Below are 115343 nucleotides of genomic sequence, written 5' to 3' on the forward strand. Positions count from 1 at the left end.
AATGGTCGGGGTGACAGGGATTGAACCTGCGACCTCATGGTCCCAAACCACGCGCGCTCCCAGCTGCGCCACACCCCGAAAATCTTAACCAGTTTTTTAACTTGTCACTCATCTCTCAGCGACAATGATTATTCTACAATATCAAATCTGTTTCGTCAATACCTTTTTTATAATTTTATGATAATTAATTTAAATATTTAATCATTATGCCCTAATTTCTTTTAAATATGCATCTACATCTCCATTATCACTGATATTTATGAAGCCTATACATCTCCATTTTAATTTAGGTAATGATATGCTTCCTGGATTCATTAAGATCATATTATCTTCTTTCTCTATTAATTGTTGGTGTGTATGACCAAACAATACAATATCAGCATTTAATTCTCTTCCCCTATAATAAATATTGTTCATAGAGCTTTTTACACCATACAAGTCACCATGTGTAAAAAACACTCTTTTCCCATTTACTTCTATAATAGATTCCTTCGGATATTTAGCTGAATAATCACAATTACCTGCAACAGCATACACTTTCCCTTTAAAATCATTTTCCAACAATTCTACATCGTCAATGTTATCTCCTAAATGTATCAAAATATCGGCATCCTTTATTAGTTCCTTAGCCAAATTAATATATTTAATCATCCTATGTGTATCACTTACAACTGCAATTAACATAATTCTTCCTCCTGCATTATTATTAATTTATTTAACATTTCTTAGATATAGTAAACAACTTATTAACTTATTCTAAATAACTTTCTAATAAATTAAAGTAATTGAATGATTACTTTTTTCAATTCCTTTAATGCCTTTCCTCTATGACTTATTTCATTCTTCTCATCTGAAGTTAATTCAGCAAAAGTTTTATTTAATGGTTCATAGAAAAATAATGGATCATATCCAAATCCGCCATCTCCATGTAATTCTTCTATAATCCATCCTTTTACTTCACCTGTAACTTTAAAATACTCTCCCTTATCTGTAAACATTGCTAACTGACAAATAAATTTAGCTTCTCTATTGCTTTTCAAAACACCTTTTAACTTGTTTAAAAGCTTTTCATTGTTTCTTGAATCATTTCCATGTTCCCCAGCATATCGAGCTGAATAAATTCCCGGCTCTCCATTTAAGTAATTTACTTCAAGTCCCGAATCATCAGCTAATACAATAAAATTACTAGCTTTTCTTTCTAATAAATGTTCATATATTTCTTTTGCTTTCTTTTTTGCATTTTCTTCAAACGTTTTTCCATCTTCAACCACATCTATATTTATGCCTTCATCTTCCAAAGATCTAACTTCTATATCTAGCTCTTTTAATATTTCTTTCATTTCTTTAATCTTTTTCTTGTTATTACTAGCTAATATTAATTTTTTCATTCTATATCTCCTTCTTCTCATTTAAAATAAAAATTTTGAATTCCATAATTATTTTATAAAAAGCTTTAAAATCGCCTAATTCCTTTTGACTTTCTATCACTATTACAATTCTAATTAATCTCAATAATTCCAAATAGCTTTTATATAATTCTAACAAAATTACTTGAAACACATCAATCTTTTAGAATCTTTACTGTATATTAAACAATTCATCTCTTTTGGGTGCTTCAACCTCTATTTCATGATCATTATCTAATAATACTGCGCCACACTCACATATCTCACCTATTATACTAGCTTCAATTCCACTTTCATTTAGACGTTTTATCAACTCACTACCATTTTTAGTAGTAATAAGCATACTCCCAGACGATATGAGCCTAAGTGGATCTATTTTGAATTCCTCGCAAACCTTTTTAGTTATATCCAACATTGGTATTTTCTCTTTAAATATTTTAAATCCTTTATTTGATGCCATAGCGACCTCAAAAAGTCCTCCAAGAAGTCCTCCTTCTGTTATATCATGCATTGAATTAACGCCAAATTCTCCGCCTATTTTTCCTTCTTCAAGAACACTTAGTTTATCAATCAAATTACACCCAAGTTCTATGTCTTCTTTTGATAAAATTTTCTCAATTCTAGCTTTATGATCATTTATTAAGATATATGTACCTTCTAATCCTAATGTTTTAGTTACTATTATGTCATCTCCTAATTGTGCTCCTGCAGTTTTTACAGATTTGCCTTTTAAATTTTTTCCTATTACTGTTACAGATATAATCATCCTATTCACTGCGCTTGTTACTTCCGTATGCCCTCCTATAATCTCAACATTAATCTTAGCTGCTTCCTCATTGATTTCCTTCATAATTTCGTTTATCTCTTGTAAAGTTGATGATATTGGAGCTAATATTGTAACTAAAATACCTATAGGCTCCCCACCTGCTGATGCTATATCATTACAGTTAATATGTACTGCTAGTTTTCCAACATTTTCACTTGCACCCGTTATCGGATCTGTAGAAAATATTCCTTCATATTCTCCAAAATCAATAATAGAACAATCTTCTCCGACATCATTTCGAATTTTCACCTCCTTTCTCTTGATTGTTTTATTATTCAATATAATATTTCTCAAATCCTCGAAATCTAATTTTCCTTCCTTCATTATAAAAAATCTCCTTTTATTTTTATTTTATGTACTTTTTGTTTACAAATTTCATATTAATGAATAAGATGAGAAATTTATGAGAGGTGTTATACATTGAGATATATAGGACCATTTTTTAGGATGAATAGTCTTTCTCAAAAAGAAATTAGTGGTCAACTTTTTTACTTATCCAAAGAATCAATAAAAACTTTAGTTTTAAATTCTAAATGTGGTATTTTAGCTCAAACTAGAGCTTCAAAAAAATCTTCTATAGAAGATATTAGCATATTAAATAATTTTTCTCCACTATTATGCTTATATAGAAAAGCTTCACCTTTATTTATTCACAGCAAAAGCAGCCCTAGTTTTGATGAATCAAGCTTTAAAAAAGAAGTGAGCCCTTCTACTAGTGCTCTTATGACTTTATGTTTACTTGAATTAAGTGAATATTATTCACATTATAGTGATGGAAAACGAAATGTAGTATCTCTTGAAAAACCATTTAAATACCTTGCCAGAGAACAGTTGCAGTTCTATTCCGAAAATTTACGAAATAATGAAGGTTTATTTGTAGATAAGAAAAATGTATCTGATGGAAATTCTAAAGGATTCTCTTTAGTAGATAAAGATGATAAATTTAAATTTTCTGATCAAGCTTTTATGATGGATGCTTACTTATTATACTCATATTATAATGATAATGATGACCTTAGCAAAGAGTACACTGCATTTTCAAATGAAATTCTAGATATGTTTAAAACTTATAACTCTGTGTTATATGATTTATCATTTAATGAATGCATACAAATTTTTCTTGCTCTAAATATTCACTATAAATATTCTTGCTCACAAAAGGCGAAAGAATTGATTTTAGATTTAGGTGATTTTTTGATTTCTAAATTTCAGGAAAAAGATTATTATCTTGATTCTATAGATGATTGTGCATTATTTTCTATCTGTCTAATGGAAGCTTATAAACATACGGAAATAATTTCTTTTAAAGAATTTTCTAAAGAAATTACTGAAAAATTGATCAGCTTATATGATACGGATAAAAATATATTTGTAAAATTATCTGATAAGAAGGATAGTAAATACTCTTGCCTTGAAATCAATCTATATCTTTTATGTTTACTTATGTATTCATTTCAAGAAGATAAGATCTCAGAATTGCGACCTATTATTTCTGGTCTTTATAGAAAATTCTTCGTAAATGGAGGTCTTCTAACAAGTTGGCCTGAAGCTCCGACCCTAGATGAAGTAGAACGATATAAAAAATTAAGCTTACGTTCTGATGATATGTTAGATGAAATATATTTTAGAATGCCAATATTGCCTACTCCTAAAAGCTCAGGCTTAGCACCAGTATTCGTTAAGAGCTTGAGCTACTCAAAGAAAAAAGATTCATTAAGCACTAAAAGAACATCTTTTGATAGTAGTAAAAATATGTTTAACTTCTTTATGATTATCTATCTTCTTAAAGATATGGTTGAAGATTTCATGGAATTTATTCCACCATTAGGATTAGAAAAGCTATCTGATTTAGAGAACTCAGTTGAATCAAATATTAATTCTGTAACAATTAATATAGAGGAAGATAACTTAAACAATTCATCAACTACAGTTAATTCAGGAAATAATGGAAGTGGCTTAAAAACACAATTAAGTTTATCAAAAATCGAAGAACCCGTTAACTCTAGAGAACCTGTGCTAAATAGTTTTAATACCTTCAAAAATAATACTAATATAGCTTCATTAAACAATGGCGGTACATCTAAAGTTAATCCTTCTATGAAAAATAAAAAAGTAAAGAAAAATAAAGCTCAACATCCTCACAATAAGAAAAAATTTTAAGATTAGTAAATATGGATATGATAAAAACTATCCTTATATGTAAATCGAAATATAAGATTTACATATAAGGATAGCTATAATACGTTATATTGAGAATATAGGCTATACATAATTATTAATATTGATTTTAGAATTACTCTTATTGGATTGTAGCAAAGTCTATATTGCCATTTCCATCTAATTTTAAATCCGATATCTTATCAGAAATTGCTATATTTTCATTATAAAACACCAATGGAAGAATATTGTAATTATCAAATAAATTTTCTTCTAGGCTTGAATAATCTCCACTATTTTTAGTATTTAATAACTTTTCTAATAACTTATTTTGATCTTCTGTTAGATATTTCTTAAAGTTGTCATAGAAATCTGCTTTATCAGATGAATTAGCATTATTACTAACCAAAATCATATCATATCTTTTCTTCAATTCTTCATCCTCAAACTCTTCTTTTACTAAACTATATTTTATTATTATATTTGTATTATTTTTAAACCAATCTTCAATTGTTCTACATAAAATTCTATTCTCATCAGTATCTTCACATAGTAATGTTAATATCTTAGGTTTGTTCCATTCGCCTTCTTTATTACTAATAACTTTCCTTGCTTGTAATTTTGTTAGATCTTGCTTATCTTCTCTAAAAAAACTTCCTTCTGCAAGTTCAAACTCTTTATTATTTGAATTTTGATACGATTCAGTAGCTTTACGTACATCATTATAAATATCTCTTCTTCCTTGAAGTGGAATAGAATTACTTTTACTGTTAATGACTAAATATGTTGCTTTTACTTCAGGAAGTGTTATTAATTTTTTCTGTTCTGCTAATTTATTAAGTTCGCTTTCTGGTGGATTTATTACAATATCTCTTTCTTTAACTTCATATGATGCCATAGACGCTTCTACACTATCATCATTTAATATTTTAATGGTATCTATACTACTTTTATTGTTATTTTCATTTCTTTTTAAGACTACCTGATCCTTGTTAAATGAATCAATTTTATAATCACCTGAATAAATTAATGTATTGTAATTATTTTTCATATTACGCCACATTATTAAATATTTTCTCAATGTATACTGTGGCTTAGCCAATTCATTTAAGAAATTATCATCCACTTTGTTCAATCTAATAACAACAGAATTTTCAGTCGTCTTTATTGCAACTCCAGTTTCATATATAGCTTTCCCATCTTTAAATTCTTTTGCCCCATAGACATTAAGTAATGCTTGTATGTTTTCTTCATCTTCCTCTTTCAATAATTCTTTAAAGAAAGTAACTATATCATTAGGAGTTATTTTACTTCCGTCACTCCAAAAAATATCATTTCTAATTTTAAACTCATATTGAATACCATCTTTACTTTTTGTGATTTCACTTGCTAAAGATGGCACTATTTTATTATCCCCATCTTTAGAAACTAATCCTTTGCTTACCGCGCATATAATATCCTCATGACGTTTAGATAAATTAGTAACCTTTTCTAAATCTTCTGGAATCTCATTTATACCATAACTTATTGTTTCTTTAGAATCATCACTAGATGCATTGTTACTTTCTTTGTTCACAAATCCTAAACAAAATAATATTATAAAACTTAACATAATTGCATAGAAAAAAATTCTTTTCATAATTACACCCTTTGCCTTAATTTATATTAAGAATTATTTCCACAATTTACTTTATCTAATCAAAAAAACTGACTCAAATGTTTTGAAACAACTTTGAGCCAGTTTCTTAATCGAAAACCTCTACTTAAAATTAACAATTACTAAGTTAATTTTAAGGAACACTTCATCACTTAATTAAATTTATCATAAAGAAAATCAAAGAAATTGATATTAAAAAACTTAAGATAGAATATATTATTCTCTTTTTTCCTGTCTCATTAAGAAGAAATCTAAGTGCTAAAATTGCCATAGTGATACAAACTCCAAGTTGTATCGGTAAGTATGAATTGAAAATCTGACCAACATAATAGAATTGATATGTTGTTAAAAAGGTACAAATTATTAAGATGCTTGTTATAAAAGCTGATATAAATTCAAGCAAATTTATTAATCTTTTCATACTTTACCTCCTTAATATTTCTTCAAACTCTTCTTCTGAAAGAACCTTAATTCCTAATTCCTCTGCTTTAGTCAATTTTGATCCTGCCGCTTCTCCTGCTATTACGTAATCTGTTTTTTTACTAACACTTCCCGAAACCTTTGCTCCTAAGCTTTCAAGTTTATCTTTTATCTCAGTTCTAGAATAATTCTCAAGTGAGCCTGTTGCAACAACAGTCTTTCCTTCAAAAGGACTTGATATAACTTCTTTTTCTTCATATTTAGGATTAACACCTAAAGCTATCAACTCATCTATGGTCTGCAATACTTTTTCTTCTTTAAAGAAAGCTATAACCCCTTGAGCCACTATATCTCCAACATCTTGAACTCCAACAAGTTCTTCAAAGGTTGCATTCTTCAAACCTTCTATGGACTTAAATCTATTAACCAAGTCTTTTGCAGTCTTTACTCCCACATTTGGAATTCCCAAAGCGTATATAAATGCAAATAACTCACAATCTTTACTTTCCTCAATAGCTTCAAGAAGATTCTGCGCTTTCTTAGCCGCAAACTTTTCTAGTCCTATCAAATCTTCTTCATTTAATTTGTATAAATCTGAAATAGATTTAATATTAAGTTTTTCAAATAATTGTTCTGCTGTTCTTTCTGAAAAACCAGCTATATTCATTGCTTCCCTTGAAGCATAGTGTACTATAGTTTTAACTAATTGAGGCTTACAAGATAGAGTATTTTCACAGAAATAATGAGCTCCATTTAGAACTAAGTGACTACCACAAGCAGGGCAAAGCTCCGGAACTGTTATTTCCTCGGAACCTTCTAAAGATTCTGGCACTATTCCCATTATCTCTGGTATAACATCATTGCTTCTTCTAACAAATACTTCTGCACCAATTCTAACGCCTTTTCTTGCAATATCATCCATATTATTTAAAGTAGCTCTTTTAACAGTAACTCCTGCAAGTTCTACTGGATCTAATATTGCTGTTGGTCCAACTCTGCCACTTCTTCCAACATTCCATTCAACACCTAAAAGTTTAGTTGTTGCTTCTTGAGCTTCAAATTTAAATGCGATAGCCCATTTAGGGAACTTTACTGTATATCCTATTAGTTCTCTTGTTCTAATATCATCTATTGCAATTACTAATCCATCTATATCATAGTTCAAGTCAAATCTAATACCTTTTACATATTCTATCTCTTTCTCAATTTCTTCTATAGACGTACATACTCTTATATAATCATCAACTGGAAGCCCTTGTTCTTTTATAAACCCCATCATTTCCATGTAAGTCTTAAATGGGGTTCCTTCTTTGTAACCCACATCATAAAAGAAGGCTGAAAGATTTCTTCTTGCAGTTTCTTTTACGTTTAGATTCCTCAAAGCACCTGCTGCTCCATTTCTTAAATTCTTTAATGGTGTATTAGAAGTTTCGTTATATTTATTGAAGGCCTGTTGAGTCATAATAGCTTCTCCATGAACTTCTAAAACATCACTACTATTGATTTTAAGCGGTATTGATTTGATTGTTTTAACCTGTGATGTTACTTCTTCTCCAATGCTTCCTGTGCCTCTTGTTGCAGCTATTTCAAGTATACCTTCAGTATTATATGTTAAGTTGATTGTCAAACCATCAAATTTCTTTGTAACAACATATTTTAGGTCTGGCAGATTTTCTCCTCTGCCTCTAGCCTCTTCAACAAACTTAATGTTTCTATTATGCCAATCTATAATTTCTTGCAAACTTTGTGCTTTATCTAAGCTCCAAAGTCTTGCTTTATGAGTATACTTTCTAAAACCATCTAATACTATATCTCCAACTCTTAATGTCGGTGAATAAGGAAGCACGTATCCTGTTTCTCTTTCTAACTCTTGAAGTTCATAGTATTTTTCATCATAGTCCTTATCACTTACAGATGGACTATCTAAAGAATAATATTCATAGGAATATCTATTTAACTTTTCAACAAGTTCTTTTATTCTTTCAATCTTATCCATATTAGGCCTCCAAATTTCCATTAAATCATTTTAAGTTTTGCAAAAGATAATAATAACGACTTAACACCCTGTTTATCAAAAGCAACTGTTAATTTTTTGTCGCTACCTGAATCCTGGACAGCTACAATTGTCCCTTTCCCGAACTTTTCATGAATTACTTTTCTCCCAAGAGTCGCTTCACTAATAGATATATATTCTTTAGCTATTTCATTCATGGTACTTCTATCAATTACATTATTAATACCACCATTATCAAGAGTATATGCTCTATTACCTGTAACACTATTTCTTAAACTATGCGGATTAGTATAAGAGTTACTTTTCATAATCTTCTCTCTACTTTTAGCGCTTTCCTTTTTAACTCCGACATATTCTTTTAAGTCTGGTCTTATTTCATTAATAAAGTCAGATTGAGGATATGCTACAGCTTTACCAAATACTCTCCTAACTTCCGCTGAAGTCATAAATAATGTCTGTTTTGCTCTAGTTATACCAACATAGCATAATCTTCTTGACTCTTCCATCTCTGATTCTTTTTCAAATGATGCATTCCCCGGAAAAATACCATTTTCCATACCAACCATAAATACAACAGGAAACTCTAATCCTTTTGCACTATGAATTGTCATTAATACTACTGCATCATCTTCCTCTTCAATCTTATCTGTATCCTGAACTAAAGAAACTCTCTCTAAATATGCAGATAATGAATTATCTTCACTGTTCTTTTCAAAATCAGCTGCATCTGAAACAAGTTCCTTTAAATTTTCAATTCTACTTCTATCCTCAATTTCATTTGATTCGTTTAATTGTTTTAGATATCCAGTATCCTTTAATATAGATTCAATAAGTACTGAAACAGGAACTGTCTCGCTAAGTTCCATGAAATTTTCCATTAATGCAACAAAAGGTTCAATAGTTGAAATATTTCTCGGTGTTAATGTTGGAATACTCCTTACTTCAGATAATGCATCCCATAAATTAAACTCAAAGCTGCTCGCAAATTCTTGAACCTTTGCAACGGTTGCATCTCCAATGCTCCTCTTAGGTACATTTATTATTCTTCTAATACTAATATCATCTTGAATATTAACAATAACTTTTAAATATGCTAATATATCTTTAATTTCTTTTCTGTCATAAAATCTTGTACCGCCTACTATTTTATAAGGAATTCCTTTTCTTCTAAAGCTTTCTTCAAAAATTCTTGACTGAGCATTTGTTCTATATAATATAGCAAAGTCATTATAATTTTTTTCTTCTTTATCCTTTATGTCTAAAATCTGTTTGCCGACAAAATCCCCTTCATCACTATCTGAATAGGCCCTATATATCCTAATTCTACTTCCAGGTTCTTGTTCTGTCCTTAATACTTTACTTTTTCTATTTGCATTATTAACAATTACAACATTGGCTGCACTTAATATATTTCCTTTTGATCTATAATTTTGTTCTAGCTTAATCACTTTAGCTCCTGGATAATCTTTTTCAAAATCTAATATATTTTGAATATCTGCACCTCTCCACTGATAAATACACTGGTCATCATCTCCAACAACACATATGTTCTTATATTTAGAAGCAAGTAATTTAACTAACTCATATTGAGCACCATTAGTATCCTGATACTCATCAACCATGATATATTTAAATTTATTTTGATAAAACTCCAATACCTCAGGGTTACTTTGGAAAAGCTCAACTGTTTTAAAAATTAAATCATCAAAATCTAAAGCATTGTTTTCTTTTAATCTCTTTTGATACATTTCATATATATCTGCAATTTTCTTTTCCCTAAAGTTGGCTTCATTTTCTAACATAAAGCTTCTAACACTTTGCATTTTATCTTTAGCTTTTCCTATCTTTCCCACTATCTCTTGTTCTGTTATATCTTTATCATTAATATTAAGTACTTTCATGCATTCTTTAACTAATGTCTTTTGATCAGAGCTGTCATATATAGTAAAACTACTTTTATATCCAATTTTATCTATCTCTCTTCTTAAAATCCTAACACAAGTTGAATGGAAAGTGGATATCCACATATTTTCTGCTCTCTCACCAATAAGTGCTTTAACTCTATCCTTCATTTCCTTTGCAGCTTTATTTGTAAAAGTGATAGCTAATATACTGTAAGGCGCAATACCTAGATCTTCAATCATATGTGCCATTCTATGTGTTAACACTCTAGTCTTACCCGAACCTGCTCCAGCTAAAATAAGTACCTGCCCATCAATTGTGGTTGCCCCTTCATATTGTTCTTTATTAAGTAATGATTTTAAATCCATTTACTTATTCCTCCTTTCCCAATCCTTAAATATTATACCATATGTGCTTATGTTTAAATCATCAAGCTAACTAAAATATTATTTTAATTACATATATTCAAACTTATATTTTGGGTTAGCTTCTATTACTTAGAAGAATTAATAAATTTCTAGGAATATAAAAAACACCTGATATTTTTAATCAAGTGTTACTTACGCATTATTAATGATTTAACAACTTTAGCCACCATATGTTAGTCACTCTAACTTTTCTACTTCAAGAATCATAGAAATCATATCTTAAAGTTTGAAATATCTTTTTCTAGCACAGATGAAATATTAACTAGTTTTTTTGCTGTTATAGAAAGTTCATTTGTTATAGCTGCTTGTTCTTCTGTAGATGCTGTCACCTCTTCAGAAAGAGCTGAGATTTCTTGTGATTTTGAAGCTATATTTTCAACTGTATCCAAAATCTTATTTCTTCCCTTCATAGTTTCTTGAAGTACCGCATGAACCTTATTAATATCACTAGGAATACTATTAACCTTGCTAATAACTCCTTTAAATGAAGTTGTTACACTATTAATATCATTTTTACTTTCTTCTACTATCTTAGTAACGACTTCTGTAGTATTAGAAACATCATGAGTCTCTTTCATTACTGTATTTATTAATTGGGTTATACTTTTTGATGAATTTAATACTTCTTCTGCAAGCTTTCTTATTTCCTCTGCTACTACTGAGAATCCCTTTCCAGCCTCTCCTGCTCTTGCTGCCTCAATGGATGCATTTAACGCTAAAAGATTAGTTTGTTTCGCCACTCCATTTATAACATCAACTATAGAATTAATCTGTGATATAGTATTGTCTAAATTTTCTACCTTGCTCCTTGATACTGAAAATGAATTCAACATATCATCGATAGTATTAGCCAACTTATTTATAGTTTCTACTCCTCTATTTGTATCTTCTTTTATAATCTTTCCACCATCAGCTAACAACACCAATTTATTATCCACATTATCTAAGTCTACTGAAAAACTTTCTAATATGCTAACAGCCTCTTCTAATGCCTCTGTTTGTTTTATACCTTCTTTGGATACATTAGTCACTGAAGCTGCGATTTCTTCACTAGAGGACGCTACAGTGCTACCACCAATTTCAATATTCTTCGATAGTTTACTTAAACTTTCTGATATCACTTTGGTTTTCCTGACAAGTTCCCTCATGCTCTTTCTAGTTTTACTACTTGCAGCTGCTAATTTTCCTATTTCGTCTTTACCTGTAATTTTATACTCTGCTGTAAAGTCTCCATTTCCTGCTTTTTCAATAACATCTTTAATAATTTCTATAGGTTTCGCAATTCGCCTTCCTATGCATACTCCTGCAACAGCTGCTAATATTAAAACGACTATAGCATAAATTATACTTTTTATAATAGTGTTTCTAATGGATTGCTGCATGTTATCGACAGAAATTCCAATTGAAAGAGCATATCCTATATTATCGCCGTCCTTGACCGGAACTGTCACATTATACGCAGGAGTGCCCTTCCACTCATACATATATGTACCTGTGTTCCCTTTAAACACTGCATCTAATCCTTCCGAATTAATTTTCTCTCCAATTGATTCCTTTGATGTTCCTGCAATAAGAGTTTTATCTATTGATATTATACCTATATAGCATAATTCTCCATCTGAATATTTATATGTCTGATCTATTATTTCCTGTATTTTATCTGTATTTATAACTCCTACACTTTCTATATTTGCTCTTATATTATTAACTAAAGTTATTCCATCTGCTTTCATTTGGTTTTGTATTCCATTTACCATTTGGTACGAAAAGAAAGTTATACAAACTAAAGTTATTATTGCTGCCATTACTACGAAATTAAAAATCAATTTTTTTCTTATGGAATTAAACATATTATCACTCCCTAATATTTAGTATTTATCGAAATATCTTAATTATAATTTCTATATGTTTTTTATATTTTATGTAGTACCCGAAACGAATCTTTTTCACATATATTTCGTTCGCGTACGAAATATATGTGAAATTAAAAAATATTTTATTTATATTTTTAATTAAATATCTTTAGTTTTAAACTCCTACAACTTCTGTGACTCCAGGAACTTCTTCCTTTAATCTTTGCTCAATAATCATTTTTATTGTCATCATTGCTCCTGGACAATTTCCACAAGCGCCTTGCATTTTTACACTTACAACTCCATCGTTGCTAACGTCTACTAATTCAACGTCTCCTCCATCTCTTTGTAGCATTGGTCTGATTTTATCAAGTGATTTCATTATTAATTCTTTCATAATCTGTACTCCTTCTTTTATATTCTTCGTACGCGTACGAATTATCTATTTTAAAAAAATGCCTTTAAAGCATTTTTATTATATTTTTAAGAGCTTTATCTATATTATCTTCAAACACCTTTTTTTCAGCTTCACCAAAATCTCTTAATATTATATCTAGAAATTCTTTCTCCATAACTTGAAGTTTTTGTTTTATGATTACAGCTTCAGGAGTTAAGCTAATATATACACTTCTCTTATCTTCACTGCACATACACTTATTTATCAATCCTTGACTCTCATATTTATTTATTATGTCAGACAAAGATGATTTTGATATTTTCCATGTACTTGCTATTTCATTAAAAAGCAACTTCGAACCATCTTCAGGCAAAATATCAAATAGAGCTATATGATTTTGCAATATAGGTAGCCGCTCATCTTTTATTTTTTTTGTCAAAAATTTGTTGGATGCCTCAGCAATTATACTCATTCTTCCAACGATACATTTGTTTTTCATTTTTACCACCTCGTTCGTTCGGGTACGAATTAATTATAGAATTCTCATAATTTTTTGTCAATATCCTTTTAATAATATTATACTTTTTTTATTTTACTATACTTTTAAATTTCTATTCTCATTAAAATGATAATCAAATATTTAATTTCATTTTCTAAGACTTTAATCCTGATTGATAATTCAGCCCCCAATCATACATAGATTGAATTATCGGTGACATAGACTGGCCAAGAACCGTTAACTCATACTCAACACGTGGAGGAACTTCGGCATAAACTGTACGTTTTACTACTTTATCTCTTTCAAGTTCACGCAATTGAAGTGTCAATGTCCTATGTGTAACACTCGGAATTAGTTTCTTTAATTCATTAAATCGTTTTTTGCCACCTAATAAACGATATAGAATAATCCCCTTCCACTTCCCACTAATTATATTTAATGTCGTCTCTACTGGACATGGATGGTTAGGACAATCTGGATATATAACTTGTTCATGCATATTTTTTACTCCTTTAGTATAGAATAGATACTTAGGTAAGTTCATTTATATTATATATCAAAATTGTGCGTACTTCAATATAGCACCTAATTGTGCTAGACTTGACTTATATTTCGATAAGAGGTGATTTTTAAATGAATAATAAAAATAAAGAAATTATAAATGCATTTCAATTCCGTCATGCTTGTAAGCAATTTGATCCTACAAAGGTAGTATCAAAAGAAGATTTTAATACCATATTAGAAGCTGGGCGTCTTTCTCCAAGTTCATTCGGTTTTGAACCTTGGAAGTTCCTTATAATTGAAAATAAAACTCTTCAAGAAAAATTGTTTCCTGTATCATGGGGGGCACAGAATAGTTTTAATGGAGCTAGTCACTTTGTGATTCTTCTTGCTCGTAAAAAAATTGATACAATTTATAATTCTGAATATATCACTAAAATTATGACCGAAGTTCAAAATCTTCCCGGAGATGTAGCCAAACAGAGAAAATCAGCTTTTGAAAACTTTCAGAAGAACGATTTTAATTTACTTGAAAATGATCGTACACTTTTCGATTGGGCAAGCAAACAAACTTATATTGCTTTAGCAAATATGCTAACTGCTGCAGCTTTTCTACAAATTGATTCATGTCCAATTGAAGGCTTTAATATTGAAAAGGTAGAAGAAATTCTTAAAAATGAAGATGTTTTAGACACTGAGCACTTTGGTGTTTCAGTTATGGCTAGCTTTGGATACCGTGCCAAAGAACCACATAAAAAAACAAGACAGCCATTAAACTCTATTGTACAGTGGATATAAATCTAGCGATAAGGCCATGCATATGAAGCGATTTCTTCAGTTATGCATGGCTTTATTTTATATAAACAATAGGTTGTATAAATCTCATCTGTTTTATTAAAAATAAAAAATGAAATAGATAAATTACAAGTTATATATCTATGTGTTATGATACTTATTATTATGGTAAAATAAATCAATATATAAATTAAGCAAATAGACGATTGGAGTGGATAATTTGGAAAGATTAGATAAAATAATTTCTAATTTGGGATATGGAAGCAGAAAAGATGTTAAATCCTTCGCTAAAAAGGGAATCATAGAAGTTGATGGTTTAGTTGTAAAAGATAGTGGCCTTCTTGTTGATCCTGAAAAATCCGTTATAAAAATCAATGGTGAGGAAATACTATATCGTAAATACATATATTTGATGATGAACAAACCTGACGGAGTTATATCGGCTACTCATGACAATAAAGATGAAACAGTTATTGATTTATTAAACCTAGAACATCAGGTCTTTGATCCCTTTCCTATTGGCAGATTAGATAAGGACACTGTTGGCTTATTATTACTAACTAATGATGGTGAATTAAACCATAGATTGATTTCACCTAAATGGCATGTTGATAAAGTATATTATGCTGAAATAGATAAAAGAGTTGATGAAAAAGATATAACAGCATTTAAGAATGGAATTACTTTAGATGACGGGTATAAATGTTTAGAAGCGCATCTTGAAATATTATCAAGCAGTAGCGACAGATCTGAAATAAGACTTACAATTCAAGAAGGCAAATTTCATCAAGTAAAAAGAATGTTTGAAGCAGTTGGAAAAAATGTAACTTACCTTAAAAGAGAAGAATTTGGAGGCCTATTATTAGATCCAGATTTAGAAGAAGGCGAATATAGAGAATTAACAGATGAAGAATTAAGCCTTTTAAGGAGCTATTAACGAATATTAAATAATTTTGCAATAAAATAATTCATTTCTTTCAAAAATATTCACATTTTTTATTAAATCACTTGCATTATTAATAATAATACCCTATAATATTCTTGCAAGGATAAATAAAAGGAATATATAGCCCCCTTTTTATTTATTGCTTATTGCTTATTGCTAAAGCGCAACCTAGCCCCAAGGGTTGCGTTTTTTATTATGATTTTTTGAAAACATTTACTTAACATTTGAATACGATAACAAAATAGATTCAACTCAAAAATGTCTATATTGTTAATAATATTAACAAATAGCAAAAAAACTGCATGAAAAAAACCATCAGTAACCTTAGGTTGGTTTTTTTCATGCAGTTTTTCATATCATTATAACTATTTTATTCCTGAAAAAATCTAGAATGCAAAACATCCTAGACTCCATTTCTATAGTATCCCATCACTTTCGGAACATAATTCTGAGTTTCTTGCGGCATTTTATATAAGTCTGAAGCTGATGACACACCTCTTCTTTGCATAGTTCCAGGTCCTCCATTGTATGCCATAAGGGCCATCTCTGCGTTTCCATTATATTTATCTAAATACTCTTTAAGCAACTTAGTTCCGCCATTAACGTTTTGATCAACATCATATCCATTATTTATACCTAAATGTGAAAAATTCTCTGGCATTATCTGCATTAACCCAGCGGCTCCAACACCAGATGTTGAATTAGCATCAAAATCAGACTCTTGCTTAATTATAGCTAATATTAGATTTGGATCTACTCCATATTTTTTAGATGCGTCATCTACAGCTGAATATATTTTCTTAATATCAGCTCCACTTTTCTTAGACAATACAGATTCAGAATTTTTTGTGAAACCTATATAATTATTAGTTAAAACCATTGGTATTTCTTCTAGATCTTGTCCTGTGACATATGTTTGGGCTACTCTAGGCGAATTATTTAAATTTATATTATTTTTTGAATTCAAGTTTTCACTATTGGTTGTTTCACTTTTTCCTTCTTTTGTATTCCCATTTGATTCAGCACTATCATTTTCTTTAGATTTTTTTGATGAATCCATAAGATTTTTCATGACTAGCTGAAATGCTAAATCTTTTTCACCACCTGTGCTATTACTAGAATCAGAGTCAGAATCATTTGTTACTTGTCCATTGCTTAGCATATTCATTGCTAATAATTGTTCATTTGATATTTTATCTAAACCATCTATTGCCATATTAAAACAACCTTTCTCGAAAATTTATCCTATGTTTATTTTCGAGTTATGCTTTTAAACCTTTAACATAAAATGTTACTTCAGCATAATCTTCATAACTAACTTTTTTATAATAACTCTTGGCTAAAGCTAAAATCTTATATTTTCCTTGAGTAAACGGCATAAAACTATAATAATGCTTTCTACTATATGCTTGCACCTTTCTCCACTCATTATTCTCCATTAAATAAAATTCATAACAAACGTTTTTCCCGCCCCTGCTTATGGCTTCAAATGTAAGTTCTTCATTTACATGTCCTTCTAGTGTATTCGCTATTATATTAGTTTCTATCACAGGAGGTGCTTCACTTACATATAAATTTATCTGCTTCTTAGAATCATATTCACTCGTACATTTAACATTCTTAGCATAAATTTCTATAGTGTATTTACCAGCAGTTTTAGGTATAAATCTTAACTTTCTATTTTTAGAAAACTCTGTCTGCTCAATTGAATGTCCATTAATTTTAGTTTCATATTTCAGTAAAATATTCTGTGTATTTTGAACAATACATTCAAATTCCACAGCTTCTCCAATCAAATGTGTTTCCTTATAAGGAAGTATTATATAATCTATTTCACCTGGTAGGTATTCTAGTGCCTTTAAATATATAACTGTTTGAGCATCATAAGATTTATCTGAATACTTATCCTTAAGTCTTATTTCTACCTCATACTCTCCAGCTTGGTTAGGAATAAAATTTATCCAGTTAGATTTATTATAATCTACCCACTCTAACCTTCTTCCATCCTTTCTAATGGTGAATGCATATTGAAGCTTTATTCCACCTTCAGCATTTACCGTTATATTAACAGGTTCCCCTACAATAATCTTCTTTTCTTTATCAACTACAATATCTAAAATTTTTACTGGCTTTTCACTCTTTTTCTCAATATTGAATATAATTTTTTTGAAATCTTCATAATCACCTTTATAATTAATATCCTTAACATAAAGTATAATTTCATATTCTCCAGCTTCAGATGGTTTCCATACAAATTCACTCTTTTCTATAAATCCCGTGTCCTCTTTGATAGGTCCATTAACCTGGTATCTGCATATAACTTTATTTCCACCTTCTATTTCCGAAGTAAACTTTATACTACTTCCACTTACTCTAGGAGAATTTGAATCAGCTACGAAATTATTAATCCTAATCGTCTCATATGGTTTAACATTGTATACCAAAATAGCTCTATCATCATACTCTTTATTTGAAAATATACTTTTTACAAGACATAAAATTCTGTAACTTCCCGCCTCTGTTTCTTTATAATACACGTCATTTTTCGTTGAATAGTCTTGTATACAAATTGATTTTCCATCTTTATATATTTTATAAAATTTATATAGCAAAACAATATCTTCATTACTAACAGATTCTTCAATATTTGTTTCTACTATAAAGCCAAGCTTTTCTCCCGCCATTAATGAGTTATTTAAACATCTGAAATTAGTTATTTCTACTTTATCAATTTCCCTAACTTTTAGCGTGATAATTCTATGATCTTCAAACGTTTCAGTAGAATCCATTCTTTTGCACTGAATTAAAAATTCTTTATTTCCTGACTCATTTGCTGTATATTTTAAAATATTACTTTTATCATAATCCTTAATTATATCCCATTCATTATTCCTTTTTATATAATATCTATATAAATACAAATTCTCATCATCTGTTTTTATTTCAATACAACATTTTTCTCCAACTTTTATTTCCTCTTTATCTATACTGATATCTTTTATAAAACTTGGTTCTATTTGAGCATTGTTTTCAATTAATATTTTATTGAGAACTTCTTCATTATATTGAGTGTTGTCTGATATATCATCAACTTCTTTTATATTATCAGATAATGATATTTTTTCATCAGCATAGCTATTTGACATTAATACTTCTTTCTCAGCTCTGGAAATTTCCTTAACTTCAAGAAACACTACATTATTTTCTATATTGTTTATTGCTTCCTTAAATTCAATATTGCATAAAGTTGGTTCTTCTTTTTCAGACGTTAGCGAATTACCAACCTTACCTTTATAAGCACTTTTAATTTCTTCATCATTAGTAACATCTTGAATACTAGTATCTTTATCCACAGTATTGCTCACTTCCTCTGTCACTATAGAATAGTCCTCCTTGGCTAAATAATCTAAAGGCTTTTTTCCATCCCTCTCTCTGGCTTGTACCATAACCATATACTCCCCTTCTCTTTTAGGATTCCATATGCAATCATTTTTTTCAGAAAATTCTTGTATAGTATTCCAAACCCCACCTTTGCCAACAATAAACTTATATTCTAAGTTTTCTATTTCCCCATCTATTTTACCAGATATATTTATCTCCGTGCCAACTTTTTGTGGTGCTTGCTTATCAAAAGCTATCTCAACATATTTTAACTGAAGTTCCTCCATAAATTGATACTCCTTTCATAACAATTCTCAAAATGACCCTTATTATTATATTATACATTTATACCATTTTTTGTAAATAACTTCAGTTTATTTTTTATTTGATTATATCATAAATACCTATATAAACTCATATATTAGTAAGATGATTTTTTCTATAAATCAGCTCTTCCAATCAAAATTAGAATCATAGCTAAAATATACCTTATAAAATTTTTTTATCACATAAAAATAGAAGCTCTTATTTAAGCTTCTAAAATGATCAACTAGTTATAAGTTTTAATAAGTTTTTTTCCAACCTTATATTATCTTCTTCAGTTCTTTTTTTTGGATTAAAGGTCTTTCCTCCACCCCTTCTTATTTTCTGTGATATATGTCTTTCTTCCAATAATCTATCTATATTCTTCTCATCATATACATGTCCCTTAGGATTTATTACTTTCGCTTTTTTAGATAAGCATATTGCAGCTACACCATAATCTTGGGACACAATTATGTCACCTTCTTTAGTCTCATTCATTACATACATATCTACACTTTGAAATCCACTATCAACAACTTTAACCACAGAATAATTACTCTGTATGAAATGATGAATATCGCAATAAATTGTTACTGAAATATTATGTTCTTTTGCTACTTTTTCAATAATGGAGATACCTGGGCAGGCATCTCCATCAATAATAATCTTCATAATTAAATTAAAGTCTCTTTTCTAGTTGAGCCTTCATATCTTCATATCCCGGCTTACCTAATAAAGCAAACATATTCTTTTTATAAGCTTCAACACCTGGTTGATTAAATGGATTTATTGCTAAAAGATATCCACTTATTCCACAAGCCTTTTCAAAGAAATAAACCATATATCCAAAATAATATGCTGAAATTTCTGGTACATTTAATATCATATTAGGAACTCCCCCGTCATTGTGAGCTAATAAAGTTCCTTCAAATGCTTTTTTATTAACGAAATCCATAGTCTTTCCAGCCAAGAAATTTAATCCGTCTAAATCACTGTCAGCTTCTTCTATGTTTATTTCATATTTTGGTTTTTCAATGTTTACAACTGTTTCAAACATTATTCTTCTTCCATCTTGGATATATTGACCCATTGAGTGAAGATCTGTTGAAAAATCTACTGCTGCTGGGAACAATCCTTTATGGTCTTTACCTTCTGATTCTCCGTATAGTTGTTTCCACCATTCGTTGAAATAATGAAGTGATGGTTCGTAATTTACTAATACTTCAATTGATGCTCCTTTATTATATAAAGCATTTCTAGCTGCTGCATACTTATAAGCGTCGTTTTCTTTAATTGATGGTACTGAATAAGCTGTTCTTGCATCTGCAGCACCTTTCATCATTTCATCAATATCGATTCCAGCCGCAGCTATTGGCAATAATCCAACTGCTGTTAATACTGTAAATCTTCCTCCAACATCATCTGGAACTACAAAAGTTTCATATCCTTCTGAATCAGCTAATGTCTTTAAAGCACCTCTAGCCTTATCAGTTGTTGCATATATTCTCTTTCTTGCTTCTTCTACACCATATTTCTTTTCTAAATATGATTTTAAAATTCTAAATGCAATCGCAGGTTCTGTAGTTGTACCTGATTTTGAAATTACATTTAGACTTACATCTTTTCCTTCAATTACTTGTAGAAGCTCTGCCATATATGTTGAACTTATGTTATTTCCAGCAAAAAATATTTGTGGAACTTTTCTCTTATCACTTCCTAATACATTATGGAAGTTATTTGTTAACATTTCAATAGCTGCTCTAGCTCCAAGATATGATCCACCTATTCCAATAACTATTAAAACATCAGAATCTGATTTAATCTTTTCTGCTGCCTTTTTAATTCTTGCAAATTCTTCTTTATCATAATCTACAGGAAGGTCCACCCAACCTAAAAAATCATTGCCTGCTCCTGTTTTATTGTGTAAATCTTCATGAACAGCCTTAACCATACTTTCCATATTTTCAAGTTCTGCTTCTTCTAAATAAGGAGAAACTTTTGATAAGTCTAGTGATATTCCTTTATTCATTCTTCTATCCTACCTCCATATATAACTAAAAATAATTTTATTATTCAATTATATCATAAATTCTCAATATCTTATCTTCGCTTTTGATTTTTTTACAAATAATCTATTAAATAATAACTTTAATTTAATCTCATTTAATCTTTACTCGATTCTATTTTTACTAATTATATAAATTAATATGCATCTTATCCCTTACACGTCTTAATTTATTTTTAATAGCATCAATAACATATTGTTTATTAAATATCAATAATTTTTTAAAACTTTAAAAGAGAAAACTGGGTTTTCTCTTTATAAAATATAATTTATATACTTTTTAGTTATCAAAACCTAAGTAACTTTGTTAATTTTTTAACCCACTCCATGATAGATGGCCAAATAATTAAAATTACTTTGTATTAATATTTTTTTATTTAACCTCTTGTTTTCCCTCCAGCAATATTATAAGTAACTCCATGAATATAACTTGCTCTATCACTAGCTAAATAACACACCAAATCTGCAACTTCCGAAAGCTTTCCTGATCTTCCCAACGGAGTAGTTGAAGTTTTACTATACCCTGCTCTTAGCTCTTCTACAGTAATTCCTCTTGTATAAGCTAATGCTGTTTCATATTCTAAAGTTCTGAGTCCTGTCGCTTCTAGAATCCCTGGAGCAACTCCGACAACTCTTATACCTATTTTCCCCAATTCCTTTGCCCATGAGCGAGTTAGAGAATTTACTGCATTTTTACTTGCTGCATAAACGCTTTGCCCTTCTGATCCTTCCAATCCACTTTCAGAAGACATGTTTATAATAACCCCTCTTCCTTGACTTGCCATCTCCCTAGCAGCCACTTGAGCACATAAAAATACTCCTTTTACATTTACATTCATAACTTTATCCCAAACATTTTCGTCTAACTCAAATTTTCCTTTTGGTTCTTTTTTATCCACTAATAATCTAGGAATATTAATACCTGCATTATTTACAATTATATCAATACTTCCAGTAATCTCTTTTGCCTTCTCAATCATTTTTTCTACGCTACATCTATCCGCAACATTAGTAATTATATATTCTACATGTCCACTATGTTCATCAAACTCAGGTTTGTTTGGATTCATATCACAAACAACTACATTTGCACCATTATTTAAAAACTCTTGTGCAACTGCCTTGCCAATACCAGATGCTCCCCCTGTCACAATTACTGTTTTCCCCTCTAAATTAAGCCATGTATTTTCCATAAAAATTCCTCCTGATCATTCAACTTCATTATTTAATACCATTTTATTAGATACTTCGATTTCGTATAAATCTAGATATAATTATGATAAGATAGATATTTCACTTCCTATTTTAAGTTTAGGAATCTCCTTTTTCTCCACACAAATTGTTCCTGCTAAAGTGGGTACTCTAGAACCATTAAATGCAACAGTTATATGCCCCAAACTCACTAGATTTTTCTCAGCTACGTCTCCAACAGCCGTTATTTCAAAAGCTATTCCATCAATCATAAAAACTTGTCCCGGTTTAATTATTTCTTTAACTTCTTTTATATTAATAGAGTAACAGTAATCTGCTAGTGTATCTGGTGCATTGTCTCCAAAAAATATTATCATTCCTTCTTCTAAGAATGTTTCTGCTAAATCTCCTAAGGCCTTTACTTTATTTTCATAGATTATCTTACTACTCATAGATACTTTCGTCCCTTCAAATATATTTATTTCTAAAATTATTATTTGCTCTAAGCTACTTAGATTATTGGCAATTTAACATGGTATTACCTTGACCACATAATATCTCAAAATCTTTTTTAAAGTTCTCCACAGCCACATCCACGCAATCGTTTTTAATTAAACCTTCAATTACATCAGATGAAATCGTAGCCGCTCCAATTCCATGCTTGCACAATTCTAATACTTGTTGTGAATTCTTAAAACTAGCTGCTAACACTTCTGTTTTTAAATTGTTTTTTTCAAAAATATCATGAATGTCTTTTGCCACTTGAACACCGTTTGCTCCCAAATTATCAATTCGATTTACATATGGGGCAGCATATTGAGCACCCGCTTTTCCAGCTAGATATGCTTGCATTTGAGTATATATAGCAGTAGCGGTAACATTAATTTCTTCTTTTCTAAGAATTTTTATAACCTTTAATCCATCTTTAGTTACAGGTATCTTTACATAAGTATTTTTACCTAATTCTTTAATGATCTTATGTGCTTCGTTAAGCATATCTTCTGAACTTTCAGAAATCACCTGTACATGTAATTCCAAGTTTTCTCCAATAAATTCACGTATTTCTTTTAATATTTCATATGGCTGTTTTCCATATTTATATAAAATACTCGGATTACTAGTTACCCCATCAATCGGGAATACGCTAAAAACATCTTTTATTTTTTCAATATCTACATCATCAATAATTAGCTTCATTATAGATAAACCTCCTTTTATTCCACTCCTTACTTATAAATTAATAATATACTTTTCCTGGTGCAATTGAGCAATTCATAAGAACTACTCAATCACAATTAATTAAAGTAAATTATAGTTTATTGATACAATCCTATACTTGCAACCCACGCAACTGCTACTCTAGGTACACCAATCATGAAACGTGAATATAATACGGATGGAACGCCAACTTCTACTGTTTCTGGTTCTGCTTCAGCTAAACCTAAACCTACTGGGATAAAGTCACATGCACATTGTGTATTAATAGCGAACAATGCTGGTAATGCTAAGCTTGGAGGAATAGTTCCTTTACCTATCTCAACACCAATTAAAGTACCAACGATTTGTGCAATAACTGCACCTGGTCCGAGTAATGCTGATAATAGAGGAATAGAGCATATGAATCCAAGAATCATAAGTCCGATTCCGTTTCCAGCTAATGGGACTAAGATTTTGGCGAACCAATTACCAAATCCAGAACCTTGTATAATTCCTATTAGCATTGCAACGAATGCCATGAATGGTAATATTGTTGTAATCATTGATTGAACTGCATCACGACCTGCTTGGTATAATGTATTTACAACTTTACCTGCTCCCATACCAATTTTTTGAACAATGCTAGATTTACTGTTTTCAGCTAAACTTTGTGATACCTTTTTATCTGCGCTATATTTAAATTCTCTTTTTCCTTCTTCAGATGCTTTTGTAGTCTTTATGGGTTCTGCACTCGAATCAGCTAAAGAAATTTGATTTAAGCCAACCGAAGATACATAAATATCTTCTGTAATGAATTTTGCTAAAGGACCACTTTTACCTACTGGCATAACATTTATTGTCGGAATTCTCTTTTGTGGATATATTCCACAGCGAAGTGTTCCACCACAATCAATAATAACTAAGAAAATTTGTTCCTCTGGTACAGATGTTTTAAATCCATTTACTGCTTTACATCCTGTTAAACTAACAATCTTTTCTACAATTTCAGGTTCAGCTCCACCACCTGTAATATATAATAATGTATCTTTTCCTTCTTCAGGTTTTACTGTAAGTGGACCACCAAAACCTCCACTACCTTTTACAATTTTGATTGCATTATATTTTTCCATATGAATACCCTCCTAAACTAATTTGCCTTAAGTTGATTACTTAATTGAATCCCCTGTTGTCTCATAACAATCTTTGTAGTAAAATCAGTTACCCATCCTGCAAAGAAATTCATTACTAAACCTACTAATAAATAACGAAGTCCTAAAGCTGTTGGATCAAGGCCAAGAGTTGTAATACCATTTGCAATACCTAGATAAATGAATATTTCACCTACATTAATGTGAGGGAAAATACCACTGTTTGTGTGACAATGATACGATGCTGATGCATAGTAGCTTGGTTTCATTCTTTCAGGAAGAAATTTCCCCATTGATAATGCCATTGGATTACCTAACATAAAGGCTGATAGGAATGGCAGAACTCCATAAGCTAATATAACATTTTTAGATGCAAACTTTGCAAACCTGTCAACTTTGTCTTGTCCAATAAAAGCAATTATCGAATTCATAAAAACTAAAAGTAATAATACCTTTGGGATAATTCCTGTTACCCAACTGACAAATGTATTTCCACCAACTTCAAATAAATACATAAATCCTTTTGCAAAATAAACAATTGCGTCCATATTAATATCTCCTTTCTAATTGTGAGCTTTTAATTTTTTAACTGTAAAAATATTGCCTAATCTTTGTAATGGACTTTGAGGCTCTACAACTTCACCACCGCCCATAATAACTTTATAATTGGAAGAGGCTTCTAGCACTGCTTTGGTTAATGGTTTAGCTAAGTTCTTACAATCTGCTTCAGTTAATCTACCAACATCTTTTCCTTCAAATCCGTTTAATTTCTTAACCCTTGCAAGTACTGTTATTCCTTGCATATAACCGCCTTCAAGTATAATTCCATTTTGATCGATAGCAAACATTGCAATACATCCAGCACGGAAACCACCTTTTACTTTACCAATTGCAACTCTTCCTCTTCTTCGCAATTTACTATAGTGAGCTGTGAAACTTTTCATTTGAGCAAATGTTAGTATATATTGGAGTATAAATGCAATTCCAAAGCATATAATCAAAAACCAAAAATTCATCATAAACCTCCTACTCATAAATCGAATATATCGTTTTCTTTTGTAAAATGTAAAATTAGTTCTCTATAACTTTTTACCTTTGAAAGAGCCTCAATAGTATTCTTATCATTAGCGATAGCTATAATTTCATCATAAATTTTAACCAAGAGTGTATCATCCTTAGTTTGTTCTGGAAGTCCTACCAAAAATACTAGTTTTCTTTGATTGTTTTCTCCAGCCTTTTCCGGAATTATTCCTAGACTGACTACAATTTCATCATTTTCATAATTAATAGTATGAGGAAATGCTATGGATTCATTGAAAATCATTGTAGACTTTTCTTCTCTTTTTCTTATTCTTTCCTTAAATCCATCATCTACATACCCCTTTGCATATAGACTATCAATCATATAATCAACATTTTCTAAATAACTCAATTGATTATCTAGAATAAAGAAGGTATCTTCATCTAAAATACTTAGTAATATAGAATCCATTCCTTGCATGGATGGCATGTCTAATTTATCTATATACTTAATACTTTTTATCCTTTTCTTTAGCGCTTCTTCATCAAATATTTTCTCTAAATATATTATTGTGGCTGTTGTCTTAAAATTAGCCTGGACAGTAGATAAAATCAAATTATACTTATCTAATATTTCGCTAGTAACTGTGCTATCTGAATACAAATCTATAACTGTGTTCGCATCAAAGATACCTTTTAATTGACTCGCAACTAACCTAGCTGTAACTCTTCCAGTTCCACATATAACTGCAACTTTATATATTTTACTTTTTTCTATTTGCTGTTCTGAAATAAAAACTCCAAAATATGCTGCTATAAATCCAACTTCATCTTGTGTCATTCTTACATCAAGACTTTTTTCAATAACATCTCGTGCTAATTCGGCCATTTTATAGGCTACTTTATATTTTTTCTTAATATCATCTACTATAGGATTATGAATATGAACTCCATATTTTAGACGATTTACTAAGAAAGCCATATGATATATAAAGTCTTTCAAAATATCATCTAACGTAATATTTAAACCCATATCATATTTAATGCGCTCTAATATATGATTTACTAAATTTGATACTTCTTCTGTAATTTCAACGTGTGGTGAAATTCCTTCCACATTAGTCGGAGTATTCATTCCTATAATTGGCAGTGCTAAGAAAATTCTTTCTTTAATCGGAATACTTATAGTAAGCCTTTTTTCGACTGCATCTGATATGGTATTTACCAATGTAAATTCCCAACTTCTTAATAATTCACCATACTTCTCGCTTAATGTATTGATTGTATGTCCATTTAAAAGGCGATCTAAAGTTACAACTAGAGAATGTATGAACGATTCAAAAGTAGTTGTATCAAACTGATATTGATCGGTTATCTCTTTTACCAAATCAATAACATCTTGATCTAATTCATACTCTCCATAAATCATTTCATAAAGGTTCTCAAGTACAAGAAACCTTATATTTAATTCTGTACCTTTTAAAGCTAGTCCATTATTTGTTTTACCTATAATCTTTAAATCGTAGTTATTAAGTATCTCCCTCATTTTCTTTAAATCACTTATTACTGTCGTTCTTCCGACATTCATCTCACATGCCAAGTCATCAGTTAAATATGGCTCTTCACTATTCATAAGCTTATACAAAATAAATGCCATTCTTCTTTGAGGTGAATTAAGAAATTCTTTTTGATTATATATATTAGTCTTAATTTCCTCAAATTTATTATTATCGATAATATAAATTTTATATATTCCTTGCTTATTATCAATTAGTGCAGATCCTTTTAATAAACCATTCAGCTCTTTTACATCATTTTTAACTGTTTTTGAACTAACCTCAAATTTTTCAGCAATGGCGTCAACAGAAATGGAATGTCTTCGTTCAATTAATTTTAGAATTCTTGTCGAACGGTTTTCAGTATAAAAATACTTCATTTTTGCCTCCTTGAAAAGAATCAATACTTATTAATTCATTTAAATTAAAATAAAATTACTACTATTAATCTTACTTTAACTTGTTGTTCTTTGATTTTAGAAGTCTTTAAAAATTATACTCATAGTATAATCTTATGACTATCTTATATTCAAAGGTTGATTTTTTCAAGCGTTTTCGATACCCCCTTTCTTTAATGTAATTATACTTTATAAAATGATAACGATTAATGCTGTCTTTTTCCTCTATAAAGAAAATGTTTGCACAATTGTATTCAATTAGTATTAAAAGTAACTTTTTAATTAACTCTTATCTAATATGAACTATTTAAATTATCACTATAACCATATTTATATTAAATAAAAAAGGTGTTTAACAATGATTTTTCAATCACTTATAAACACCTTTTTTATATAACTACTTAATTATATAATCTAGTTTTGTTTAGCAACATCTACAACATCTATTTCTTCTAATATAGTCTAGAACCTCTTGCTTTGCTTTTTCATATCCATCGCAAAATCCTTTCTTATATCCTGCTGTCTCCCCTGCAGTTTCTCCTGCAGTATTTCCATCCTCAAATCCATCACGATATCCATCTTTATAGCCTTCATTATATGCATCTTCCAACGCATCAGCTAAGCAGTCATCATTTCTTACGTTAGATCCAAGAGTTCCATTATCACAAGGATTGCAATTTCTTCTATCCATTTCTCCACGTTCTTCCGCATTACAACATCTACAATTTCTATTATTTCTGTTTTCCATTATTTCCTCTCCTTCGTAATCAGCATAATCTTACACTTAATTATTACTAAAGCTATTAATTAAAGCACTACTACGCCTAAATTATTAATAATTTATCTGTAAAATTTAATAATTATCTAATAATATATTATGCTGTTATACTTTATTTGCTATTAGTTAGAGAAAATATGTATTTACTGCCTGTTCCTTAGGTGCTTATAGCACTTAATATTCTACCCTCCATATCACTGAATAATTAATGCTTTATATTCTCAAGTCTTTCGACTTAAAATACAATAAAAAAGCTTAGATACTAACAATTTAATAGTATCTAAGCTTTCTCATCAAATTTCATCTAAATTCCTATCAACATTTTGTTTAACTTATAGATTTATTCCCACTCAATGGTTGCTGGTGGTTTTGATGTTATGTCATAAACAATTCTGTTTACTCCATTAACTTCATTTACAATTCTTCTGCTTACTAAATCTAGAATTTCGTACGGTATTCTTGCCCATTCAGATGTCATTGCATCACTTGATGTAACAGCTCTTAAAGCTACTGTATGAGAATATGTTCTTTCATCTCCCATAACTCCAACAGAGCGGATATTAGGCAAACAAGCAAAGTATTGCCAAATAGATTCATCAAGATTTGCATTTGCAATTTCTTCTCTGAATATTGCATCTGCTTCTCTAACTATTTCAAGTTTTTCTTCTGTAATTTCACCTAAAACTCTAATAGCAAGGCCTGGACCCGGGAATGGCTGTCTCCAGACTAATTTATGAGGAATTCCAAGTTCCTCTCCAACCGCTCTAACTTCATCTTTAAATAATTCTCTTAATGGTTCTATAAGCTCAAATTGCATATCTTCTGGAAGTCCACCAACATTATGATGAGACTTTATAGTTGCCGATGTTTTAGTTCCACTTTCTACGATATCTGGATAAATTGTTCCTTGAACAAGATAATCAATTTGACCAACCTTTTTAGCTTCTTCTTCAAAAACTCTTATAAATTCTTCACCAATTATTTTCCTCTTAGTTTCAGGATCAGATACTCCTGCAAGTTTTCCTAAGAATCTATCTTGAACGTTAACTCGCTTAATGTTCATATCAAATTCTTTCTTAAATACTCTTTCAACAGTATCGCCTTCATCTTTTCTGAGTAAACCATGATCAACAAAAATACAAGTAAGATTATGGCCAATAGCCTTATGTACAATCATAGCTGCTACTGAAGAGTCAACTCCACCAGATAAAGCACATAACACTTTCTTATCCCCAACTAATTCTTTTATTTCTTTTATTTTTTCTTCTGCAAAAGATCCCATAGACCAGCTGTTTTCTAAGCCGCAGATATTATGTATAAAGTTTTCTAACATTTTTTGCCCAAATTGAGTGTGTTCAACTTCTGCATGGAATTGAACTCCATAAAGCCTCTTTTCTTCATTCTCCATTGCTGCAACAGGACAAACTTCTGTAGTTGCTATTACCTTAAATCCTTTTGGCGCTTCTTCAATGTAATCAGTATGACTCATCCAAGCTATGCCATCAGTTTCAATTCCTTCAAATAACTTAGATGATTTATCTATCTTTACATTTGTTTTACCATATTCTCTTACTGGTGCTGTAGAAACTTTTCCGCCTAGTAAATGTGCCATTAATTGATCACCATAACATATTCCAAGTACTGGCACTCCTAGTTCAAATACTTCTTTTTCTACAGTTGGAGTATTTTCCCCATAAACACTGTTAGGACCGCCTGTAAATATTATACCTTTTGGATTTTTAGCTTTTATCTTTTCAATAGTATAGTCATATGGAATAATCTCGCAATAAACGCCACATTCTCTTACTCTTCTCGCTATCAATTGGTTATATTGTCCACCAAAATCAACAACTAAAACTAAATCTCTTTTCATGTTCTCCTCCTAAACTGTTCTTATAAATTCTATTATCAACTAAATAATTCTTTTTATCAACAAATTGAGATAATTTTCGTCGAAAATTATAAATAATAGTATGAAAACCTATATAATTATTAGCCAATTAAATCAAATAATGCACAGTTCACATAAGTGGTATATTTTATGATTGTGAACTGTGCATCTTACTATTGTCCTACACTATAATTAGGTGCTTCCTTAGTAATATTAATATCATGCGGATGACTTTCTCTTTGACCTGAAGCTGTTTGAACTACAAAATTAGCCGTTTCATATAAAATTTCAAAACTCTTTGCTCCTAAATATCCCATTCCCGACTTAATTCCGCCCAATAATTGGAATATAGTATCTGACACAAAGCCTTTATATGCCACTCTACCTTCAACACCTTCTGGTACTAACTTTTTATTTCCTTCTTGGAAATATCTATCTTTAGATCCACACTCCATAGCAGCTAAAGATCCCATTCCTCTATAAACTTTATAGCTTCTTCCTTGATATATTTCCATTTCCCCCGGCGCTTCTTCGCATCCTGCAAATAATGATCCCATCATTGCAGCAGATGCTCCTGCTGCTAGTGCTTTCACTATATCCCCTGAATACTTAAGTCCACCATCTGCAATTATAGGAACTCCATACTTCTTACCTACTTCTGCACAATCCATAACTGCAGTTAATTGAGGTACTCCAACCCCTGCTACTACTCTAGTAGTACAGATTGACCCTGGTCCAATACCAACCTTAACACAATCTGCTCCAGCTTTTATTAAATCCTCTGTAGCTTCTGCTGTAGCAACATTTCCAGCTATAACTTGAAGATTAGGATGTACTTTCTTTATTTGTGCAACAGCATCCAAAACTCCTTTTGAATGTCCATGTGCCGTATCAAGAGTTATAACATCAACTTGAGCTTTAACTAATGCATCAACTCTTTCCATCATGTTTCCAGTTACACCTACTGCTGCACCACATAATAATCTACCTTTTTTATCTTTTGCAGCATTTGGAAACTTTCTAACTTTTTCAATATCTTTCATTGTAATTAATCCCTTTAGACGTCCGTCAATATCAACTAAAGGTAACTTTTCTACTTTATGTTTTTTTAATATTTCTTTTGCTTCTTCCACAGTAGTATTTTCTGAAGCAGTTATTAAATTATCTTTTGTCATTACTTCAGAGATCTTTCTTTGGTAATTTGTTTCAAATATTATGTCTCTGTTTGTAATTATTCCGATTAATTTTCCATCTTCAGTCGTTATTGGAACTCCTGATATTCTGTATTGCGCCATTAAATTCTCTGCATCCTGGATAAGATGATCCTGAGATAAAAATATAGGATCTGTAATTACTCCATTCTCTTGTCTCTTAACTCTGTCTACTTCTTTTGCTTGCTCTTCAATAGTCATATTTTTATGTATTATTCCAATTCCGCCTTCTCTTGCAACAGCAATTGCCATTTTCGACTCAGTTACAGTATCCATTCCTGCACTCATTAAAGGAATATTTAATTCTATAGTCTTAGTTATTCTTGTCTTTGTACTCACTTCTCTTGGTAATATATCCGATTTATTAGGTACCAATAATACATCATCAAAAGTATATGCTGTCTTAATTATTTTTCCCATTATATATAAATCCTCCTATTTTTGAATTATTTATTTCATTTTTTACATTTTATGATTTATAAATTGCATAGTTTGTACTATTTTATTGTATAAAAAAAGCACATTAACCTCAAAAGTGATGTTAATATGCCAATAAATCTATAGATTTAGCCTATACTAATATCACTTATAGTCGGAAATTTACGGCTCCCGGTAGATACTCCTTGCCATATTCAAGGTATATATAAGTTTTTAAATGCGCTATATTTTAAATTAAAATTATTATAATGTATGTACAATCTAAAGTCAATAAATTTGAAGCTAAAATTGCAAATTTACTTCAATAATGTAAGTTAAATTTATTGTTATCGATATCTTTTCTATTTTTTTACATCATCTTTACTAGATCCCTTACTAATTGTAAGCGGATTTAAAACATCTGTGTCTTCTAGGAAATCAAATTCCGCCCCATTTACTATATCATAGCAATTTTTTAGACTTGTGCTGCTAGTATTTAAATTACTTAACTCAACACCATCTAAGTATTTGCTAATTCCTTTATTGTTTACAGCCGAACTTACAATCGTATTTTCACTCAAAGGGGAATCACTTTTTAAGTTATATGATTCAACGGCCATTATGATTTTTCTGGATTGATCTACCACTTTAACTTTTTTTGCTTCATTTATATAGCCATTTACTTTAGGTAAAATAGCAACAGCTAAAATCCCAATAATTGCAATGACTGCAATCATTTCAATTAGTGTAAAAGCTTCCCTCTTTCTTTTCTTGCATAAGCTTTTTTTTGACATAATATATTTGAACCTAAATTTACATTTAATATATGAAAAAATCATTATATATTATCCATCTCCTATTAGCCTTTTTATTTAAATTATCTCTAATCAGCAACTTTTTATACACTTAATGGAAAATTTTTCATAATGATTTATAATATTCGCCTTTAATATATAAGCTTTGATAATAAACTTGTAATACTATTAGCTTAATTAGTTCAATAAGCTTAATATATGACGCCTTCAACTCAAAGTATATAGATAATATAATGGCTATTAGATACTTTACTTTTAATATTTGAAAGTAAAAATAGAGAAAGTACTTATAAGTACTTTCTCTATTTATTATTTTTATATTTTTTAACTTATATATTTTAGTACATTCCGTCCATTCCCATTCCTGGAGCACCTGGCATTGGTGTTTCCTTTGCTGGAATATCAGCAACAGCTGCTTCTGTTGTTAAGAATGTTGATGCTACTGACGCTGCATTTTGAAGAGCTGATCTAGTAACCTTAGTTGGATCAACAATTCCACCCTTAATCATATTGATGTATTCTCCATGTAATGCATCATATCCTATTCCTGCTTCACTTTTCTTAACTTTTTCAATTATTACTGAACCTTCTACTCCAGCATTAGTAGCTATTTGCCTTACTGGTTCTTCTAAAGCTTTAACTATTATATTGATACCAACTTGTGTATCAACAACATCTGAAGTTAATTTAGCAACTTCTTTAATAACATTAACATAAGCAGTTCCACCACCAGCTACTATTCCTTCTTCAACAGCAGCTTTTGTTGCAGCCAATGCGTCTTCTATTCTAAGTTTCTTTTCTTTCAATTCAGTTTCAGTTGCTGCACCAACTTTAATTACTGCAACGCCTCCAGCTAACTTAGCTAATCTTTCTTGTAATTTTTCTTTATCAAATTCTGAAGAAGTTTCTTCTATTTGAGCTTTAATTTGATTGATTCTTTCCTTTATTGAATTAGAATCACCTTTACCATTAACTATAACAGTATTTTCTTTATTTACTTTAACGCTATCAGCTGTACCTAACATGTCAATAGTAACTTCTTTTAATTCTCTGCCTAATTCTTCAGCTATAACTGTTCCACCAGTTAATGTTGCAATATCTTGTAACATTTCTTTTCTTCTATCTCCAAATCCTGGTGCCTTAACAGCTACACAAGTAAATGTTCCTCTTAATTTATTAACTACTAATGTAGCCATTGCTTCTCCTTCAATGTCTTCAGCAATGATTAATAACTTCTTACCAGATTGAACTATTTGCTCAAGTATTGGTAATATTTCTTGTATACTAGAAATTTTCTTATCAGTTATTAATATATATGGATTTTCTAAGACAGCTTCCATCTTTTCAGTATCTGTAGCCATGTAAGGTGATACATATCCTCTATCAAATTGCATACCTTCTACAACATCTAATTCTGTTCCCATTGATTTAGATTCTTCGATAGTTATAACGCCTTCGTTTCCTACCTTTTCCATAGCATCTGCTATTAATTTACCAACTTCTTCATCAGAAGCTGAAATTGCAGCAACTCTAGCTATATCTTCTTTTCCCTCTACTTGTTTAGAAATCTTTTTTATTTCCTCAACAGCTTTATCTACAGCCATTTTAATACCTGTTCTGATTAGAATTGGATTAGCTCCAGCCGTAACATTCTTTAGACCTTCTCTAATTATTGCTTGAGCAAGTAGTGTTGCAGTTGTAGTTCCATCTCCTGCTACATCATTAGTCTTTGTTGCAACTTCTTTAACCAATTGAGCACCCATGTTTTCATATGGATCTTCTAATTCTATTTCTCTTGCAATTGAAACACCATCATTTGTAATTAATGGCGCACCAAATTTTTTATCTAAAACAACATTTCTTCCTTTAGGTCCTAAAGTTACTTTAACTGTATCTGCTAATTTATCTACACCTATTTGCATAGATCTTCTTGCATCTTCTCCGAATTTTAACATCTTAGCCATTTATATAAACACGCTCCTTATATATGTTATTTATTATCTTTACTAATTGAATTCTTTTTTATATTTAAATATTTAGTTATGAACAATTTAACTATTCAACTATTGCTAGAATATCATCTTGCTTTAATATAGTATATTCTTCACCATCTACCTTTACTTCTGTTCCAGCATATTTTGAATATAATACTCTATCTCCAACTTTAACTTCCATAGCCACTCTATTTCCGTCTACAACAGCTCCAGGTCCTACTGCAACCACTTCTGCTTCTTGTGGTCTTTCCTTTGCAGTACCAGTTAAGACTATTCCACTCTTAGTCTTTTCTTCTGCCTCTAATTTTTTAATTACTACTCTTTCACCAAGTGGTTTAATGTTCATGAAAAAACCCTCCTTAAAATATATATTATCATTTCAGTTTAATTTCTGTTAGCACTCATCATTGTCGAGTGCTAACATAATTATAATATCCTTTATATCCATATAATTCAAACATTACTTCTAATATTATATCCCATTTTTCAGCGAATATTACTTCTTATCTTAAAATATATCGTGTTTACTTAAATTTTCTCAATATTATTATTAATATTGTGAATTTTTAAAATAATAAAAAAACTCTAACCAAATAAAAATATTATTGGTTAGAGTTTTACTCACTAAAATATATTTCAAAAGAAGGATTTATATTATCTTTCTAAGTTTATTTCATGGTATTCTCCTAATGTTGCATTAGCTAATACGCTCTTAGTGCTTGTTTGTTGATTCGTTTTTGTAAATGGCGCTTTAGCCTTCATAGGCGATACAATTTTAGCTGCTCCATTTATGCAACCACCCTCACACATCATACCTTCAATAAAGTTCCCCGGTAATTTTCCAACCTTAGCCATTGTCATAGTCTTTTTAATTTCTGCTCCGCCTGAAATCTTCACTGGCTTAAAGTCAATGTTAACCCCTTTTTCTTGTACATAGTTTTCTATAGCAGCAGTTAATCCACCACCTACAGCAAAGTTTCTACCAAATATTGAAGCTCCATCAACTACTATATCTTCACAAGTTGTAGGATCCACTTCGAATGCATCAAATATAGCTACTAATTCTTCAAAAGTTAATGCATAATCTATAGCATCTTTTATTGATTCTATTAGCACTTCACTTTTCTTAGCTGTACAAGGCCCTATAAATACCACCTTTGCATCTTTATCTTTTGACTTAATATATCTACCTGTTGCTACCATAGGTGAAACTGTTCCTGAAATTTTATCAGCTTGATCTGGCATCATTTTTTCAATATAACTTAGGAATCCTGGACAACACGAATTTGTCATGTAGCTATCCCCATTTTCCATTCTCTCTACAAATTCATTGCTTTCATGTACAGTAACTGCATCTGCTCCACATGCAGCTTCTAACATATCTGTAAAGCCTAATGCCTTAATTGCATTCTTAACTTGTCCATAAGTTGTTTTAGAGCCAAATTGTCCTGTTATTGCTGGTGCAACTACCGCATAAATTTTTTCTTCTTTATCCATTAATCTATTAATAACCTTAACTAATGAACTTTTATCTTCTATGGCTCCAAACGGACATGCTGACATACATGCGCCACAGTTTACACATTTACTCTCTGTAATTTCAGCACTTAAATCTTCTGCATTATAGCTTAGTGCACCTGTTGGACATGATTTCTTGCAAGGTCTCATATCTTCTGCAACCGCATCATAAGGACATGCCTTTTTACACATTCCGCATTCTTTACATTTATCTGGCTCAATATATGCTCTTCCTTCAACATACGTAATCGCTCCAAAGTTACATGCGCTTTGGCATTTATGCGCTATACAATTTCTACAAGAATCAGTAACTTGGAATTTCTTTGTTGGACATCTATCACATGCTTCTTTTATAACATATAATATTTGTTTTTCTTCTTCTATGTTAATTAAATCTTGTCCATGTTTGCCTGTTGGTTTAAATCCTGATGCAAGTTTTGCTCTTTCTAATACTACATTTCTTTCTCGTTCAACTGAATCTCTATATCTAGGTTCTTCTCCCACAATCATAGCATAAGGAATCTTTTCTATTTCCTCTTTACTAATCTTATTTTCTTTCGCTAATACAGCAACTCTAGTAAGAACCTCATGCTTTAAAGCTAAAAGTTGATTCTCAAATTGAAACATTACACACACTCTCCCATGAATAATTTTATCTTACATTTACAATACAAAATAATTATAGCACACTCTTGTTAAAAATATAACAAGTATTATATAATTTAAATTTTCTAAATTTTCTTAATATATGCGCTATTTTCATATGTATATAATGGAATTTCTCAATTATTTTAATTAGAGATTTTTCTTATATTTATGTTCATCTTTTAACCTATCTATTTACTATTATTTGAGTCATATCAATGGATTTATATAATATTCCCATCAATATATTAATGATAAATTATTAACATTATAGAACGTATTATTTGGTATTTTTGACGAAATAAAAAATCTAGAAAATAAAATCCTAGATTATTTATTCTATATCAAACTTTTTAATTTTCTCTATACATTTATCTTGTTTTCTCTTGCATAATAAAATAAATATTGCTGTGCAAAACCTGCTAACTTGCCAAACTTATTCCTTCCAAAAATTCTAATCTTATTCAAAGAAGCATCTTCTGCCCCATAAAAATGAATCATCGCACGTTTAACCCATACATCCACTGGGAACGCTGAAGTCTTTTCCATTGAAAATAACATTATACAGTCAGCCACCTTCGAACCAACACCTTTAAATTCTTGAAGTGCATTATGACATTCATCATCATCCAAATTTTTAATATAATCCAAATCATACTTTATATATTCATTTGTATCATTTGTTCTCAAGTTCTCATTTTCCATTTTAGAAGTAAATACATTTTTTATTGTATCGAAAATATATTTACTTCTAAAAGATGCTCCTGTCTCCTGTATTTCTTCTAATGTAGCATCTTTTATTTCATCTATATTGGGAAACGCATAATAAATTTTATTCTTATAAGTAATTTCTTTTCCCCATTTATTAGATATCTTATTTACAGTCTTTTTTATTGATGGTATATTATTTCTCGCTGAAATAATAAAACTAAGCAACATTTCAAACGGATCCTGATTCAGAACTCTAACACCATATCCAAATTCAATACTTTGTTTAAGTAAAACATCTTTTGAAAGCTCATCTTTTATAATCGAGTAATCCCTATCTAGATCAAAGTATTTAAGCCAAATATTTTGAAAATCTTCCTTAGTAGAATTATAAATTATTACGTCATTTCCATCTTCTTTAATTTCAATCAATTTTCCAAAAGCAATTACAATAAAATTATTTTCTGCTATCTCTTCAAATCTAAAAATTTGTCCACACTCAAATATATGTTTTAATTTAAAGTTACTTACTTCCTTTATTCTTAAATAATTATCATAAAACTCTACAGACTTATAATCCATTTCATTCTCCTTCTCCCTTGCAGTATAAAATCCAAATCTACTTAGCCAAAAATATAAAGCTAAAATACTTTTTACATCTGTATAATATGTAATTCATTCCTCATAAAATTATTTAGTTTATATCACCTGATAGCTTAATATAAAACTCAACTAACTAAACGCCTAGAACATTTATATTCAAATTATATTTTTACCTTTTTAGTAAAATGATTAATAAACATAATACTTTATCAACTTTAGTTTACACTTATTTCATTCATATATTCTTCTTCAATTAATATATTTCACGCTAAATTCTTCTCCTAAATCTATACCAAGATTGATATTGACTACTTTAGCGTATATAATATCCATATATAACCTTTAGTTACATTTTTTCTTTAAACACTCAATATGTAAATTAAATATAGAAGCAAATTTCAAGAAAATAGTTATTATTTAATATATTATATCACTTACTTACTATTAATAAAATATTTTGTTGAACTTTACAATATTCTTTTACTTGAATCTTCTTATAGCCTTTTCATAGATTTTTATTTTTACTCTGCTTTTTGAAAAGTTAAATGCTAATATTTAGTACTATCAACACTTATTACGGATTTTTACTGACTAGTGCGTGCCCATGCTTGGCGCACCAAAAAGAAAGACTCAAGCATAAGCTTGAGTCTTCTCATGTATTTATGATATTATTTAGAATAATCATAGAATCCTTTTCCTGATTTTCTTCCAAGCCATCCAGCTCTAACATATTTTCTCAATATGCTACTAGCTCTGTACTTGTTGTCACCTGTTTCAGTGAATAAAACATCCATAATAGCTAAGCAAACATCTAATCCAATAAGATCTCCTAAAGCTAAAGGTCCCATTGGGTGATTAGCACCATATTTCATAGCTGTATCAATATCTTCAACTGAAGCTATTCCTTCTTGTAGGATGAATGAAGCTTCGTTAATCATTGGAATTAAAATTCTGTTTACAACGAATCCTGGAGCTTCTGCAACTTCTACTGGTTCTTTTCCAATAGCAACTGACAATTCCTTAACAGCATCAAAAGTTTCTTGAGAAGTAGCTATTCCTTTAATAATTTCAACAAGCTTCATTACTGGAGCTGGATTAAAGAAATGCATTCCGATAACTTTATCAGGTCTCTTTGTAGCTGAAGCAACTTCAGTAATTGATAAAGATGAAGTGTTTGAAGCTAAAATTGCTTCTGGCTTACAAATTCCATCTAATTCTGCAAAGATTTCCTTTTTAATTTTCATGTTTTCGATTGCAGCTTCAACTACTAAATCGCAGTCAGCAGCTAATTTCATATCAGTTGTTCCTGAAATTCTTGAAAGTATAGCTTCTTTATCTTCTTCAGTCATTTTTCCTTTAGCAACTTGCTTTTCTAATCCTTTAGTGATTCCAGCTATTCCTCTGTCAACAAATTCTTCTTTTATATCTCTTACGATTACTTCACAACCTTTTTGAGCGAATGCTTGAACGATACCAGCACCCATAGTTCCTGCTCCAAGTACAAAAATCTTTTTCATGAATTATTCCTCCTCAAAATCTCTTCATTATAGATATCCTTAGCTAAAATATACACTTTAACTAAGGATTAGTTTTATAATTATCTAAATTGTTAATTCTCTGATTATATTGTTAATCAATTGTCTTTTATGTTATATTATTAACTTTCAAAATTATAGTATAACAAAAATATGTCTAAATTAATCAAATAATTATTCAGCGCTCTTTATTTCCTTAACTTGAGCTATTAATTCTGGTACTACTTTAGTAATATCTCCAACTATTGCATAATCAGCAATTTTCATTATTGGAGCTGAATCGTCTTTATTAACAGCAATTATAAGATCTGAATCTTGCATACCAGCAACGTGTTGGATAGCTCCGGAAATACCACAAGCTATATATATTTGAGGTCTAACAGTCTTACCAGTTTGCCCAACTTGGTATGCTCCATCGATCCATCCTTTTTCTACAGCTGCTCTTGATCCAGCTACAGTTCCGCCTAAAGCTTCTGCCAATTCTTTAAGTAATTGGAAGTTTTCTTTATTTCCAACTCCTCTACCACCTGATACGATGAAATCTGCTTCAGCTATATCAACGATATCTTTCTTAGCTTTTATAGTTTCTAAAACTTTGGTTCTAACATCGCTATCTGCTAATTTAACATCAACTTTTTCAATTTTACATTTAGATGGATCAGTTGTAATCTTTGCAAATACTCCTGGTCTTACTGTTGCCATTTGTGGTCTATGTTCTGGACAAGCAATTGTAGCCATTAAGTTACCACCAAATGCTGGTCTTGTAGCTAAAAGATCGCCATTTGTAACATCAACGTCAATTGATGTACAGTCTGCTGTTAATCCTGTTGATAATCTAGCAGCTATTCTTGGACCTAAATCTCTTCCGATGAAAGTAGCTCCGACAAATAATATTCCTGGTTTTCTTTCATTTGCTAAATCACAAATAACTTTTGTGTAAGCATCAGTTGTATAGTGTTCTAAGTTTTTATCATCAGCAACTAAAACTTCATCTGCACCGTGCTCTGCTAAAGTTTTTGCTAATCCTTCTATGTTGCTACCTAATAATAAAGCCGTAAGATTTACTCCTAGTTCATCAGCAATTCTTCTACCTTCACCAAGTAGTTCTAAAGATACTTTTTGTAATTCGCCTTCTCTTTGTTCAGCAAAGACCCAAACGCCTTTGTAATCTGCTATATTCATAATAAATTACCCTCCTATTATCTTAGATGTAGTGTTTTTCTTTTAATTTTCCTACAACATAGTATGCTGCATTTTTAGGTGCTTCTCTTACGATTTCTCCTGCACCTTTAACTTCCTTAGTCATTGACTTCTTAACCTTTGTAGGTGAGCCTTTAAGCCCTAATTCAGCTACATCTACATCTATATCAGCTGCGCTCATAACTTTGATTTCATCATCTGAAGTTTCGAATATATCTACAACATTCATATATCTAGTTTCATTTAATTCTTCGATTGCAGTTAATAGACATGGAGTTTTAACTTCTACTACTTGATGTCCATCCTCTAATGCTCTATTTACTATTAATGTATTTCCTTCAACTTTAACGTCTTGAACGTAAGTTACTTGAGGAATATTTAAATGTTCTGCTATTTCTGGTCCTACTTGTGCAGTATCTCCATCAATTGCTTGTCTTCCAGCAAATACTAAATCATAATCTAATTTAGCTATTACTCCTGCAAGTGCCTTTGAAGTTGCTAATGTATCAGCTCCTCCAAGTGCTCTATCTGTTAATAGGACAGCTTCATCAGCTCCCATACATAATGCTTCTCTTAAAACCGCTTTAGCCATTGGAAGTCCCATACTTATAACAGTAATTTTTCCTCCAACTTTTTCTTTTAATTGTAATGCACCTTCTAAAGCATGCTTATCTTCTGGGTTCATTATTGATGGAACACCATCTCTTATTAATGTACCAGTTTTAGGATCAATTTTTACAGCTGTAGTATCTGGAACTTGTTTTACACAAACTACTATATTCATTCTAAAAGTCCTCCTATCTTAAAATGCTTCCTGCGATAACCATCTTTTGAACTTCTGAAGTTCCTTCGTAGATTTCGCATATTTTAGCATCTCTCATCATTCTTTCTACTGGGTATTCTTTAGTGTAACCATATCCACCAAAGATTTGAACTGCCTTAGTTGTAACTTCCATTGCAACATCTGCAGCAAATAATTTAGCTCTTGCAGCATCTACTGAGTAAGGCTCACCAGCTTGCTTCTTTGTTGCAGCTAGGTATACTAAGTATTTAGCAGCTTGGATTTTAACGTCCATTTCTGCAATATACCATTGTAATCCTTGGAATGCTGATAATGGTTTATTAAACTGTTTTCTTTCTTTCATATAGTTAACAGCTTCTTCAAAAGCTCCTTCTGCAATACCTAAAGCTTGAGCAGCTATACCAATTCTTCCTCCATCAAGAGTCTTCATTGCTATACCAAATCCCTTACCTTCTTTGCTAAGTAGGTTTTCTTTTGGTACTATACAGTTTTCCATAACTAACTCAGTAGTTGAAGATGCTCTGATTCCCATCTTATTTTCTAATTTTCCTATTGAGAATCCTGGGAATGACTTTTCTACTATGAATGCAGAAATTCCTTTTGTTCCTTGACTCTTATCTGTCATAGCAAATATTATGAAAGTTTCAGCAACTCCACCATTTGTTATGAAGATTTTTGAACCATTTAATACATAATGGTCGCCTTCTAATACAGCAGTTGTTTGTTGTCCTGCAGCATCTGTACCAGCACCTGGTTCTGTTAATCCGAAAGCACCGATTTTCTTACCACTACAAAGATCTGGCAAATATTTTGCTCTTTGTTCGTTAGTTCCATTTTCATTAATTACTGATGCACATAATGATGTATGCGCTGAAAGAATAACTCCTGTAGTACCACAAACTTTTGATAATTCTTCCACAGCGATTATATATGAAAGAACATCTCCACCTGCTCCACCAAATTCTTTTGAAAATGGGATACCCATCATCTTAAGCTTAGCCATTTTTTCAACGTTTTCCATAGGGAATCTTTCTGTTTCGTCGATATCAGCAGCTATTGGTTTAACTTCATTTACTGCGAATTCTCTAACCATTTGTTGTACTAATTGTTGTTCTCTAGTTAATTGGAAATTCATTAAATTACCCTCCTTGTTAATTAAACCTATTTGATACAAACTATATATAAATCTCTAATAGATTTTTAACTAATTATTAAAAAAATTATTTATTTTGAAAATTCTTTTCTGCTCTTCTTTCTAAGAATGCAGTCATTCCTTCTGTTTGATCTTCTGTTGCAAAACACTTTCCGAAGTCTTCTGCTTCTATTAATATAGCTGCATCTATATCAACTTGCATCCCTCTATCTATAGCGTCTTTGCAATATGCAACTGCTTTTGGAGCATTAGCAGCAATTTTATTTGCCATAGCCTTTGCTTCATCCATTAAGCTTTCTAATGCAACGATTTTATTTACTAAACCTATTCTGTAAGCTTCTTCAGCATTTATTATGTCGCAAGTATATATTAGTTCTTTAGCTTTTCCTGGTCCTACAATTCTAGCTAATCTTTGAGTTCCACCAAATCCTGGAGTTATTCCAAGTCCCGCTTCTGGTTGACCAAATTTAGCTTTAACTGAAGCTATTCTTATGTCACATGACATAGCAAGTTCACATCCACCACCAAGAGCAAATCCTGATACAGCTGCGATAACTGGCTTATCCAATTTTTCTAATCTTCTGAAGACATTATTCCCCAAAATACCAAATTCTTTACCTTGTTCTTCATTAAGATCTTTCATTTCTGAAATATCTGCTCCAGCAACAAAAGATTTCTCACCAGCACCAGTAACTATAACTGCATACACATTGTTATCTGATTCTAAATCATCTAAAACAACATTTAAATCTTTTAATGTTTCTGAATTTAATGCATTTAATGCCTTTGGTCTATTGATTGTAACAATAGCTAAATGCCCTTCTTTTTCAAGAATAACATTTTTTAATTCCATTCTAAGGACCTCCTTCAAACTTGCTTATTTATTTTTTTAATTTTCACACTATTTTTGATATTTTTAAACTTAATTGTTAATAATATAACAAATTAGCTTAAAAAAATATTAAGACTGTTATGCCTCAATTAAAATTATAATACGTTCCTAGATTATTTGCAATAAAATATTGCGTTATTAATATAAGTTTTTAAGTATATGAAAAAAATAACTGATCAAAGGTATATATCTATTTTCATGGCAATCAGAGAAGAAAACTTTATTCATGTAAAGCTTTTGGATAAAATTTTCTTAAATCTATTTATAAAAATAAATATATATATTTAATCTGTTATTTTTTGAACAAGCTTTAAATAATATATTGCATATAATTATTGATTTTTTAACTTTCACTCTCATTTAACAAGTAAATTAAGGTTAATAAACTTTCACTTAGATGTACATTTTCTACCTTTACATGATCTGGAACTATCAAATCTACAGGAGCGAAATTCCAAATTGCTCTTATTCCACCCTTTATTAACTCATCAGCAACAACTTGTGCATTTTTTCTTGGAACACAAATTATACCAATATCTATTTTTTGTTCTTCTAATATAGACTCCATTTCATCTATATCCATTATCTCTACATCTCTGATTTTCATTCCTATTAATTTAGGATTTGCATCAAATATTGCTGATATTTTAAATCCTAAATTTTCAAATCTAGAATAATTCGAAACTGCTTGCCCTATATTTCCAGCACCGACCAATGCAGCTTCATAACCTCTGTCTAATCCCAATATAGCGCTAATTTGGGTATATAGTTCCTTAACATTATATCCATAACCTTGTTGTCCAAAGTCTCCAAAACAATTTAAATCTTGTCTAATTTGTGATGCAGTAAAGCCAATCTTTTCTCCTAATTCTTTTGAAGAAATTCTATCCACCTCATTTTTCATAAGTTCTTCAAGATATCTATGATATTTAGGCAACCTTTTAATAACTGCCATCGATATATTTTTATGCTTTTCCATATCTACTTTCTCCTATTTCAATACTTTTATATTTTTCGACTCTATAATATTTATATAAAATTATATTATATAATCCCTATTCGGAATTCTATCAATTATAATTAGTCTATTTCTTAACAATTCATTTTAAGAATTATATTTACATTGTTAAATTTTAATTAATTGCTATAATTTATAATTCTACCATATTTCTATATTTTTATGTCAAGCTTAATCAAATTATTTATCCAAAAGTAACTATAAATTTAAAATTTATCTTAATAAACAATAAAACTATGTAGAAAATTTATCACTATAAAACTTTACTTTTTTATATTTTGACCACTTTTTTTAATTTAAACCGCTTTATTTTCAGCTTCTTCCTTATATAACAATAGCAATACTTAAACATGTGTTCAAGACCTTTATTATAACATTGTCATTTTTGTTTATATTAAATGATACTCCTATAAAATCCTATGCTCTTTATCAAATCAAAAAAATATTTCAAAATAATTTTTCAACTATTTTGAAATATTTTTTATCTTAAGAAATTAAATCACTTTACTTACTTTATTTTCATTGATAAACACATTATTTAATATCATATTTAATACACTATCGCAAACATAATATGAAAAAGTCAAATCATTATAGTAATTTATCGTTCCATCATATTGCTTCTGTAGCTGCATTATAAACTCCTCTATATTACTAGAATCTACATGTGTATTTATAATTCCTGTTGGATTAAACGACTTAGCCACCTTAGCTAAGTTTTTCTCATACATCATATGGTGTTTTACTGCACTCGTGCTCTTAAATTCCCATCTATAATAATGTGGTGCACAGAAAAAGTCACATAAAAAGTGACATGTTACTCCAAGTTCTTCACTAAACTTTCCAATTGTCATATCATAATATACTTCTTCCAATGATAGTGAAGATAAATATATAATCTTTTCAATAATCATATCTATGCTTTCATTAAAGTAGTGTTTCTTAAATTTATATTTAGGCGCACAATCAGGTTTCACGTTCCCCCATATAAATCTTTTATTATTAATTAAATAAATACTCTTTGTATTAGCATATTTTATAATATTTTCTGCCATAATTTTATGAGTATTAATCATCAAGGTTTGATCACATCCTCTGAATATTAAATTTTATATTTTATAAACTCCTCATTTAGGCGTTTCGTTATTTTTTCATAAATTAAATTTGTTTTGTATACTTATAATAATACTCTAAACTTAATTTTACAACACTTTATCAACCGATTTCTCTAAGTATTATATGCACTAATACCCAAGAATATCAAAGCTGATAACTTATTAAGTTATATTAACAAAAATATTAGTTTAATATAGCTTAAGCATCTATTCCATAGGATTTCTTTATAAGCTAATTCATATAATTTATGCTATATACTATAATATTAATTACAATATTGAACAAAACATTTAATAACTTAATATATTAATAATTTTATATTGTACCAATTAAGTAATCATAACCTCCTAAAATCTTAATTCAAGCTATCTACATTTGTTATATAAACTCATTCATTATTTTAAACTTTAAATATTGATATCACTTCTAAAATTTTATCTATACATTGCTTTGTATTATGAGTCTGTTCAACGACATCTTCCATCAAGTTAACAACTTCATTAAACTGAGCATAGATTATTGTTGTTCCACTCCCCCCTAATTCGTTACCTGCGAAACTGCGTTTATGGATGTAATAATCTATTCAATTCAACTCGTCTATGCTTTTAAGTTCCTCTCCAAAGATAAATAAGCTGCTTCAGTATCATTAAGATATCTTGAAACAGCTTGCTTACTATAGAAATTTATTATATTCTTTATTTTCGTTGAGCCTATTCAATAAATGTTTTATTTCCTGATCCTTATTTTTATCCATTACAAGAATAACATCTCCAGCATCTACTATAACTAGATCCTTTATTCCAAACCCAATTATTAGATTCTTGTCCCCGAATATGGAGCAATTCTCACAATCATCAATATAAACATTTTTAGATATACTATTATTTCTATAAGTGCTCAGCAGCCTACTTAAAGCTCCAAAACTTCCCATATCATCCCAACTAAAATCACATTTAATAACATAGGCCTTTCTTGTTCTTTGCATAACTCCAAAGTCTATAGAAATTCCGTCTATAAGTTCATATTGCTCTTTTATGACATTCTCTTCGCTTTCCTCCCCTAAATTCTTATATATTTCCATCAGTGATTTATGCAATTTAGGCAAATATTTTTCTATTTCTCTTAGGATAACGTCAGCTCTAAATATAAACATCCCGGAATTCCATAAATAAGTTCCTTTTAATATGAAATCTTTAGCTACCTCTGAATTTGGTTTTTCTGTAAACCTTGCAATTCTATAAGTTGGTATACTTCCAGTAGTTCTTTCACCCATTTCTATATATCCGTATCCTGTTTCAGGTCTATTGGGTTCAATTCCAAGTGTAACAATACACCTTCTCCTATTCGCCATTTCTATTGCTTGCGATAAAGTATCTATATAATTCTTCTCACCTTGAATATAGTGATCTGATGGTAATACAACCATTACTGCATTAGCATCTTGTTTTAATAATCTTACTGCAGACAAACCTATACAAGTTGCAGTTTCCTTATTGGCAGGTTCTACAAAAATATTTTCCTCTCTAATTCCTATTAGTTCATCCTTTACCTTTTCTTTGTAGTCCATATTGGTCACAACATAAATATTATCCCTGTCTATTAATGGTATTATCCTATCAACAGTATTAACTAAGAAACTTTTATCGTTAATTAGCTTTAAAAATTGTTTTGGTTGATCGGCTCTTGATAGAGGATATAGTCTACTGCCCTTACCTCCAGCTAAAATCAGCCCGTATATCACGCATTTTCAACTCCATGTAATGATACTAGTTCATTATATGTTAAAATATTTGTATGTGTGAGTCTCTATCAAAAAGAACAATAAATTATTTACCTTAATTGTATATATCCATGACCATTTCATATTGATCTTCATAGAACTCATAGTACTTGCCATTATATTTATTAATTCTTCATAACTTCCTTTTTCCACAATTTCACGATCATTAGCAACTTTTATTCTTATAGTATTTTTTATTGTTAATTATCTAAATAGAATAACAAATGATGTTCTCCATTCAAATTATAGACCTTCCATTGTGTTTCCTTCACCAACTAGACTATAGAAATCTTTTGTAAATACATCTACTGCATTCTTAGTCGCATCATGTTTTATTAATCCTTCTATTACATCTGGTGCTGCTGTAACTGATCCAATTCCATACTTGCATAAATTTAAAACTTGTTGTGAATTTTTGAAGCTTGCAGCTAATACATCCGAATTTAATCCATGCATTTTAAACATGTCATGAATATCTTTTGCAACTTGAACCCCATCAGCTCCCATATTATCAATCCTATTTACATAAGGTGCTGTATATCTTGCTCCTGCTTTTGCCGCCATGAATGCTTGCATTGAAGTATAAATAGCTGTTGCTGTAATATTTACATTTTCCTTACTTAATAATTTCATAGCTTTTATTCCTTCAGGTGTCACAGGAATTTTAATATAAGTGTCCTTTCCAAGTACTTCAATCATGTGGTGTGCTTCATTAACCATTTTTTCAGCAGTTAATGATACAACTTGAGCATGTAATTGTGCCCCTTCTGGTAAGAATTCTCTAATTTCTTTTAATACCTCCATAGGATTTCCACCTTGTTTTTTTAGAATAGATGGATTAGTTGTCACCCCATCACATGGATAAAACTCATAGATTTTTTTAATAGCTTCTAAATTTGCATCATCAATTAACATTAACATTTTTTTCTCCCTCTCTCTTTTTAATTTCTATATTTAAATTAAGTAAATGCGTTATAAACGCTATAAAACAATACTCTTATTTCAAGAATATATATTCTTATATTGTAATATTCTAAACAATATATATTCTTAAGAATTTTAGAACTTTAGAATATTAGAATAAAAACATTTTTATTTATACCTTTTTATTCAGCAATCAATGAATATATAAAACAACTACTTAACTAAATTTTCTATCCCCGCTGAATAAGCTATATCATAAAAAACCTCCATTTGATTCTCAGTATACATTTTAGGATTCTCCTCAAAACAATACTCTAAATTATTGATTAAGTTATATTTTGATTTTGCAAGTGGATTATAATTTAATAGTTCATACCTTACTTTTGAGTAAATACTTGAAATGTATCTACCTATATCGTAAATATTATTTTTATTTGCTGTAAATTGAGGTATTAATGGAGTTCTTATAATCACACTATCTTTCTTATTGCTTTCTAAAATAAGCTTGATGTTCTTTTTGATTAATTCATTACCTACACCGGTAAAAACCTTATGCTTATCATCATCAAATATCTTTAAATCCGCAAAAATTGTATCTAAATAAGGTAGTGCTTCTACTATATAATCAGCAGGCATGAATAAGGAAGTTTCAATTGCTGTATTTATCCCAGCTTCTTTTAACCTTTTAAGTAATAGGACTGCAAATTCTCTCTGGTACAATGGTTCCCCACCAGATAAAGTTACTCCACCACCGTATTTAAAAAATGCTTTATCCTTCAGTGCTATTTCTATAACTTCATCTAAAGTATAATCTTTAGAATCCATAGTCAATGCACCGGTCGGACAAATATCTGTAACAATTTTATTTTGCTCATCTGTACATTTATCTTGAACAACACATATTTTATTATTTTCTCGTATAACTGATTTATTAGAGCATTTTTTAATACATAAATTACAATTAATACATTTATTTTCAAAATGGATCAAATGTTCCTTTGGAGAAATTCCTTCGGGATTTTGACACCAAACACATTTAAGCGGACATCCTTTTAAAAAAATCGTTGTTCTTATGCCCTCACCATCATGTGTTGAAAATCTCCTTATATCAAAAATCCTTCCTGTTAAAGATGCATAATCTTTTTCCATAAGCTATATATCCCCATAACTTGTTCTTGCTATAATTTCGTTTTGCAATTCTCCTGCAAGTTCAGTGAAATATGCTGTATATCCCGCTACACGTACAGTTAGACTACGATAATTTTCAGGATCCTTTTGTGCTGCTAATAAATCTTCTTTACGCAAAACATTAAATTGAATATGTGGTATTTCTAAATCTACAAAGGTTCTTAAGACTCTTGCAAACTTATCTCTCCCAACCTCATTCTTAAAAAACTCAGGTAAAAACTTCATATTTAATAAACCACCATTAGTAGTTAATACATTATCTAATTTTGATACAGATTTTAAAACAGCAGTAGGTCCCGCAATATCTCTTCCATATACAGGTGACATACCACCATCAGCTAAAGGTGCCTTTGCATGTCTTCCATCTGCAGATGCCCCTACATTTTCCCCCATAGGAACATGGGCTGATACTGTGTACATTCCTGTATGATATTTACCTCCACGGTAGTTTGTATAAGCTTTAAGCTTTCCATTGAAATATCTTGCCCATTTAGCACCAATTTCATCTACCCATTCAATATCGTTCCCGTATTTAGGTGCACGATTTAATAGCATAGCCCTTATTACTTCATATCCCTCAAAGTTATTTTGAAGAGCTTTTAACAAATCCTCTTTAGAAATTCTCTTTTCATCGTATACTAAAAGTTTTATTGCAGCCAAGCTATCTGCTAAATTTGCAACTTGTATCATTTGAATTCCTGACAGATTATATACTGCTCCGCCTGCAGTAACATCTATTCCTTTCTCAATGCAGTCATCAATAACTGACGATAAAAATGGCGAAGGTAAAACATCTATGTGAGCTTTTTCAACTTGTTCACAAGCTAAAATCATTTTATCAACAAAATAATCTATTTGCTTAGCAAATGCTTCCTCTAAATCTTCATACCTTTCGTACGTAGTTAGGTTCCCTAGGCCTTGAGCTAATGAATCTCCTGAAATCAAACATTTTCCACCATTTAGCGTAAGCTCTAAAACCTTATTTAAATTAAACATTGCCGCATCACTCCAACCAAGATTATTACCTTGAGTTGTAAGCTCTACGCATCCAACAATTGCATAGTCTCTTGCATCTTTCTCTTTAATTCCTAAGTCTATCATAGACGGTACTACTGATTCATCATTAAAGAACTGTGGCATTCCACTACCTTTTGCTACAACTTTTATACTCTCTTTTAATAAATCTTCAGATGTGTTTTTATGAAGTCTTACAGATAAATTAGGTTGTGGAAGACCTAAATGTTCTTGAGCTTTTAGGAATAAGAACGATAATTCATTTGAAAAATCATTACCTTTTTCATCTTGGCCACCAATTGCAATATTAAATCCTATAGGAAATCCTGCAAAAAATTTAGCACTATGAGAATTTCTTAAATAAACTATTTCATTAAACTTAAGCCAAAGACATTCAATTATTTCTAAAGCCTTTTCCTCATCTATATTTCCAAGGTGCATATCTCTTTTATAATATGGATATAAGAATTCATCCATTCTTCCTGGTGAGAATGATGATGCATTTGATTCCATATGAAGTATAACAAACAAAAACCAAATTGCTTGCACTGCCTCATGGAAAGTTTGTGCCGGCCTTCTAGAGATATTCTTACAAATCTCTGCAACTTGAAGCATATCTGATACTAATTCTTCCTCGCAGATTGACTCAGCTTTTTCCTTTACCAAATCATGGTATCTCATCATAAATTCTTGAGCACCTTCCATAACAATAATTACACTTTCATAAAATTCCTTACTTTCTTTTGTAGCAATCTTCATTTTTTCAATGGCTCTTTGTTTAATTCCTTCTGGGCCTAAAGCAAGCCACTCTCTGAAATTTGGACAAATATGTCCTTGAGCATGGTCTTTTTGATTTATTTTTACCACTTTTGCAATTTCATCAATTTCTTTTCCATATCTCCGTCTAATGACATCCTCTAATGAGTATCCATCCCAATATGGTTTAATCACTTTTCGAAATGTTTCTATATCATTTAAATTCACATTAAATTTGTCTTGAGGTCTAGTTGGTAGTGTTTCAAATTCTTTATCGATCCATGAACTGCCGCTCTCTGGAAAAACAACACCATATCTAACCCCTTTAGTACGGTTACCTACTATTAACTCTTCATCATCAACACCAATTTCTAATTTTGAAAGAGAATTCTTTAATGCTAATGCTCTTTTTATAATAACTGGCTTATCTTCATTCTCTTTATAAGTTTCAGTTATTATAAGTGCTTGTTCAATAGATGCATATCTTTTTTCGGATAACATCTTCTTCTTTAAATTTTCAATTCTTCGAGACATTGCTAATTCATCCATTTCTCTTTCTCCTTTCCGCTTATTTATTATTATTTACTATTACTATATTCTTATTTTATATTATTTTAAATTAATTTTCAATGTATTTTTTATTATTTTATATAGTTTCATATAGTTTCATTGATATAATTAACTCATTCTAAATAAAAAATAAGCTGTCTCAAAATAGAAATTTAAATTTCTATTTTGAGACAGCTTCGATTTGTAAATAAAGCCTAATTAAATTACTTATATTTATAATTTGCTAGTATTCATTAAATACTTTTTTATTCTATTCACATACTTTTCCTGGATTTAATATGTTCTTAGGATCAAAGGCTAATTTAATTCCTTGCATTATTCCAATACATTCACTTGGAAGTGATTCTTTTAAATATCCCTTCTTTGCAAATCCTATTCCATGTTCTCCTGACACCTGGCCATCTAATTCTTTAGCTTTATTATACATTATTTGCATAACTTCTTTTAATTTAGATTCCCATGCTTCTTGGTCAAGGTCATCTCTCAATATATATATATGAAGATTTCCATCACCTGCATGTCCAAAGCTTTTTATTCTTATATTAGCAGTACGTTCAAGTTCATGAGTAAATGTTACAAACTTTCCTATTTGATTTCTTGGAACAACAACATCAACTTCATCCATTTCAGTAGTTAATGCTTTAATTGCTTCAAGGAAACAACCTCTAGCTGACCATATTGATTCTTGTCTTTCTTCAGTATCTGAGATTAATACATCTAAAGCTCCAGCTTCTAAACAAATATTAGCTACGTTTTCATAATCCTTTTCAATTTCTTCTGTGGAATTTCCATCGAAAGTTAATAATAGGTATGCATCAGATGATTTATCTGGAAAACTTTTTCCTAAAAATTCTTCTGCAGCAAGTATCGCTTCTCTCTGCATAAATTCGATTGCTGTTGGTATTGACTTAGATTTAATTATTTTAGGCACAGTCTCTATCGCTCTTTCGAGACTTTCAAAAGGAATAAGCAAGCTTAAAGCCTTTTTAGGAAGTGGTAACAATTTCAAAATAGCCTTTGTTACTATTCCTAAAGTTCCTTCTGAACCAACGATTAAATCCTTTAGTGCATATCCTGAGCTGTTTTTAACTACTTTTCCTCCTAAATTTACTATATCACCATTTGGTAATACAACCTCAAGTCCTCTTACATAGTCTCTAGTTACTCCATATTTTACAGCTCTCATACCTCCTGCATTAGTACTTATATTTCCTCCAATTGTTGCTGATTTTTCACCTGGATCTGGTGGATAAAATAAGTCAAATTCTTGAACATATTTACCTATCTCCATAAGTAATACTCCCGGTTCTAATGTAAGAGTAAGGTTTTCTTCATCTAATTCTAAAATTTTATTCATTCTGCTAAGGTCTATAACTATTCCACCTTTAAGTGGAACCGCTGCTCCAACAAGTCCTGTTCCTGATCCCCTTGGAGTAACAGGAATATTATTCTCATAGGCATATTTCATTACTTTTGAAACTTCATCAGCACTTATGGTTTGAATAACTATATCAGGCATTTTCTTAATTCCACCTAATTCATCATGGCTATAGTCTTCATTTATTTCTTCTCTAAAGAAAACTCTCTCCAAATCATTCTCTGCTATAGATAATATATATTGATAATCCTTTAATTCAACTTCTTTGTAACTCATCACCTATGCCTCCTTAGCCATTTTTATTTTTTCTATTAATTCTGGAATTATTTCATACAAGTTTCCAACAACTCCATAGTGAGCAACCTTAAATATTGGTGCTTTATCATCAGCATTTATAGCAAATATATAATCTGAATTATTCATTCCAGCTGTAAATTGAACTGCTCCAGATATTCCACAAGCTATGATAAGTCTTGGCCTTACAGTTCTACCGCTTAATCCAATTTGTCTCTTCGCATCAACCCAACCTGCCTCTATTAGAGGTCTAGTACATGCAAATTCTGCTCCTAAAAGTTTAGCTAATTCTTTTACTAATTCTAAATCCTTTTCTGATTTAATTCCTCTTCCTGCTGCAACTATTACTTCAGCATCACTTATTCCTACTTCGGCATCTTTTTTCTTTATACTAAGCGCTGTAATTTTAGATAAAAGTTTTTCTTTATCTATAGAACATTCTACTATTTCTCCTGAAATATCATCGTTTCTTTTTGGAGCTGTCATAACTTTATATCTAACAGTTGCTAATTGAGGTCTAGAATTTGGAGTAACTATCTGAGCCATTATATTACCACCAAATGCCGGTCTAATTTGAACTAAATCTGTATTTTCCTTCATATCTAATATTGTACAATCTGCTGTAAGTCCAGTTTTAAATCTAGCAGCTATTCTTGGCGCTAAAGATCTACCTATAGTTGTAGCACCGACTAAAATCGCTGTTGGTTTTACATTATTTATAAAATCTCCGAAAGCAGCTGTATATGGTTCTATTCTAAAATACTTTAATTCCTCATCGTCATATACAAATACCTTATCTACACCATAGTGTAATAATTCTTCAGCTTTATGAGAAATATTATTTCCAATAAATACAGCATATACTGGATGATTTATCTTTCCTGCTAATTCTCTTGCCTTTCCTATTAGCTCATAAGTAACAGGATGTATTTCCCCATCTACATGATCAACATAAACGCCTATCCCATTCCAAAGACTTTTATCTATCTCTTTGACTTGCTCCTCTATATATTCAACAGCTCCCTTAGGACCCTTTTTAACGCAAAGCTTACACATTTTACATGCTCCACTTATTTCAACAACTCCATTATTATTTTCAAGGGCACCAAAAGGACATATTTTAATTAACTCATCAATATCTAATATTTTCTCTTGATTTACTACTAACTTTGCCATAACGCATTCTCCCCTTTAATTATCTTTGTGAGATATCTTTACTAATATTTAATACCTAAATAAATTTCAATTCTTTTAATTTCTCTCCCATTTTTCCACTTAATTCACTAGAACTGCCTGTCCACATTTCTCTATCATTATTAACTTCTGGTGGAAATATTCTCTCTACTTGAGTTGGTGATCCATTAAGTCCATAATTCTTCTCATCTTTATCATCAAAATCTTTTAGGCTTAATATTTTTATTTCTCTATCTTTAGTCGAAAGTTTTTTTCTATAAGAAGGCAACCTTGGTTCAAAAATTCCTTTATCTACAGTGATTAGACATGGGTACGCTATCTTTACTGTTTCAATACTTTCTGGCATATCCATTTCAACTGTTATTGTTGAGTCTTCTACGTTAACTATGTTTTTAACGTTAGCTACATGTGGTATCTTTAACCATTCAGCCATTTCAGATCCTACCTGCGCTGTATCCCCATCTGTTGTTTGTTTACCGCAAATAATAAGTTCGAAATCTCCCATCTTTTTCACGCCTTGAGCTATTGTATACGATGTAGCTAAAACATCAGCTCCTCCAAATTTTCTGTCTGATAATAATGTACCTTCATCAGCACCCATTGTGTAAGCTTCCTTGATTACACTTAAAGCTTGATTAGGACCCATACTTAAGACTTTAACAGTTCCTCCTTCGCTCTCCCTAATCTTAAGAGCTGTTTCAAGAGCATACAGATCATATGGATTCATTTTGGAGTCTATGCCATCTCTCTTTAAAACTCCTGTAACTGGATCAACCTCAACTTTAGATGTTCCTGGTACCTGCTTAATGCAAACTAAAATATTCATGATAACTTCCTCCTAAAACTGTATTTTTAATTCCAAACACTGATTGGCAAAGTGATAGTAGTAGTTTTGTCAAAACAATGTGGAATAAACAAACTTTTAAAAATTACTTCAATTTATTTCTTGATAAAATCCAATATCAGTTTAATTATTCCGCTATATATAATAGTTTTTGCTAGAGTCACAATAAAACTAATTTATTCCTCCTCTTTTCCAACATGTCATACCAATATCGAATTGGTATGACCAATTTCAATTTAATTATACTTTCCAAAATATAGTTTGTAAAGTATTGTTATTTATTTAACAGAAAATGTTTACATTGACTCTATTCCAATATACTCCTTAGCGCCTCATATTCTATATCTTTTTGCTTATATAAAATTTAATAGAAATTTAATTTATATTTTTAATTAATCGTATTTAAGCATTTTTTGTTTAAAATATAACAAAAATAAAATGGATAAAAAAATGATCTCAACAACGATCATATTTTATCCATCTTATTTTTAAAATAATATATTTTTATTTTTTATATCCATAAGCTCCTCGAATCAAATCAAAATGCTCTTCCATAGCATTATGAGCTTTACTAGCATCTCTGCATTTCAATGCTCTCACTAAATTCTCATGAATCTCTAATAAATTCTCTCTAGTTTTTCCTGTATGTAAAATTTGCGCTCTTGATTTTCGAATGAATTCATCCATAAGCTGGGATATAACTTCAAGAACATTTATAAGTAAAGTATTTCTTGAGGTTTTAGCTATTAAATAATGGAACTTAATATCAAGTTCAAGACTCTCTGCCTCATTTTCTGCTATATACATTCTATCTAATATTGCTGTCAAAAGCTCTAGCTCATTATTTTCTATATTTTTAGCGGATAACCTAGCGCAACGAAGCTCCAATGTTTCTCTTAAATCATACATTTCTTCAATTGAACTTTCTTGTAACATAAACATAACAGAAAGAGGTTCAAATAACGAATTATCGAAATTAGTTTTTATATAATTTCCTGCGCCTTGCCTGCTTTCCACAAGCCCTACCACTTCTAGTGCTCTCAATGCCTCTCTTATGGATGCACGTGATACTCCAAGAGATTCTGACATTTCTCTTTCTGATGGCAATCTATCTCCCTTTTTTAATTTACCACTTTTTATGTTACCCTTAATTTGTTCTATAACTTGATCATATACTTTAGGTGTTTTGCTATTGGATGTAAACATATATATCTCCCTTGTTTGCTTTATTGTCTAAAATTTATATTTTATTAGTACATTATACATGAAAAACAGCTAGAATCCTACATTTGCAGATTTTAAAGTTTAACATATTCCATTTGAACATATTCACAATACATGCTAATTTATCTATTTAAAAATACTTTTCTAAAATATTATCCAATATATTTAAGTATTTTTTCTTTATTTTGAATAATCAAATCATACCCATTTTGATATATTGCTTTTAGTTTACTTTTATTTCGCTCAAATCTACTTATATCCATACTTATACTTGGTCTTATTATAAATGCTTTTCCACTTTCCTCTAATTCTTTGCAGTAATCAAGTTGCTCATTATATTTAATATGCCTATTTTTTAGCACATCTGCAAGCTTTGGATACTTATTTTTATAAAGCCTATAAGTTACTTCATTGGCTTTAGATTTTGTCTTTCTATACCCCTCATTCCTTGTTAGTACTATTATGTGTTTGTCATTGCCATCCTCTATTGACTTAGTAATTGGTATAGGCTCTGAAAGACCTCCATCAGCATAATATTGTCCGTCTATCTTTTCAAATGGAAATACTAATGGTATTGCTATGCTTGCTCTAAGAATTGAATTTCTTTTATCCAATAAATCTTTATCAAAGTACTCATTCTTTCCAGTCTCAATATTAAAAGCCCCCGCTAACATCTTCCCATCAAATTCATAAAATGATTTATAATCAAATGGACAATGCTTATTAGGTATCTCGTCAAATACAAATTCTAAATCCATAAGAGATTTACATCTAATTAAATTTCTATAACTTATATATCTCTTATTATCCATAAATCTTTCCATTATCTCTAAGTTTCTTCCTCTTTGCCTAGAAACATACGAATATGCATTAGTAGCACCTGCAGATACTCCTACTATATATTTTATTTCTGCCTTTATATCTAAAAATGCGTCTAATACACCTGCTGTAAATAATCCTCTGAATGCTCCGCCTTCAAGTACAAGTCCTGTCATAAAAAACCTCCATACACAATAAATACTATTATATATTATAACTTAAATAATAAATTTAATCATACGAAAACTTACATCAATGGAATTTCTAGTTTTTTAATCAAGTCGTTTATTCTTAGTTGCTATATATTAAATTTCTTAAATTTATAATAAAAATGAGAACCTCTATAATTTTAACAGCATAGAGATTCCCATGATAAATTGATATTTATCTATATTTAATTATTTCTATTTTAAAGAACAAACTTCTCAATTTGAGATGTAATCTGCTGCATTATATCTTTCAATTCTTCTGCAGATTTAGAAACCTTATGTGCTGAATTATCCATTTCATGGGCTGATGCGGATATCTCTTGAGATGCAGCCGAATTTTCTTCCGATACAGCGGATGATAATTCCACATTTTCTACTATATTATTTTTTCTATTATTAATATCAACTATTGCATCATTTATCTCATGAACTTGAGGGACTATATCACCTATAGATTCTACTATTTCTTTAAATGAAACTATAGTTGATGCTATTGTATGAATCTGCTCCTCTAATTTCTTATTAGCAATACCTGTTGTTTCTTCAACTAATTTAGTTTCGGAACTTATGTCACCTAGCAGATTATTAATATCTTCTGATGAACTTTTAGATTGCTCTGCTAATTTTCTAATTTCATCTGCAACAATTGAAAATCCCTTACCTGCTTCACCTGCTCTTGCCGCTTCAATAGCCGCATTTAGAGCTAACAAATTGGTTTCGTCTGCTATTTCATTAATCATATTAGTTATTTCTGTTATTTTATTTACACTTAAACTTAATTTATTAACTTTCCTTTGTGCCTCATTATAAGATTCTGCAATTTCATTTATCGATATACCTATATTTCTCAATCTTTCATCACTGGTATTGGCTTCATTACTAATATTAATAGTGCTTTTATCCACCTTCTCTACAGATCTTGTTATTGAATCTAATTTATCACTAAAAGAACTTAAATTATTGTTTATTGACATAAGTCTTTCAGATTGTTCGTTAGATCCTTCTGCTATATCATGAATTGAACTGGATACATCTCCTATATAATGCTTCATTTTTTCTGAAACCCTTGAAAGCTCTATTGATTGCTCTGTAACAAGGTTCGAATCTTCCTTTACTGTAGATATAATTGATGCAATAGATGCTATAGTCTTGCTTAATGCATTCTGCATCACTCCAAATTCGTTTGTGGATTCAGTATCAAACTTTACAGTGAAATTTCCTTCTGATAAGATTGAAACTTTATGTACAAATTCTTTAATTGAATTCTTAATCATGAATATTATATATGTTGACATAAACGCTAGAGCCAGAATTGATACGCTCAATATACTTATAAACATAAATATATTTTTCCTATATGCGCCCATAGATTTATTAATCTCATTTGTAGCCCTATCCTTTTGAAGCTGAACTAGTGCTTTATTATCTTGAGCAATTTGATTTCCATATACACCCATAGCATCATTTGTAATCTTTTTATCTGGAGTTAAGTCTTGTTTTCTTTGATCAATAATGTTAGGTATATATGAATAATATTGCTCATATTCTTCTTTAAATTTCATAACTAATTGGTGCTCTTCCAAATCATTTTCCGATTCTTTAGCCTGTCTATTTACTATTTCCGTTATATTTGTATTTAATTCTAACATTGTTTTCTCATTTGCTTCATCGAACGGCCTATCTATTATTTTTGTTAAAGTATTTCTTAAAACTCCCATACTGCCATTAACATCACCCCAATCACTAAGTTTTGGAATAACGTTATTATACATTGTCAAATTGGCAGCATACATTTTAGATGTATTTAAGTAACCTAGAACTCCAATAGCAATTATAGATATCAAAGATAAAATTACTATTACAATTATACTCCTTATGATTTTTACATCTTTTACTTTTTTTAATCTCACTTCAATTTCCCCCTATAGTCTAAATATATAATTACATACATAACATAGCATTGTTAACGTGTGCAGTTATAATTATACATATTAACCAATATGATAACAATAGTTATAATTTTACATATACCTTAAACAGTAGTTTGCTTATTTGTTTTTTTATGGAGCATAAACAATATATGTCGTATAAAATAACTCTTAGTGTGTTGACTAAAACTATATAAAATGCTATAATCATTATATAAAATAAATCACTATATTAAAAGGGAGTAGTTATAAATATAACATCAACAATCGCGACTATATTGTTAGTCTGGTGTTATATACCCTAACAGGTAACGAGACTTTTAATATAACTTCAATAATTTGAAGTTATATTAAAAGTCTTTTTTGTTGTTAATTTATCCTATAGTTAGTATCCGTAACATTCCCCTTCTTCAATTAGGGTATAACAACTGTACATTCCTGAACGAGGTATCCCTTGAGGGTATAAGTTCAACTAAATTCAGACAGAGTTAAACTCTACCTGAAAATGTTCACTTTATAGACTTTAGCTACTCAGGTACTTATTAAATTTTTTCTTTGAAAGGAAGATGCCATAATGAAAAAATATTTTTCTAAAACAGTAGAAGAATCTCTTAAAACCTTCGATGTGACTTTAAAGGGGCTGACGAGTGAAAAAGCTAATGAAATACTAAACTCTGTAGGCGAAAACACCTTAAATGAAAAAAAGAAGAAAAGCATTTTATCTGTATTTCTGGAACAATTTAAGGACTTATTAGTAATCATATTAATTGCTGCTGCTATTATTTCAGCTATGACTGGAAATATGGAAAGTACTTTTGTAATTCTAGCTGTTATAATCATGAATGCTATTTTAGGTACTGTTCAATATGTTAAAGCTGAGCAATCCCTAGATAGTTTAAAGGCATTGTCTGCACCTAGTACTAAAGTTATTAGAAATGGAGTTAAAATCGAAATTCCATCTAAAGATGTTGTTCCAGGAGATATTTTAATATTAGAAGCTGGAGATTTAGTTGTTGCTGACGGTAGAATTTTAGAAAATTTTTCTCTTAAGGTTAATGAAAGTTCATTAACTGGTGAATCAGAGAGTGTAGACAAGTTCTCTGAAGTTATTGATAAAGATGAGGTTGCTTTAGGCGATCAAAAAAACATGGTTTTCTCTAGTTCACTAGTTACTTATGGACGAGCTACTGTTCTTGTAACTAATACTGGTATGAACTCTGAGCTTGGTAAGATTGCTACTCTTATGGAAGAAACTCAGGAAAAAAGTACGCCACTTCAAGTTTCCTTAGATGAATTTTCTAAGAAGTTAGCCTTTGGAATAATTGGTATCTGTGTTATTGTATTTGGGTTAAGTATGTATAGAGGTATTGATATATTAGATTCATTAATGTTTGCGGTTGCTCTTGCTGTTGCTGCTATTCCTGAAGCGCTTAGTTCTATAGTTACAATTGTACTTGCTATAGGTACACAATCAATGGCTAAAGAGAATGCTATTATTAAAAAGCTAAAAGCTGTTGAAGGTCTTGGATGCGTATCTGTTATTTGTTCAGATAAAACTGGTACATTAACACAAAATAAGATGACTGTAAAAAAGATTTTTGTTGATAATAAGTTAATTGATAGCAATAAAATAGTTCTTAAAGATTCTGATTCAAATTTCCTTTTAACTAGCTCTGTACTATGTAATGATTCTACTTCTATAGATGGTGCTGAGATAGGTGATCCAACGGAAGTTGCCTTAGTAAATTTAGGGCATAAATACTCTTTAAATGAAATTGAATGTAGAAGCAGTTACCCAAGACTTAACGAAATTCCTTTTGATTCTGACAGAAAACTTATGAGTACACTTCATGAAATTGATGGAAAATATATAATGGTTACCAAAGGTGCTCTTGATGTATTACTTAATAGAGTAACTTCAATAAAAACTTCAACTGGAATAGCAAACTTCACTAACAATGATAAAATCAATATAAATAATGTTAATAGAGAACTATCATCTCAAGGATTAAGAGTTTTAGCTTTTGCCTATAAAGAACTTGACCAAAATAAAGAGCTTACTTTAGAAGATGAGGATAATTATACTTTCTTAGGTTTAATTTCAATGATTGATCCACCTAGAGAAGAATCTAAAACAGCTGTTAGCGATTGTATTAAAGCTTCTATTAAACCAATTATGATCACTGGAGACCACAAGATTACGGCATCAGCTATTGCTAAAGAAATTGGAATATTGCAAGAAGGTGACTTAGCTGTAGAAGGCTTGGAACTTGATAAAATGTCTGATGACGAACTCAGCTCAAAATTAAAGCACATTTCCGTTTACGCAAGAGTATCTCCAGAACATAAAATAAGAATAGTTAAAGCATGGCAAAATAAAGGTAAAATTGTAGCTATGACTGGAGATGGTGTTAATGATGCACCTGCATTAAAGCAAGCTGACATTGGTATTGCAATGGGTATAACAGGTACTGAAGTTTCAAAAGATGCTGCTTCAATGATTTTAACAGATGATAACTTTGCTACTATTGTTAAATCAGTTACAAATGGACGAAATATTTATGCTAATATAAAGAATTCAATTAAGTTCCTACTCTCAGGTAATGCTTCTGGAATTCTTGCAGTACTATATTCATCAATATTTGCGCTCCCTATTCCATTTGCAGCCGTACACTTATTATTCATAAACTTATTAACAGATAGTTTACCTGCTATTGCAATTGGTATGGAAAAATCCAAAAAAGATGTTTTAAAAGATAAACCTAGAGATGCTAAAGAATCTATTTTAACTAAAGATTTTATAATAGATATTTCCTGTCAAGGTTTGCTGATTGGAATATTCACTATGATTTCTTACCATATTGGCTTAGCTACTGGAAGCCACGGACTTGCAATGACTATGGCATTTAGTACCTTATGTTTAGCTAGATTATTCCATGGATTTAACTGCCGAGGCAAAAAATCTATCTTTGCTCTTGGAGTTTTCAATAATAAATTCAGTTGGATCGCCTTTATATCAGGTGTTGTGCTTGTGAATGCAGTTTTACTCATACCAGCACTTCAAGGATTATTTGAAATAACTCCACTTACTACTAACGAATTAATATTAGTTCACTTATTTGCTTTCATTCCAACTTTAATAATACAAACTATTAAGGTTGTTAGAGGTTTCATTGAAGAAAATAATGAAAAGAATAGAAATAGAGAAACTAATGACTCCTCTATGAAAGCTGCATAAGACACTTTTAGGATTGTATAATTAGATTAATAAAAGAGCTATATCAAAATTGTTTGATATAGCTCTTTTACTTTCTATCTATCGTCTTTATTTAATGCTACCATTATATGACTTTATATACATCTCTTTAATCTCACTCATTAATGGATATCTTGGATTTGCACCTGTACATTGATCATCAAAAGCCTGCTCTACCATTTCATCCATTGAAGCATAGAACTTTTCTTCTGAAACTCCAAATTCTTTTATGCTCTTTGGTATTCCAACTTTGGTCTTTAAATCATCTATTGCTTTAATTAATAGTTCAACTTTTTCTTCTTCTGTATTTCCTCCTAGATTTAGATAATCCGCTATTCTTGCATACCTCCATCCTGCATTTGGATATTTATATTGTGGGAATGCTGCTTGCTTTCTAGGTGCATCTGTTGCATTAAATCTAATTACTTCATCTATTAATAAGGCATTTGCAATTCCATGAGGTACATGGTGGAATGCACCTAATTTATGAGCCATTGAGTGGCATATTCCTAAGAATGCATTCGCAAAGGCCATACCCGCTACAGAAGATGCATGAGCCATCTTTTCTCTAGCTTTAACATTTGTAGTACCTCCATTATATGCATCAGGTAAGTATTTAAATGTTAACCTAATAGCCTCTAATGCTAATCCATTTGTATACTCAGATGCTAACACCGAAACATAAGCTTCAATTGCATGAACCAAAGCATCTATACCTGATGCAGCCGTTAATCCTTTAGGCATACTCATCATAAGTTCAGCATCTATTATTGCCATATCAGGAGTTAACTCATAATCTGCAAGAGGATACTTAACTCCTGTCTGCTCATCAGTTATAACTGCAAATGGAGTTACTTCTGAGCCTGTTCCTGCAGATGTTGGAATTGCAACTAAAATTGCCTTTTCTCCCATTGGAGGGAATTCGTATACTCTCTTTCTAATATCCATAAATCTCATAGCTAAGTCTTCAAATCTAACATCTGGATGCTCATACATTACCCACATAATTTTAGCTGCATCCATAGGCGATCCTCCACCTATAGCTATAATAACATCTGGATTAAATTCTCTCATAGCATCTGCCCCTAATTTTGCAGCTTTTAATGTTGGGTCAGGCTCTACATCTGAGAATATCTTATATTCAATATGGTTTTTACTTAAAATATCTGTAATCTTATGTGTATATCCTAAATCAAATAACACTCTATCTGTCACTATAAATACTCTTCTTTTCTTCATTGCATTTAATTCTTCCAAGGCTACTGGAAGACATCCAAATTTAAAGTAAATTTTGTCTGGAACTCTAAACCAAAGCATATTTTCTCTCCTCTCGGCAATTCTCTTAACATTGATTAAGTGCTTAGGTCCTACATTTTCTGATATTGAATTTCCGCCCCAAGATCCACAGCCAAGAGTTAAAGATGGTGCTAACTTAAAATTATATATATCCCCGATTGCGCCCTGAGATGCTGGCATATTTATCAAAGTTCTAGCAGTCTTCATAGCTACTCCAAACTTCTCTATTCTATCTACTGATTCCATTTGGTTTGTATAAAGTATTGATGTATGACCAAATCCACCTAGCTCTATCATTCTAGAAGCTAATCTTAGTGCATCATCAAAAGTTTTAGCTTTATACATGCCTAATATTGGCGATAACTTTTCATGTGAAAATGGTTCTTCTAATTCAGGCGATTCAACTTCTCCAATTAGCACTTTGACAGCTTCTGATACCTCAACTCCAGCCATTTTTGCTATCTTATGCGCTGATTGTCCAACAATCTCTGAATTTAATGATCCCTTTGAATCTAATATTATACTTCTGACCTTATCAATTTCTTCACCTTTAAGTATATAAGCACCTCTCTCATCTAGTTCCTTTAGGACTTTATCATATACTGATTCCATAGCTATTATGCTTTGTTCTGATGCACAAACTACGCCGTTATCAAAAGTTTTAGAAAGCAAAATTGAGTTTACAGCCATTTTTATATGCGCCGTGTCATCAATTATAGCCGGAGTATTTCCTGCACCAACTCCTATAGCCGGTTTTCCTGATGAATATGCTGCTCTAACCATTCCCGGACCACCTGTAGCTAGTATAATATCAGATTCTGCCATTACATTTCTGGATAATTCTATTGATGGCTCATCTATCCACCCGATTATCCCTTTTGGTGCACCTGCTCTTTCTGCTGCCTCTAGAACTATTTTTGCTGCTGTTATTGTTGAATTCTTTGCCCTAGGATGTGGACTTATAATTATTCCGTTTCGTGTTTTTAAAGCAATTAAAGTTTTAAATATCGCTGTTGATGTTGGATTAGTTGTTGGTACAATGGCTGCTATTACACCTATAGGTTCAGCTATATGAGTTATTCCGAACATTTCATCTCTCTCTATAACTCCACAGGTCTTTGTATCTTTATATTGATTATATATGTACTCAGCTGCGAAATGATTTTTTATCACCTTATCTTCTACTATTCCCATTCCGCTCTCTTCTACTGCCATTTTAGCAAGAGTAATTCTCGCATTATTAGCTGCCATAGCTGCCTGCCTAAATATTTCATCTACCTCCTCTTGAGAAAATTTTGAAAACTCTTTTTGAGCTTCCCTTATTTGCTCTATTCTCTTTGTTAATTCTTCTGGATTTGTAACTCTCATTTTCTACCTCCAAATTTGTTTTTTATTTTCATCGTAAATGTTGTCTATTACTATTAATCAGTTTTCTTTATTCTAAGCAAACTTATACCTATTTGGGATTAAAAATAAATTTCAATTATAGGTTTTCACATTGAAAATTTGAGATATCACAAATAGAGGAATTGGATACATGTTTGTAACCTCATAGGTCATAATATGCAATATAAGTTTAAAAATAGGTTTTAAGGTTTCTTATAATATTCTTCTTAAAATTCTAAAGTTATATAATAAAAGAAGTATATTCTTGCTAAGAATTCCAATAGGAATCTTTTCAAAAGTAACTTCTATTTTTTGATTAATAAGTATGCACTTAGTTTTAACTTCACCTAATTAAATCTTATTTTCTTCGAGGTTCTCTTGTTTGTTTAATCCATCTAATGTACTTTTTTACTATATCTCTTCCTGCCAGCACTGCTCCAACCCAAAACAATACTTCTCCTAAAACAATAAAAACTGTTACTATAATAGCTTTTATTCCAACATCTATATCTAACCATGGAACTCCTAAAATAAATATCCATGGTATAAATGAAATTATAATTAACAAGATTCCTAGCTTTTTAGTCATTTTTATCCCCTTTATTTAGATATATAAAAAAGCAATAATTTTGTGCAAACATTCTTAAGTTGCATTACCAAATTTTCTTATTATTCATTTGATTTATATTAAATTATTTTCTTCATCAAATGTATCTCAATTCACATGTAAGATTTTACACAAACTACTATGTTGTTATGTTGTTAGATTCTATAGTATACTAATATCAGTTAGCTATTAATTTCTTTTAACTTAGGAGGAACTATGAATAAAATTATTGAAAAAGCTAAAATTACACATGACTTAAATAAAGATGAAATACTTGAATTACTGCAAAACAATGATATAAATGAAGAACTATTTAAAGCCGCTGATGAAGTACGTCAAAAATATTTGGGGGATTATGTTCATTTAAGAGGGCTCATAGAATTTACAAATATCTGCAAAAGAAACTGCCTTTATTGTGGTTTACGTAGAGACAATAAAAATCTTGACAGATATAGATTAACTGAAGAAGAGATTCTAGACTTTGCTAAAAAAGCTGTTAGCTATGGCTATAAAACGCTTGTCCTTCAAGGTGGAGAAGATGATTATTTTACTAAAGAAAGAATGACAAACATAGTAAAAGAGATAAAGAAATTAAATGTCGCTTTAACCTTAAGCTTAGGTGAAAAAACTTATGAGGAATATAAAGCATTTAAGGAAGCTGGAGCTGATAGATATTTAATACGAATCGAAACTACTGATAAGAAACTTTATGAAGATATGGATCCTAATATGAGTTTCGAGGAAAGATTAAATTGTTTAAAGGATTTAAGAAACTTAGGATATGAAGTTGGTAGTGGTATTCTTGTTGGTTTACCGAATCAGACATTAGACTCTATAGCTAGTGATATACTTTTCTTTAAAGAGATTAACGCGGATATGATCGGTATAGGTCCATTTATACCAAATGAAGATACACCTTTAAAGGATGCTCAAGGCGGAAATCTTACTCTAGCATTAAAAGTTATGGCTTTAACTAGATTAATACTTCCTGATATAAATATTCCTGCAACAACTGCAATGGAGTCTCTAACTCCAAACGGAAGAATAATTGCACTTCAAAGTGGTGCTAACGTTGTAATGCCTAACGTTACTGAAGGTGAATATAGAAAGCTTTATGCCCTATATCCAGGTAAAATATGTACAGGCGATACACCTGCACACTGCAGAGGATGCATAACTGGTAAAGTAACTGGAATAGGCAGAATAATTTCAGATGGTTATGGATTTAGAGGAAATCAGAACACTAGTGCTTATAATAATTAAAAGATATTATTAATAAGTTAAACCATAGTACTAAGTAAAATATACTATATAGGATAGATAATGTAATTCTATCCTATATGGCATATTTTTATCAATTACTATGGTTTAACTTTCATTTTCATATCCTTTATTCAAATCTTATCTAAGAATTATTGTTATCTATTCTAAATCTATAAGTTAACCGCTAAGATATCAATCATTTTATTGTTTAACAACATATCTAAGGAAACTTCATCATCCTACTTCTTACTTCCCGAATCCCAATCCTTATAATAGACAAAATCCTTATCAAATAGTTTTAAAGGAATTTCAAATTCAGGAATTCCAAATACATACGGCGCTATATCATACAACTGATAATATATTACTAGGTTTCCATCCCTTATATAAAAACTCTGATTTTCACTGATACCCTTAAATATATTGCCTGAATCAAAATAATTTTCAGGATTTTTTCTTATTTGATTCTCTATTTCTTTATTTATTATATCCGAATAATTATATCCCTCACTAAATAATTCCTTTAAAGTTAGTAAACTTTCTTTCTTCTTATCTATTGTATATGAAGTCCTTGTTGTCATACCATGGGCACCTCCAAGAAACTCATAGTAGTCATTATATAAGCTAAGAATTTGATTATTATCTTCTGATGTTGTGTATCTTGAATAAATCTCGTAGGGAAATCTTGGGGTTTCTTGTCCTTTTTCTCCGAAGTATTCTTTCGCTGTTTTTTCAGACTCTTCAGCTCTTGGCAAAATATCTTGACTAATTGCATTATTTATCAAATTTATCTTTTTTTCATCATTTCCACCCATTAATTGAGGCATATTTATGTCTAATTTTAAATAATTTAGATTTTTAGTTATAGATTTATCCACAATTTTAATTTTACTTTCACTTTTCATTTTATTACTTATAAACATTTCCTGTGGACAAGCAGTGGATAACATTGAACTTACTATTAATAGCCCTGTTATATTAGCTATAATACCCATTTTAGCGCCTCCCTCATTTATTCATTTTGCGACATAATATATTTTATATCCACAAAATCAACATGTAAAATTATGTATGTTAACATCTTTATAACATCTTATCCACAGCCCACTGTGGATAATGTTAGTAAGTTGTACTATTTTTATATTATGCTACTTTTTTCAATAAGTTATTCCGATCAAACGTATAAAAATAAAATTTATTATATATACTTTTCAATAGTAAATTTATATTTAAAGCCTTAGTAATCCCATCTCTCAATTAAGAATAAAATACATGAGCTTAATTGTAATATATATCATAAATAACTTATAATAAGCCTTGTAGTTTTTCTTTAAGTTTAGGGTATAATGATAAAAGAAAATTATATTTATTTTAATTGCAAGGAAGTGAGCAATAACAATATGTTAAAAAGAACTTTATCGCCAAGAAACATTTCTTACAAAAGCTTTTTCAAAAATAAAATTTCTCTAAGTATTTTAATATTTAGTTTATTATTTGTACTATTCTCCATTTACCTAATAACTCATAATACATCTTATAAAAATTCCATAGCTTCGAATCCTGGCCCTACAAGTATTGATGAAAATCATGCTGTATCTGAAAACGGATTAAAAAAAGATTCTTCAAGCATAGATCAAAACACAATTCAAAATGAAAGATCTTTTAATAACGCCAACTTAATTACTGACAATAGAGGAGTTCCAGTATTATATTACCATTCCGTGAGAGAATCAGCTGATAATGAGGTTACAATATCCCCGGAAAGTCTTCGGATGCAGCTTAAGTACATAAAAGATCAAGGTTATATAACATTAACCTTAGACGAGCTTAAAAACTACTTATTAAATAGTTCCCCAATTCCTGAGAAAAGCATAGTTATTACTTTTGATGATGGCTATATGGATAATTACTACAATGCTTTTCCAATTCTGAAAAATCTAAATATGGTAGCAACAATATTTTGTATAACTTCAGATTTAGATGGTTCTTACTATTTATCAAAAGAAGCTATAAGAGAAATGTCTGATTATGGAATAGATATTGAAAGCCATACTGTTAATCATCCTAAACTTAATCAGCTTACATATGATAAGCAGTTACGTGAATTGAAAGAATCAAAAGAGACCTTGGAATCAATAACAGGAAAAAAAGTTGATTCAATTGCTTATCCATTTGGAGATTTTAATGATGATAGTGTTAAAGCAGCTAAAGATTCAGGTTATACTTTAGCATTCACTACTAAAAGAGGACTCTCAGATAGAGATGATAATATTCTTAAACTTGATAGAATTTATATCAGTTCAAAATATGACATGAGTACTTTTAAGGAAGTTTTAGCTCAAACTAAAAAATAACTCTTAAATAAAGAGTTATTTTTTTTCTTCTTTGCCATCTTCAGTTGAGTATTTAGGTAACTTTTGTTGGTTTCCTGCATTATTTATAGCTATAGGTATATTGTGTTCATATATAAATTTATTTGTTTTAGTAAGCTCCCCATATTTTAAAGCTTGTCCGTTAATTGTTATTAATGTTTTCTTACTTAAATCTAACATTTGATTATCTAATGCATATTCAAATATCTCTACTATAGCCTCATCAACATCCTTGTTTAAAACATCAATATTTCCTACAAGTTCTTTTCCTTTGTCCGTAGGTGAATAGACATATATAACTTTATTAAATTTATTAATATTAATCTTTATATTAGAAGTTGTTTCTATAACTATTATGCTCTGTGTTGTCCTATATTCAATAGTTATACCGCTGCCAATCAATATTAATATAAATAGCAATATAGAGATATGTATTTTATAGCCTCTAACCCCTTTCTTCTCTTTTCCTTCACATATATCTCCAACATTTGATTTACTAGAAGTTTTTATCTTTAAAAATTCTCCTTTTGAAGTTAATATATATGCTGAATTTTTAGAAGCTTTTATTACTATTCCTTTATATAATTGTTGATTTTTACTGGAAATACCCACCACTTGATTATCTTCTTTTAATTTTATTCTTAGATAATCTTGAATAAATCTATAATTGGAATTAGTTATTATAATACAATAAGCTATTATGTGGTCCCTAAATTTATTTATAATTTCAGATTTTATCCTAGTTAATTTACTTATCTTAACTATAGGTAAAACTCTTTTTTCATTGATTATTCTTAGTAAATCCTCATGACCAGCTATATAATAGGCTATATTTAAAGCTATATTTCTATCAACTTCTTTAATTGGAAAGTTTACCAAATCCTTAAGTAAAACATTATATGAACTTAATTCATTTATAAATAAAGATATCTGTTTCTTTCTAATATCTTCTGCCGTATCTCCTATCAAGAACATCGATGGCATAGATGAAAATACATACTTGTCTTTACTAAAGCCTAAATTTTCCATAAACTTAACACCTCTTTAAAAGATTAACCCTTTGTATAAGTTCTTCATACTATGATATTATAGCATATAAAGCTATTTATCTATAAAATTTTCTTTATCTAAATTTAATTTAAAAGCAATATTTTGGAGATTATTAATGAGAGGAAAAATTATATATGTAGATTTTGTAAAAAAACGTAGAATAACTTTTATACATTTTCATGTAAATAGATTTATCTCTTGGTTTAACATTAAGTTTTATATTAAAACTAAAACCCGTTCCGTAGATAACATGTCCTCAAGTAGACGTAGACGTATTTTAAATTAGAATAATTATTTATATAAAAAGCCTTATAATATGTTAAAATAGTAAAATAACAAAACATATACAATGAGGTGATTATATGAGAATTGGATTAGGGTATGATGTTCATAGATTAGTTGAAAATAGAAAATTAATTTTAGGAGGAGTAGAAATTCCATATGAGAAAGGGCTACTAGGTCATTCAGATGCGGATGTTCTTATCCACGCTATAATAGACTCTTTATTGGGCGCATGTGCTCTTGGCGATATAGGCAAGCATTTTCCTGATACAGATAGCAGATTCAGCGGCATATCCAGTATCATACTTCTTGAAGAAACAGGTAAATTGCTTTTTGAGTCTGGCTATGCCATAAACAACATAGACGCTACAATAATAGCTCAAAAACCAAAAATGCTACCTCATATTGAAAATATGAGAAAGAATATTTCAATTGCTCTGAATATAGATATCAATAAAATCAATATTAAGGCTACTACCGAAGAGGGCCTTGGCTTTACTGGCGAAATGCTTGGAATTTCTTCTCAAAGTATATCTTCTGTTGAAAGTATAAACCTTTAGAAATATACTATTCAAAAGTTATAATGATTTATAAGTAAAAAGGGAGCTATCATTAGCAGATTAAAATCTTCTAATGATAGCTCCTCAAATTATATATATTAATCTGCTAAAATACTTCACTTAATTTTTTTAGTAGAATATCTCTGAATACTTCTCCTTTGTCTGGATCATTTATTGCATTCTTGCAGATATCTCCCCATTCATTAATAGACATACCTATTCTCTTTTCTAATTCTTCTTCTGTATTTGTTAATAACGAAGATGAAATTACAAATTCACCAAGCTCCTCTGGAGTCTTGAAAATTTTTATATATAAAAATTCTGTATTATCCCCCATCCACTTCTTGTTAAACTCTGCAGGGAATCTATCTAATCTAGCTTGAGCCTTTTCAGCTGGAAGATTCCATAAACTACTTAGAAAATCATAGTCTCTCCTCATATTACTTGCAACTTCTTTGTCTATTTTATTTAGTTTTTCTCCCTCACGAATGATCTTATCAACAGTTAAATGTGGAATCCTAGTAATTAATTTTTCTTTTCCATATATCCACTTATAAAAAGCTTCCTGCAAGAACGAATATTGAAGATAACCAATCAAACACTTTCTATTAGGGAAATATCCCCATATATTATTTATACCATTATTGTTTCCAAATATAAGGGTATGAAAATAAATACTTCTTTCTGTTGGTGGTTTCTGCATAAACATATGTCCTCTTATTGTCTTGTTCCTACTGATAACGTTTTCCCAATAATTAAATGAATTATAAACTTCCCACACTTTACTCACCTTCCCAACTAATATTTTATAAAATATATTATTAATAGTTATCTTTTGTTCTCTAATTATATTATAACTCATTTATCTCATAATTGTTTATTCTTGGATAAATTTGTTTAATATATACACATTAATATATTATCCCCATTTTATTATTTTATTACAAAATTTTAGACTTTTATTATAGATATTCAAATTGATATTTCTTATTTATTACTTTATAATATTAAATGTCAAGTTATTTACAGTTATCATATTATTATATTAAGAATTCTATTATTTTTTTAATTTAAATAAATTTTAATAATTAATATATTTTTATATAGGGTAGATTCTAAGGAGGATTAAACATTGTCTTTATGTGAAATATGTAATGCCGAAGCTGATATACATCATATTGTTCACAGAAGTGAAGGTGGCTTTGATATAGAACTAAATTATAAATATTTATGTCCTTCCCATCATAGAGGAAAATATGGTCCCCACCAATCCAAAGAAGTTGATTATAGATATAAGTTAGATCTTCAAAATAAATTATACGATATGCTAAAAAAAGACTATTATTCTTTTAAGGAACTAGCATTAGAATTAAATATACCTAGAAACACTCTTAAAAGAATTACAAGAAACTTAAAGCTTTATAAAGAAGGTTATAAAAAATCAGAAGTAATATTTAAAATAATGGGTGAAAAATTTTACTCTGAAGAAATGATTGTTAACTTAACTTTAGACAAATTGATTGAAGACAATTATTAACTTATTATGTTTATATAATTAAATTTATCTTAGTAATCATGTGTAAATTAAAATAACAAATATCTAAAACAAGCTTTTTGGTTTTAGATATTTGTTATTTTAATTCAAGCTTTATATTCTTACTGGAGCGGAAAACGGGGCTCGAACCCGCAACGTCCACCTTGGGAAGGTGACACTCTACCATTGAGTCATTCCCGCTTATTGGTGCAGATGAAGGGAGTCGAACCCTTACACCGAAAGGCGCTAGATCCTAAGTCTAGTGCGTCTGCCAATTCCGCCACATCCGCCTACCAATATTATACATCTATTCAATATATTAAATCAATATTAAATTTTATACATATGTGATAATCTTCCAGACGTATTTATATGATAACCTACGATATATTATATCTTCCTAAATCATCCTCCGTACATTCTCCATCATCTTTTAGCTTAATATATTCTTTAATTTCTGTCATCTTCGAACACCCCCATCCAAAGTCTTTAGTTGATGTATCTACTTCTAACTTTTCTAGCGGAGATACACTTAAATCAACAAAGTGTTCTGCCAGTGATAAATCTAAATCATTTGTCCCATAATTGCTAAATTCCAAATTAATTTCTTCCTCAGGTAATATTGATAATTCCTTTAATTCTTTCTCCAAGTCAAGATCTAGATTTCTTTCATATTGATTAATATCTCTTGAGTCTTCAAACTTATTTAATAAATTCGTTTTTTCTAAGCTCTTATTCTTAGTGTCTAACTCTCCGCCCCCACTGGAATATGATTTTTCTTCACATGGATTATTTGCTTTTGAATTTTGTACAGATATATCGGTGTCCTTTGTTAAATCTTCTTCTTTGATTTTAAATTGATTAACTTTTTGCAGCAAATCATCTGCTCTATCTAGTAAAATATCAGAACTGCTGTTAACTTTCTCTGCAAGGCGTGCAAGCTGAACTGAGGAATTCGTTACTTGCTCCAAGGAATTTGATGTCTCTGTTATTTCTCCTGATAACTCATATACAGTTTCAACAATTAAATCTTTGCTGTGATTAATATTATTAAACACACTATCTATATTAGATACTTTAGGTGCTATTTCTTTAACTAGCAGTGCTATTTCTGAAAATGAACTTGATGCATTATAAATCATTTCCTTCTGCTCATGCAACTCACTCTCCATATTTTTAGACTCTTCTACAAGTTTATTTATTATATTTATGAGTCTATTTATTATCTTATAAATATTCTGTGCAGACTCCTTACTTTTGTCTGAAAGCTTTTTCACTTCTAATGCTATTACGCTAAACCCTCGTCCTGCATCGCCTGCGCTAGCTGCTTCAATAGCTGCATTAAGTGCTAGAAGATTTATTTGTTCAGATATTCCATTGATAATATTTGTAATCCCATTAACATTTTTCATATCACCTTGTATATACTCTATGCTAATTAAAAACTTTTCGAAACTATCATTAACACTTATAATTCCACCATTTAATTCTTCTATGTCTTTAGTTCCTTTTAAAGATTTATCATTGATTATTGCAATATCTTCATTAATTGAATGAACATTATTCTTAACTTCAGTTATATTTTCACCAAAGTTTTCAAGCTTAGTGCTTATCTGTACAAAGTCATGGCTTTGTTTATTAGTATTATTAGAAACCTCTCCTATAGATGCTGATATTTCCTCTGTAAGAATTGATAGTTCTTCTGCAATTTGATTTAATGATACAGAACCTTCTTTAACTATATTTGAATCCTCTCTTACTGCCTCTATCATTTTCCCTACTGATTCTTTAGCTTGGCTTACACTTAGGCATATTTCACTTATTTCATCATTACCTTTAGTATATTTATCATCAACTTTAGTATAAAAATCACCTTTAGCAATACTATCTACATAATATTTTGCCCCAAGTAACCTGTTTACAACTATAATTGTAAAGCCTATTATAATAGTTAATATTAGTAGCGTCATAATCACAGTCACTATAATATCAATGAAAGCTAAACTGTTTAATGCACTTAGTAGGTCTTTTTCTTCTACTGTGATTCCTATGGCAAGACCTGTCTTCCCTATTGGGCTATATGATATATATCTTTCTTTACCCTCATAAGTATATTTTCCTGTTCCATATTGGGTCCCAATTGTCATACTTTTTCCTATGTTATTTAGATCTTGTAAATTTTCTTTATCAGAGGTCATATTGGTTATATTTTTATTCTCATTTACCAAGCTCTCATCTTCTGAAACTATAAAATTACCATTACTATCTACAATTAATAAATTTCCTGTTTTCAAGAAATTAATTTCTTTATTTAGAGACGCAAAATCTTTGCAATCCTTTATCGATGTAATAATTCCTATAACACTATTTGAAGAATCCTTGATAGGTACTGAATATGATATGACTTTTTTCTTTGTGATTGGATCTATATATGGATTGGTTATTGAATTTTCACCATTTATTGATTTCATGAAACTTTGTGTTGTCTTTATTGATTTCTTATTTCCTAAAGTATCTATTGAATTTCCATCTTTATTACTTATACTCATTTCTAATTGTCCAACTGTTTTCAATGCTGGTTTAAGTATTTGAATTTTTTCTTCTATCTGTACATTCTTATCCGTTATTATCGGATTGCTTGCAATTACTTCAAGGTTCCTAATCTCACTTTTTATTTGATCATCTGCTCGTGATGCAGCAGTTTTCGTCATCTCTTCCATTACATTTAAGTTACTCTCTTTTAATGACTTACTTGCAAATCTATATCCTATTCCCGACAAAGCTATAAATGCAATTAATAACATTGGTATTAAGAACATAATAATTTTAACTTTTATACTTTTAATACTTCTATTCATCTCTACCTCCTGAAAAAATACTAAATACAACCTAATATACATAAATTTTATTTGATTTTAATAAATTCTAGGTTAAGGCCTTATTATAATTTTGTTAAAATATCCAATATATTCTGAAAATCTTAGTATCTTTTGTGTTTTTTTTGTTAATTAGTTGACATCTAAAAATCATGTGCTTATAATTAAGGATATTAATATAATAAATAAACACGTTGATGAGGACAGTAAGCTAAAATCTTATTTTTCAGAGAGAGAATATGTTGGTGCGATTATTCTTATATAAATTTAGACTGAAAACCACCTCTGAGTGGCCCTAATAAAGCCCGTAATTATCACGTTACGATAAATTCAAGTGACCTATTTAACTGATTTTTTTTAAAAGGTTTTTAATGTTTATTTTATTTGACCTATTTTAATCAGTTTGTTTTAGGTAATTAGAGTGGAACCACGGATATTACTTCGTCTCTATTTTTAGAGATGAGGTTTTTTTGTTTGCAAAAATGCATGATTTTAGTAATAAATTTTCTTAAAAATATTAATTATTAAAATTTAACAATTCACAGAAACAAAATTGTTTTAAATTTGAAAGGAGTCTTAATAATGATAAAAGTAACTTTAAAAGATGGATCAATTAAAGAATTCGAAGCTGGTTTATCTATTTATGAAATTGCCAAATCAATTAGTGAAGGTTTAGCTAGAAATGCCTGCTGCGGTATAGTTAATGGAAAGGTTGAAGATCTTAGAAAAGAAATAAATGAGGATGTTGAATTAGGCATATGCACATTTGACTCTCAAGAAGGTAAAGATGCACTAAGACATAGTATATCTCACGTTTTAGCTTATGCCGTAAAAAGATTATTTCCTGAAACAAAGTTGGCTATAGGGCCTTCAATTGCAACTGGCTTCTACTATGATTTTGATAGAGAAAATGCTTTCACTGCTGCAGACTTAGAAAAGCTTGAAGCAGAAATGCAAAAAATAATTAAAGAAAATCCAGAAATATCTAGATTTGAACTTCCAAGAAATGAAGCTTTAGAATTAATGAAGGATGAACCTTACAAAGTGGAATTAATAAATGATCTTCCTGAAAATGAGATAATCTCATTCTATAAAATGGGAGATTTCACAGACTTATGTGCTGGTCCTCACCTTATATCAATAAAATCAGTTAAAGCAATTAAACTTATTAGAAGTGCTGGTGCTTACTGGAAGGGTAATGAAAAAAATAAGATGCTTACAAGAATCTATGGTACTGCTTTCTTAAAGAAATCAGACTTAGATGCTTTCCTAGAAGCTTTAGAAGAGGCTAAAAAGAGAGATCACAATAAACTTGGTAGAGAATTAAAACTATTTACAACTGATGAAAATGTAGGTCAAGGACTTCCATTATTAATGCCTAAAGGAGCAAAAATAGTTCAGCTTCTTCAAAGATGGGTTGAAGATGAAGAAGAAAAAAGAGGTTATCTTTTAACTAAGACTCCACTTATGGCTAAAAGCGATTTGTATAAGATTTCTGGTCACTGGGATCATTACAAAGACGGTATGTTTGTATTAGGTGATGAAGAAAAGGACGATGAAGTATTTGCTTTAAGACCAATGACTTGCCCATTCCAATATACAATTTATAATGCTGAACAACACAGTTATAGAGATCTTCCACTCAGATACGGTGAAACTTCTACTTTATTTAGAAATGAAGCTTCAGGTGAAATGCATGGTCTTATAAGAGTTAGACAATTCACTTTAGCTGATGGTCATTTAGTTGTGACACCTGAACAATTAGAAGAAGAATTTAAGGGCGTTCTTGAATTAATTCAATATTTAATGGGAACTTTAGGAATCGCTGAAAAGATAACTTATAGATTCTCTAAATGGGATCCAAATAATACTGAAAAATATATCAATGATCCTGATGCTTGGAATAAAACTCAAGATACAATGAGAAATATCCTAGATCACTTAAATATTAATTATGTTGAAGCTGATGATGAGGCTGCCTTCTATGGTCCAAAGCTTGATTTACAATTTAGAAATGTTCATGGTAAAGAAGATACTTTGTTCACAGTTCAAATTGACTTTGCTTTAGCTGAAAGATTTGATATGAGCTATGTAGATAAAGACGGAGAAAAGAAACGTCCTTATATAATCCATAGATCATCAATTGGATGTTATGAAAGAACTTTAGCTATGCTTATAGAAGAATATGCTGGTGCTTTCCCAACATGGTTATCTCCAGTTCAAGCCAAAGTGTTACCAATCTCTGATAAGTACAATGATTATGCTGAAGCAGTTACAAAAGCCTTAAAGAATAAAGGTATTAGAGTTGAAACTGATTATAGAGCTGAAAAAATTGGTTATAAGATTAGAGAAGCTAGACTTGAAAGAACTCCTTACATTTTAGTTGTTGGAGAAAAAGAAGCTGCTAATAATGAAGTATCTGTAAGAAGCAGAAAGAATGACGATGAAGGCGCTGTTAAATTAGATGCGTTTATCGAGAGAATCGTTAAAGAAATAGAGAATAAAGAACTATAAAATTTATATAAAAAATGAGGATGCTCTTGTAAATAAGGCATCCTCATTTTTTTAAGTTTGTATAATTTTTTTCCAAGTAAGATTTACAGACTTATACTCTTTCCCTAGAATAATATAACACTCAGTAAATCCTAATTACATATCTGCAATTAACCTTTTAGTAGCCTCTTTCTATGTCTATATACGCATTTTTCATAGTAGTTAACTGCTTCTGAAAGTCGATAATTTTACTTTTTATATTATCAACTAATGCATCTTTGCTTTTCAGCATCTCCTTATTTTTTTGTATAGATTCATTCACTTTTTGAATTTGATCTTCTAATTCCAAGAAAACTGAATGTTCCTTTTTAAAATAAGGCTTTTGCTTTGCTTCTTTAATTAATAACTTTTCAGCTTCTAACATATTTGATTCATTAATAAATTTATTCGCTTGATCTTTCCAAACCTCTATAGAAAACATACTTTTCAATGTTCCAATTTTATTTTTTGATTCATTAATATGCTTTTCTGCTTCCTTCTTTTTATTACACAAATCATCATAGTAAAAATATGATGGCAAGAGGACTCTTTTTTCTGAATTCATTACTATATTTTTAAATTCATTTTCGTAACTTCCATAGTTTCTTAATAACGAGTCATAGGCTTCTGATAGCTCTTTCTGATTAATTTCTACCTCCAGTTTCTCTCTCATTACTAAACCTAAATTATTTTCCTCTTCCTCTTTCTTCATATAAATATCATTATATTTTTGTTGCTTTTGTTTCCACAACTTAATCAAATCATTATATCCTTCCAGCTTTACGAAATTATTATCTGAGACTAAACTTACGCTTGTTATTAACAGTACTGCTAATGGTAATAATTCTTCTTGCTGGTTTTGGCTTATCATTATTGCATCACTAGATAAATATAAGAGAACCATAAAATAAGTATTAGAAAAATTTTTAATTAAAGATCTTTTTTCAATTAAATTCTCAATTTGAAATATAATACTAGAGATGTCCTTATATGAATCAATGCTTGCTAATTCTGCTATCATGTGTAGAAATGTATATGGATGCGATTTTATAGCTGATTTAAGGGCTAATTCCGTCATAATATCCAAATCAGTCTTTTCATAGTAAAATCTTTTCTCTTTATTTTCTGGTTTTTGTTTTAATTCTGTAATTATATGATAAATCTTTTCTAGTAACTCTTCTGTAAGATGTGTACTTGCGCCTTTATTCTTTAATGCAGATATAATTCTATTCATATAATATTCATTTATTGTATCTAGTTTTCTTGTTTTTGCTTTGAAATCTTTTTTAGGTGCTAAAACATCATAAGCTTTCTCTACCATAGAATCTAATGTTTGCACAAACTTTCTTCTATTATATATCTTCCCATAAGGTGCATTTGATAAATTTATTAGTTTATAATATAGAATTAGTTTTATTTCATTATCATTAATATTCTTTAGGTTCTCTAAATTTCTATTTAGCAATTCTAAAAACTTATCTTCATTATATCTTCCTAATAATTCTTTAGGTTTACTTATCAAATTAAAAGTTGAAGTAATATTATTAATAATGGTATATACAATTTTAAGCTCTTTTCCTGATAGTCTTAAAAAACCATCATAAAATTTTTCATGTCTAATTTCCCGCTTAATATTTTCATTTATTAACTCTTTAAATATTAATACTTTTCTTTTATACTCCACTATACTTTTATTGTAAACAATTATATTCTCGTTAAATACAGCATCTTCAAAGTTTATTTTTATTTGAATACTGTTCTTTTGGGCTTCTAATTCTTTTTGTAATTCACTATCATATGAAAATTCCATTGTTTCAACAATGTCCTTATATTCTTCTGTTAAGTTTAGTAAACTTTCATACGCCTGTCTTAATGTTCTTAATTCTTCATCCAGTGATACTTTCATTCTTTTAATTGATTCATCTTCTTCATCTAACTCCTCAGTCAAGATTTTCAATTCTTGATTTTGTATCTCCGACGTCAGAAGCTGCCCCTCTTTTTCAAGAAGAAGTGTTTCATTTTCACTAAACTTTATTTTCATTTCATTAAACTTTTTTTCATATATTTTATAATCCATTTTCATATTCAATATATATCTATTTTGCATTTCTATTTTTCTATTTAATATATCTTGGATTTCTTCTAAATAAGCTTTTTCTTCTTTTATTAATATTATAATATTATTTATTTCACTTATTCGCTTTGGCGAACTATCTGATTGAAGAATCTTTTTCCTTAGACTATTAATTAAATTTTCTCTCTGAGTAATATCGTTATTAATCTTTAAAAGTTCTTTCTTCATATATTCTATATTACTTGGAGCGCTAAAACTTAAATTCTTTTCATCGATTAACTTAAAATTTTCTTTCTCTTTCAGATAGTAATATAGAACTTTTTGTGCTATCTTTAAAATTTCTATTGGATGTTTAGATATCTTTCTATTTCTATCTCTTTTTGAGATATTCTCATATCCGTTAGCCAATATAATATCTATACCATTATAAACCTCTTCTGAAAAAGAAATATTAGACTTTAACTTAACACTATTTAGTAATGTAAATGCAGACACATTCATATCCATTCTACTGTCCTGCGCTATATCTCTTAAAAGCATTTCTATTACTTTCCTAACAATAATTTTTGTAACTATCGGATAATACTCGCATAAAAATTCTGCTTTTATCAGATGATCATAGTACTTTTCTATTTTGGTTCCTTTTAGATACCCAAAGTTACTTTCAATGTATTCCATATATTCCCCCTGTTTATTTTAATCCGCCATTACATTATTCCAACCTTATAAATTCTTTTTCAGTTATAATGTAATCTACTGGTACATCATGATAACTGGTTGGAACTTTATCAAGTACTTGAAAATCATATGCTAATGCTAATTTGGTAATTCTTTTTATATTATCCTTGTTAATTTTCTTGAAATATCTATCATAAAAACCTGCTCCATAACCAACTCTCCCCCCACTCCTATCAAAAGCTACGCCTGGAACTATAATTAAATCAAGTTCGTTTGGATCAATATATGGATCATTTATTGATGGCTCTGGTATTCCGTATGAACTCTCCGACAAATTATCCAGTGATTTAATTTCTACTGCATCCATAAGTCTAGTTTTAATTTCAGTCCTTGGAACATAAATTCTTTTATCGTCATTTAAAGATTCCTTTATAAAAGCTCTTGTATTTATTTCAGTATCATATGATATATAAACAAAAATATTTTTTGCCAATTTGTAATACTCGCTATCATAAACCCTTTCTAATATTCTTCCATCCATTTTTTCTTTTTCTGTTACATCTATATTTTTACGCTCAGCTAAAATTTCTTTTCTTAATATCTTTTTATCAATAAAGCTTTCCATAACAACAACTCCTATAATTATATTTCATATCAATATAAACTTCACACTGTTCTCAAATTAATAAATCCCTAAATATTTGATCTAACTATGCACTTTACTCATTATTTTAATTTTACTTACTAAAACATCTTATGTCTATTATTTATATATCTAAAAATAATAAACCTTATATAGTAGTAAAATTAATTATGCTTTATATTGTACTTATCTTTATTGATTATACATATATCTTTTAATATAATGAACATAAAATATGTGATAAATAAAGGGAGAGTAATTTATGAACTACGATGTTGAATTAATAAGAGAAAAGAGCTATAAGCCGACATTTTGGTCTGGTGGAATGGCGACAGAATTAATAACATATCCAGTAGATTCTGATTATGCAAGCAGAAACTTCTTATGGAGACTTGGTATAGCTAAAATTGATATACCTGAATCTACTTTTAGCAATCTTACAAATGTTTCACGTAAATTTATGGTTACTGAAGGCAAAATAACCCTTAATCATGAAAATAAATATAGGAAATTACTAAAATCCTTTGAACAAGATAGTTTCATGGGAGATTGGAAAACAAAAACTTATGGAAAAGCTTCTGTTTTTAACTTAATGACAAGAGAAAATTATAATGGTGAATTAGTTCATTTAAATATTACACCTAGAAAAAAATGTGTATTCAAATATCAAGTTCCATTAGATAAGGAGCTTATAGCTATTTGTTTTTATGTTGTAAGTGGCAGCTTCAAATATACTATTAACAATAAAATTTTCAAAGTTAATAAGAATGATTTACTGTTGCTTAAATCCTTAAACCTAAGTTCTATACATGAATTCTTGCTCTCTAGCAATTCATTAGAAATTACTAATATAATAGCAAGTGTAATTTATCTTCAATAATATCAAAGTATATTAAAAAGGCATCATCTCAAATTACTTCTAATTTGAGATAACTCCTTTTCATTTCTCTTTTCAAATACATATTATAAACTAAAGTCCTTAATTACTACTTTAGGCTTCTTAAAGACTACCTCCTTTGTTATTTCATAGCTATCTTTATCTATAGTTATTCTATAAATATCAGGACAACCTTCTTCTCTCCATTTTTTCATATACTTTGCGGTAGCATCTATATCTGTATAATAATTTTGATCATAGTAATCTGAAAACTCCAGATAAGATAATATACATCTCTTATCTAATACTAAGTTCTCTCTACCCACATTCTTACATATTGGAATAAAGAATCTCAACGGTACTTCATATTCATATCGCCCCTTGATTTCTTTTGATTCCATAATAGCTCTTTTAAATAAAATATTTTCTTTATAATCACTGTCTACTTTTAATTTAAATATTATTTTTCCACTTTTATTCTTTTCTAATTTAGCTTTAATCATATACTCACCATCTGTCTTATTTTTATATACTTCTTTTATTTTAACACGGTAAATATGAACTGTCTAAATTTTCAAAAATACCAACACATAAAAAGGAAACACTTAATTTAAACTTAAATATAAGTGTTCCCTTAATGTATGTCTATTTGATTTTTATATTAATAATTTTCAACAAATACTTCAAAGTATGCTTGTGGATGTGCACATGCAGGACATGCAACTGGTGCTTCTTTACCTTCATATATAAATCCACAATTACCACACTTCCAAAGAGTTACTTCATCTTTTTTAAACACTGTTCCATCTTCAATGTTTTTAGCAAGCTTTTTATATCTAGCCTCATGACGTGCTTCAACTTCACTTATCTTTCTATAAACTGCTGCAATTTCTGGATATCCTTCCTCTTCAGCTGTTTTTGCAAAACTTGGATAAAGATCTGTCCACTCTTCATTTTCGCCTGAAGCTGCTGCAAGTAAATTCTTAAATGTACTTTCGTGGAATGAAACTGGAAAAGATGCTTGTATTTCTATCTGCTCGTCCACATAATCATCCTTAAGAAATTTATAAAATCTTTTTGCATGTTCTTTTTCTTGTTCTGCTGTTTCTAAGAATATGTTCGCAATTTGCACAAATCCTTCTTTTTTAGCAATACTAGAATAGTAAGTATATCTAGTTCTAGCTTGGCTTTCCCCTGCAAATGATTTCATCAAATTTACTGCTGTTTTGCTTCCTTTTAAACTCTTCATAATCATACCTCCAATATACCAATTCTCTATATAATGATACCACTAAATAATTAAATTATCTAGGATACCTTTAACCTTTATGTATTATTATTTCCAATAATAGAAACAAGTTGAATTGCATTTTCACATGAAATTCAACTTGCAATTTTCTCTATATTATTGTAAACTCCCCTATTTCCTCATCTAACTTTTCTGCCAATAATTGCAGATCATCCGCATATTTTGTGAATCTATCCATAACCGCAGTTATTTCCTCTGTTGATGCAGTTACTTCTTCTGAAGCTGAAGCAGTTTCCTGTGATATTAGCGATATATTTTCAATTTCCAATACCGCTTTTTTCTTTTTCTCATCAACATCAATAATAGAAGTCTTTATCTCATCAACCTTGCTTATCATTGTTTCAATTGATCTAAGGATTTCACTAAATATCTCCTGCGTCTTTCCCACTGCTAAATCTTGCTCTGTCACTACACTTTCTGTAGATTTAATTGCTTTAACAGCTGTATCAGACTTACTCTGGATATTTGTAATAATAACTTTAATTTCTTCTGTTGATGATTTTGATTGTTCTGCAAGTTTTCTTATTTCTTCTGCTACAACCGCAAAACCTTTTCCGGCTTCCCCTGCACGTGCAGATTCTATACTTGCGTTTAATGCCAATAAATTAGTCTGCTCTGTTATCTGCGAAATTGTTTCAGATATAGTATTTATTTTTCTAGTGCTTTCATCCATATCCTTAACTATACTATCAACTTCACCTGTAGCTATCTTAGTTTTCTTCGACTTCTCTATTAATGTATCTATCATAGATAATCCTTTGGCACCTAATTCTTTGGCACTTGCTGAGAGTTTGTCCATTTCATTAGAATTTACACTTATTTTATCTAATCTATTAGATAAGTCATTCATTTCTGCAACTCCGTTTTGAGCATTTTGCGATTGATTTGTTGCCCCTTCTGATACCTCTTCTATTGCTTTTGCAACCTCTCCTATAGATGCAGTTACTTCCTCAGACATACTTGCAAGATTTGATGACGTTTCCAAAACTGTTTTCGAAGATTTATTTACATTGTTCATAAGCTCTGAAATATTCCTTAGCATTTCATTAAAGGAATTAGCTAAATCCCTAAATTCATCTTTTGTAGATGAAACCATAGATACAGTTAAATCTCCACTTGACGCTTTTTCAAATACTTCTTTCAATTTCTTAACATTTTGAGCTATTCCTTTACTTAATAATAAAGATAACACTATAGAAATCAAACATATAACTACTACTATAATTAAAGTTGTAGTTAATATTGAATCTGTATCCTTTGATAATTCTTTTTCATCTAACGTCGCTACTAATTTCCAACCTGTAATATTATTAGTTTCATATGCTCCAAACTTCTTTACATTGTTAAAGGTATACGTTATAAATCCCTTTTCATTAGTTTTAGCATCATTCCAAAAAGATTGTTTAGATGCTGCATCAGTTCCTAATAAATCTTTATTTGGATGCGCTATCATATTTTTACCTTCTACGTCAGAAATAAAAACGTATCCAGTGCTTCCTATTTTCTTCGTACTTATTTTTTCTGTAAGTGTCTCTAAGGAAACATTCATAGCACAAACTCCTATGACTTTTCCATCTCTTTCTACTGTCTTTGCAATAGACACAACGCTTTTCCCCGTTTGAGCATCAGTAAACGGCAACGTTATTATTGTTTTTCCTTTATTATCTACAGCCTGTTTGTACCAAGGCCTTTCTTTGGGATTAAATCCTTCTGGCATTTTACTGTTAGGATATATATCAAACTTCCCATCAGTAGTTGCAAAATATGAACTAAAAATATTACTATTACTTTCTTTTAAATTCTTTAGACTTTCTGGTATGTATGCTGCTTGCTCACTCTTATCACTGTTAACAAAGTTATAATCTGTGGATGTCATAGTTATCATATTACTGAATCCATCAAAATAATTACTGATTCCATCGTTTACTTCTAAAAGTGTTTGCTGACTTGTTAATTTCAGTTTTTCATTAAGAATTGATTTGGCTTGTATATTAGCACCATAACCTAATATTATTAGGGGAATTACACAAATTCCTATTAAGCTAATAACTAGTTTGCTGCGAATAGTGTTAACCCTAAACTTTTCCGTTTTCATTACTATTACCTCTTTTCATAAAATTGAACAAATAACAATTTAACTTAATTAAATTCCGTTATCTATCTGCATTATTTTCCCTCTTAATTTTTACAATAACAATTTACATATTCTTTTTATTATCGCACTGATAGTTCAATTTCTTTACATATATACTATAATATTATTAATTTTTATCATAAAACTAAGTCGAAAATTATACTTTATTTACCATACCTGTCTTTATTAATTACATCTCCCCTACTCACTAATACTTGATTGTACTTGTATATTTTTAATATAATATGTATATATATAATATAAGTGGAATGTGGGGAGGAAATTATCTTGGACAATTCATTCATATCAGATATGAGTATTTTTAATAATGACATATCATTCTTAATAAAACTTCGAGCAAAGCCACAAATCTTAGAAATAGTTAAAAAAAAGCACTTAGACGAAATTTCCGATGAGATATCTATACAAGATAAGAGAAACGATTTGCTTATTTGGAATGCGATGTATACTAGAGAAATAGTTGAAAATGGCATTTTGACAAGATATCTTCATCCAATATATAACAAGTTCTATACTTTAATCCCTACTCTTAATACTATAGAAGATTTACAAACTATTGAAATACAAATGATAGATACATACATTAATCTCCTTATAAATGACGTTGAAGTAAAAGATAACTTTGTTATAAATAGAATTCTGAAGCACCTACATCTTAATATCGAGAGCCAAATTTCATTGAAAAAATTGTCTAGAGAATTAAATCTATCTGAGGGCTATATATCAGATTGTTTTAAGAAACATATGGGGATGACTATTATGAAATATGCAAAAAAAATAAGAATTGATAGGGCTAAAGTATTGCTTGTAACTACAACTAGTAGCATTTTAGAAATAGGCTTGACCTTGGGTTTTCATGATCAAAGTCATTTCCATAAAGTATTTAAATCATTTACTGGTGTTTCACCTTCTGAATATAGAAACAATAATTTTGGATAATAAACAAACTTACTTTAATAAAAAGAAGACTAAAAACTTGAACTCTCAAGTTTTTAGTCTTTCTTATCAGTTAAATTTAGTACTAACCGGTATCGATCCCATTTGAATTAAATTATGATTTTATTTATAAATTATAACTTCCAAATGTCTTCATTGTATTGAGCAATTGTACGATCTGAAGAGAAAAATCCTGCTTTGCTAATATTCATTAACACTTTTTTATTCCAAGCTTCTCTATCTTCATAATCTTTAAATACGATATCTTTTGTGTTGATATAATCCTCAACATCAAGTAAAGTCATGAACCAATCCTTATTAACTAATTCTTTATGAAGTCTTGTAAGATTTTCTTCATCCCCAACTTTTGTCATTTTATCACTTATGATAAAATCAACCAATTCTTTTATTTCTGGCTTTTTATAGAATTCCTTAGAAACATAATCTGCATTCTTATAGTGCTCGATAACTTTTTCAGAAGATTCACCAAATATATAGATATTTTCATCTCCAACTAATTCATGAATTTCAACGTTAGCTCCATCTTCGGTTCCTAAAGTTAATGCGCCATTTAGCATGAACTTCATGTTACCAGTACCTGATGCTTCCTTAGATGCAAGCGAGATTTGTTCTGAAACATCACAAGCAGGTATTAACTTAGAAGCCTTAGTCACATTATAATTTTCGACCATAACAACTTTTAGATATTTATTAACTTCTTGATCATTATTAATTATTTCCTGTAGACAAAGAATAGTATGAATTATATCTTGTGCAATTATATAAGCTGGTGCAGCCTTAGCTCCGAATATCATTGTTATAGGTGTAGTTGGCTTATTACCCTTCTTTATATCCAGATATTTATAAATAATATAAAGCACATTCATTTGTTGTCTCTTATACTCGTGAAGTCTCTTAATTTGAATATCAAAGATAGAATTTTCATCAATTTCTACCCCTTGAGTTTCTTTTAAATATTCCTTTAGTGCAATCTTATTTTCTTTTTTAATTTCCCCAATCTTACTTAACACTATCTTATCATTTACGAACTTAGCTAATTCTTCTAGCTTAGCAGCATCTTTCTTATATCCATCTCCAATAAGTTCTGAAATATAACTAGCAAGTTTGTTATTACAATGAATTAACCATCTTCTGAAGGTTATCCCATTAGTTTTATTATTGAATTTTTCAGGATATATATCATAGAATGGCTTTAACTCTTCTTCTTTTAAGATATCAGTATGGAGAGCTGCAACTCCATTTACGCTGTATCCATAGTGAATATCCATATGGGCCATGTGTACTCTCTTCTCTTCATCTATAATAGCTACTTTTTCATCTTTAAATTTAAGTTTAACTTGATTGTCCAATTCTCTGATAATTGGTAATAAGTGTGGAACAACCTTTTGTAAATAAGCTATTGGCCACTTTTCCAAAGCTTCTGCTAATATTGTATGGTTTGTATAAGCACAAGTCTTAGATACTATTTCAATGGCTTCTGACATAGGTATCCCTCTTTCTCCAAGCAGCCTTATCAATTCAGGAATAACCATAGATGGATGCGTATCATTGATTTGAACAACAACATGTTCATGTAATTTATGAAGATCATACCCATTTTCATCTGCTTCAAGTAATATTAATTGTGCAGCATTACTAACCATAAAATATTGTTGATATATTCTTAATAAGCATCCAGCCTCATCACTATCATCAGGATATAAGAATAATGTTAAGTTCTTCTTAATATCTTCTTTGTCAAAATCAATTCCTTCTTTAACTAAAGCTTCATCTATTGTATCTACATCAAATAGACGAAGTTTATTTGATACTTCTTGATCATAGCCAGTTACATCTATATCATAAAGTGTTGAAGTGACTGTGAATCCTGCAAATGGAACTTCAAACTTAATATCAGATTTATTTAGCCAACTTTCACTTGTTATCCATGGATTCTTAACAGCTTTTTGCTTATTATCTTCAAAAACTTGTTTAAATAATCCAAAGTGATAGTTTAGTCCTGCACCATCTCCATTTAATCCTAAAGTTGCAATAGAGTCTATGAAGCAAGCTGCTAATCTTCCAAGTCCACCATTTCCTAGCGAAGGTTCTAATTCAATTTCTTCAATTTCAGCTAACTCCTTACCATTCTTAGTCAAAACATCTTTAACACCTTCATAAAGACCTAAATTAATTAAGTTATTCGATAGTAATTTCCCAATTAAAAATTCAGCAGAAATATAATATAATTTTCTCTTTCCTCTATTAACACTCTTTTTCTTGATTGTTCCCTTTGTTAATTCTAATAATGCTAAATAGATTTCTTCATTACTCGCTTCTCTCACTATCTTATTAAACCTTTTCTTTAAGATTTCGTTTAAATTTTTTTCTAACATATAATTTCCCACCTTAAATAAATTATTTATTTTTATACCCATGAGTAATATCTTCGATTTAGCCTTATTATATCAATATACATTCAAACCGATTGTATATTTCTATTATATTTTGTATATTTATCATGTGAATTTTAGGTTCATAAATTTCTATAAAAATAATTATATGATATAAATATATTGATATTACGATTAAAACCTAAAGCCTTAACATACATTTATCAATCAAAAGTCCACGATTTAATAATACGCTCATCTTTTCCTAACGGTCTCTCCTCTTGGAAAAAACCACTAACATCATCATTAATACTATCAATATCTCCGTCAATAACTTCAATTATTGACGCATTTTCCTTCTTTCGGCCTTTACCCTTTCCCCCTTTAACCTCTATAGGAATAGATTTGTTATTTTTTAGATTATCTGATTCTTTTTCTTTAATCATGCCTTCTTTCTTCCCATTAATATCCTTATGCGTAATTTCCAAGTTAGCTGCCTCATCAATTTTTATAGATTTAACATCATTCTCACCCACCTTACTTCCAGCGCTTATATCCTCACTTATAGCAATTTGACTTTCATTTTTTAAATCTTCTTCACTTTTTATTTATTCATTTCTAAATTCTTCTTTTTCTATCTCTGCCGAATTTGATATCTTATTGCTTTCAACTTTTTCCTTCACCTTAATATTTTGATGTTTAGCAAAATTCTTTACTCTATATACCTTATGTTCTGTAACTTCAATCATTTCTAATTCCATTAGCACATTTAGTGCAAGTTCAACCTGGTCAATATCCCTATTAAGCTCTATTGCTAAGGTTTCAATTGTATATGGAATATTTTTTGACATAAACAAATCGCCTTCTCTATTCACTTTCCCAGCCAAGATTACAACTCTTGTCCAAATATAGTTAATAAGATCTCTTTCAGGTTTTCTATCTATTATTTTTAATTTAGTATCCTCATGCATGTCAACTCTAAATTTAACATATTTTCTCTCTCTCATATTCGTCATTTCCTCTCATATTTATATATCAATAAATAAATCCATAAAATGTTCTTATATGCAGAAAAGTTTAGTATTGGAGCATAGCTGCCTTTTTTAATGTGCATATCTTTTCTCTTTCTTGTTAATGAATTTCCTTTAAATAATATTTCCTCCCTATATATGAAATATTATTTTTCAGCAAATTTATAAACCTATTTTAAAAAATATTTTCACCTAAAATACTACAATATTTTTATTTAATTTATGAGATATTAGCTAAAAAAATCTTTTACGGTATATACTTTTCCTACAAACATGAGTGGTTTTTCTGGACTTGCTTGCAGGGTAATTGCCGATATATAAACTTATATTAATGAATAACATAAGCATGCATAAAATTTACTTACACGAATTTATGCATGCTTAATATTTATAGAAATTATGTCACAGTCACATTTTTTCCCTTTTACAAAAGTGGTTTTTTAACATTTGCTCTACTATATATCACCTCGTTACGATATATAAAATTTTAATTCAACGTCACTTGACAAAAGTGTATGGTAGCCATATACTATTGTCATGGATAAATTTATAAATAACAAACATAAAATCGCATATGATTCTCTGGATTTAGCATTTGCCTTAATTGATCTTGATAAAAAGACTCGCTATTTCGGAACTGATGTGCCGATTTTTCACTCTGAAATTCATATAATAAAGGCCATTGCTGAACATCCTGGTATTCATGTAGGTGGATTAGCAGATATTCTAGGAGTAACAAAAGGATCTGTTTCCGAAATCCTCAAAAAGCTAGAGAGAAAGGCTCTGGTTATAAAGGAAATTGATAATCTTAATTTATCTAGATATTCATTGAGTCTGAGTGAAAAAGGTAAAAAAGCTCATAGCAGCCATATGTACTATCATTCTATTTTGAACAGCATGTTTGAAGATGAGCTACAAAATGCCTCCGAATATGAATTAGAATTTTTGTCAAACTTTTTATCGTCTATGATGAACAAAGTTAAATCTTTTAATGAAAACTTTGATGAATAAATATTTTACGCAAGTGCATGGCTTATATATTCATTTTCATTATAATTTAAGCCAGGAAATACTAATATCAAAAAGAAAAATTTATCAGAGGTCAGATATGACTTCTGATAATGGTGAAATGTGCAGGCGAATATATAAGCAATTATGCTTAAGTATATGGTAGCCATACACTTTTCCACCTATAATTAAAACAAGAAACTTATGGCAACTATGTGCACTATCACTCTATTGTAGAAAATATGATTGGACATGAATTGGAACTTTTCTCATTTATGATAAGCAAAATTAAATTTTTCAGTTAAAATTTTATACATGTGTATGTATACTATACGCTTTTTCATCATAATTAAGTTAGGAGGATATAATATGAAAAAGAAAAAATCATTAAAGTCATTTCTGAGTTTTGATAATAGTAAAGTGAGTAAGATAGAGCATAAACATAAAATACTTGATGCTGATGAAAGAGGTTTATGGACTACTGAAATGAGTTTATGGGCTATTTATACTTCTTTAGCCTCATGCGTTCTCTTTGGTTCTTATCCATATGAATGTCCGATATTTCCACCAGCGAATCTTTTCAATAACAAATTGGAAAACAGTAAATTTGATGGGCTCTAAAAAAATAAGACAAATGAAGAATTGTACCAAAGTGTATACCACCAATACGCTTTAGTCTATAATTAATGCAAGGAGGATCAGTGATGTATCAAAATAGGCGTTATTTGCAGAAAAAACTTAGTCCTTCAAAAGAAGAATATTTAAAAGCCATATATAAGTTATCTGAAAAAACACAATCAGTGCGTTCAATTGATCTTGCTGCTTATTTAGGATTTTCAAAGCCAAGTATTAATAATGCTGTGGCTATATTGCAAGAGGCTGGATTAGTTGTTAAGCCTTTAGGTGGGGAAATCCATCTCACTGATGAAGGACGTAAACAAGGGCAAATAATTATAGCTAAGTTTCAGCTAATAAAACAATTCTTAATTGCCTATTGCAATGTTAATGAGCAAACAGCAAGTGAAGATGCCTGCAAAATGGAGCATATTATCAGTGATGAGGCTACTTTTGCTTTTAAAAAATATTTAAATCAAGTATAAACATATGATAATTTTAAGGAGAAACTATATAAATGAATCAATTACGTAATGAACACACACAAAACCTACATCCACATTCAAGAAGATCCATACAAATAATACTGATAATCGGAATTACATTTACTGCAGCGAATTTGCGTGCACCTTTAACAGCAGTTGGCCCGTTGATCGATGAAATTCGTAGAAGCTTACATATTTCAAATACATTAGCGGGTATGATTACAACACTTCCGTTATTCGCTTTTGCAGGATTTTCACCTTTCGCTCCAAATTTGGCGCGAAAATTTGGCACTAAGTTAGTGCTTTTTTGGTCACTTATTTTCCTGACTTTGGGAATTATATTACGTTCGTTGTTTGGAGATTTAGGACTGTTTCTTGGTACAGTAATCATTGGATTATCCATTTCTGTAGGTAATGTGCTGATTCCCAGCTTAATAAAACATGAATTTCCTGAGCGGATCGGTGTAATGACGGGTATCTATACTGCTTCTATGGGCCTTTTTGGCGCTATAGCATCCGGTATCAGTGTCCCCGTTGCTTCAGAATCAGGATTAGGATGGGGAGTAGCCTTAAGCATTTGGGCTGCACTTAGTTTCTTATCCATTATCCTCTGGATACCTCAAATTACACGAAGAAAACAAAGAATATCTATTGTTCAAAGAACGGTTCATAGTGGCATTAGAATAAAAGCCAAAGACGTCCACGAAAAAAAAGATGAAATGGAGATCGTTAAGGCAAATAGTATTAATAAGATCAATCTCTGGAAATCCCCTTTAGCATGGCAAGTGACAGTATATATGGGATTACAGTCTATGCTACTCTATTGCATGATTGCGTGGTTACCAGCTATTTTAGTTCATCAAGGTATGGATTCAAGCAAAGCAGGATGGATGCTCTCCCTTTACCAACTGGTATCTCTTCCTACATCGTTCGTTGGTTCTATACTTGCTGGGCGTAAGGCTAATCAACGTCCATTAGTTATCACTGCTTCCCTATGTGTTTTGATAGGGCTTTTGGGAATATTCCTCGGAGAAACAGAGCTTACAGCACTATGGATGATTATATTAGGTATTGGCGGAGCGCTTACTTTTTGCTTAGCTATTATATTTTTCAGCTCTCGTACAAGAAATGCAGATGAGGCAGCAAGACTATCCGGTATGGCTCAATCAGGAGGCTACTTACTCGCTGCTTTCGGGCCGATGCTTTTTGGTTTTCTGCATGATGCGGTTAACAACTGGACGTTGCCACTTACTATCTTAATCGGTGCTGCCGGATTATGCTTATTTGCCGGTCTAGGCGCATCGCGCAATCTTTATGTTAGTAAAATGCTGGCAATAAAGACACCATCTAGATCTTCTATCTATAATCTAGATTAATGCAGTAAACTGTTTTTAATTTAAAAATAACATCCCAAAAGGTGGTTTTGATATGAAAACCACCTTTTTTTCCACTACAGCTAGCAATCACATTATTATGGCAGCTAACTGTATGGCAAATTCTCTTCCTGCATGATAGTGTTATGTGAATATCTTAGACACAAAAGTTAAACTTCTAAAATACATTTTATTAAACTAAATTTTCTCCATTCTTAAATGCTCTTAAAGATAACTCATTAAAAACTTCATCATCATTTCCACAGTAGTGGATGCAATCCTCTAATTTCCAACCTCCTATGTTACAAATATTATTAACATATTTAATAGCTTCTGCACCTTCTTCAGCTGTAAATAAAATCTTTATAGCAGGTAAATTCTTCATACAACTGCTTTGCCTGATATCTAAGCAGCTTGTCATTTTCTGAATCAACGATTGAGGTAGAACACTGTATTTTCTCTATTAATGCTGTTACTTCTTTATTGTTGTGCCCCTTTCCTTAGACGAAACATCTTCAATCTTGATCCCCACTAGATATTCTTTACTATAATTAATTGCAAAAATAAAAGAAGCATGAAGATTCAGGATTAGACCTGAGTTCTTCATGCTCAATATAAATTGTTTTAAATTATCAATTATTCTACTGTTACTGATTTAGCTAAGTTTCTTGGCTTGTCTATATCGCAACCTTTATTTCTAGCTGTATAGTAAGCTAAAAGTTGTAATGCAACTACAGCAACTATTGGTGAAACTAAGTTAAGAAGTTCTGGAATTCTAATTACTTTATCGAAAATTGATTCATCTAATACATCATTTTCGTAAGCAATTGCAATTACTTCTGCTCCTCTAGCTTTAACTTCAACTATATTGCTTACCATTTTTTCTCTTAATGATTTTTGAGTTAATAATGCTATTACTTTAGTTCCTTCTTCAATTAAAGCAATTGTTCCATGTTTTAATTCTCCACCAGCATATGCTTCTGAATGGATATATGAAATTTCTTTAAGCTTTAATGATGCTTCTATAGATAATGCATAGTCAGCACCTCTACCTAAATAGAATACATCTGTTTCATCAGTTAAAAGATTTGCAATTTCTTCTACTTCACTTGCTTTATCTAAAATTACTTGAACTTTTTCAGGTACTAATAATAATGCTTCTTTTAATTCTTTTTCTAATTCCTTAGTCATTAATCCCTTTAATTCACTGAAATACATTGCCATCATATACATAACAACAACTTGTGTTGTATATGCTTTAGTAGAAGCTACTGCTATTTCTGGACCTGCCATTGTATATAGTACATCGTCAGCTTCTCTAGAAATTGTACTTCCTACAACATTTGTTATAGCTAAAGTTTTAGCTCCAGCTTTCTTACAATCTCTAAGAACCGCTAATGTATCAGCAGTTTCTCCTGATTGGCTTAATGTTATTACAAGGGATTTATTAGTTACTAATGGGTCTTTATATCTAAATTCTGATGCTATATCAACTTCAACTGGAATTCTTGCTAATTTTTCAATTGCTACTCTTCCCATAAGTCCTGCATTATATGCAGTTCCACAAGCTACTATAAATATTCTATCTATATTATTAAGATCCTCTTTTGATAACTTAAAGTCTCCAAAAGTGATATCATGGCTCATTGATAATCTTGATGCCATTGTATCTCTAATAGCTTTTGGTTGTTCGTTGATTTCCTTTAACATGAATGAATCATATCCACCTTTTTCAGCAGCGTCTTCATTCCAAGTTACTTTGAAAACATCCTTCTTTATTTCACTTCCATCAGCGCTTAAAATTTTAGCGCCATCTTTGCCTATAACAACAAATTCTCTATCTTCTAAAAGATAGATATCTCTTGTATAGCTTATTATCGCTGGAATATCTGAAGCAATAAATGTTTCATCTTGTCCTAAACCAACAATTAGTGGACTATCTTTTCTTACTGCAATTAGCTTGTCTGGTTCTGCTCCAGTTACTACACCTAATGCATAACTTCCTTCTAGTCTTTCAGTAGCTTTAACTACTGCTTTAAAAAGATCTCCTTCATAATAGTAGTGAATCAAATTTGGTATTACTTCAGTATCTGTTTGAGATACAAATTCGTATCCTTCTCCTTTAAGCCATTGTCTAAGTTCTAGATAGTTTTCTATAATTCCGTTATGAACTACAGTAATATCTCCCTTTGAACTTTGGTGTGGATGTGAATTAATATCTGATGGTTCTCCATGAGTTGCCCATCTAGTATGACCGATACCAAGTGTTCCTTCAGCTTTACCTTGTCCTAAATTATCAGTTAAGTTAGTAAGACGACCTTTATGCTTTTCGATGCTTACCTTACCATCATTAACAACTGCAATACCTGCTGAATCGTAACCTCTATACTCCAACTTTGATAATCCATCTACTAAAAAAGATTTTGCTGATTTACTTCCAAAATATCCAACTATTCCGCACATATTTATCTTCCTCTCTTTTTTCACATAATATTTAATTTTAATTCTTCTTTTAACTTCATTCCTAGCACAATTATAAAAGGGCATAGTAATCCTAGAAATTAAAATTAAAACAAAGGTTTTAACACCAGACTGAATTTGTCCTGTGAATCACTTCACAGTTTTACCAGTCGTTTACGGTAGTGCGATACCGTGGGGCACCCGCCGAAGTTTCGATACTCCCCAACCTCGTCGACGTAAATGAAACTCCAAATCTTCGATTTGGATAGTTGAATTTACTCAGCGAACGAACGTGAGTCGAGTTTCCTTTAAAAAGATTTCATTAGCTATTCGCGTAACTTATATCAAAGCTTACTATTAACTAAATTCCTTTTATAAAAACCAACCCTGTAAAAATTCACTTTCAACTAAATCTCACTTAGTCCTGGCGCTTTTTATTGATTTTAAGATTTTCTTTCTTCTCCATTCATCACCTCTGTTTTCTTTATTTATGCCTCTTTGACTATTTTATCATATTATTTTCAATTGTCTATATTTATATATATATTTTATTATTACTTTTTGGTTACAAAATCATCTTCAGATAATTAATTATTAATATGTTAAATCACTAAAAATTATTAATAAAATATTTAAGGTGGATAATTATCCACCTTAAATGAGTTTTCTATATTGCTAAAACGTCATTATATGCCTTTTCTATCTTTTCTAATAAGTCATTATCATCGATATTAGCAACTTCTGCTATCGCTCCTTTTACGCCCTTTTCTTTTATTAATTCTTGTAGTTTTACACTTTGTGTATCTTCTTGATTATTGTAGTGTAATGCTGCACCTACTCCTAGTAATAAATTGTCAACGCTTAAGTCAAATCCTCTAGCAGTCATTAATGGTTTTATTAATCTATCACTATCACTTAATTTTCTAAGTGGTTCTCTTCCAACTCTTGATACATCATCTTTTAAGTAAGGATTTTTGAATCTTCCAATAATCTTATCTATATATTTGAAGTGAGCTTCTTTATCAAATTTATGCTTTTCTACTAAGCCCATTCCACTTTCTGTCATTGCTTTCTTAACAACATTATATATTTTTTCATCAGCTATACTTTCATCTATTGTTCCATAACCTTTTAAATTTCCTATATATGCTGTAATTGCATGACCAGTATTTAATGTGAATAGCTTTCTTTCTATATAAGCCATTAAATTATCTGCTAAGTTCATTCCTTCAATTGCTGGAATACTTCCTTTGAATGCTTTTTCTTCAACATTCCATTCATAGAATTTTTCAACTACTACATCTAGAATGTTTTCACTCTTAACTGGTGGAACAATTCTATCTACAGAGCAATCTGGGAATCCAACAAATTCTTCTAAATAAGCTTTTTCTTCCTCGCTTAGGCATTTTTCAACTTCTGCTTTTAATTGAGAACTTGCTTTTATTGCATTTTCACATGCAATTATATTTAATGGTGTTTTGATTCCTGCTTCTTTTCTAAGTTGTATTCCCTTAGCTATTGTTGGAGCTATTCTTGGTAATACAACAAGACCTACTGCTGTTGTTATAATTTCAGCTTCTTTTATTTCATCTAAAATTTCATCATTTATAGAAATAACTCCGCTTATGTTTTCAACTACTATTTCTTCACAATTTACATCCATCACATGTATTGTATATTTTTTATCTTCATTGATTTTATCAATTACTTCTTTATTTACATCAGCAAATACTACGTGATATCCTGCTTTTGAAAGTAATGCACCTATGAATCCTCTTCCTATGTTTCCTGCACCGAATTGAATTGCTTTCATATTACATTTCTCCTTCTTCTATAATCTCCATTATTTCTTCTGGTGTCTTTGCTTTTCTAAGTCTTTCAACATTTTCTTCATATTGAATAGTTAAAGCTATCTTTGATAATATCTCCATATGTTCATCGCCTTTTCCTGCTATTCCTATTACTATATAAGCAGTATTGCCTTCACCAAAATCTACACCATTAGGGTATTGGGCTATAACTATTCCTGTTTCAAGTATTTCTTTCTTGTATTCATTCATACCATGAGGAATAGCAACACCATTTCCCATATAAGTTGTAACTTCTTCTTCTCTAGCTTTCATTCCCTCTATATAATTATCTTTAACGTATCCTCCATTAATTAAAAGTCTACCAACTCTTTCTATCGCCTTGTCCTTAGATTCTGACGCAACATTTAATACTATTCCTTCTTTTACTAAAATTCCTTTTTCCATTAGTCTTCCTCCTCGTTATTTATAATATTAATTAAATAATCTCTAATATCTATAGTGTTACTTAGTCTTAGCATTTCAACAAATTCTTTCTTTTCTATTAATGAAACGCTTATTTTTCCAAGAATCTTAAGTATATAATTACTTTCAGTATTTCTTGCAAACATTACTATAAAGGTATCTACATCTTCTGTGGAAAATCCTATACTCTTCATAGATAAAGGTTTATTTATTCTATACACTCCTACAAATGGAGCAGTTATTGTATCACTTCTTGTGTGTATAAGGGCTACATGAGTTCCCGGAATTACAACATTTCCATTTTCCTCTCTCTTAAATATAAGATCCCTTATTACCTCTTTATCTGTTCCAATATCAATCTTGTGAATATCATCCACTATATAATTTATTAAATTAATAAATGAATCACTATCTGATTTTTTTAGCTGAAAATTCTTAACCATCGTATTAGCTAATTCATATTCGTGATTTGTCACTGTATTATCTTTTGTTTGAGCAAATAATTCTAGTTCTCTTTCATTATTACTAGCTTTAAAGTTAGAAATAAAATTACTTATATTCTCTATATCCACTTCAGTCATAAAGTGAGAAACAACAATTAGGTTATGTTTTATTTTCAAGTTTACAGGAACAGTGGATAGGATCAAATCATATTTATTTTTATCAATTATACTATTAATGTCATGTAAGGATACCACATCAATAACATTGATTTCATTAAATATAGACTTTACTTTACTACATAGTATTCTTGCAGTACCTATGCCACTTGGACATAAAACAAGTGCTTTTATATTCTTTGACATCGCCTGTTGCTTTTGTACTGCAACAGCAATATGCATTGTTATATATCCAACCTCTTCTGGAGGAATCTTAAAATTGTACCTAGAGAATATTAATCTGCAAGTATTTTTTATAATTTTATATAACTCTGAATAATGTTCCTTTATTTCATTAATCAAAGGATTTATAACTTTTAATCCTAAATTCAACATATAAAATGTTTGTTTAAAATGTTGAGTCAAATCTCTTATTAACTGCTCATCCTTAGTAATATCAACATATATCTTTTTTGATATTTCCTCTGTAACTTCTTTAGCAATGTTCTCATAGTTAATATCTGATTCTATAAGATGCTTGTTGTTAAAAAAGTACTTGTAATCACTTAAATATAAACATAGGTAAACAAGTTCATCTTCACATATATCTATATTATTCTTTTGTAATAGGTTACCTAAATATTGTATTTTTCTATATTCCTCTAAAGATAATATACTATTTTTAATCTCCTGAGGTAAATATATAATTTCTCCATTTTTTGTCTTTTTTATAGATAGCAATACCTGGATAAACAAACTAAAATATTTAACATCATTTCCTTTAAGATAATCAAAATCTATATCTTTTAGTATATCTTTTACTAATTGAATGGCTTCATTCCCAAAAACAATGTTAAACAAAGTTTTAACTATTGGATCAACTTTTTCATCATAAAGAAAAGCTATTAAATCTTCAAAAGGTTTAAAATCAAAGAATAGTTCTACTAATGCATTTCTCTTGTTCCACTCTGATCCTTGAATACTTATCCCATAGCTACGCTTTCTAATCACACATAAATTCTTAGATATTAGCCTTTCTTCAATATTGTCTATATCAAGGCTTATACTTCCCATTACAACATTGAACTTATGACAAAAGTACGAAGCTTTTAGTGGCTCATTACTAACTAATAGTTCACATATGATAACTATTTGTCTCTGTTCTTTACTTAATAGCCAAGGAATCGGAACCATATCTAATGATTTCTTTATTTCCTCTATATTTTCTTTATTACCTGAAATACTTAAATTCATATTTTCGTCATTAAATATAGTTATACTATTCTTCTTTAATCTTTTATTAATAGAAGAAAGTTCTCTTAAAATAGTTCTCTCACTTATGTCAAGATCTTTATGAAGCCGTTTTATATTAAAAGTTCCTTCATTTAATACTGTACTTAATATGAATTGTTGTCTAGGCGTTAAATTATTCATAATATCTCACCTGATTTATCTATTATTTTGTATATATTGATAGACTGATCATATCTATAACAATTAATTTTAACTTGAAGTAGAATCTTCAGATGTCATTAGATTTTAAATTTCTTAAATTCTTTTAAAAATAGATTTTCCTATTAAAGAAGATCCCATACACACATCTTAAATAAAACTGCTAATTTAAAGTTAATAACCCTTTGCATCATAAACGTTATCATCAGATCTACCAGTTTATCCAAAGTTCAAGCTGGAAGTCACTTTGTCTAAATAAAGTTTTATATAATAAAACCTCCTATTTAATTACTATAAATTATTGCTTCTTTCAATATATATATTACTCTATATGAAACATCCTTTCAATTCAAACAAGTTCAAAACTGTGATACATTTCTAATGACAAATTTAAAATTTAACTATTATTCACTCTTATCTCTACTATTTTATTAAATAAAAAAATAGTATTGGCAAATGAATTCATTTACCAATACCTAAAAGTTATATTATTGAAATCTCTTTTACTAATTAATCTCTTATTATTTTAATGTGTTAATAAACTCATCATACTTAGAACGATCTAAGAAATTCTTAACTGTAATTATATTAGCAGTTTTAGCTGATTTTCTTGCTCTTTCAACTAAGTTTTCTTGAGTAAATACAACATCTGCTTCTTGTGGAATGCTATCAACTGATGAATGCTTAACTCCAACATCAGTAATTCCAGCATCTTTTAATGCTTTCTTAAGAATAGATTCTCCCATTGCAGAAGATCCCATACCTGCATCACAAGCAAAAACTATTAATTTAACATCAGCTTTTGATACATTAACTACAGTTTCTGAAGCTTTTGCACCTTTGCTTTCTGCTTTCATACCTTTCATCTTAGCTTGAGCTTCTTCAAGATTTTCTTCTTCTCCATTGTCCTTTGATGCCTTAAGAATTACTGATGCAACTAAGAATGATACAATTGTTCCTACTGCAACGCCTCCTAAAACTCCTAAATATGAATCACTTGCTGTCATAGTCAATACTGCAAATATACTTCCTGGAGATGCTGCTGCTCTAAGACCTGCATGAGTTAATACAAAAACTAAATCTGCACATATTCCACCAGCTATTGCTGCTAGTATTAATACTGGTTTCATTAAAATGTAAGGGAAATATATTTCATGTATTCCTCCAAGGAAGTGAATTATTATAGCTCCTGGAGCTGATTGTTTTGCATTTCCTTTTCCGAATAAAGTATAAGCTAAAAGTATACCAAGTCCTGGACCTGGATTTGCTTCAAGTAAGAAGAATATTGACTTACCAACTTCTTGTGCTTGTTGTACTCCAAGTGGAGTTAATATTCCATGATTAATTGCATTGTTTAAGAATAATATCTTAGCAGGCTCAATAAATATGTCTATTAATGGTAAAAGACCCATATTTGTAACTACAGTTGCTAAACTTCCTAAACCATTTGAAAATGCAGTAACTACTGGTTCAATACAAGTATATGCTAAAATTGATACAAGTCCACCAAAAATACCAGCTGAAAAGTTATTAACTAACATTTCAAAACCTGTTGGAATTTTTCCTTCAAATAATTGGTCAACCTTCTTGATAACATATCCACCAAAAGGTCCCATAATCATTGCTCCTAAGAACATTGGAATAGAAGCACCGATTACAACACCTGCTGTAGCTATTGCACCAACAACGCCACCTCTGTGTCCGTATACCATTTTACCACCAGTATAACCAATAAGTAATGGCAACAAATACTTTATCATTGGATCTACTAGCTTGCTTAAATATTCATTTGGCATCCAACCTGTTGGAATGAATAAAGCTGTAATTAGACCCCAAGCAATAAATGCACCAATGTTAGGTAATACCATACCGCTTAAAAAACTACCTAATCTTTGCACGCTTCCTTTAAGAGACGATTTGTTAGTTTCCATAATAAAACCTCCATCTATTTTTATTTATATAATTTATTATTAGTTCTTTCATTTACTATCTTAAACTATGAAGAATACCTTTTCAATTTAAACAACTTCAAATTTGAGTGACGTTTTCAATGACAAATTTAAAGTTAATGTTAAACTGTTGAAAATACATGGTTATAGCCTAAAATGATCGAAAAGAAAGCATACTTTTATTATCTTTACAAAACAAAAAAATATACTTAGTAAGTGTTTTAAACCTATTAAGTATATTAAATATTACTTCAATTAAATTTCGAGCAATTGGCTAAAGCCTGAATTTTTTTAAATATATCAAACTAGCTGTTAATTTATTTGCATTTGCACTTTTATCTGCTTAGTACTTATTGCAATCACTCATATACTCATATATTGATCTATAGTAACACCATCACTCAATATAGGCGATATAGAATCATCAAATGTATTTCTTTAGGTATTAAAGTCATACTAATTTACCTTTTTCTATCAGAATCATTATAAATCAATAATCCTCATCTATTGTCTTCAATTTATCAATAGTTTATAATTTACTAATATACCACCTCGGGAAGGATTTGTTTTAATATGGAAAAAGAAAATTTATTTAAAGTTGCAGATTCCTTAGTTAGCTTTTTATGGATTATTCAAAGTAATATATTCAAAGTACAAGATATGTCTAAAATTTTTCAATCATTACATGAAAATGACAAACAATGTTGCTCTGATTTTTCTATTCCTCCTTCACATGCTAGAGTTATATTCTATCTTTTGCACAGCAATTCATCTCCTATTTCTCAAATAGCAGATAATATAGGTATATCAAAATCCAACATGACTCCAATTATAGATAACCTCATTAATTATGAACTAGTTAATAGATACCCGGACCCTAATGATAGAAGGATTCTTAGAGTTGAGCTAACACCAAAAGCTTATGATTTACTGAATTCTCTCCGTAATGCCATTTGTAATTCTTTTGCTGAAAAAATCTCTTCTCTTTCTGATGATGAAGTAATTACATTAGATTATTCCATAATAAACCTTATAAATATATTAAAAAAATTAAAATAATGCTTTCCTAATTCTCTGCTTACATAAAGGATATTTTCTAAATTATAATATTCGATTAATCCTAGTTTTTCTTCATTGCATCAAATTTAATGGAATTGTTCCTCTAATCGAAAGCATGAAAAAGGATGATTATATAAATTACCCTTTTTCATCAACTTTATAGCTACTTAACTTTATTCCTATAATTTTTATTTTTCTATTGCTTCTCTAAATGACTCTATTAAATCATCTATATCTTCTAATCCCACTGATACTCTTATCAATGTATCTGTTATTCCAAGCTCTTCTCTTTCTTCTTTTGGAATTGAAGCATGACTCATCTTAGCTGGATATGAGACTATAGTTTCAACACTACCTAAACTAACGGCTACTGCTACATTCTTTACATTATTTAAAAATATTTTTGTTCTTTCGAATGTTTTAAATTTAAATGATAATACAGCACCTGCCCCATCCGCTTGTTCTAAATGTAGTTCTCTTCCTTCCATAGAAGGTAATCCAAGATAATATACTTTTTCAACTTCTTCTCTAGATTCAAGCCATTCTGCTAACTTTTGAGCACTTTTTTGAAGTGCATCTAGTCTAACTTTTAATGTTTTAATACCTCTAACCAAAAGCCACGAGTCTTGTGGTCCAAGTACTGCCCCAAAAGTATTTTGTATTTGATAAACTCGATCTCCTAGTTCCTTTGTTTTAGTTACAACAAGACCTGCTATGACATCACTATGCCCTCCAAGAAACTTAGTTGCACTGTGAACAACAATATCCACTCCTAGCTCAATAGGTCTTTGCAGATATGGTGACATAAATGTATTATCCACTATAGTTATTGCCCCATTTTCTTTAGCTAGCCTACTAGCTGTTCTTAAATCTATAACTTTTAGCAGTGGATTTGAAGGTGTCTCTAAATAAAGCCCTTTAGTATTTTCTTTAAATGCTTTTTCTATCTCTTCAATATTTGATGCATCTACAAAAGTGAATTCTATATTGAATCTTGAGAATAATTTTGTAGTAGCTCTATATGTTCCCCCATATACATCTCCACATATTATAATATGATCTCCTGCAGAGAATATCGATAATACTGAGCAAATAGCTGCCATTCCTGATGCAAATGCAAATCCGCACTCACCACCTTCAAGTTCTGCAATTAATTTCTCTACTACGTCTCTAGTTGGATTACCTGATCTTGCATAATCATATTTTCCGAAGTTCTCTATATCAAATTGGTGAAATGTTGATGTCTGATATATTGGAGTGCTTACTGATCCTGTTGCCGGATCTATATCTCCACTTGCATGTATTAATTTAGTTCCAAAATTCATATTTAACGCCCCATTCTATTTTTTATTATAAATTCTATTTTCCTATAGCATTTTCTAAATCATTTAACAAATCTTCTACATTTTCTATTCCTACTGATAGTCTAAGTAGATATTCATCTACTCCAAGTCTTTGCTTAATTTCTTCTGGTATCTCTGAATGTGTTTGAGTAAATGGATATGTTATTAACGTCTCTACTCCCCCTAAGCTCTCTGCAAATCTTATTACTTTAACTCTTTCTAAAATTTTGGCAACTAATTCTTTTTCTTTTACTCTAAATGATAATGTTGCTCCAAAACCAGTTGATTGTTTTTTATTCAATTCATAGCCTTCAAAACCTTCTAACCCTACGTAATATACCTTCTCCACTTTAGGATTACCTTCTAAAAACTTAGCTATCTTAAGCGTATTTTCTTGTGACCTTTCCAACCTTATATGTAAAGTCTTTATCCCCCTTAAAATTAACCATGAATCAAAAGGAGATAAAGTTGCTCCTGTTGACATGTGAATTCTTCTGAGTTTTTCTAATATTTCTTCATCATTTGCTACTATGAATCCTGCAAGTAAATCATGATGCCCACCTAAAAACTTCGTTCCACTGTGAACTACTAAATCTGCTCCTAGTTCTAGTGGTCTTTGATAGTACGGAGTTAAGAAAGTATTATCCACAATTAACAGTAAATTATTTGTTTTTGTTATTTCTGCAACTGCTTTTATATCTGTTACCTTCATCATAGGGTTAGATGGAGTTTCTATAAGTATTGCCTTTGTATTTTCTTTTATAGAATTCAATATATTTTTAGTAATTGTAGTATCAATGAAGGTAGCTTCCAATCCAAAATCTCTAAAAATATCATCAAACAATCTATATGTCCCACCGTATAAATCATCAGATAAGATTATATGATCTCCAGACCTAAATAAATGTATACAGGCTGTAATTGCTGCAACTCCTGAAGAAAACCCTATCGCTGATTTTCCACCTTCTAAAACAGCTAATGTTTTTTCAGCTTCTTCCCTGGTTGGATTTTGAGCCCTTGCATAATCATATCCGGTGCTATTATTAAGACCATGATGTTTAAACGTAGCCGCCTGATATATCGGAAAGCTTATAGCACCAGTTTCTTTATCTCCACCTGATACTCCACTGACTGCAATTGTTTCAAAAGATTTTTTTAAAGTCATTATTTTGCCTCCTTAAATTTGCTTTGCTTAATGCATTACTTATTGCTAATATCAGAAATAATATTAATAAAAAAAGCCACTTCCAAAACAAGAAGTGACTTTGTAGTCATATTATAAGTTCTACCAAAACTTAATTCCTCTCATTTTTCAAGATATTCTCTTGCAGGATTTAGCACCAACGAAAAATTTATATATAAAACTTTTCAGGTTGCCGGGCTTCAAAGGGCCAGTCCCTCCACCGCTCTTAATAAGATTAACTTATCCAGATATTTTTTTGTTAATACTAATTATACATAGTTACATGGACTTGTCAATAATTATTAGTAAAAATATCGATTTTCTATGTAATTAGATTATTAAAATTTCATTATTACATAAAAATTTCTCCTGAATAAAAAAGAGATAACTATTTCAACTTTTAGCAAAATTAAAATAGCTATCTTCCCAAATTTGCCTATATAACATAAATCATATGTTATATAGGCGTTTTAAATAATACAGTTATTCTTTATAGAATTATCTGACTTGTACTATCTACTAATCTAAGATAAACTTCGATGAATTAAACTTATTAGAATATATATGCTTTATTTCTTATCTATTATTCTTTCATCTGTTTACTCGTATCTTAAAGCTTCAATTGGATCAAGGCTTGCTGCTTTTTTAGCTGGATAATATCCAAAAAATACTCCTATTGCCATTGAGAAAGTAAAACTTATTAAAATTGTCGGAATAGATATTGATATAGGTGACTTTAATACTATGCATGCAATTACCCCCATGCCTATTCCAAATATTATTCCTATCGTTCCACCAATTGAACATATTATCACTGACTCAGTTATAAATTGCATCTTTATATGACTGCTCTTAGCACCAAGGGCTTTTCGTGTTCCTATTTCCCTCGTTCTTTCCGTAACAGATACGAGCATTATATTCATTACTCCTATTCCACCTACAAGTAATGCTATGGCTGCAATTACTGCTACACCAAGGGATATCATATTAATCACTGACGTAAAAGACGCTGCTTGACTTTGATTATTAAAAACATCTATTGTCCAATTCTTATTGCTTTTATATAGCTTTTCCCCATATTTTTTCATGTCTTTTACAAGCTTTTGGGCATCAACATTTTGTTTAGGGGTAATAGTAAAGTATTGATAATTCTTGTTTTTTTGTGATGATTTTTCTGTTGTTACAGGAATATATAAATCAGTAACTCTGTCTTTTTCTGATGCCATACCACCTCCACCGAATAGTGAAGAATTTTCATATTCATATACCCCTACAATTGCATATGTTTCAACTTCATCTTTTGTATAAACCTTAATTTCTTTACCTAGTGGATCAGTCTTTCCTTTAAAGATATTATTAATAAGTTTATCAGAGACTACAGCAGTTTTTTTCGCTCCTTTAAGATCTTTATCAGTGATAAATCTCCCACTAGTCAGTTTTACATTTTTAACCTCTTTGTATCCCTCATTTACTCCAATAGCATTTACATTAGCATATAAATATCCATCCTTTACCTTTCCCTGTCCTTTTGTCTCATCTATACTTACGCTGCTAATTCTATCCTTAAATATTTCTTTAAATGCGTCTATTTGCTCTGAAGATATAAGATCGCTATCTTCTGGATGTTTACTTGGTCCATCATTAAATCCTGCAGAGGTTCCATCATCTTTTTTTTCAGTTAAGACAACTTCCATATTATTTGCACCCATGTTGTCCAACTCGCTTGTTACTTTAGATGTAATTGCACCTCCAATAGAAACAATTCCTATAACAGATGATATTCCTATTATAATCCCAAGCATAGTTAAAAGTGAACGCATCTTGCTTGATTTTATACCTGCTATCGCAAGCAATATATTTTCTTTTATAAACATATCTTTTCACCATCTGGAAATTTTCTTACATACTTGTCGTTATCTTCTTCTGATATTATCTTTCCATCCCTTAATGTTATAATTCTCTCTGTTTCTTTTGCCAGCTCATAATTATGAGTTATAAATACTATAGTCTTACCTTCTAATTCATGAACCTTATGAAACAAATCCATAACCATCCTGCCTGTTGCAGAATCAAGGGCTCCTGTTGGTTCATCGGCAAGTATTATACTTGGATTATTTGCAAGTGCACGAGCAATTGCAACCCTCTGTTTTTGTCCACCTGATAATTCATTAGGAAGATGTTTCATTCTATCCTTCATTCCAACAAGTTCCAAAAGTTCTTCTGACCTTTTCCTTCTTTCATTCCTATTCATTCCATAATAAAGCATTGGCAACTCTACATTTTTCAAAGCTGAACTTCTTGGAATTAAATTATAAGTTTGAAATACAAAGCCTATTTGTTTATTTCTAACTTCTGATAAACCATTGTCTGTTTCTTCATTAACATTAGTCCCATCTAAAAAATATGTTCCAGAAGTTGGCCTGTCAAGTGCTCCAATAATGTTCATTAAAGTACTCTTTCCTGATCCTGATGCACCAACTATAGATACAAATTCACCTTCTTTTATTGTTATATCTATATTTTTAAGAATATTTAATTGATTAGGAGTCCCAACATAAAAGCTTTTGACAATATTCTTCATTTCTATTATATTTTCATTCAAAGAACTCACCTTCCTTTTATTTGAACTTTCTCTCCAGGCTTATGTGTTGAAGGATCATCAATTACAAATATTCCATCTGAAATTCCTTCTCCTGAAATTTCAACATTAAAGTCAGATTCAAGTCCTGTATCTATTGGTAATTCCTTAATTATATATTGGTTTGCTTTTTCGCCACTCCTTTCTGCTACATATATACTCTTGCTATCTTCATTTTCAACTATGCTATCTGATGAAACGGTATAAATATCAGATTTTTCATTTGTAATAATATTTACTCTTGTACTCATTCCCACTTTCATATTTTCATCTGTATTATCAACTTTAACTTTTGCCTCAAAGCCTGCATCTGAACTTGTTCCTTGAGACTGAGATTGTGTATTCCCAGATTGACTCGCACTTACAGTTATACCTTCTTTTCTAGCAGATGGACTAACACTTTCTATTTCTCCTGGAAAAGTCTTATCGCCTGTTGCATCTGTTTTTATCTCTGCTTTTTGCCCAACTTTAACATTAGCAATATCGACTTCCTTAATTGGTACAGTTATTTCTATATTATCTAAATTTTCGATCTGAAATAAAACACCATTTCCTGGATTCCCCACAACAGCATTTACATTTGTAATTATCCCATCACTTGTAGCCTTAATAGTGCAATCATCTAGCTGCTGCTTTTGCTTTTCAATGGCTATTCTCTGGCTTTTATTATTATAATTTGTTTGTGCTGTTTCATAATCACTTTTTGCTTTATTTAGAGCTTGATCAACTTTAACCTTTGCATTTTCAAGTGCTGTCACAGCTTTCTCGTAGTCTGATTTAGCAGTGTCATAATCTATCTTGATCTTATTTAAATCACTCTCAGAAATTGCTTGAGCGTTAAATAAAGCTTTATTCTTATCATATATCTTCGCTTTATCATCAAGAGTAATTTGAGCTAAGCTTAGTGTTTCTTCTGCATTTTTAATATCTGCATTTGAGTTGTTATTATATAAATTCAATTCATCATTATATTCCTTTTGAGCTAAATCAAGTTGTGTTTTAGCATTAGCTTCAGTTGCATCAGCTGTAGCTGTAGCCTGTTCAATATCTTTTTCTAAGCCATTCGAATCTAGCATTGCTAAAATATCTCCTGCTTTAACTCTATCTCCTTCTTTTACTTTCACCTCTTGGACTGGATTGTTTAAATTACTGTATATGTTAGTAGATTCTTTACTTTTTATTTCTCCCAAAACATTAACACTATTTACAATCTTCCCCTTAGAAAGAACTGTGCATTTTACTTGTGGAACTGGCTTAGGCATAATAAACTTTCCTATTATAATAGCTCCAACTATTATAAATATTGTACATATTAATATTATTTTTTTACTTGGTTTCTTTTTTAGCTTCATCCCCTTAAGACTTATGCCTTTAGGTTTTAACTTTTTGATATCTAATTTCGGCATTTTTAAAACTTCCCCCTATTCTTAACAGCCTGTTTATCTATGTAATAGTAATTAACTAACATTGTCATATATATGTTACTCTTTAAGCACCATTAATTCTTACACTCTCTCGCAATCTTCCATTATACTGAATTTATGTAACTTTATTAACCTAATATTCATCAGTATATCATTAATGCTTTAACATAACCCTTAATAAAACATTAATTTTTCCTTAAATAAAAGCTTAGTATAAATCGATTCCTGTCTTATCACTTATATAATAACCTAAGTTTAATTATTCTTATATTGATAAACCTTACATTTATCTTTCAATTCTGTACCAATAATATGGCTAAAGACATATTATGAATAATTCCACTTAATATAAAGGCTGCTTCGAAGTAATTGCTTCGAAGCAGCCTTTATATTTATTAACAATAAAAACTCTATTTAATTTGAAAAAACTCATCTTTAATATTACCATTTAGCGTTGGCGATAATTCATTTAGTGTTTTTAATATAATAGTCTTATTATCACCACCTGCTAAAGTTGGAATATAATCATTTTTATCATTTCTTGAAGAAATCATTGCTGGAATTACTTTATACTCAAGACTAGATAATTTATCATCTTCAATATTAACTTTAATTTGAAGTATAAAAGTTCTTTTATCTGATGGATTTGAATTTCCTCCAAAACAAAAGTTTCCCATAGAATATGCTATAAATTTCCCCTTATAATTTTCCATACTTTCAATTACATGTGGATGAGAACCAATAACCGCATCAGCTCCATTATCTATAGAAAATCTAGCTAAACTTTTTTGAATATCATCTGGTTCATATTTTCTCTCTACTCCCCAATGAAAGTATGGAATAACAACTTCTGCTCCCTGCTTTCTTAACTCACTAATATCACTTATTATTTTAGATTTTAAATTATTAGAATATTCCCAACCTGTATACCCTAAAAATCCAAATTTTATTCCTTGAATATCCTTTAAGATTTTATATCCTTCACCACATATATCAATATTCTTTTCTTTTAAAGTATTAATCGTATCATTTATCCCTTGCTTTCCATAATCATAAATATGATTATTTGCTATCGTAACACCTTCTATTGATCCGTTAGTAAGAATATTAACGTATTCCTTAGGTCCTTTAAAATTATAAAATACTTCTCCATCTTTATGTGCTTTATCTTTGGAATCTGTAAATGTAGTTTCTAAATTCACTAATGTATAGTCATCTTTACTAAATATGCTCGATACATTTTGCATGAAATAAGAGTAATTCTTTCCACTACCTATAAACGCTGCTGGTAGACTACCATCATAAGGGAATTTAGTATCAGTTCCTAAAGTAAAATCCCCTGCAAAAGAAATAATAATCGTTTTCTTTGTTGGTTCTTTGAATTGATTCGCTTTATATTTATCATCATCAATAGACTTATCTGATTCGCCAGTTGCTTTATAGTTAGCTGTATTTTTTTTATTACTCAAACCTTCTCGGTACTTTAAATAAATTAAAGATCCAGTCAAAACTAATATAATTACCAATATAAAAGTTATATATTTCAAATAATTATTTTTTTTCTTCTTATCTCTTATGTATGTTTCTCCATGGCTGATCCTAGAGTTTTTATCATTCATATATAGACCCCTAACTTTTTAGTTTTGAGTTATCTTTATACAAATACTAACATATTATACACTTTGATTCTATATTTTATATATATTAATCACAGATTTAAGTTCTTCTGCTATTTTCATTTGTTCCCTTATGGCATTAACAATAACTTGCACTTGATTACATTTTGTACAGCTGCATTGTTTATTATATTTTGTGTTATTCCACGCTCATTTATAACATTTCTCATTTGATATAAGCATATAGTTCCAATAGAAAACATAAAACTTAATACTATACCTATTACTTCTCTTTAATAATATATCCTTTTCCCCATCATAATCTCTCCTTTGAATAAAGTGATTTTAACCTAAACCAATATCTTATATCTTGTAAAGTACCAATTATATCAAGTTAAACGTTAACAAAGCATCGGTTCTTGTTTATTTCTCCTCACCTATAATAATATTAATAGTAATTATGTAAATAAGAATAAAAGAATTCCTCTAAATCCAAACAATATTTGTTCGTAAAAGAATTCTTTTATTTAAAATATATTCCTAATATTTAATAAAACCTAATAAGTGTTGATAAAGTTTTAACTCTCATCAATTACCTGCAATTATATAAATTTAAATATTACATTTTGTTACTTAAATGATTCTCTTTTTACTAACTTAGTATCTATAATATAGTGATTTATCGATGTATCATCATTTTCTAAAAAATCTATTAAAATTTTTGTAGCATGATACCCTAATTCTTCAGAATTAATATCAACTGATGATAATGGTGGTATTTGGAGCTCCGCTAATGGACTATTATTAAATCCTACCACATCTATATTTTTAATTTTTCTCTCATTAAGTACCTTAAGTATACCAAATGCTAATACATCATCTTCTGCTATAATAGCTGTAGGCGTAATGTTTTCTAGCAATTTAATTGTTCCGTTTATTCCTTCTTGTTCATTAAAATCATCCATAATTACGAAATTTTTATCCTGTATTGAAATTCCATTAATTTCGCATGCAACTTTGAACCCTTTAAATCTATCTTTTGTAACATTCCAGTCCTTCTTTGCGCCTAGAAAAGCAATAGATTTATGCCTTTTTTTTACAAGTTCATTTACTAAATTGTAAGTAGCCTGAAAATTGTCATTATCAACCCATAGCAAATTTTCCGATTCTTCCGGTCTTCCTATTACTACAAATGGAAATTGTGTTTCCTTAAGATATTTAATACTTCTATCATCAGTTCTTGCACGTAATAAGCATATTCCATCAACTAAGTTACTTGTTATGAAATTATTTATATATTCTAATTCAGCCTTTTCATCCTCACTAAATGCATATGTAATATAATACTTTTTATTTTGAGCATATTTGCTCATTCCCTTCATAGCTTGAATAAAAAACGTGTTAGTGATTAAGTCTTGAGCCTCATTAGGTAAAACTACACCTAATATTCTGCTTTTCTTATTTGCCAGACTCCTAGCTATTGCATTTGGCTTGTATTTTAATCTTTTTATTGCATCTCTAACTCTTTCCTTAGTCTCTTCACTTATCTGTGAACTATCTGATATAACTCTCGATACAGTTGATGGAGATACATTCGCTTCTCTTGCTACTTCCTTTATTGTAACTTTCATAACTTACTCCTATTCTCAATAAGAAATCACTCATAAAGTTTACTAACATAAAAACATCTAATCACATTCTAATATACTATCTTTTTAGGAATAATCACTTAATGACAGTAAAAACTTATATATGTTATGCTTTATAACTATTTTCCTCTAATAATTTTAATATTAACATACTTAAAATGATGTTACAATTGCCATATATATGGTTTTATTAAACAACAATCAAATAATCTTTCTTTCTATTACTATGAAGTATAAACTTAAGCACACCTCTAATTAACAAGTAGATATGTAGCTAATCTCCACCATAATTAATAAGTATATATTATTGCAGAGATTATCTTTCATATAAATTATCACTATCCTTTACTTTTGCTATAGTACCTGCTAATTATCACACCTTCCATAAGTTCTAGTAATCTGATGAATCTTTTCTGCTAACTGATCCGTCAATGCATCTTTCCTTACTCTCCAACGCCAATTATTCCCCAATGTTGAAGGCAAATTAATTCTGGCTTCATTTCCCAAATTCAAGAAATCTTGCATTTGTGCTATGGAAATATTGGCGATGCTGCTCCAAGCCCCCCTAATAAATCCCCAGTTATACCCCTCTTCTTTATTTAGACCTAAATACGTTATTGCTCTTT

At 30.0% G+C, this 115343-nt stretch carries 90 protein-coding genes, 3 tRNA genes, 2 pseudogenes, 2 riboswitches and 1 other annotated feature (1 of these 98 running past the window's edge); of the genes and pseudogenes, 16 read left to right on the top strand and 79 right to left on the bottom strand.

All coding sequences use genetic code 11. The features are described from left to right. Nucleotides 1-2 precede the first annotated feature (2 nt). The 4 genes from T483_RS0108845 to T483_RS0108865 all read right to left on the bottom strand — a co-directional run bounded on the left by T483_RS0108845 (nucleotide 3) and on the right by T483_RS0108865 (nucleotide 2556). A tRNA-Pro gene (locus T483_RS0108845) sits at nucleotides 3-78 on the bottom strand. Between the two features lie 126 nt (nucleotides 79-204). Beyond that, nucleotides 205-684 carry a metallophosphoesterase gene (locus T483_RS0108850; RefSeq protein WP_026886536.1) on the bottom strand — a complete coding sequence of 160 codons (480 nt, stop codon included), beginning with the start codon at nucleotides 682-684 and terminating at the stop codon, nucleotides 205-207. Nucleotides 685-776: 92 nt separating this feature from the next. Further along, complete coding sequence (locus tag T483_RS0108855) at nucleotides 777-1388, bottom strand: XTP/dITP diphosphatase (RefSeq protein WP_026886537.1); 612 nt, start codon at nucleotides 1386-1388, stop codon at nucleotides 777-779. Nucleotides 1389-1578: 190 nt separating this feature from the next. Further along, nucleotides 1579-2556, bottom strand: a complete 978-nt coding sequence (locus T483_RS0108865; protein ID WP_026886538.1) for an AIR synthase family protein — start codon at nucleotides 2554-2556, stop codon at nucleotides 1579-1581. Between the two features lie 96 nt (nucleotides 2557-2652). Between T483_RS0108865 and T483_RS0108870 the strand changes: the two genes are divergently transcribed. After that, nucleotides 2653-4392, top strand: coding sequence for a hypothetical protein (locus T483_RS0108870; RefSeq protein ID WP_026886539.1), 1740 nt, complete (start codon nucleotides 2653-2655; stop codon nucleotides 4390-4392). Nucleotides 4393-4531: 139 nt separating this feature from the next. Here the strand turns inward: T483_RS0108870 and T483_RS0108875 are convergent, their stop codons facing one another. From T483_RS0108875 to T483_RS0108910, 8 genes are all read right to left on the bottom strand, one after another. Next, nucleotides 4532-6028 carry an ABC transporter substrate-binding protein gene (locus tag T483_RS0108875; RefSeq protein ID WP_026886540.1) on the bottom strand — a complete coding sequence of 499 codons (1497 nt, stop codon included), beginning with the start codon at nucleotides 6026-6028 and terminating at the stop codon, nucleotides 4532-4534. Between the two features lie 166 nt (nucleotides 6029-6194). Further along, nucleotides 6195-6467, bottom strand: a complete 273-nt coding sequence (locus T483_RS0108880; RefSeq protein ID WP_026886541.1) for a hypothetical protein — start codon at nucleotides 6465-6467, stop codon at nucleotides 6195-6197. Nucleotides 6468-6470: 3 nt separating this feature from the next. Further along, nucleotides 6471-8462 (bottom strand): NAD-dependent DNA ligase LigA, encoded by a 1992-nt coding sequence (ligA, locus tag T483_RS0108885; RefSeq protein ID WP_026886542.1) that lies wholly within the window; start codon nucleotides 8460-8462, stop codon nucleotides 6471-6473. 20 nt (nucleotides 8463-8482) lie between these two features. Continuing rightward, nucleotides 8483-10750 carry a DNA helicase PcrA gene (gene pcrA, locus T483_RS0108890; protein ID WP_026886543.1) on the bottom strand — a complete coding sequence of 756 codons (2268 nt, stop codon included), beginning with the start codon at nucleotides 10748-10750 and terminating at the stop codon, nucleotides 8483-8485. 272 nt (nucleotides 10751-11022) lie between these two features. Beyond that, complete coding sequence (locus tag T483_RS0108895) at nucleotides 11023-12660, bottom strand: methyl-accepting chemotaxis protein (RefSeq protein ID WP_026886544.1); 1638 nt, start codon at nucleotides 12658-12660, stop codon at nucleotides 11023-11025. A gap of 178 nt (nucleotides 12661-12838) precedes the next feature. Beyond that, complete coding sequence (locus tag T483_RS0108900) at nucleotides 12839-13060, bottom strand: NifU family protein (protein WP_026886545.1); 222 nt, start codon at nucleotides 13058-13060, stop codon at nucleotides 12839-12841. A 64-nt stretch (nucleotides 13061-13124) separates the two neighbouring features. Next, nucleotides 13125-13559, bottom strand: coding sequence for a MarR family transcriptional regulator (locus T483_RS0108905; protein WP_026886546.1), 435 nt, complete (start codon nucleotides 13557-13559; stop codon nucleotides 13125-13127). 154 nt (nucleotides 13560-13713) lie between these two features. Next, nucleotides 13714-14058 carry a winged helix-turn-helix transcriptional regulator gene (locus T483_RS0108910; protein ID WP_026886547.1) on the bottom strand — a complete coding sequence of 115 codons (345 nt, stop codon included), beginning with the start codon at nucleotides 14056-14058 and terminating at the stop codon, nucleotides 13714-13716. 134 nt (nucleotides 14059-14192) lie between these two features. On the opposite strand from T483_RS0108910, the gene T483_RS0108915 reads away from it, so the two are divergent. Both T483_RS0108915 and T483_RS0108920 read left to right on the top strand, forming a co-directional pair. Continuing rightward, on the top strand, nucleotides 14193-14858 hold the full coding sequence (locus T483_RS0108915) for an NAD(P)H-dependent oxidoreductase (protein ID WP_026886548.1): 666 nt from the start codon (nucleotides 14193-14195) through the stop codon (nucleotides 14856-14858). Nucleotides 14859-15075: 217 nt separating this feature from the next. Next, entirely contained in the window at nucleotides 15076-15792 is a 717-nt protein-coding gene (locus T483_RS0108920) for a pseudouridine synthase (protein ID WP_026886549.1), read from the top strand. Between the two features lie 412 nt (nucleotides 15793-16204). Here the strand turns inward: T483_RS0108920 and T483_RS32095 are convergent, their stop codons facing one another. The 36 genes from T483_RS32095 to T483_RS0109100 all read right to left on the bottom strand — a co-directional run bounded on the left by T483_RS32095 (nucleotide 16205) and on the right by T483_RS0109100 (nucleotide 60463). Next, the gene (locus T483_RS32095; protein ID WP_026886550.1) at nucleotides 16205-17017 is read right to left on the bottom strand and encodes a lytic transglycosylase domain-containing protein; all 813 of its coding nucleotides are present in this window, start codon (nucleotides 17015-17017) and stop codon (nucleotides 16205-16207) included. 46 nt (nucleotides 17018-17063) lie between these two features. After that, a complete protein-coding gene (locus T483_RS0108930; RefSeq protein ID WP_026886551.1) occupies nucleotides 17064-19469 on the bottom strand; it encodes a triple tyrosine motif-containing protein in 2406 nt (801 codons plus the stop codon). A gap of 259 nt (nucleotides 19470-19728) precedes the next feature. Further along, nucleotides 19729-20160, bottom strand: coding sequence for a YaiI/YqxD family protein (locus tag T483_RS0108935; RefSeq protein WP_026886552.1), 432 nt, complete (start codon nucleotides 20158-20160; stop codon nucleotides 19729-19731). A gap of 7 nt (nucleotides 20161-20167) precedes the next feature. Continuing rightward, nucleotides 20168-21517 carry a glucose-6-phosphate isomerase gene (locus T483_RS0108940; RefSeq protein ID WP_026886553.1) on the bottom strand — a complete coding sequence of 450 codons (1350 nt, stop codon included), beginning with the start codon at nucleotides 21515-21517 and terminating at the stop codon, nucleotides 20168-20170. Between the two features lie 413 nt (nucleotides 21518-21930). After that, a complete protein-coding gene (locus tag T483_RS0108945; protein ID WP_026886554.1) occupies nucleotides 21931-22746 on the bottom strand; it encodes an SDR family oxidoreductase in 816 nt (271 codons plus the stop codon). Nucleotides 22747-22827: 81 nt separating this feature from the next. Beyond that, complete coding sequence (locus T483_RS0108950; RefSeq protein ID WP_026886555.1) at nucleotides 22828-23196, bottom strand: glucitol/sorbitol-specific PTS transporter subunit IIA; 369 nt, start codon at nucleotides 23194-23196, stop codon at nucleotides 22828-22830. Nucleotides 23197-23260: 64 nt separating this feature from the next. Further along, a complete protein-coding gene (locus T483_RS0108955; RefSeq protein WP_026886556.1) occupies nucleotides 23261-23941 on the bottom strand; it encodes a fructose-6-phosphate aldolase in 681 nt (226 codons plus the stop codon). A gap of 119 nt (nucleotides 23942-24060) precedes the next feature. Continuing rightward, the gene (gene srlE / locus T483_RS0108960) at nucleotides 24061-25071 is read right to left on the bottom strand and encodes a PTS glucitol/sorbitol transporter subunit IIB (RefSeq protein ID WP_026886557.1); all 1011 of its coding nucleotides are present in this window, start codon (nucleotides 25069-25071) and stop codon (nucleotides 24061-24063) included. A gap of 17 nt (nucleotides 25072-25088) precedes the next feature. After that, a complete protein-coding gene (gene srlA, locus T483_RS0108965) occupies nucleotides 25089-25637 on the bottom strand; it encodes a PTS glucitol/sorbitol transporter subunit IIC (protein WP_026886558.1) in 549 nt (182 codons plus the stop codon). Between the two features lie 15 nt (nucleotides 25638-25652). Continuing rightward, nucleotides 25653-26105 carry a transcriptional regulator GutM gene (locus tag T483_RS0108970; RefSeq protein WP_026886559.1) on the bottom strand — a complete coding sequence of 151 codons (453 nt, stop codon included), beginning with the start codon at nucleotides 26103-26105 and terminating at the stop codon, nucleotides 25653-25655. Between the two features lie 14 nt (nucleotides 26106-26119). After that, complete coding sequence (locus T483_RS0108975) at nucleotides 26120-28045, bottom strand: BglG family transcription antiterminator (RefSeq protein WP_026886560.1); 1926 nt, start codon at nucleotides 28043-28045, stop codon at nucleotides 26120-26122. Between the two features lie 442 nt (nucleotides 28046-28487). Beyond that, nucleotides 28488-28811: a hypothetical protein gene (locus T483_RS0108980; protein WP_026886561.1), complete on the bottom strand. Its 324-nt coding sequence runs from the start codon at nucleotides 28809-28811 to the stop codon at nucleotides 28488-28490. A gap of 370 nt (nucleotides 28812-29181) precedes the next feature. Beyond that, entirely contained in the window at nucleotides 29182-30714 is a 1533-nt protein-coding gene (guaA, locus tag T483_RS0108985) for a glutamine-hydrolyzing GMP synthase (RefSeq protein WP_026886562.1), read from the bottom strand. A 191-nt stretch (nucleotides 30715-30905) separates the two neighbouring features. Beyond that, a complete protein-coding gene (guaB, locus tag T483_RS0108990; RefSeq protein WP_026886563.1) occupies nucleotides 30906-32363 on the bottom strand; it encodes an IMP dehydrogenase in 1458 nt (485 codons plus the stop codon). Nucleotides 32364-32512: 149 nt separating this feature from the next. Beyond that, a riboswitch (purine riboswitch) is annotated at nucleotides 32513-32610 on the bottom strand. Nucleotides 32611-32722: 112 nt separating this feature from the next. After that, nucleotides 32723-33154 carry a type II secretion system protein gene (locus T483_RS0108995; RefSeq protein WP_026886564.1) on the bottom strand — a complete coding sequence of 144 codons (432 nt, stop codon included), beginning with the start codon at nucleotides 33152-33154 and terminating at the stop codon, nucleotides 32723-32725. Between the two features lie 359 nt (nucleotides 33155-33513). Continuing rightward, a complete protein-coding gene (gene groL / locus T483_RS0109000; protein ID WP_026886565.1) occupies nucleotides 33514-35139 on the bottom strand; it encodes a chaperonin GroEL in 1626 nt (541 codons plus the stop codon). 91 nt (nucleotides 35140-35230) lie between these two features. After that, entirely contained in the window at nucleotides 35231-35515 is a 285-nt protein-coding gene (groES, locus tag T483_RS0109005; RefSeq protein WP_026886566.1) for a co-chaperone GroES, read from the bottom strand. Between the two features lie 308 nt (nucleotides 35516-35823). Next, complete coding sequence (locus T483_RS0109010) at nucleotides 35824-37314, bottom strand: 4Fe-4S dicluster domain-containing protein (protein ID WP_026886567.1); 1491 nt, start codon at nucleotides 37312-37314, stop codon at nucleotides 35824-35826. Between the two features lie 381 nt (nucleotides 37315-37695). After that, nucleotides 37696-38622 (bottom strand): DNA-3-methyladenine glycosylase family protein, encoded by a 927-nt coding sequence (locus tag T483_RS0109015; protein ID WP_026886568.1) that lies wholly within the window; start codon nucleotides 38620-38622, stop codon nucleotides 37696-37698. A gap of 689 nt (nucleotides 38623-39311) precedes the next feature. Beyond that, nucleotides 39312-40160, bottom strand: coding sequence for a 3-hydroxybutyryl-CoA dehydrogenase (locus T483_RS0109020; RefSeq protein WP_026886569.1), 849 nt, complete (start codon nucleotides 40158-40160; stop codon nucleotides 39312-39314). A 192-nt stretch (nucleotides 40161-40352) separates the two neighbouring features. Next, a complete protein-coding gene (locus T483_RS0109025) occupies nucleotides 40353-41360 on the bottom strand; it encodes an electron transfer flavoprotein subunit alpha/FixB family protein (protein ID WP_026886570.1) in 1008 nt (335 codons plus the stop codon). A gap of 22 nt (nucleotides 41361-41382) precedes the next feature. Beyond that, a complete protein-coding gene (locus T483_RS0109030; protein WP_026886571.1) occupies nucleotides 41383-42162 on the bottom strand; it encodes an electron transfer flavoprotein subunit beta/FixA family protein in 780 nt (259 codons plus the stop codon). 13 nt (nucleotides 42163-42175) lie between these two features. Continuing rightward, entirely contained in the window at nucleotides 42176-43315 is a 1140-nt protein-coding gene (locus T483_RS0109035) for an acyl-CoA dehydrogenase (RefSeq protein WP_026886572.1), read from the bottom strand. An 85-nt stretch (nucleotides 43316-43400) separates the two neighbouring features. Further along, nucleotides 43401-44186, bottom strand: coding sequence for a short-chain-enoyl-CoA hydratase (locus T483_RS0109040; RefSeq protein WP_026886573.1), 786 nt, complete (start codon nucleotides 44184-44186; stop codon nucleotides 43401-43403). 382 nt (nucleotides 44187-44568) lie between these two features. Continuing rightward, on the bottom strand, nucleotides 44569-45204 hold the full coding sequence (locus tag T483_RS0109045; protein WP_026886574.1) for a redox-sensing transcriptional repressor Rex: 636 nt from the start codon (nucleotides 45202-45204) through the stop codon (nucleotides 44569-44571). Between the two features lie 533 nt (nucleotides 45205-45737). Continuing rightward, complete coding sequence (locus tag T483_RS0109050; RefSeq protein WP_026886575.1) at nucleotides 45738-46319, bottom strand: zinc dependent phospholipase C family protein; 582 nt, start codon at nucleotides 46317-46319, stop codon at nucleotides 45738-45740. 713 nt (nucleotides 46320-47032) lie between these two features. Continuing rightward, on the bottom strand, nucleotides 47033-48100 hold the full coding sequence (locus T483_RS0109055; protein WP_026886576.1) for a mannose-1-phosphate guanylyltransferase: 1068 nt from the start codon (nucleotides 48098-48100) through the stop codon (nucleotides 47033-47035). Between the two features lie 282 nt (nucleotides 48101-48382). Next, nucleotides 48383-49060 carry a transaldolase family protein gene (locus T483_RS0109060; protein WP_026886577.1) on the bottom strand — a complete coding sequence of 226 codons (678 nt, stop codon included), beginning with the start codon at nucleotides 49058-49060 and terminating at the stop codon, nucleotides 48383-48385. Nucleotides 49061-49276: 216 nt separating this feature from the next. After that, on the bottom strand, nucleotides 49277-50212 hold the full coding sequence (locus T483_RS0109065; protein WP_026886578.1) for a glycyl-radical enzyme activating protein: 936 nt from the start codon (nucleotides 50210-50212) through the stop codon (nucleotides 49277-49279). Between the two features lie 3 nt (nucleotides 50213-50215). Further along, nucleotides 50216-52570: a glycyl radical protein gene (locus tag T483_RS0109070; protein WP_026886579.1), complete on the bottom strand. Its 2355-nt coding sequence runs from the start codon at nucleotides 52568-52570 to the stop codon at nucleotides 50216-50218. Between the two features lie 271 nt (nucleotides 52571-52841). Continuing rightward, complete coding sequence (locus T483_RS0109075) at nucleotides 52842-54245, bottom strand: FAD-binding oxidoreductase (RefSeq protein WP_026886580.1); 1404 nt, start codon at nucleotides 54243-54245, stop codon at nucleotides 52842-52844. A 3-nt stretch (nucleotides 54246-54248) separates the two neighbouring features. After that, nucleotides 54249-55439 (bottom strand): electron transfer flavoprotein subunit alpha, encoded by a 1191-nt coding sequence (locus tag T483_RS0109080; RefSeq protein WP_026886581.1) that lies wholly within the window; start codon nucleotides 55437-55439, stop codon nucleotides 54249-54251. Between the two features lie 55 nt (nucleotides 55440-55494). Further along, nucleotides 55495-56283: an electron transfer flavoprotein subunit beta/FixA family protein gene (locus T483_RS0109085; protein WP_026886582.1), complete on the bottom strand. Its 789-nt coding sequence runs from the start codon at nucleotides 56281-56283 to the stop codon at nucleotides 55495-55497. Nucleotides 56284-56805: 522 nt separating this feature from the next. Beyond that, complete coding sequence (locus T483_RS0109090; RefSeq protein ID WP_026886583.1) at nucleotides 56806-57507, bottom strand: FadR/GntR family transcriptional regulator; 702 nt, start codon at nucleotides 57505-57507, stop codon at nucleotides 56806-56808. Between the two features lie 170 nt (nucleotides 57508-57677). Then, a complete protein-coding gene (locus tag T483_RS0109095) occupies nucleotides 57678-58520 on the bottom strand; it encodes a patatin-like phospholipase family protein (RefSeq protein WP_026886584.1) in 843 nt (280 codons plus the stop codon). 233 nt (nucleotides 58521-58753) lie between these two features. Continuing rightward, nucleotides 58754-60463: a methyl-accepting chemotaxis protein gene (locus tag T483_RS0109100; RefSeq protein ID WP_026886585.1), complete on the bottom strand. Its 1710-nt coding sequence runs from the start codon at nucleotides 60461-60463 to the stop codon at nucleotides 58754-58756. Between the two features lie 592 nt (nucleotides 60464-61055). Here T483_RS0109100 and T483_RS0109105 point away from each other — a divergent pair. Then, the gene (locus tag T483_RS0109105; RefSeq protein ID WP_026886586.1) at nucleotides 61056-63719 is read left to right on the top strand and encodes a cation-translocating P-type ATPase; all 2664 of its coding nucleotides are present in this window, start codon (nucleotides 61056-61058) and stop codon (nucleotides 63717-63719) included. 87 nt (nucleotides 63720-63806) lie between these two features. Here the strand turns inward: T483_RS0109105 and adhE are convergent, their stop codons facing one another. Further along, a complete protein-coding gene (adhE, locus tag T483_RS0109110; RefSeq protein WP_026886587.1) occupies nucleotides 63807-66401 on the bottom strand; it encodes a bifunctional acetaldehyde-CoA/alcohol dehydrogenase in 2595 nt (864 codons plus the stop codon). Between the two features lie 376 nt (nucleotides 66402-66777). Further along, nucleotides 66778-67008, bottom strand: coding sequence for a transporter suffix domain-containing protein (locus tag T483_RS0109115; RefSeq protein WP_035790081.1), 231 nt, complete (start codon nucleotides 67006-67008; stop codon nucleotides 66778-66780). 234 nt (nucleotides 67009-67242) lie between these two features. On the opposite strand from T483_RS0109115, the gene hydE reads away from it, so the two are divergent. Further along, the gene (hydE, locus tag T483_RS0109120) at nucleotides 67243-68289 is read left to right on the top strand and encodes a [FeFe] hydrogenase H-cluster radical SAM maturase HydE (RefSeq protein WP_026886589.1); all 1047 of its coding nucleotides are present in this window, start codon (nucleotides 67243-67245) and stop codon (nucleotides 68287-68289) included. A gap of 239 nt (nucleotides 68290-68528) precedes the next feature. Here hydE and T483_RS0109125 read toward each other — a convergent pair whose 3' ends face one another. Then, on the bottom strand, nucleotides 68529-69284 hold the full coding sequence (locus tag T483_RS0109125; protein WP_026886590.1) for a DUF3298 and DUF4163 domain-containing protein: 756 nt from the start codon (nucleotides 69282-69284) through the stop codon (nucleotides 68529-68531). 405 nt (nucleotides 69285-69689) lie between these two features. Here T483_RS0109125 and T483_RS0109130 point away from each other — a divergent pair, with 405 nt between their 5' ends. Continuing rightward, nucleotides 69690-70643 carry a polysaccharide deacetylase family protein gene (locus T483_RS0109130; RefSeq protein ID WP_026886591.1) on the top strand — a complete coding sequence of 318 codons (954 nt, stop codon included), beginning with the start codon at nucleotides 69690-69692 and terminating at the stop codon, nucleotides 70641-70643. A gap of 15 nt (nucleotides 70644-70658) precedes the next feature. On the opposite strand, the gene T483_RS0109135 is transcribed toward T483_RS0109130, so the two are convergent. Beyond that, nucleotides 70659-71690, bottom strand: coding sequence for an anti-sigma factor domain-containing protein (locus tag T483_RS0109135; protein WP_026886592.1), 1032 nt, complete (start codon nucleotides 71688-71690; stop codon nucleotides 70659-70661). Between the two features lie 383 nt (nucleotides 71691-72073). Here T483_RS0109135 and ispF point away from each other — a divergent pair, with 383 nt between their 5' ends. Continuing rightward, nucleotides 72074-72553 carry a 2-C-methyl-D-erythritol 2,4-cyclodiphosphate synthase gene (ispF, locus tag T483_RS0109140; protein WP_026886593.1) on the top strand — a complete coding sequence of 160 codons (480 nt, stop codon included), beginning with the start codon at nucleotides 72074-72076 and terminating at the stop codon, nucleotides 72551-72553. A gap of 106 nt (nucleotides 72554-72659) precedes the next feature. Here ispF and T483_RS0109145 read toward each other — a convergent pair whose 3' ends face one another. After that, entirely contained in the window at nucleotides 72660-73256 is a 597-nt protein-coding gene (locus T483_RS0109145) for a hypothetical protein (RefSeq protein WP_026886594.1), read from the bottom strand. 429 nt (nucleotides 73257-73685) lie between these two features. Between T483_RS0109145 and T483_RS0109150 the strand changes: the two genes are divergently transcribed. Then, entirely contained in the window at nucleotides 73686-74090 is a 405-nt protein-coding gene (locus tag T483_RS0109150) for an HNH endonuclease (protein WP_011967645.1), read from the top strand. A 123-nt stretch (nucleotides 74091-74213) separates the two neighbouring features. On the opposite strand, the gene T483_RS0109155 is transcribed toward T483_RS0109150, so the two are convergent. The 3 genes from T483_RS0109155 to T483_RS0109165 form a co-directional block, all read right to left on the bottom strand. Beyond that, a tRNA-Gly gene (locus T483_RS0109155) sits at nucleotides 74214-74288 on the bottom strand. Nucleotides 74289-74292: 4 nt separating this feature from the next. Next, nucleotides 74293-74377, bottom strand: a tRNA-Leu gene (locus T483_RS0109160). A gap of 90 nt (nucleotides 74378-74467) precedes the next feature. Next, on the bottom strand, nucleotides 74468-76945 hold the full coding sequence (locus tag T483_RS0109165; protein ID WP_026886595.1) for a methyl-accepting chemotaxis protein: 2478 nt from the start codon (nucleotides 76943-76945) through the stop codon (nucleotides 74468-74470). Nucleotides 76946-77148: 203 nt separating this feature from the next. Next, nucleotides 77149-77415 (top strand) — a binding site (T-box leader). A gap of 130 nt (nucleotides 77416-77545) precedes the next feature. Here T483_RS0109165 and thrS point away from each other — a divergent pair. Continuing rightward, nucleotides 77546-79477 carry a threonine--tRNA ligase gene (thrS, locus tag T483_RS0109170; RefSeq protein ID WP_026886596.1) on the top strand — a complete coding sequence of 644 codons (1932 nt, stop codon included), beginning with the start codon at nucleotides 77546-77548 and terminating at the stop codon, nucleotides 79475-79477. Between the two features lie 157 nt (nucleotides 79478-79634). Here the strand turns inward: thrS and T483_RS0109175 are convergent, their stop codons facing one another. Together T483_RS0109175 and T483_RS0109180 are read right to left on the bottom strand one after the other, a co-directional pair. Further along, nucleotides 79635-82247 carry a hypothetical protein gene (locus tag T483_RS0109175; protein WP_026886597.1) on the bottom strand — a complete coding sequence of 871 codons (2613 nt, stop codon included), beginning with the start codon at nucleotides 82245-82247 and terminating at the stop codon, nucleotides 79635-79637. 34 nt (nucleotides 82248-82281) lie between these two features. Beyond that, nucleotides 82282-82872, bottom strand: coding sequence for a 5-formyltetrahydrofolate cyclo-ligase (locus tag T483_RS0109180; protein WP_026886598.1), 591 nt, complete (start codon nucleotides 82870-82872; stop codon nucleotides 82282-82284). Nucleotides 82873-83152: 280 nt separating this feature from the next. Here T483_RS0109180 and T483_RS0109185 point away from each other — a divergent pair, with 280 nt between their 5' ends. Further along, a complete protein-coding gene (locus T483_RS0109185) occupies nucleotides 83153-83770 on the top strand; it encodes a HutD family protein (RefSeq protein ID WP_026886599.1) in 618 nt (205 codons plus the stop codon). 83 nt (nucleotides 83771-83853) lie between these two features. On the opposite strand, the gene T483_RS0109190 is transcribed toward T483_RS0109185, so the two are convergent. The 3 genes from T483_RS0109190 to T483_RS0109200 form a co-directional block, all read right to left on the bottom strand. Then, entirely contained in the window at nucleotides 83854-84270 is a 417-nt protein-coding gene (locus T483_RS0109190) for a hypothetical protein (RefSeq protein WP_026886600.1), read from the bottom strand. 158 nt (nucleotides 84271-84428) lie between these two features. Next, a complete protein-coding gene (gene rbr, locus T483_RS0109195) occupies nucleotides 84429-85016 on the bottom strand; it encodes a rubrerythrin (RefSeq protein ID WP_026886601.1) in 588 nt (195 codons plus the stop codon). A gap of 151 nt (nucleotides 85017-85167) precedes the next feature. Beyond that, complete coding sequence (locus T483_RS0109200; protein WP_026886602.1) at nucleotides 85168-87171, bottom strand: methyl-accepting chemotaxis protein; 2004 nt, start codon at nucleotides 87169-87171, stop codon at nucleotides 85168-85170. A 327-nt stretch (nucleotides 87172-87498) separates the two neighbouring features. On the opposite strand from T483_RS0109200, the gene T483_RS0109205 reads away from it, so the two are divergent. Further along, nucleotides 87499-88170 (top strand): helix-turn-helix domain-containing protein, encoded by a 672-nt coding sequence (locus T483_RS0109205; protein ID WP_026886603.1) that lies wholly within the window; start codon nucleotides 87499-87501, stop codon nucleotides 88168-88170. A gap of 131 nt (nucleotides 88171-88301) precedes the next feature. Here the strand turns inward: T483_RS0109205 and T483_RS0109210 are convergent, their stop codons facing one another. From T483_RS0109210 to T483_RS30935, 3 genes and pseudogenes are all read right to left on the bottom strand, one after another. Continuing rightward, a complete protein-coding gene (locus T483_RS0109210; protein ID WP_026886604.1) occupies nucleotides 88302-90563 on the bottom strand; it encodes a glycogen/starch/alpha-glucan phosphorylase in 2262 nt (753 codons plus the stop codon). Between the two features lie 221 nt (nucleotides 90564-90784). After that, nucleotides 90785-91096 (bottom strand): hypothetical protein, encoded by a 312-nt coding sequence (locus tag T483_RS30930; protein ID WP_051560311.1) that lies wholly within the window; start codon nucleotides 91094-91096, stop codon nucleotides 90785-90787. Between the two features lie 125 nt (nucleotides 91097-91221). Then, nucleotides 91222-91567 (bottom strand): annotated as a pseudogene (locus T483_RS30935) (phage replisome organizer N-terminal domain-containing protein); the annotation flags it as partial. A 561-nt stretch (nucleotides 91568-92128) separates the two neighbouring features. Here T483_RS30935 and T483_RS0109220 point away from each other — a divergent pair. After that, complete coding sequence (locus T483_RS0109220) at nucleotides 92129-92602, top strand: MarR family winged helix-turn-helix transcriptional regulator (protein ID WP_026886605.1); 474 nt, start codon at nucleotides 92129-92131, stop codon at nucleotides 92600-92602. A 5-nt stretch (nucleotides 92603-92607) separates the two neighbouring features. Here T483_RS0109220 and T483_RS30945 read toward each other — a convergent pair whose 3' ends face one another. After that, complete coding sequence (locus tag T483_RS30945; RefSeq protein ID WP_155268460.1) at nucleotides 92608-92769, bottom strand: hypothetical protein; 162 nt, start codon at nucleotides 92767-92769, stop codon at nucleotides 92608-92610. Between the two features lie 199 nt (nucleotides 92770-92968). On the opposite strand from T483_RS30945, the gene T483_RS28870 reads away from it, so the two are divergent. From T483_RS28870 to T483_RS0109235, 3 genes are all read left to right on the top strand, one after another. Beyond that, complete coding sequence (locus T483_RS28870) at nucleotides 92969-93220, top strand: hypothetical protein (RefSeq protein WP_196244863.1); 252 nt, start codon at nucleotides 92969-92971, stop codon at nucleotides 93218-93220. Between the two features lie 83 nt (nucleotides 93221-93303). Further along, nucleotides 93304-93699 (top strand): metal-dependent transcriptional regulator, encoded by a 396-nt coding sequence (locus tag T483_RS0109230; protein WP_026886606.1) that lies wholly within the window; start codon nucleotides 93304-93306, stop codon nucleotides 93697-93699. Between the two features lie 32 nt (nucleotides 93700-93731). Continuing rightward, nucleotides 93732-95075 carry a CynX/NimT family MFS transporter gene (locus tag T483_RS0109235; protein ID WP_026886607.1) on the top strand — a complete coding sequence of 448 codons (1344 nt, stop codon included), beginning with the start codon at nucleotides 93732-93734 and terminating at the stop codon, nucleotides 95073-95075. 190 nt (nucleotides 95076-95265) lie between these two features. Here the strand turns inward: T483_RS0109235 and T483_RS0109245 are convergent. The 6 genes and pseudogenes from T483_RS0109245 to T483_RS0109270 all read right to left on the bottom strand — a co-directional run. Then, nucleotides 95266-95418, bottom strand: a pseudogene (locus tag T483_RS0109245) (flavodoxin family protein); the annotation flags it as partial. Between the two features lie 290 nt (nucleotides 95419-95708). After that, nucleotides 95709-97535, bottom strand: a complete 1827-nt coding sequence (gene glmS, locus T483_RS0109250) for a glutamine--fructose-6-phosphate transaminase (isomerizing) (RefSeq protein ID WP_026886609.1) — start codon at nucleotides 97533-97535, stop codon at nucleotides 95709-95711. 664 nt (nucleotides 97536-98199) lie between these two features. Then, nucleotides 98200-99345 carry a mannitol-1-phosphate 5-dehydrogenase gene (locus T483_RS0109255; protein ID WP_011967597.1) on the bottom strand — a complete coding sequence of 382 codons (1146 nt, stop codon included), beginning with the start codon at nucleotides 99343-99345 and terminating at the stop codon, nucleotides 98200-98202. A 1-nt stretch (nucleotide 99346) separates the two neighbouring features. Then, nucleotides 99347-99787: a PTS sugar transporter subunit IIA gene (locus T483_RS0109260; RefSeq protein WP_026886610.1), complete on the bottom strand. Its 441-nt coding sequence runs from the start codon at nucleotides 99785-99787 to the stop codon at nucleotides 99347-99349. Then, nucleotides 99787-101838, bottom strand: a complete 2052-nt coding sequence (locus T483_RS0109265) for a BglG family transcription antiterminator (RefSeq protein ID WP_026886611.1) — start codon at nucleotides 101836-101838, stop codon at nucleotides 99787-99789. Before T483_RS0109265 ends, T483_RS0109260 begins: the two co-directional genes overlap by 1 nt. Nucleotides 101839-102377: 539 nt before the next feature. Continuing rightward, nucleotides 102378-103787 (bottom strand): PTS mannitol transporter subunit IICB, encoded by a 1410-nt coding sequence (locus T483_RS0109270; RefSeq protein ID WP_026886612.1) that lies wholly within the window; start codon nucleotides 103785-103787, stop codon nucleotides 102378-102380. Nucleotides 103788-104378: 591 nt separating this feature from the next. On the opposite strand from T483_RS0109270, the gene T483_RS0109275 reads away from it, so the two are divergent. Beyond that, nucleotides 104379-104864: a MarR family winged helix-turn-helix transcriptional regulator gene (locus tag T483_RS0109275; RefSeq protein WP_026886613.1), complete on the top strand. Its 486-nt coding sequence runs from the start codon at nucleotides 104379-104381 to the stop codon at nucleotides 104862-104864. A gap of 188 nt (nucleotides 104865-105052) precedes the next feature. Here the strand turns inward: T483_RS0109275 and T483_RS0109280 are convergent, their stop codons facing one another. The 8 genes from T483_RS0109280 to malQ all read right to left on the bottom strand — a co-directional run. Continuing rightward, on the bottom strand, nucleotides 105053-106189 hold the full coding sequence (locus T483_RS0109280; RefSeq protein ID WP_026886614.1) for a trans-sulfuration enzyme family protein: 1137 nt from the start codon (nucleotides 106187-106189) through the stop codon (nucleotides 105053-105055). A gap of 34 nt (nucleotides 106190-106223) precedes the next feature. Further along, nucleotides 106224-107372: a trans-sulfuration enzyme family protein gene (locus T483_RS0109285; protein ID WP_026886615.1), complete on the bottom strand. Its 1149-nt coding sequence runs from the start codon at nucleotides 107370-107372 to the stop codon at nucleotides 106224-106226. A gap of 137 nt (nucleotides 107373-107509) precedes the next feature. Continuing rightward, a riboswitch (SAM riboswitch) is annotated at nucleotides 107510-107626 on the bottom strand. A 363-nt stretch (nucleotides 107627-107989) separates the two neighbouring features. After that, nucleotides 107990-109264, bottom strand: coding sequence for an ABC transporter permease (locus tag T483_RS0109290; protein ID WP_026886616.1), 1275 nt, complete (start codon nucleotides 109262-109264; stop codon nucleotides 107990-107992). Next, nucleotides 109255-109992 (bottom strand): ABC transporter ATP-binding protein, encoded by a 738-nt coding sequence (locus T483_RS0109295; protein WP_026886617.1) that lies wholly within the window; start codon nucleotides 109990-109992, stop codon nucleotides 109255-109257. Before T483_RS0109295 ends, T483_RS0109290 begins: the two co-directional genes overlap by 10 nt. Nucleotides 109993-109997: 5 nt before the next feature. Continuing rightward, nucleotides 109998-111434, bottom strand: a complete 1437-nt coding sequence (locus T483_RS0109300) for an efflux RND transporter periplasmic adaptor subunit (RefSeq protein ID WP_026886618.1) — start codon at nucleotides 111432-111434, stop codon at nucleotides 109998-110000. 428 nt (nucleotides 111435-111862) lie between these two features. Further along, complete coding sequence (locus tag T483_RS0109305) at nucleotides 111863-113071, bottom strand: CapA family protein (protein WP_026886619.1); 1209 nt, start codon at nucleotides 113069-113071, stop codon at nucleotides 111863-111865. A gap of 626 nt (nucleotides 113072-113697) precedes the next feature. After that, nucleotides 113698-114699 (bottom strand): LacI family DNA-binding transcriptional regulator, encoded by a 1002-nt coding sequence (locus T483_RS0109310; protein WP_026886620.1) that lies wholly within the window; start codon nucleotides 114697-114699, stop codon nucleotides 113698-113700. A 384-nt stretch (nucleotides 114700-115083) separates the two neighbouring features. Next, on the bottom strand, nucleotides 115084-115343 hold the end of the coding sequence (gene malQ / locus T483_RS0109315) for a 4-alpha-glucanotransferase (RefSeq protein ID WP_026886621.1). 1231 nt of this gene lie beyond the right edge of the window; the window shows 260 of its 1491 coding nt (coding positions 1232-1491); the start codon falls outside the window, past its right edge — the gene reads right to left on this strand; its stop codon occupies nucleotides 115084-115086.

Origin of the sequence: Clostridium beijerinckii HUN142, assembly GCF_000621745.1 — a bacterium.
GTDB lineage: Bacteria > Bacillota > Clostridia > Clostridiales > Clostridiaceae > Clostridium > Clostridium beijerinckii_A.

Bases quoted from the DNA above. Each gene is read 5' to 3' on its own strand.
- T483_RS0108975 (WP_026886560.1), bottom strand. From the start codon at position 28,045: ATGAAGTATTTTTATACTGAAAACCGTTCGACAAGAATTCTAAAATTA.
- T483_RS0109020 (WP_026886569.1), bottom strand. From the start codon at position 40,160: ATGAAAAAGATTTTTGTACTTGGAGCAGGAACTATGGGTGCTGGTATC.
- T483_RS0109125 (WP_026886590.1), bottom strand. From the start codon at position 69,284: ATGGGTATTATAGCTAATATAACAGGGCTATTAATAGTAAGTTCAATG.
- T483_RS0109105 (WP_026886586.1), top strand. From the start codon at position 61,056: ATGAAAAAATATTTTTCTAAAACAGTAGAAGAATCTCTTAAAACCTTC.
- T483_RS0109180 (WP_026886598.1), bottom strand. From the start codon at position 82,872: ATGGAAAGCTTTATTGATAAAAAGATATTAAGAAAAGAAATTTTAGCT.
- T483_RS0108855 (WP_026886537.1), bottom strand. From the start codon at position 1,388: ATGAAAAAATTAATATTAGCTAGTAATAACAAGAAAAAGATTAAAGAA.
- T483_RS0109260 (WP_026886610.1), bottom strand. From the start codon at position 99,787: ATGGAAAAAGGAATTTTAGTAAAAGAAGGAATAGTATTAAATGTTGCG.
- T483_RS0109165 (WP_026886595.1), bottom strand. From the start codon at position 76,945: ATGAATAGAAGTATTAAAAGTATAAAAGTTAAAATTATTATGTTCTTA.
- T483_RS0109040 (WP_026886573.1), bottom strand. From the start codon at position 44,186: ATGGAATTAAAAAATGTTATTCTTGAAAAAGAAGGGCATTTAGCTATT.
- T483_RS0109050 (WP_026886575.1), bottom strand. From the start codon at position 46,319: ATGATTAATACTCATAAAATTATGGCAGAAAATATTATAAAATATGCT.
- T483_RS0109075 (WP_026886580.1), bottom strand. From the start codon at position 54,245: ATGAGTTACAAAGAAGTTGAATTAAAGGATTATCAATATATATTATCT.
- hydE (WP_026886589.1), top strand. From the start codon at position 67,243: ATGAATAAAATTATTGAAAAAGCTAAAATTACACATGACTTAAATAAA.
- T483_RS0108995 (WP_026886564.1), bottom strand. From the start codon at position 33,154: ATGTCAAAAAAAAGCTTATGCAAGAAAAGAAAGAGGGAAGCTTTTACA.
- T483_RS0109220 (WP_026886605.1), top strand. From the start codon at position 92,129: ATGGATAAATTTATAAATAACAAACATAAAATCGCATATGATTCTCTG.
- T483_RS0109270 (WP_026886612.1), bottom strand. From the start codon at position 103,787: ATGGAAACTAACAAATCGTCTCTTAAAGGAAGCGTGCAAAGATTAGGT.
- T483_RS0108955 (WP_026886556.1), bottom strand. From the start codon at position 23,941: ATGAAGCTAATTATTGATGATGTAGATATTGAAAAAATAAAAGATGTT.
- T483_RS0108915 (WP_026886548.1), top strand. From the start codon at position 14,193: ATGAATAATAAAAATAAAGAAATTATAAATGCATTTCAATTCCGTCAT.
- T483_RS0109085 (WP_026886582.1), bottom strand. From the start codon at position 56,283: ATGAATATTTTAGTTTGCATTAAGCAGGTACCAGGAACATCTAAAGTT.
- T483_RS0109290 (WP_026886616.1), bottom strand. From the start codon at position 109,264: ATGTTTATAAAAGAAAATATATTGCTTGCGATAGCAGGTATAAAATCA.
- thrS (WP_026886596.1), top strand. From the start codon at position 77,546: ATGATAAAAGTAACTTTAAAAGATGGATCAATTAAAGAATTCGAAGCT.
- T483_RS0109080 (WP_026886581.1), bottom strand. From the start codon at position 55,439: ATGGCAAAGTTAGTAGTAAATCAAGAGAAAATATTAGATATTGATGAG.
- pcrA (WP_026886543.1), bottom strand. From the start codon at position 10,750: ATGGATTTAAAATCATTACTTAATAAAGAACAATATGAAGGGGCAACC.
- T483_RS0109280 (WP_026886614.1), bottom strand. From the start codon at position 106,189: ATGAATTTTGGAACTAAATTAATACATGCAAGTGGAGATATAGATCCG.
- T483_RS0109060 (WP_026886577.1), bottom strand. From the start codon at position 49,060: ATGTTAATGTTAATTGATGATGCAAATTTAGAAGCTATTAAAAAAATC.
- ispF (WP_026886593.1), top strand. From the start codon at position 72,074: ATGAGAATTGGATTAGGGTATGATGTTCATAGATTAGTTGAAAATAGA.
- T483_RS28870 (WP_196244863.1), top strand. From the start codon at position 92,969: ATGAAAAAGAAAAAATCATTAAAGTCATTTCTGAGTTTTGATAATAGT.
- T483_RS0109010 (WP_026886567.1), bottom strand. From the start codon at position 37,314: ATGTTTCAATTTGAGAATCAACTTTTAGCTTTAAAGCATGAGGTTCTT.
- glmS (WP_026886609.1), bottom strand. From the start codon at position 97,535: ATGTGCGGAATAGTTGGATATTTTGGAAGTAAATCAGCAAAATCTTTT.
- rbr (WP_026886601.1), bottom strand. From the start codon at position 85,016: ATGAAGAGTTTAAAAGGAAGCAAAACAGCAGTAAATTTGATGAAATCA.
- T483_RS0108945 (WP_026886554.1), bottom strand. From the start codon at position 22,746: ATGGAAAATACATGGCTTAATTTAGAGGGGAAAACAGTAATTGTGACA.
- T483_RS0108910 (WP_026886547.1), bottom strand. From the start codon at position 14,058: ATGCATGAACAAGTTATATATCCAGATTGTCCTAACCATCCATGTCCA.
- T483_RS0109045 (WP_026886574.1), bottom strand. From the start codon at position 45,204: ATGGAAAAGCATAAAAATATATCGATGGCAGTTATTAAAAGGTTGCCT.
- T483_RS0108950 (WP_026886555.1), bottom strand. From the start codon at position 23,196: ATGAGTAGTAAGATAATCTATGAAAATAAAGTAAAGGCCTTAGGAGAT.
- groL (WP_026886565.1), bottom strand. From the start codon at position 35,139: ATGGCTAAGATGTTAAAATTCGGAGAAGATGCAAGAAGATCTATGCAA.
- T483_RS0109090 (WP_026886583.1), bottom strand. From the start codon at position 57,507: ATGTTTACATCCAATAGCAAAACACCTAAAGTATATGATCAAGTTATA.
- T483_RS0109235 (WP_026886607.1), top strand. From the start codon at position 93,732: ATGAATCAATTACGTAATGAACACACACAAAACCTACATCCACATTCA.
- T483_RS0109015 (WP_026886568.1), bottom strand. From the start codon at position 38,622: ATGGATTATAAGTCTGTAGAGTTTTATGATAATTATTTAAGAATAAAG.
- groES (WP_026886566.1), bottom strand. From the start codon at position 35,515: ATGAACATTAAACCACTTGGTGAAAGAGTAGTAATTAAAAAATTAGAG.
- T483_RS0109275 (WP_026886613.1), top strand. From the start codon at position 104,379: ATGGAAAAAGAAAATTTATTTAAAGTTGCAGATTCCTTAGTTAGCTTT.
- T483_RS0109065 (WP_026886578.1), bottom strand. From the start codon at position 50,212: ATGGAAAAAGATTATGCATCTTTAACAGGAAGGATTTTTGATATAAGG.
- T483_RS0109210 (WP_026886604.1), bottom strand. From the start codon at position 90,563: ATGTTAGAAAAAAATTTAAACGAAATCTTAAAGAAAAGGTTTAATAAG.
- T483_RS0108900 (WP_026886545.1), bottom strand. From the start codon at position 13,060: ATGAAAGAATTAATAATGAAATCACTTGATAAAATCAGACCAATGCTA.
- T483_RS0109265 (WP_026886611.1), bottom strand. From the start codon at position 101,838: ATGAATAATTTAACGCCTAGACAACAATTCATATTAAGTACAGTATTA.
- T483_RS0108930 (WP_026886551.1), bottom strand. From the start codon at position 19,469: ATGGAGGAACTTCAGTTAAAATATGTTGAGATAGCTTTTGATAAGCAA.
- T483_RS0109095 (WP_026886584.1), bottom strand. From the start codon at position 58,520: ATGACAGGACTTGTACTTGAAGGCGGAGCATTCAGAGGATTATTTACA.
- T483_RS0109200 (WP_026886602.1), bottom strand. From the start codon at position 87,171: ATGAAAACGGAAAAGTTTAGGGTTAACACTATTCGCAGCAAACTAGTT.
- T483_RS30945 (WP_155268460.1), bottom strand. From the start codon at position 92,769: ATGGCTACCATATACTTAAGCATAATTGCTTATATATTCGCCTGCACA.
- T483_RS0109255 (WP_011967597.1), bottom strand. From the start codon at position 99,345: ATGAAAGCAATTCAATTCGGTGCAGGAAACATAGGAAGAGGATTCATA.
- T483_RS0109300 (WP_026886618.1), bottom strand. From the start codon at position 111,434: ATGCCGAAATTAGATATCAAAAAGTTAAAACCTAAAGGCATAAGTCTT.
- T483_RS0108895 (WP_026886544.1), bottom strand. From the start codon at position 12,660: ATGTTTAATTCCATAAGAAAAAAATTGATTTTTAATTTCGTAGTAATG.
- guaA (WP_026886562.1), bottom strand. From the start codon at position 30,714: ATGAAAAGAGATTTAGTTTTAGTTGTTGATTTTGGTGGACAATATAAC.
- T483_RS0108905 (WP_026886546.1), bottom strand. From the start codon at position 13,559: ATGAAAAACAAATGTATCGTTGGAAGAATGAGTATAATTGCTGAGGCA.
- T483_RS0109310 (WP_026886620.1), bottom strand. From the start codon at position 114,699: ATGAAAGTTACAATAAAGGAAGTAGCAAGAGAAGCGAATGTATCTCCA.
- T483_RS0109185 (WP_026886599.1), top strand. From the start codon at position 83,153: ATGAACTACGATGTTGAATTAATAAGAGAAAAGAGCTATAAGCCGACA.
- T483_RS0109190 (WP_026886600.1), bottom strand. From the start codon at position 84,270: ATGATTAAAGCTAAATTAGAAAAGAATAAAAGTGGAAAAATAATATTT.
- T483_RS0108980 (WP_026886561.1), bottom strand. From the start codon at position 28,811: ATGGAAAACAGAAATAATAGAAATTGTAGATGTTGTAATGCGGAAGAA.
- ligA (WP_026886542.1), bottom strand. From the start codon at position 8,462: ATGGATAAGATTGAAAGAATAAAAGAACTTGTTGAAAAGTTAAATAGA.
- T483_RS0109285 (WP_026886615.1), bottom strand. From the start codon at position 107,372: ATGACTTTAAAAAAATCTTTTGAAACAATTGCAGTCAGTGGAGTATCA.
- T483_RS0109230 (WP_026886606.1), top strand. From the start codon at position 93,304: ATGTATCAAAATAGGCGTTATTTGCAGAAAAAACTTAGTCCTTCAAAA.
- srlE (WP_026886557.1), bottom strand. From the start codon at position 25,071: ATGGAAAAATATAATGCAATCAAAATTGTAAAAGGTAGTGGAGGTTTT.
- adhE (WP_026886587.1), bottom strand. From the start codon at position 66,401: ATGAGAGTTACAAATCCAGAAGAATTAACAAAGAGAATAGAGCAAATA.
- guaB (WP_026886563.1), bottom strand. From the start codon at position 32,363: ATGGGAAAAATAATTAAGACAGCATATACTTTTGATGATGTATTATTG.
- T483_RS0109175 (WP_026886597.1), bottom strand. From the start codon at position 82,247: ATGGAATACATTGAAAGTAACTTTGGGTATCTAAAAGGAACCAAAATA.
- T483_RS0109035 (WP_026886572.1), bottom strand. From the start codon at position 43,315: ATGAATTTCCAATTAACTAGAGAACAACAATTAGTACAACAAATGGTT.
- T483_RS0109130 (WP_026886591.1), top strand. From the start codon at position 69,690: ATGTTAAAAAGAACTTTATCGCCAAGAAACATTTCTTACAAAAGCTTT.
- T483_RS0108880 (WP_026886541.1), bottom strand. From the start codon at position 6,467: ATGAAAAGATTAATAAATTTGCTTGAATTTATATCAGCTTTTATAACA.
- T483_RS0108850 (WP_026886536.1), bottom strand. From the start codon at position 684: ATGTTAATTGCAGTTGTAAGTGATACACATAGGATGATTAAATATATT.
- T483_RS0109135 (WP_026886592.1), bottom strand. From the start codon at position 71,690: ATGGAAAATTTAGGCTTTAGTAAAGACAAGTATGTATTTTCATCTATG.
- T483_RS0109025 (WP_026886570.1), bottom strand. From the start codon at position 41,360: ATGAATATAGCAGATTACAAAGGCGTTTGGGTCTTTGCTGAACAAAGA.
- T483_RS0109030 (WP_026886571.1), bottom strand. From the start codon at position 42,162: ATGAATATAGTAGTTTGTGTAAAACAAGTTCCAGATACTACAGCTGTA.
- T483_RS0108940 (WP_026886553.1), bottom strand. From the start codon at position 21,517: ATGAATAAAGGAATATCACTAGACTTATCAAAAGTTTCTCCTTATTTA.
- T483_RS0109305 (WP_026886619.1), bottom strand. From the start codon at position 113,071: ATGAATGATAAAAACTCTAGGATCAGCCATGGAGAAACATACATAAGA.
- T483_RS32095 (WP_026886550.1), bottom strand. From the start codon at position 17,017: ATGGCAATAGATGGTTTAGATAAAATATCAAATGAACAATTATTAGCA.
- srlA (WP_026886558.1), bottom strand. From the start codon at position 25,637: ATGGACGCAATTGTTTATTTTGCAAAAGGATTTATGTATTTATTTGAA.
- T483_RS0109070 (WP_026886579.1), bottom strand. From the start codon at position 52,570: ATGGATGAATTAGCAATGTCTCGAAGAATTGAAAATTTAAAGAAGAAG.
- T483_RS0108935 (WP_026886552.1), bottom strand. From the start codon at position 20,160: ATGAAGATTATTATTGATGGAGATGCCTGCCCAGGTATCTCCATTATT.
- T483_RS0109145 (WP_026886594.1), bottom strand. From the start codon at position 73,256: ATGCAGAAACCACCAACAGAAAGAAGTATTTATTTTCATACCCTTATA.
- T483_RS0108865 (WP_026886538.1), bottom strand. From the start codon at position 2,556: ATGAAGGAAGGAAAATTAGATTTCGAGGATTTGAGAAATATTATATTG.
- T483_RS0109115 (WP_035790081.1), bottom strand. From the start codon at position 67,008: ATGACTAAAAAGCTAGGAATCTTGTTAATTATAATTTCATTTATACCA.
- T483_RS0108970 (WP_026886559.1), bottom strand. From the start codon at position 26,105: ATGAATTTTTGGTTTTTGATTATATGCTTTGGAATTGCATTTATACTC.
- T483_RS0108875 (WP_026886540.1), bottom strand. From the start codon at position 6,028: ATGAAAAGAATTTTTTTCTATGCAATTATGTTAAGTTTTATAATATTA.